105 protein-coding genes and 3 pseudogenes (1 of these 108 running past the window's edge) are annotated in these 112,304 nt (G+C 61.4%); 58 read left to right on the top strand and 50 right to left on the bottom strand.

What is annotated here, in order from left to right:
* The 5 genes and pseudogenes from LCU97_RS23875 to LCU97_RS23855 form a co-directional block, all read left to right on the top strand.
* Positions 1-417, top strand: partial view of an aldehyde dehydrogenase family protein gene (locus tag LCU97_RS23875; RefSeq protein ID WP_232777947.1) — the 3' portion only. Its footprint begins 996 nt before the window's first position; 417 of the gene's 1,413 nt are visible here — the last part of the coding sequence; its start codon lies off the left edge, out of view; it ends in the stop codon at positions 415-417.
* Positions 418-650: 233 nt separating this feature from the next.
* The gene (locus tag LCU97_RS23870; protein ID WP_232777946.1) at positions 651-1,655 is read left to right on the top strand and encodes a hypothetical protein; all 1,005 of its coding nucleotides are present in this window, start codon (positions 651-653) and stop codon (positions 1,653-1,655) included.
* Between the two features lie 501 nt (positions 1,656-2,156).
* Positions 2,157-2,517, top strand: a pseudogene (locus LCU97_RS23865) (DUF6124 family protein).
* Between the two features lie 89 nt (positions 2,518-2,606).
* Positions 2,607-3,065, top strand: coding sequence for a GNAT family N-acetyltransferase (locus LCU97_RS23860; protein WP_232777944.1), 459 nt, complete (start codon positions 2,607-2,609; stop codon positions 3,063-3,065).
* A gap of 544 nt (positions 3,066-3,609) precedes the next feature.
* Positions 3,610-4,884 (top strand): glycoside hydrolase family 68 protein, encoded by a 1,275-nt coding sequence (locus tag LCU97_RS23855; protein ID WP_232777943.1) that lies wholly within the window; start codon positions 3,610-3,612, stop codon positions 4,882-4,884.
* Between the two features lie 1,262 nt (positions 4,885-6,146).
* Here LCU97_RS23855 and LCU97_RS23850 read toward each other — a convergent pair.
* From LCU97_RS23850 to exaC, 9 genes are all read right to left on the bottom strand, one after another.
* A complete protein-coding gene (locus LCU97_RS23850; RefSeq protein WP_232777942.1) occupies positions 6,147-6,878 on the bottom strand; it encodes a LexA family transcriptional regulator in 732 nt (243 codons plus the stop codon).
* A gap of 206 nt (positions 6,879-7,084) precedes the next feature.
* Positions 7,085-7,612, bottom strand: coding sequence for an inorganic diphosphatase (gene ppa / locus LCU97_RS23845; RefSeq protein WP_072395734.1), 528 nt, complete (start codon positions 7,610-7,612; stop codon positions 7,085-7,087).
* Between the two features lie 111 nt (positions 7,613-7,723).
* Positions 7,724-8,536 (bottom strand): M90 family metallopeptidase, encoded by an 813-nt coding sequence (locus LCU97_RS23840; protein WP_232777941.1) that lies wholly within the window; start codon positions 8,534-8,536, stop codon positions 7,724-7,726.
* 6 nt (positions 8,537-8,542) lie between these two features.
* On the bottom strand, positions 8,543-9,190 hold the full coding sequence (locus LCU97_RS23835) for a DedA family protein (RefSeq protein ID WP_232777940.1): 648 nt from the start codon (positions 9,188-9,190) through the stop codon (positions 8,543-8,545).
* Positions 9,191-9,513: 323 nt separating this feature from the next.
* Positions 9,514-9,975, bottom strand: a complete 462-nt coding sequence (locus LCU97_RS23830) for a GNAT family N-acetyltransferase (protein WP_232777939.1) — start codon at positions 9,973-9,975, stop codon at positions 9,514-9,516.
* Between the two features lie 107 nt (positions 9,976-10,082).
* Positions 10,083-10,907, bottom strand: coding sequence for an ethanolamine ammonia-lyase subunit EutC (gene eutC / locus LCU97_RS23825; RefSeq protein WP_232777938.1), 825 nt, complete (start codon positions 10,905-10,907; stop codon positions 10,083-10,085).
* Between the two features lie 22 nt (positions 10,908-10,929).
* Positions 10,930-12,324, bottom strand: coding sequence for an ethanolamine ammonia-lyase subunit EutB (locus LCU97_RS23820; RefSeq protein ID WP_232777937.1), 1,395 nt, complete (start codon positions 12,322-12,324; stop codon positions 10,930-10,932).
* A gap of 205 nt (positions 12,325-12,529) precedes the next feature.
* Positions 12,530-13,900: an ethanolamine permease gene (gene eat / locus LCU97_RS23815; protein WP_232777936.1), complete on the bottom strand. Its 1,371-nt coding sequence runs from the start codon at positions 13,898-13,900 to the stop codon at positions 12,530-12,532.
* 245 nt (positions 13,901-14,145) lie between these two features.
* On the bottom strand, positions 14,146-15,666 hold the full coding sequence (gene exaC, locus LCU97_RS23810) for an acetaldehyde dehydrogenase ExaC (RefSeq protein ID WP_232777935.1): 1,521 nt from the start codon (positions 15,664-15,666) through the stop codon (positions 14,146-14,148).
* A gap of 418 nt (positions 15,667-16,084) precedes the next feature.
* Here exaC and LCU97_RS23805 point away from each other — a divergent pair, with 418 nt between their 5' ends.
* The 4 genes from LCU97_RS23805 to LCU97_RS23790 all read left to right on the top strand — a co-directional run bounded on the left by LCU97_RS23805 (position 16,085) and on the right by LCU97_RS23790 (position 20,473).
* Positions 16,085-17,992 carry a sigma-54-dependent Fis family transcriptional regulator gene (locus LCU97_RS23805; protein ID WP_232777934.1) on the top strand — a complete coding sequence of 636 codons (1,908 nt, stop codon included), beginning with the start codon at positions 16,085-16,087 and terminating at the stop codon, positions 17,990-17,992.
* 225 nt (positions 17,993-18,217) lie between these two features.
* On the top strand, positions 18,218-19,567 hold the full coding sequence (gene mpl, locus LCU97_RS23800; RefSeq protein WP_053151811.1) for a UDP-N-acetylmuramate:L-alanyl-gamma-D-glutamyl-meso-diaminopimelate ligase: 1,350 nt from the start codon (positions 18,218-18,220) through the stop codon (positions 19,565-19,567).
* On the top strand, positions 19,564-20,196 hold the full coding sequence (ubiX, locus tag LCU97_RS23795; protein ID WP_053151809.1) for a flavin prenyltransferase UbiX: 633 nt from the start codon (positions 19,564-19,566) through the stop codon (positions 20,194-20,196). The genes mpl and ubiX overlap by 4 nt, the downstream gene beginning before the upstream one ends.
* Positions 20,189-20,473: a YceK/YidQ family lipoprotein gene (locus LCU97_RS23790; RefSeq protein ID WP_232777933.1), complete on the top strand. Its 285-nt coding sequence runs from the start codon at positions 20,189-20,191 to the stop codon at positions 20,471-20,473. Before ubiX ends, LCU97_RS23790 begins: the two co-directional genes overlap by 8 nt.
* Positions 20,474-20,637: 164 nt before the next feature.
* On the opposite strand, the gene LCU97_RS23785 is transcribed toward LCU97_RS23790, so the two are convergent.
* The 3 genes from LCU97_RS23785 to LCU97_RS23775 all read right to left on the bottom strand — a co-directional run bounded on the left by LCU97_RS23785 (position 20,638) and on the right by LCU97_RS23775 (position 23,583).
* Positions 20,638-21,279: an oxidoreductase gene (locus LCU97_RS23785; RefSeq protein ID WP_053151806.1), complete on the bottom strand. Its 642-nt coding sequence runs from the start codon at positions 21,277-21,279 to the stop codon at positions 20,638-20,640.
* A gap of 27 nt (positions 21,280-21,306) precedes the next feature.
* Positions 21,307-23,025 (bottom strand): C13 family peptidase, encoded by a 1,719-nt coding sequence (locus tag LCU97_RS23780; RefSeq protein WP_232777932.1) that lies wholly within the window; start codon positions 23,023-23,025, stop codon positions 21,307-21,309.
* A gap of 102 nt (positions 23,026-23,127) precedes the next feature.
* Positions 23,128-23,583 carry a MaoC family dehydratase gene (locus LCU97_RS23775; RefSeq protein WP_053125683.1) on the bottom strand — a complete coding sequence of 152 codons (456 nt, stop codon included), beginning with the start codon at positions 23,581-23,583 and terminating at the stop codon, positions 23,128-23,130.
* 189 nt (positions 23,584-23,772) lie between these two features.
* On the opposite strand from LCU97_RS23775, the gene LCU97_RS23770 reads away from it, so the two are divergent.
* The 3 genes from LCU97_RS23770 to LCU97_RS23760 are packed head-to-tail and all read left to right on the top strand — an operon-like array spanning position 23,773 to position 25,453.
* The gene (locus LCU97_RS23770) at positions 23,773-24,138 is read left to right on the top strand and encodes a CidA/LrgA family protein (protein WP_053151801.1); all 366 of its coding nucleotides are present in this window, start codon (positions 23,773-23,775) and stop codon (positions 24,136-24,138) included.
* On the top strand, positions 24,135-24,851 hold the full coding sequence (locus tag LCU97_RS23765; protein WP_232777931.1) for an LrgB family protein: 717 nt from the start codon (positions 24,135-24,137) through the stop codon (positions 24,849-24,851). Before LCU97_RS23770 ends, LCU97_RS23765 begins: the two co-directional genes overlap by 4 nt.
* Before the next feature lie 11 nt (positions 24,852-24,862).
* Positions 24,863-25,453, top strand: coding sequence for an LON peptidase substrate-binding domain-containing protein (locus tag LCU97_RS23760; protein WP_053151797.1), 591 nt, complete (start codon positions 24,863-24,865; stop codon positions 25,451-25,453).
* Positions 25,454-25,485: 32 nt separating this feature from the next.
* On the opposite strand, the gene LCU97_RS23755 is transcribed toward LCU97_RS23760, so the two are convergent.
* Positions 25,486-26,802 (bottom strand): bifunctional DedA family/phosphatase PAP2 family protein, encoded by a 1,317-nt coding sequence (locus tag LCU97_RS23755; RefSeq protein ID WP_232777930.1) that lies wholly within the window; start codon positions 26,800-26,802, stop codon positions 25,486-25,488.
* 165 nt (positions 26,803-26,967) lie between these two features.
* Positions 26,968-27,648, bottom strand: a complete 681-nt coding sequence (locus LCU97_RS23750; protein ID WP_232777929.1) for a DNA-3-methyladenine glycosylase — start codon at positions 27,646-27,648, stop codon at positions 26,968-26,970.
* 186 nt (positions 27,649-27,834) lie between these two features.
* Between LCU97_RS23750 and LCU97_RS23745 the strand changes: the two genes are divergently transcribed.
* From LCU97_RS23745 to LCU97_RS23685, 13 genes and pseudogenes are all read left to right on the top strand, one after another.
* A complete protein-coding gene (locus LCU97_RS23745) occupies positions 27,835-29,106 on the top strand; it encodes a glutamate-5-semialdehyde dehydrogenase (RefSeq protein ID WP_232777928.1) in 1,272 nt (423 codons plus the stop codon).
* A gap of 28 nt (positions 29,107-29,134) precedes the next feature.
* Positions 29,135-29,809 carry a nicotinate-nucleotide adenylyltransferase gene (gene nadD, locus LCU97_RS23740; protein WP_053151969.1) on the top strand — a complete coding sequence of 225 codons (675 nt, stop codon included), beginning with the start codon at positions 29,135-29,137 and terminating at the stop codon, positions 29,807-29,809.
* 105 nt (positions 29,810-29,914) lie between these two features.
* Positions 29,915-30,307: pseudogene (gene rsfS, locus LCU97_RS23735) on the top strand (ribosome silencing factor); the annotation flags it as partial.
* Positions 30,308-30,316: 9 nt separating this feature from the next.
* Positions 30,317-30,784, top strand: coding sequence for a 23S rRNA (pseudouridine(1915)-N(3))-methyltransferase RlmH (gene rlmH / locus LCU97_RS23730; protein ID WP_003185785.1), 468 nt, complete (start codon positions 30,317-30,319; stop codon positions 30,782-30,784).
* A 9-nt stretch (positions 30,785-30,793) separates the two neighbouring features.
* A complete protein-coding gene (gene mrdA / locus LCU97_RS23725) occupies positions 30,794-32,689 on the top strand; it encodes a penicillin-binding protein 2 (RefSeq protein WP_053151787.1) in 1,896 nt (631 codons plus the stop codon).
* A gap of 31 nt (positions 32,690-32,720) precedes the next feature.
* Entirely contained in the window at positions 32,721-33,824 is a 1,104-nt protein-coding gene (gene rodA / locus LCU97_RS23720) for a rod shape-determining protein RodA (RefSeq protein ID WP_053151966.1), read from the top strand.
* Between the two features lie 17 nt (positions 33,825-33,841).
* Positions 33,842-34,852: a lytic murein transglycosylase B gene (gene mltB, locus LCU97_RS23715; RefSeq protein ID WP_053151785.1), complete on the top strand. Its 1,011-nt coding sequence runs from the start codon at positions 33,842-33,844 to the stop codon at positions 34,850-34,852.
* A complete protein-coding gene (locus LCU97_RS23710; protein ID WP_232777927.1) occupies positions 34,852-35,862 on the top strand; it encodes a septal ring lytic transglycosylase RlpA family protein in 1,011 nt (336 codons plus the stop codon). The genes mltB and LCU97_RS23710 overlap by 1 nt, the downstream gene beginning before the upstream one ends.
* A 166-nt stretch (positions 35,863-36,028) precedes the next feature.
* On the top strand, positions 36,029-37,186 hold the full coding sequence (locus LCU97_RS23705) for a D-alanyl-D-alanine carboxypeptidase family protein (RefSeq protein ID WP_053151781.1): 1,158 nt from the start codon (positions 36,029-36,031) through the stop codon (positions 37,184-37,186).
* Between the two features lie 81 nt (positions 37,187-37,267).
* The gene (locus tag LCU97_RS23700) at positions 37,268-37,543 is read left to right on the top strand and encodes a DUF493 domain-containing protein (protein ID WP_030140373.1); all 276 of its coding nucleotides are present in this window, start codon (positions 37,268-37,270) and stop codon (positions 37,541-37,543) included.
* Positions 37,543-38,190: a lipoyl(octanoyl) transferase LipB gene (gene lipB / locus LCU97_RS23695; RefSeq protein ID WP_232777926.1), complete on the top strand. Its 648-nt coding sequence runs from the start codon at positions 37,543-37,545 to the stop codon at positions 38,188-38,190. The genes LCU97_RS23700 and lipB overlap by 1 nt, the downstream gene beginning before the upstream one ends.
* Before the next feature lies 1 nt (position 38,191).
* Positions 38,192-39,214 carry a lipoyl synthase gene (lipA, locus tag LCU97_RS23690; protein ID WP_053151778.1) on the top strand — a complete coding sequence of 341 codons (1,023 nt, stop codon included), beginning with the start codon at positions 38,192-38,194 and terminating at the stop codon, positions 39,212-39,214.
* 495 nt (positions 39,215-39,709) lie between these two features.
* Positions 39,710-40,660 carry a S66 peptidase family protein gene (locus LCU97_RS23685; protein WP_232777925.1) on the top strand — a complete coding sequence of 317 codons (951 nt, stop codon included), beginning with the start codon at positions 39,710-39,712 and terminating at the stop codon, positions 40,658-40,660.
* Between the two features lie 124 nt (positions 40,661-40,784).
* On the opposite strand, the gene LCU97_RS23680 is transcribed toward LCU97_RS23685, so the two are convergent.
* The 5 genes from LCU97_RS23680 to leuS form a co-directional block, all read right to left on the bottom strand.
* On the bottom strand, positions 40,785-42,107 hold the full coding sequence (locus tag LCU97_RS23680) for a lytic murein transglycosylase (RefSeq protein ID WP_053151771.1): 1,323 nt from the start codon (positions 42,105-42,107) through the stop codon (positions 40,785-40,787).
* Positions 42,108-42,180: 73 nt separating this feature from the next.
* On the bottom strand, positions 42,181-42,345 hold the full coding sequence (gene arfA / locus LCU97_RS23675) for an alternative ribosome rescue factor ArfA (protein WP_053151769.1): 165 nt from the start codon (positions 42,343-42,345) through the stop codon (positions 42,181-42,183).
* A gap of 128 nt (positions 42,346-42,473) precedes the next feature.
* Positions 42,474-43,511: a DNA polymerase III subunit delta gene (holA, locus tag LCU97_RS23670; protein WP_053151767.1), complete on the bottom strand. Its 1,038-nt coding sequence runs from the start codon at positions 43,509-43,511 to the stop codon at positions 42,474-42,476.
* Between the two features lie 53 nt (positions 43,512-43,564).
* Positions 43,565-44,170 carry an LPS-assembly lipoprotein LptE gene (locus LCU97_RS23665; RefSeq protein ID WP_053151764.1) on the bottom strand — a complete coding sequence of 202 codons (606 nt, stop codon included), beginning with the start codon at positions 44,168-44,170 and terminating at the stop codon, positions 43,565-43,567.
* An 89-nt stretch (positions 44,171-44,259) separates the two neighbouring features.
* Positions 44,260-46,866: a leucine--tRNA ligase gene (leuS, locus tag LCU97_RS23660; protein ID WP_232777924.1), complete on the bottom strand. Its 2,607-nt coding sequence runs from the start codon at positions 46,864-46,866 to the stop codon at positions 44,260-44,262.
* A gap of 292 nt (positions 46,867-47,158) precedes the next feature.
* On the opposite strand from leuS, the gene LCU97_RS23655 reads away from it, so the two are divergent.
* Positions 47,159-47,479, top strand: coding sequence for a hypothetical protein (locus tag LCU97_RS23655; protein WP_053151760.1), 321 nt, complete (start codon positions 47,159-47,161; stop codon positions 47,477-47,479).
* A 102-nt stretch (positions 47,480-47,581) separates the two neighbouring features.
* Positions 47,582-48,343 (top strand): YdcF family protein, encoded by a 762-nt coding sequence (locus LCU97_RS23650; RefSeq protein WP_232777923.1) that lies wholly within the window; start codon positions 47,582-47,584, stop codon positions 48,341-48,343.
* 68 nt (positions 48,344-48,411) lie between these two features.
* On the opposite strand, the gene lnt is transcribed toward LCU97_RS23650, so the two are convergent.
* The 5 genes from lnt to miaB form a co-directional block, all read right to left on the bottom strand.
* The gene (lnt, locus tag LCU97_RS23645; protein WP_232777922.1) at positions 48,412-49,935 is read right to left on the bottom strand and encodes an apolipoprotein N-acyltransferase; all 1,524 of its coding nucleotides are present in this window, start codon (positions 49,933-49,935) and stop codon (positions 48,412-48,414) included.
* 27 nt (positions 49,936-49,962) lie between these two features.
* Positions 49,963-50,802: an HlyC/CorC family transporter gene (locus LCU97_RS23640; RefSeq protein WP_053151754.1), complete on the bottom strand. Its 840-nt coding sequence runs from the start codon at positions 50,800-50,802 to the stop codon at positions 49,963-49,965.
* Between the two features lie 40 nt (positions 50,803-50,842).
* The gene (gene ybeY, locus LCU97_RS23635; protein ID WP_232777953.1) at positions 50,843-51,301 is read right to left on the bottom strand and encodes an rRNA maturation RNase YbeY; all 459 of its coding nucleotides are present in this window, start codon (positions 51,299-51,301) and stop codon (positions 50,843-50,845) included.
* Positions 51,294-52,301, bottom strand: coding sequence for a PhoH family protein (locus LCU97_RS23630; RefSeq protein WP_053151750.1), 1,008 nt, complete (start codon positions 52,299-52,301; stop codon positions 51,294-51,296). The genes ybeY and LCU97_RS23630 overlap by 8 nt, the downstream gene beginning before the upstream one ends.
* Positions 52,302-52,506: 205 nt before the next feature.
* A complete protein-coding gene (miaB, locus tag LCU97_RS23625) occupies positions 52,507-53,835 on the bottom strand; it encodes a tRNA (N6-isopentenyl adenosine(37)-C2)-methylthiotransferase MiaB (protein ID WP_232777921.1) in 1,329 nt (442 codons plus the stop codon).
* 132 nt (positions 53,836-53,967) lie between these two features.
* Here miaB and LCU97_RS23620 point away from each other — a divergent pair, with 132 nt between their 5' ends.
* Positions 53,968-54,297, top strand: coding sequence for a DUF1820 family protein (locus tag LCU97_RS23620; protein WP_027617776.1), 330 nt, complete (start codon positions 53,968-53,970; stop codon positions 54,295-54,297).
* Positions 54,298-54,418: 121 nt separating this feature from the next.
* On the opposite strand, the gene LCU97_RS23615 is transcribed toward LCU97_RS23620, so the two are convergent.
* The 4 genes from LCU97_RS23615 to LCU97_RS23600 form a co-directional block, all read right to left on the bottom strand.
* Positions 54,419-54,973, bottom strand: a complete 555-nt coding sequence (locus LCU97_RS23615) for a tetratricopeptide repeat protein (RefSeq protein ID WP_053151746.1) — start codon at positions 54,971-54,973, stop codon at positions 54,419-54,421.
* A 219-nt stretch (positions 54,974-55,192) separates the two neighbouring features.
* Complete coding sequence (gene hemL / locus LCU97_RS23610) at positions 55,193-56,476, bottom strand: glutamate-1-semialdehyde 2,1-aminomutase (protein WP_053151744.1); 1,284 nt, start codon at positions 56,474-56,476, stop codon at positions 55,193-55,195.
* 23 nt (positions 56,477-56,499) lie between these two features.
* Positions 56,500-57,126, bottom strand: a complete 627-nt coding sequence (gene thiE / locus LCU97_RS23605; protein ID WP_053151742.1) for a thiamine phosphate synthase — start codon at positions 57,124-57,126, stop codon at positions 56,500-56,502.
* Between the two features lie 17 nt (positions 57,127-57,143).
* Complete coding sequence (locus tag LCU97_RS23600) at positions 57,144-57,941, bottom strand: hydroxymethylpyrimidine/phosphomethylpyrimidine kinase (RefSeq protein ID WP_232777920.1); 798 nt, start codon at positions 57,939-57,941, stop codon at positions 57,144-57,146.
* Positions 57,942-58,255: 314 nt separating this feature from the next.
* On the opposite strand from LCU97_RS23600, the gene LCU97_RS23595 reads away from it, so the two are divergent.
* From LCU97_RS23595 to LCU97_RS23580, 4 genes are all read left to right on the top strand, one after another.
* A complete protein-coding gene (locus LCU97_RS23595; protein ID WP_232777919.1) occupies positions 58,256-60,634 on the top strand; it encodes a hybrid sensor histidine kinase/response regulator in 2,379 nt (792 codons plus the stop codon).
* Between the two features lie 74 nt (positions 60,635-60,708).
* The gene (locus tag LCU97_RS23590) at positions 60,709-62,358 is read left to right on the top strand and encodes an acyl-CoA dehydrogenase family protein (protein WP_232777918.1); all 1,650 of its coding nucleotides are present in this window, start codon (positions 60,709-60,711) and stop codon (positions 62,356-62,358) included.
* 190 nt (positions 62,359-62,548) lie between these two features.
* Positions 62,549-64,048 carry an AMP nucleosidase gene (gene amn / locus LCU97_RS23585; RefSeq protein WP_172679621.1) on the top strand — a complete coding sequence of 500 codons (1,500 nt, stop codon included), beginning with the start codon at positions 62,549-62,551 and terminating at the stop codon, positions 64,046-64,048.
* 145 nt (positions 64,049-64,193) lie between these two features.
* Complete coding sequence (locus tag LCU97_RS23580) at positions 64,194-64,760, top strand: pseudouridine synthase (protein ID WP_172679623.1); 567 nt, start codon at positions 64,194-64,196, stop codon at positions 64,758-64,760.
* On the opposite strand, the gene LCU97_RS23575 is transcribed toward LCU97_RS23580, so the two are convergent.
* Both LCU97_RS23575 and LCU97_RS23570 read right to left on the bottom strand, forming a co-directional pair.
* Complete coding sequence (locus LCU97_RS23575; RefSeq protein WP_039594082.1) at positions 64,755-64,964, bottom strand: DUF2788 domain-containing protein; 210 nt, start codon at positions 64,962-64,964, stop codon at positions 64,755-64,757. The genes LCU97_RS23580 and LCU97_RS23575 overlap by 6 nt on opposite strands.
* 216 nt (positions 64,965-65,180) lie before the next feature.
* Positions 65,181-65,660: an Lrp/AsnC family transcriptional regulator gene (locus LCU97_RS23570; protein ID WP_053151732.1), complete on the bottom strand. Its 480-nt coding sequence runs from the start codon at positions 65,658-65,660 to the stop codon at positions 65,181-65,183.
* A 408-nt stretch (positions 65,661-66,068) separates the two neighbouring features.
* Here LCU97_RS23570 and LCU97_RS23565 point away from each other — a divergent pair, with 408 nt between their 5' ends.
* Positions 66,069-67,109, top strand: coding sequence for a DUF6515 family protein (locus LCU97_RS23565; RefSeq protein ID WP_232777917.1), 1,041 nt, complete (start codon positions 66,069-66,071; stop codon positions 67,107-67,109).
* Between the two features lie 25 nt (positions 67,110-67,134).
* On the opposite strand, the gene LCU97_RS23560 is transcribed toward LCU97_RS23565, so the two are convergent.
* Positions 67,135-68,031, bottom strand: coding sequence for a cation diffusion facilitator family transporter (locus LCU97_RS23560; RefSeq protein ID WP_053151728.1), 897 nt, complete (start codon positions 68,029-68,031; stop codon positions 67,135-67,137).
* 28 nt (positions 68,032-68,059) lie between these two features.
* Positions 68,060-68,479, bottom strand: coding sequence for a polyribonucleotide nucleotidyltransferase (locus LCU97_RS23555; RefSeq protein WP_232777916.1), 420 nt, complete (start codon positions 68,477-68,479; stop codon positions 68,060-68,062).
* 258 nt (positions 68,480-68,737) lie between these two features.
* On the opposite strand from LCU97_RS23555, the gene hrpB reads away from it, so the two are divergent.
* Positions 68,738-71,254, top strand: a complete 2,517-nt coding sequence (gene hrpB, locus LCU97_RS23550; protein WP_053151724.1) for an ATP-dependent helicase HrpB — start codon at positions 68,738-68,740, stop codon at positions 71,252-71,254.
* Positions 71,255-71,376: 122 nt separating this feature from the next.
* Here the strand turns inward: hrpB and LCU97_RS23545 are convergent, their stop codons facing one another.
* On the bottom strand, positions 71,377-72,456 hold the full coding sequence (locus LCU97_RS23545) for an endonuclease/exonuclease/phosphatase family protein (protein WP_053151722.1): 1,080 nt from the start codon (positions 72,454-72,456) through the stop codon (positions 71,377-71,379).
* Positions 72,453-73,112 carry a hypothetical protein gene (locus tag LCU97_RS23540; RefSeq protein ID WP_232777915.1) on the bottom strand — a complete coding sequence of 220 codons (660 nt, stop codon included), beginning with the start codon at positions 73,110-73,112 and terminating at the stop codon, positions 72,453-72,455. The genes LCU97_RS23545 and LCU97_RS23540 overlap by 4 nt, the downstream gene beginning before the upstream one ends.
* 178 nt (positions 73,113-73,290) lie before the next feature.
* Here LCU97_RS23540 and LCU97_RS23535 point away from each other — a divergent pair, with 178 nt between their 5' ends.
* From LCU97_RS23535 to LCU97_RS23515, 5 genes are all read left to right on the top strand, one after another.
* Positions 73,291-74,052: a DUF2076 domain-containing protein gene (locus LCU97_RS23535; protein WP_232777914.1), complete on the top strand. Its 762-nt coding sequence runs from the start codon at positions 73,291-73,293 to the stop codon at positions 74,050-74,052.
* 140 nt (positions 74,053-74,192) lie between these two features.
* On the top strand, positions 74,193-74,672 hold the full coding sequence (locus tag LCU97_RS23530) for a LabA-like NYN domain-containing protein (RefSeq protein WP_053151716.1): 480 nt from the start codon (positions 74,193-74,195) through the stop codon (positions 74,670-74,672).
* 23 nt (positions 74,673-74,695) lie between these two features.
* Positions 74,696-75,307, top strand: a complete 612-nt coding sequence (locus LCU97_RS23525; protein WP_232777913.1) for a 3'-5' exonuclease — start codon at positions 74,696-74,698, stop codon at positions 75,305-75,307.
* A gap of 220 nt (positions 75,308-75,527) precedes the next feature.
* Entirely contained in the window at positions 75,528-76,421 is an 894-nt protein-coding gene (yedA, locus tag LCU97_RS23520; RefSeq protein WP_053151711.1) for a drug/metabolite exporter YedA, read from the top strand.
* A gap of 57 nt (positions 76,422-76,478) precedes the next feature.
* Positions 76,479-77,816, top strand: a complete 1,338-nt coding sequence (locus LCU97_RS23515; protein ID WP_053151709.1) for a DEAD/DEAH box helicase — start codon at positions 76,479-76,481, stop codon at positions 77,814-77,816.
* Between the two features lie 40 nt (positions 77,817-77,856).
* Here LCU97_RS23515 and LCU97_RS23510 read toward each other — a convergent pair whose 3' ends face one another.
* Positions 77,857-79,098, bottom strand: coding sequence for a TIGR03862 family flavoprotein (locus LCU97_RS23510; RefSeq protein WP_232777912.1), 1,242 nt, complete (start codon positions 79,096-79,098; stop codon positions 77,857-77,859).
* Between the two features lie 278 nt (positions 79,099-79,376).
* Entirely contained in the window at positions 79,377-80,297 is a 921-nt protein-coding gene (locus LCU97_RS23505) for a histone deacetylase family protein (protein WP_232777911.1), read from the bottom strand.
* 72 nt (positions 80,298-80,369) lie between these two features.
* Between LCU97_RS23505 and LCU97_RS23500 the strand changes: the two genes are divergently transcribed.
* From LCU97_RS23500 to LCU97_RS23490, 3 genes are all read left to right on the top strand, one after another.
* Positions 80,370-80,939: a GNAT family N-acetyltransferase gene (locus LCU97_RS23500; RefSeq protein ID WP_053151703.1), complete on the top strand. Its 570-nt coding sequence runs from the start codon at positions 80,370-80,372 to the stop codon at positions 80,937-80,939.
* A gap of 104 nt (positions 80,940-81,043) precedes the next feature.
* Positions 81,044-81,913 (top strand): acyl-CoA thioesterase II, encoded by an 870-nt coding sequence (gene tesB, locus LCU97_RS23495; protein WP_232777910.1) that lies wholly within the window; start codon positions 81,044-81,046, stop codon positions 81,911-81,913.
* Positions 81,910-82,503: an HAD family hydrolase gene (locus LCU97_RS23490; protein ID WP_053151699.1), complete on the top strand. Its 594-nt coding sequence runs from the start codon at positions 81,910-81,912 to the stop codon at positions 82,501-82,503. Before tesB ends, LCU97_RS23490 begins: the two co-directional genes overlap by 4 nt.
* A 57-nt stretch (positions 82,504-82,560) precedes the next feature.
* Here the strand turns inward: LCU97_RS23490 and LCU97_RS23485 are convergent, their stop codons facing one another.
* Complete coding sequence (locus LCU97_RS23485; protein ID WP_053151696.1) at positions 82,561-83,508, bottom strand: alpha/beta fold hydrolase; 948 nt, start codon at positions 83,506-83,508, stop codon at positions 82,561-82,563.
* On the bottom strand, positions 83,509-84,393 hold the full coding sequence (gene ypfJ / locus LCU97_RS23480; protein WP_232777909.1) for a KPN_02809 family neutral zinc metallopeptidase: 885 nt from the start codon (positions 84,391-84,393) through the stop codon (positions 83,509-83,511). It abuts the gene before it with no gap.
* 197 nt (positions 84,394-84,590) lie between these two features.
* Here ypfJ and LCU97_RS23475 point away from each other — a divergent pair, with 197 nt between their 5' ends.
* A complete protein-coding gene (locus tag LCU97_RS23475; RefSeq protein WP_053151692.1) occupies positions 84,591-85,469 on the top strand; it encodes a DMT family transporter in 879 nt (292 codons plus the stop codon).
* Positions 85,470-85,553: 84 nt separating this feature from the next.
* Here LCU97_RS23475 and LCU97_RS23470 read toward each other — a convergent pair whose 3' ends face one another.
* A complete protein-coding gene (locus LCU97_RS23470) occupies positions 85,554-86,891 on the bottom strand; it encodes an MFS transporter (protein WP_053151690.1) in 1,338 nt (445 codons plus the stop codon).
* Positions 86,892-87,162: 271 nt separating this feature from the next.
* Between LCU97_RS23470 and quiC the strand changes: the two genes are divergently transcribed.
* Positions 87,163-89,064: a 3-dehydroshikimate dehydratase QuiC gene (gene quiC, locus LCU97_RS23465; RefSeq protein ID WP_232777908.1), complete on the top strand. Its 1,902-nt coding sequence runs from the start codon at positions 87,163-87,165 to the stop codon at positions 89,062-89,064.
* Between the two features lie 102 nt (positions 89,065-89,166).
* Positions 89,167-89,844: a TetR/AcrR family transcriptional regulator gene (locus LCU97_RS23460; protein ID WP_053151686.1), complete on the top strand. Its 678-nt coding sequence runs from the start codon at positions 89,167-89,169 to the stop codon at positions 89,842-89,844.
* A 116-nt stretch (positions 89,845-89,960) separates the two neighbouring features.
* Here the strand turns inward: LCU97_RS23460 and LCU97_RS23455 are convergent, their stop codons facing one another.
* The 4 genes from LCU97_RS23455 to LCU97_RS23440 form a co-directional block, all read right to left on the bottom strand.
* The gene (locus LCU97_RS23455; RefSeq protein ID WP_408636436.1) at positions 89,961-90,812 is read right to left on the bottom strand and encodes a shikimate dehydrogenase; all 852 of its coding nucleotides are present in this window, start codon (positions 90,810-90,812) and stop codon (positions 89,961-89,963) included.
* 5 nt (positions 90,813-90,817) lie between these two features.
* Entirely contained in the window at positions 90,818-91,258 is a 441-nt protein-coding gene (aroQ, locus tag LCU97_RS23450; protein WP_053151684.1) for a type II 3-dehydroquinate dehydratase, read from the bottom strand.
* A gap of 191 nt (positions 91,259-91,449) precedes the next feature.
* The gene (trmA, locus tag LCU97_RS23445; RefSeq protein ID WP_232777906.1) at positions 91,450-92,529 is read right to left on the bottom strand and encodes a tRNA (uridine(54)-C5)-methyltransferase TrmA; all 1,080 of its coding nucleotides are present in this window, start codon (positions 92,527-92,529) and stop codon (positions 91,450-91,452) included.
* A complete protein-coding gene (locus tag LCU97_RS23440; RefSeq protein ID WP_053151680.1) occupies positions 92,526-93,821 on the bottom strand; it encodes an NCS2 family permease in 1,296 nt (431 codons plus the stop codon). Before LCU97_RS23440 ends, trmA begins: the two co-directional genes overlap by 4 nt.
* Positions 93,822-94,024: 203 nt before the next feature.
* Between LCU97_RS23440 and LCU97_RS23435 the strand changes: the two genes are divergently transcribed.
* Positions 94,025-94,480, top strand: a complete 456-nt coding sequence (locus tag LCU97_RS23435) for a DUF4879 domain-containing protein (RefSeq protein ID WP_053151677.1) — start codon at positions 94,025-94,027, stop codon at positions 94,478-94,480.
* A 72-nt stretch (positions 94,481-94,552) separates the two neighbouring features.
* A complete protein-coding gene (locus LCU97_RS23430) occupies positions 94,553-95,119 on the top strand; it encodes a DJ-1 family glyoxalase III (protein ID WP_053151675.1) in 567 nt (188 codons plus the stop codon).
* 6 nt (positions 95,120-95,125) lie between these two features.
* On the opposite strand, the gene LCU97_RS23425 is transcribed toward LCU97_RS23430, so the two are convergent.
* Positions 95,126-95,413 carry a HigA family addiction module antitoxin gene (locus LCU97_RS23425; RefSeq protein WP_053151673.1) on the bottom strand — a complete coding sequence of 96 codons (288 nt, stop codon included), beginning with the start codon at positions 95,411-95,413 and terminating at the stop codon, positions 95,126-95,128.
* A 15-nt stretch (positions 95,414-95,428) separates the two neighbouring features.
* Positions 95,429-95,707, bottom strand: coding sequence for a type II toxin-antitoxin system RelE/ParE family toxin (locus tag LCU97_RS23420; protein ID WP_053151961.1), 279 nt, complete (start codon positions 95,705-95,707; stop codon positions 95,429-95,431).
* A gap of 204 nt (positions 95,708-95,911) precedes the next feature.
* Between LCU97_RS23420 and LCU97_RS23415 the strand changes: the two genes are divergently transcribed.
* The 3 genes from LCU97_RS23415 to LCU97_RS23405 are packed head-to-tail and all read left to right on the top strand — an operon-like array spanning position 95,912 to position 99,626.
* The gene (locus tag LCU97_RS23415; RefSeq protein WP_053151671.1) at positions 95,912-96,442 is read left to right on the top strand and encodes a (2Fe-2S)-binding protein; all 531 of its coding nucleotides are present in this window, start codon (positions 95,912-95,914) and stop codon (positions 96,440-96,442) included.
* Complete coding sequence (locus tag LCU97_RS23410; RefSeq protein ID WP_053151669.1) at positions 96,439-97,428, top strand: FAD binding domain-containing protein; 990 nt, start codon at positions 96,439-96,441, stop codon at positions 97,426-97,428. Before LCU97_RS23415 ends, LCU97_RS23410 begins: the two co-directional genes overlap by 4 nt.
* A complete protein-coding gene (locus tag LCU97_RS23405; RefSeq protein ID WP_232777905.1) occupies positions 97,428-99,626 on the top strand; it encodes a xanthine dehydrogenase family protein molybdopterin-binding subunit in 2,199 nt (732 codons plus the stop codon). Before LCU97_RS23410 ends, LCU97_RS23405 begins: the two co-directional genes overlap by 1 nt.
* Here LCU97_RS23405 and LCU97_RS23400 read toward each other — a convergent pair.
* Entirely contained in the window at positions 99,623-100,858 is a 1,236-nt protein-coding gene (locus LCU97_RS23400) for an MFS transporter (RefSeq protein ID WP_053151665.1), read from the bottom strand. The genes LCU97_RS23405 and LCU97_RS23400 overlap by 4 nt on opposite strands.
* Positions 100,859-101,335: 477 nt before the next feature.
* On the opposite strand from LCU97_RS23400, the gene LCU97_RS23395 reads away from it, so the two are divergent.
* Genes LCU97_RS23395 through LCU97_RS23385 form a run of 3 tightly spaced genes read left to right on the top strand, consistent with a single transcriptional unit; the run spans position 101,336 to position 103,972 of the window.
* Positions 101,336-102,775 carry a cytochrome ubiquinol oxidase subunit I gene (locus tag LCU97_RS23395; protein WP_232777904.1) on the top strand — a complete coding sequence of 480 codons (1,440 nt, stop codon included), beginning with the start codon at positions 101,336-101,338 and terminating at the stop codon, positions 102,773-102,775.
* Positions 102,776-102,778: 3 nt separating this feature from the next.
* A complete protein-coding gene (gene cydB, locus LCU97_RS23390) occupies positions 102,779-103,786 on the top strand; it encodes a cytochrome d ubiquinol oxidase subunit II (RefSeq protein WP_053151661.1) in 1,008 nt (335 codons plus the stop codon).
* 21 nt (positions 103,787-103,807) lie between these two features.
* Positions 103,808-103,972 (top strand): DUF2474 domain-containing protein, encoded by a 165-nt coding sequence (locus LCU97_RS23385; RefSeq protein ID WP_082339747.1) that lies wholly within the window; start codon positions 103,808-103,810, stop codon positions 103,970-103,972.
* A gap of 149 nt (positions 103,973-104,121) precedes the next feature.
* On the opposite strand, the gene LCU97_RS23380 is transcribed toward LCU97_RS23385, so the two are convergent.
* Both LCU97_RS23380 and LCU97_RS23375 read right to left on the bottom strand, forming a co-directional pair.
* On the bottom strand, positions 104,122-105,246 hold the full coding sequence (locus LCU97_RS23380; RefSeq protein ID WP_232777903.1) for a methyltransferase: 1,125 nt from the start codon (positions 105,244-105,246) through the stop codon (positions 104,122-104,124).
* A gap of 181 nt (positions 105,247-105,427) precedes the next feature.
* On the bottom strand, positions 105,428-106,141 hold the full coding sequence (locus tag LCU97_RS23375) for an autoinducer binding domain-containing protein (RefSeq protein ID WP_053151657.1): 714 nt from the start codon (positions 106,139-106,141) through the stop codon (positions 105,428-105,430).
* A gap of 292 nt (positions 106,142-106,433) precedes the next feature.
* Here LCU97_RS23375 and LCU97_RS23370 point away from each other — a divergent pair, with 292 nt between their 5' ends.
* Complete coding sequence (locus tag LCU97_RS23370; RefSeq protein WP_232777902.1) at positions 106,434-107,210, top strand: ferredoxin--NADP reductase; 777 nt, start codon at positions 106,434-106,436, stop codon at positions 107,208-107,210.
* Between the two features lie 40 nt (positions 107,211-107,250).
* Here LCU97_RS23370 and mscL read toward each other — a convergent pair whose 3' ends face one another.
* Positions 107,251-107,664, bottom strand: a complete 414-nt coding sequence (gene mscL / locus LCU97_RS23365; RefSeq protein ID WP_232777901.1) for a large-conductance mechanosensitive channel protein MscL — start codon at positions 107,662-107,664, stop codon at positions 107,251-107,253.
* A 283-nt stretch (positions 107,665-107,947) separates the two neighbouring features.
* Between mscL and LCU97_RS23360 the strand changes: the two genes are divergently transcribed.
* The 3 genes from LCU97_RS23360 to radA all read left to right on the top strand — a co-directional run bounded on the left by LCU97_RS23360 (position 107,948) and on the right by radA (position 111,633).
* Positions 107,948-109,489 carry a catalase gene (locus LCU97_RS23360; RefSeq protein ID WP_053151651.1) on the top strand — a complete coding sequence of 514 codons (1,542 nt, stop codon included), beginning with the start codon at positions 107,948-107,950 and terminating at the stop codon, positions 109,487-109,489.
* A gap of 182 nt (positions 109,490-109,671) precedes the next feature.
* Positions 109,672-110,223 carry an ankyrin repeat domain-containing protein gene (locus LCU97_RS23355; protein ID WP_053151649.1) on the top strand — a complete coding sequence of 184 codons (552 nt, stop codon included), beginning with the start codon at positions 109,672-109,674 and terminating at the stop codon, positions 110,221-110,223.
* Between the two features lie 42 nt (positions 110,224-110,265).
* A complete protein-coding gene (gene radA / locus LCU97_RS23350; RefSeq protein ID WP_232777900.1) occupies positions 110,266-111,633 on the top strand; it encodes a DNA repair protein RadA in 1,368 nt (455 codons plus the stop codon).
* Between the two features lie 55 nt (positions 111,634-111,688).
* On the opposite strand, the gene LCU97_RS23345 is transcribed toward radA, so the two are convergent.
* Positions 111,689-112,045, bottom strand: a complete 357-nt coding sequence (locus LCU97_RS23345) for a PilZ domain-containing protein (RefSeq protein WP_053151646.1) — start codon at positions 112,043-112,045, stop codon at positions 111,689-111,691.
* A 159-nt stretch (positions 112,046-112,204) separates the two neighbouring features.
* Between LCU97_RS23345 and LCU97_RS26940 the strand changes: the two are divergent.
* Positions 112,205-112,304: pseudogene (locus tag LCU97_RS26940) on the top strand (carbon starvation CstA family protein); the annotation flags it as partial.

Genomic DNA, 112,304 nt, shown 5'->3' with positions numbered 1-112,304 from the left:
AACGAAGCCCTACAAGAAGGCGCCACCTTACTCTGCGGCCACCACCGCCAAGGCGCCTGCTACGCCGCCACCGTCCTGGAAAACGTCAACCACACCAGCCGCCTGTGGCGCAACGAAGTCTTCGCCCCGGTGGTGGTGTTGCAACCGTTCGAGACGTTTGATGAGGCGGTGGAGTTGGCCAACGAGCCTGAATACAGCTTGCATGCCGGGATCTTCACCAATGATCTGACCACCGCCATGAGCGCCGCCCGACGCATCGAAGCCGGCGGGGTGATGATCAACGACTCGTCTGATTTTCGTTTCGATGCCATGCCGTTTGGTGGCGCCAAATACGGCAGTCTCGGGCGGGAAGGGGTGCGGTTTGCGTATGAGGAAATGACCCAGCCGAAGGTGGTTTGTTTGAATACGCTGGGGTGATGGGTTCAGGTCGTTGGCATCGGGCAGGTTTGGTCACCTGTCCGATGTTTCTTTTTCTGAAAGCATCCGAAAGGGCCTCGAATCCGGCGTGCCACAAGATTTTTCAGGGGCTGTCAGCCAAATCGCCCTGACTCATCTAAGCTGAGTTTTCCTGGAAAATGAGCCAGTGCCTCCCCACCCAATGCGGCCAACCCGGCCTGCGGCACCGATCAGCAGCCAGGGCGGGAGGAAGGATGCCGAACGTACTGGTGGTGATATGGGACTTCGATACACGCAAATTACGAGTCCCTACTGATAACAGCCTTGTCGCCATCCACCAAAGAATTGGGGCTTTGGAAGACATGGCGAAAACGGCCTTCGCCAAAAATGCCGATCAACATCGACTGGATTATTGTCTGGTCGTCGCGCCCGAGTATTTTTTCTCCAAGGACATGCCTGACACGCTTCTTTCAGAGGAGGAAAAAGAAACCATCCGGGCAACGTTGGTGGACGTTTCAAAGAGAAACCCAAGGTCGATACTGGTTCCAGGCACGACGCTGTGGTTCAAGTCAATGATGCGCCCGGATTCCAGGATGCTGAAAAGGGAGACCGGGAAGTTAAAATCGTGGGGACAAACCAGAAATATTAATAAGCCAAAATACAGTCAGGAAATGGATGCGGTCGTGGGCGAAATTCCACAACGTGATCGCCTGAGTAAAGGCATTTATGGCCACTATGCAAAGACTACGAAGGCGGAGATTGCGACAATCGAAACAAGAGGGCCGGAAGCCAGGGACGGAATCGTCAGAAATACCGGCTTCATTATTTGGGATGGAAACGTCTTTTATCAGCATAAACGCTACCCCAACATCGGAAATGATGGGCTGGAAGAACTGGCTGGGGCGCAGTTCTGGGCCGATAAAATATTCATGCCGGGCAGCTATCGAGAAACCCCTGCTGTCCGTGACCTGCAAATCGCTCTGGAAATATGCGCAGAGCATTTTATTGGCGCGACGGTTTTGCATAAGAACAATGTGCTGGACTTTCATATTCTGGTCTCGGCCAGCATTGCCCTCGCTAAGGCTCGCGTGGGCGTAAAGCACGGAGGATATGTGGTTCACGCTGATTCAGGCGGCAGCTCGGTTTACCGACGAGAAGGCATGAGCCTGGTTCGACTCGACCCCATCGATGAACCAGCCATAACCTTAATGGGGGCGGAAGCCGGTCACGCCAGGAGTTTCGTTTGCGCAATTGCATAAGCGTGAGCCTGAACCGCTCCCCCTTGTGGGAGCGAGCCTGCTCGCGATAGCAATACATCTATCCCCACCGCTCTCAGGTCTCATGTCGCCACCAACGACATACCCCAATAACGTGTCGTCAAAATCGACTTTTGACGACATGACATCCACACCCCGGCCCGGTGTTTATTGTGACGCCCTAGGATCAGCCCCGACCCACACCGCCTTGCGCCATTACCTACAACTACGCCAGAATCCGCCGGCTTGTGCGTCCTTGGCCGCGTCGGTAACTTGAATCCCGTCACTGCCCATCAGTGATCGGGTTTAACAGCCCGTCGAGTTGAGTCGTATCAAGCTTCATCAGTCAGGGATCCCCATCCCTGCACTTGATGGTGGCTGTGCGTGGGGCGCCCTCGGGCGCGCCGATTCCTTAGCTCATCGGTCTGCTAACCCGCGTACAGCTGCCTTCCACTCGTTTAGCAGCGAGCGGGGCGTGGCCTCAACCAAGAGTGAGCTAAGGCTATGGTTAAAATTACACCGACCCCCCCCAGCAACAGACGAAACCGTTTCCCGCGTCCAATCGGCCCGCAACAAAAAGTTTGATGATGCCGCGACTCGGACCTTGGATTACTACCTGAATCCCAAGCCGAAGAAAGAAACGTCCGACAACCCCAACACCATCTACCGCATCGCTTCTGATGTGGATTCCGAATGCTTACTTGCCACCCTCAGTGAAAACCTCGTTTCGGCGAACGCAATGATCGGAGACCTGGCATCCGACCTTGAAGGCTCGCGACGGCATGTGGCGTTGGGGATTCAGCAGGTGGTTGAGTTGAATGAGCTGTTGGCGAATCGGGCTTTGGATATTGTTGAGGTAAGGTAGGGAAGCGTCGTTACCCCAGGCATGAAGAAAGCCTTGCACAAGCAGGGCTTTCTTCATGCCACAGGAAAAAAGCACAAGGAGCGTTTCAAATGCCGCAGATGGATTGGCTCGAAAACCAAATGGATCAGTGCAACCTGATGGCCGAATGGCTTTATCGGGAATTCAGCCACGAATATGCACAACAATCCCTCGATAGCTGGCAGCAGGAATTCGCCGAAGGACAGCGCGACGGCCGCTGGAAATGCCTGATCGCTACAGAAAACGGCCAACTATTGGGCGGCGCCTCACTTGCCAGCGACGACCTGCCTGAGCGGCCGGAACTGGGACCGTGGCTGGCGTGCGTACTCGTCGCCCCTAATGCACGGCGCAGAGGGATCGCTGCGCAGTTGATCGAAGGTGTTTGTCGTCATGCGAGGGCGGCTGGGGTCACTACCTTGTACTTGCATACCCATAACCAGAGTCATTACTACGCCAAGTTTGGCTGGGAAATGTTGGAGCGGTTTGAGGCTTGGGGGAGGGAGCAATGCCTGATGGCTCGGCGTTTATAGCAGCAGCCCAAAGACAGGACCGAACGAACTATGACATGCATTCGCTGGCTGCTTCCCCGTCTTCTGGCCACCTCCAATCCCCTGTGGGAGCGAGCCATCAGCCAACACCAATCCAACTGACCCACCACCGTAGCAGGCATTTCACCCCCCCCCCCACTGTGGGAGCGAGCCTGCTCGCGAAAACGATACGACATCAACCGTGCTGATCCCCCGCTTCATGCTGGGCTTCAAACAGGACAGGCCGGCTCAGCTCACTGATCCTCCATGCACTACTTCCGCCCAAATCCCAGTCAACCCGCTTCCACCGATTAGTGGTCTGGCGCATTGAGTGTGCTGCCAACATCGTCGATCTTTCCACGATAAAACTTCTTTGAACGCTCATGGCTGAAACGTATCAGCTCCAAGAAAAAACTAAAATATGCACAAATGCATTTTTTTCTTGACCCGCACGGGTGCGCCTCTATAAGGTGGTTTCACTGTATGCGCATCCAGTATTTCTCAAGCGTCATTTATTTGAATCCATTCATGGACGAGGTATTACCTTATGAAAACCAACACTGAAAAATTCGGTGCAACCCCCCATCAACCCAGCCTGTGGACCCGCGCTGATGCGTTGAAAGTCCGGGCGGACGATCCCACCACCACTCAGCCGCTGGTCAGCGCGGATTTCCCGGTATTGAGCGACGACGTGTTCATCTGGGACACCATGCCCCTACGCGACCTGGACGGTAACGTGACCTCCGTCGATGGCTGGTCGGTGATCTTCACGCTGACAGCCGATCGTCATCCAAACGACCCGGCGTACCTCGACGAGGACGGTAACTACGACATCCTCCGCGATTGGAACGATCGTCACGGTCGGGCAAAGATGTACTACTGGTTTTCTCGTACCGGCAAGAACTGGGAGCTCGGCGGCCGCGTGATGGCCGAAGGGGTTTCGCCGACCGCTCGCGAATGGGCCGGCACGCCGATCCTGTTGAACGACCGAGGTGAAGTGGATCTGTATTACACCGCCGTCACCCCAGGCGCGACCATCGTCAAGGTGCGTGGTCGGGTAGTGACCACTGAGCACGGTGTCAGCATGGTCGGCTTCGAGAAGGTCAAGCCGCTGTTCGAGGCCGACGGCAAGATGTATCAGACCGAAGCCCAAAACGCCTTCTGGGGTTTTCGCGACCCATGGCCATTCCGCGACCCGAACGATGGCAAGCTGTACATGCTGTTCGAGGGTAACGTGGCCGGTGAGCGCGGTTCGCACAAGGTGGGCGAGGCCGAAATCGGCGATGTGCCGCCGGGTTATGAAGATGTCGGCAACTCGCGCTTCCAGACCGCCTGTGTCGGCATCGCCGTAGCCCGCGACGCGGACGGTGACGACTGGGAAATGTTGCCGCCACTGCTGACGGCCGTGGGCGTCAACGACCAGACCGAACGCCCGCACTTCGTGTTCCAGGACGGCAAGTACTACCTGTTCACGATCAGCCACACCTTCACCTATGCCGACGGTGTGACCGGCCCGGACGGCGTGTACGGTTTCGTCGCGGACTCGCTGTTCGGCCCCTACGTGCCGCTGAACGGTTCCGGCCTGGTGCTGGGCAACCCGTCCTCCCAGCCATTCCAGACCTACTCGCACTACGTGATGCCAAACGGCCTGGTGACCTCCTTTATCGACAGCGTACCGACCGACGAAACCGGCACGCAGGTTCGTGTGGGTGGCACTGAAGCACCCACGGTGGGCATGAAAATAAAAGGGCAGCAGACGTTCGTGGTGGCCGAGTACGACTACGGTTACATCCCGCCGATGCTCGACGTCACACTCAAGTAATAGCAACACAGGGGTTTCAGGCAGCGGGTTTGAGGTCGATGACAAAACCGTTGTGGATATGATCGAGATGTCCCGCCTGATTTATTGCGATGTTGGTCGCAAGCCCCGCTGAGCAACGAGAAGTAACACTGCTTCGCGACTGGCTGCATGGATGCAGTCAGTCGCGCTTCCGCCAGTCCTAACTTTCAAATGGCTTCGTTGATACCTGGTGCATTCGTGTACGACCTGAGCTTTGAGGGACTGGAGTAAGAGGAACCTTGTGGCTTTGTGTTTAGCACTTGAAAAGTACTTTGCACCGTGTACACCACCCTTCAACTGCGCTCCGGTTCATTGGGAAGCGGAGGAGCGGATGACTTGTATCGGCAACCGTCAAAACCAGTGAGAATCCTATGAATCTGCGCCGAATCTCGTCGGCTGGAACGCTCATGCCTGCCTCATCGACTACTCGAAGAACCCCGCCCGATACCCTGCGGTCAATCCGTCGCCACTCGAAATGCCAGCCTGTGATCCACGTGAAGTCGCGAATGTGATAATCGCCGGTGGCGCTTTGGCATTGAGCGAGTTTCTTGCTGGAGGGGTCAAAGACAAAAAAGATGGGGCTTGGATAGCCGAGCAGATGAGTATCGTCAAGGCTCAAGCCTTCTTTTAGGTTGATGGACGCTACAAGTGCTTTTGCTCGTCTCTTGCGCCGTATCAAGTGCCATATGGAGAGGCAAAAAATAGAAACAGAAGCCAGGAAGAGCTGACGTCCTTCGGTTGTAAGCTTATCGGGCCAATACACTATCATGCCCCACAAGAGTCCTATCGTCGCAAGCCCCGATAACCAAGCGGCGGAGATCACTATACTGTTAGGGAGGCTAGCTCCGAGCGTCCTCACACAGCTTTTCATAACTGATCCAATGGTCATTTATAGAAGAACTTGCAGGTTATCACTGGAAGCGTCTAGACATTAAAAAGCCGGCTTATGGCCGGCTTCTCGTTGACTGACTCAGTTCGTTTTTGACAAACCTCACCAGCCTTCAAAACGTACATCCGGCTCTTGCGGCCGGCTGTGGGACTTGGTCAGAAAGTGATCTGCCTTGTCGGTGCGAGGCGTGGTCTCGCAAATGTGGGGCGGAGGATACGTGGGTTTTTGGCAAAATCCCAGTGGAAGTTGTGTTGAATCATTGGGTTATGGGGTGGTGGGAAAGGGCGGGGGCTGCTTTGCAGCCCAGCGGGGATGAATCCCCTCGCCACAAAAGCTTTCCCGCCACATTTGGGGGTTAGTCGAACACCGGTGGGCGTTGTTTGGTCAGGGTGGACCACCAGAAGACCCAGCCGATGACGCGCAGATTCTGCGCTTCGATCTGCTCGACGCTGAAGACTTCATCCGGATAAGCGGTGTTGTTGTGGCTGCGCAGTCGCAGTCGGTTGCCGGGGATGCGGTGCAGGTATTTGATACGGAGCATGCCGTCGTGTTCGAGGGCGTAGATCTGGCCGTCGATGATTTGGGTCAGGCCGCGGTCGATGGCGAGGGTGGAGCCGTCTTCGATGCGGTCGGCCATGCTGTCGCCGACCATGGTGGTGCAGATGGCATCGCCAGGGTTTATTTCCAGGGAGTCGAGGTGGCTGCGGGGCAGGCGGATGGATTGGTCGGGGATTTCGATGACGTGTGTCCTGGTTTCGCCGGGGGCGATGGGGGCTTCCTTGTAGTAGGGCAGTTCGATGTCCGTGGTTTCCGGCACGCTGTAGACGCCCTGGACTTCGGCGGCGTCGTAGGTGGTGCCGGGGCCGAGGCCCAGCGGGGTTTGCGGGCCTTCGCCGTGGGCCAGCCACTGGGGGCTGACGGTCAGCAGGCCGGCAATGCCGTGGATGCGGCCGGGCGGGATGCCACGGTTGAACCAGTTGTTCACGTGCTGCGACTTCACGCCGTATAACTTCGCGAAGTCGGCGGAGCGGATGTTGGCTTCTTTAAGAAGGGCTCTGAAGCGGTCGCCACTGGAGATCTTTTTCATAAACGGAAAGTTTAGAGGCGAGTTTGTTTTCGGCAATAAACATGTCGTTCAAATTTATAAGATGATCTTTCCGTTTGCGGGAATGGAATTAAGCGAGCTAAACGCAGATAAACGCTGGCTTGCACTATTAATACATCAACGTATTAATTAAGTTTCCAGGCATAAAAAACCCCGGTGAAAACCGGGGTTCTTCTGCAAGTTCAGGTTCAGCCTTTGTAGGCGGCAACCGACTTGGTGATCGCTTCGCGGGCGGCGTCAGCACCGGCCCAGCCTTCGATCTTGACCCACTTGCCTTTTTCGAGATCCTTGTAGTTCTCGAAGAAATGTTCGATCTGCTGGATGAGCAGTTTTGGCAGGTCGGTGTATTCCTTCACATCCACATACAGTTGCGACAGTTTGTCGTGTGGCACTGCGATGACTTTGGCATCGCCGCCGCCGTCGTCGGTCATGTTCAGGATGCCGACCGGACGGGCGCGGATGACCGAGCCTGGGGCAACCGGGTAAGGGGTTACGACCAGCACGTCGAGGGGGTCACCGTCGTCGGCCAGGGTGTTGGGGATGTAACCGTAGTTGGCCGGGTAGAACATGGGGGTGGCCATGAAACGGTCAACGAACAGGCAATCGCTGTCCTTGTCGATTTCGTATTTGATCGGGGCGTGGTTGGCCGGGATTTCGATCGCAACGTAGATGTCGTTCGGCAGGTCTTTGCCAGCCGGAATCTTGCTGTAGCTCATTGGGCGGTGCCCCCGTTAGTTGACCAAAAGGCTGGTCGGATTGACCAAAAAGTGGCGGCGATTATAGGCATATTCGGCCGCTGATGCCACGTTACCAGGGTCGTAGAGACCTTAGTATGACGCCTGATAGACCGGATCTTCGGCTTGAAGTTGCCGCAGCCGGGCCAACGGATCCTGACGATAGAACGCCTGAAGCTGCGAGTAGACCTGCGGATAGGCCTGGTGCAGCAGGTCCGGGGCGCTGAAGAAGTATTCGCTGGTGACGGCGAAGAATTCGGCAGGGTTTTCCGCGGCGTAGGGGTCAATGAGGGTTTCGGCGTCCGGGTCGTGGTCCAGTTGGCGGTTAAGGTCGTCGTAGGCCTGTTGCATGGCGTCGGCCCAGTCTTTGATACGCATGTCGGCGTGCAGTGGCGGCAGGCCGTTGGCGTCGCCGTTGAGCATGTCGAGTTTGTGCGCCAGTTCGTGGATCACCAGGTTGTAGCCGTCCCAGCCGCCGCTGGCCATCACGCCGTCCCAGGCCAGGATGATCGGGCCCTGGGGCCAGGCTTCGCCGCTGTGTTCGCCGTCCCATTCGTGTTCGATGCCGCTGGCGTCGCGGTAGCGTTGGGGGCTGAGGAAGTCGTCGGGGTAGAGGACGATTTCGTGGAAGCCCTGGTACCAGTTCAGTTCGCCCAGGTGCATCAGTGGCAATTGGGCCTGGGCGGCGAGCAGCAGGCGTTGTTCCTGGTGCAGTTCGACGCCGGGCAGGGCGGTAAGGTGCTTATCGTGGAGGAACAGCACACAGGCTTCGCGCAGCCACTGGTCCTCGGCGGCGCTGATGCCGTCGAGGAAGCTCAGTTGCTGACGCACCCGTTGCCAGGTGTCTTCGGCAACAGGGTGTTTGGCGAGGGTGCGTTGGCGGCGCCAGTTGCTCAGGGACCACATGGGCGATCAGGCCTTCGAGGCGCGCTGGCTCATTTTGCTGCGCACCAGGCTGATGATCATCGGTAGCAGCGACACCAGGATGATGCCCACCACCAGCAGCGACAGGTTCTGCTTGATAAAGGGCACATTGCCGAAGAAATAGCCGAGGGTGACCAGGCCGCCGACCCAAAGGACGGTGCCGAGGACGCTGAAGCCGAAGAAACGCAGGTAATTCATTTTGCCGACGCCGGCGACGAAGGGGGCGAAGGTGCGGATGATTGGCAGGAAGCGCGCCAGGGTCACCGTTTTGCCACCGTGTTTGTCATAGAAGTCGTGGGTTTGTTGCAGGTAGTCGCGGCGGAAGATTTTCGAGTTCGGGTTGCTGAACAGTCTTTCGCCGGCGGTGCGGCCGATCAGGTAGTTGGTGCTGTCGCCGAGGATGGCCGCGAGCATCAGCAGGCCGGCCAGCAGCACGGGGTCCATGGCACCACCGGCGGCGACGGCGCCGGCGATGAACAGCAGCGAGTCGCCGGGCAGGAAGGGCGTTACCACCAGGCCGGTTTCACAGAAGATCACCAGGAACAGGATGGCGTAGACCCATGTTCCGTAATTGGTCACCAGCATGTCGAGGTACACGTCGAGATGCAGGATAAGGTCGAGGGGGTTGAAATCCATGTAATGCACCTTGGTGGTGGCCCGACTCGGCAGGCGGGTGGGTCGAGCTCTGGAGTTGGGCTACGGGGTTTGTAGCTTTTTCTTACAGGCCGGGAAGAGGGGGGATTATACGGGGTGGATTGTGATGGGCGTGTTGAGTTTGTAGCGGGGGATTTCGATGGATGGCGGTGGGCATGGATTTTCGTGAATGTCTCGAACCGGTGTGGGAGCGGGCTTGCTCGCGAAGACGGCAGCACATCCAACGTTGATGCAAGCTGACCCGGCGCTTTCGCGAGCAAGCCCGCTCCCACAGATGATCTGGGGCTGGCTTGCTTTCCGGGGTGTCAGAGCTCTTCGCTGATCGGCATCGTGTAGTTCTTGAACTCGGTGTCTTCCCTGAAGCCGATCGACTCGTAGGTTTTCTGCGCCACTTCGTTGTCGCTGCTGGTGGAGACGCGCATACGGACGGCGTTGGTTTCCTTGGCCATTTTCTTTGCGGTGCGTATTAGGTGGTCGGCCACCAATTGGCGGCGGGCGTCTTCGGCGACGTAGATGTCGTTGAGGATCCACACGCGCTTGAGCGACAGCGACGAAAAGCTCGGGTAGAGCTGGCAGAAGCCCAGCAGCTTGCTGTCGTCGTCATCGGGTAGGGCGAGGTAGATCACCGATTCTTTGCGGCGCAGGCGCTTTTCCAAAAAGGCCCGGGACGAATCCGGGTAGGGCAGGGAGCCATAGAATTCCCGGTATTTGACGAACAATGGGGTCAGCAGGTCCAGGTGTTCCAGGGTCGCTTGAATAATCCGCATGGCAGGTCTCGTTTACAAAGTTCGACACAGAGTCTGACAACAACGGCGCTCTGCCGTGCTTTTGATGCTGCCTGAAAGCGGATCAAAAACGCAATCGGACATACGGATCAGCCTTGGGGCGGCATCAGTAGGAAATTACCTTTCATATCGGCTCCATTTTCCGACTCTAGAGTATGAACCTGGGCTTCGTCTTTCAGATTGACCCCCGAAAGCTGCCGGCGACAGGCCTCGCGCATCAGGTAGACCAGGCGATGGGCCGCCATGCCGTAGCTCAGGCCTTCGAGCCGGACGTTGGAGATACAGTTGCGGTAGGCGTCGGTCAGGCCGACCTTGGGGTTGTAGGTGAAATACAGGCCCAGGCTGTCGGGCGAGCTGAGGCCGGGGCGTTCGCCGATCAGGATCACCGACATTTTTGCGCCGAGCCGCTGCGCCACTTCATCAGCCACCGCGACCCGGCCCTGTTCCACCAGGACCACCGGGGAAACCGACCAGCCGTCAGCGGCGATCTGTTCTTCCAGGCGCGCCAGAAACGGCAGGGTGTGACGGTGCACCGCCAGTGCCGACAGGCCGTCGGCTACCACGATAGCCAGGTCGACACCGCCGGGATGGGCCATTGCGTAATCGTCCAGCACCTTCACCGACGCCTCATCCAGTCGCCGGCCCAGGTCCGGGCGTTGCAGGTAGCTGTGGCGGTCGCTGGCGGCACTGTGGAGCAGCAGGCTCTCGCGGCCACGTTCGCTCAGTTGCGCACGAATACCCTGGTGATCGAACGCCAGGTGCACGGCATCGCGGGCCTGGGCATGGGCGTACTGAAAGTCCAGTTGCGCCTGGGTCGGCAGGCTGGTGCCGGAGCGGCCCAGGGCGATGCGCGCAGGGGTGAGGCGGCGCAGTTCCAGCCAGGGGGTTTGCGAGTCGACGGGTTGTTTATCCATTAATCACTCATCCAAATACGGCTTATCCCAAATGAGCCAAGGCATGACGAAACGCCGGCGGCAGGTTGTCGCCGAACCGCACCCGGCCATCGGCCTGGGTGAAGATGCCCATGTTCGCCAGCCACTGCTCGAACTCGGGTGCCGGTTTCAGGCCCAGGGTCTGGCGCGCGTAGAGCGCGTCGTGGAACGAAGTGGTCTGGTAGTTGAGCATGATGTCGTCGGAGCCGGGGATGCCCATGATGAAGTTGATCCCGGCCACGCCCAGCAGGGTCAGCAGGGTGTCCATGTCGTCCTGGTCGGCTTCGGCGTGGTTGGTGTAGCAGATGTCACAGCCCATCGGCACGCCCAGCAGCTTGCCGCAGAAGTGGTCTTCGAGGCCGGCGCGGATGATCTGTTTGCCGTTGTACAGGTATTCCGGGCCGATGAATCCTACAACGGTGTTGACCAGGAATGGGTTGAAATGTCGCGCCACGGCGTAGGCCCGGGTTTCGCAGGTCTGTTGATCGACGCCGTGGTGGGCGTTGGCCGATAGCGCACTGCCCTGGCCAGTCTCGAAATACATCAGGTTGTTGCCGAGGGTGCCGCGATTCAGGCTCAGCCCGGCGTCGTAGCCTTCTTTCAGAATGTTCAGGTTGATGCCGAAGCTGGCGTTGGCCGCTTCGGTGCCGGCGATGGACTGGAACACCAAGTCCAGCGGCACGCCACGGTTGGCCGCTTCGATGGAGGTAGTGACGTGGGTCAGCACGCAGCCTTGGGTCGGGATGTCGTAGCGCTGAATGATGGCGTCTAGCATTTCCAGCATGGCGCAGATCGAGGCCGTGCTGTCGGTGGCCGGGTTGATGCCGATCATGGCGTCGCCGTTGCCGTAGAGCAGGCCGTCGAGGATGCTCGCGGCGATCCCGGCCGGTTCGTCGGTGGGGTGGTTGGGCTGCAGGCGGGTGGACAGCCGTCCGCGCAGGCCAAGAGTGCCGCGGAATTTGGTGACCACGCGTATTTTCTGCGCCACCAGCACCAAGTCCTGTACGCGCATGATTTTGGAAACCGCCGCGACCATTTCCGGCGTCAGGCCCGGCGCGAGGGTGCGCAGGCTCTGTTCGTCGGCAGCGTCGCTGAGCAGCCAGTCGCGAAAACCGCCGACCGTGAGGTGACTGACGGCGGCGAAGGCCTGTTTATCGTGAGTGTCGACGATCAACCGGGTGACTTCGTCGGCCTCGTAAGGGATCAGCATTTCTTGCAAGAAATGGCTGAGAGGCAGGTCGGCCAGCGCCATTTGCGCGGCCACGCGTTCGCCGTCGTTGAGGGCGGCGACACCGGCGAGGAAATCCCCGGAGCGGGCCGGGCTGGCCTTGGCCATCAGGTCTTTGAGGCAGTCGAAGCGATAGGTCTGGGCGCCGACGGAATGGACGAATGCGACCATGTGGCGATGTCCTCCTGGTTCTTATAATGAATTCAAATACAACACTGAACCCTGCACTGAACCCTGTGGGAGCGGGCTTGCTCGCGAATGCGGTATGTCAGTCGATGCATCTGTTGAATGACACACCGCATTCGCGAGCAAGCCCGCTCCCACAAAGAGTCCGGCGTATGGCTGGCACCGGGTTTAGGCCCGGCGCCCTCGTACTTCAAACCCCAGTAAGCATAGCGTCCGTCGGGGCGCTGGAGCGTTGTTTGGCGGTCAGTTGGAAGTACAGGTAGCCAACGATCATGAACACCAGGAAGACCAGGCCGATCAACATGTTGAACCAAGCCATGGCGATCAGGCACACCACCGCCAGGAACAGGGCGATGCCCGGCACGATGGGGTAGCCCGGGGCGCGGAAGGTGCGTTCCAGGTTCGGTTCGACCTTACGCAGGCGGAACAGGCTGAGCATGCTGATGATGTACATCACGATGGCGCCGAACACCGACATGGTGATCATCGCCGCCGTCAGGCTCATGCCCTGCAGGTTGACCAGGCCGTCGCTGTAGATCGCCGCGATGCCGATCACGCCGCCGGCCAGGATCGCCCGGTGCGGGGTCTGGAAGCGCGACAGTTTCGCCAGGCCCCGTGGCAGGTAACCGGCCCGGGCCAGGGCGAAGAACTGCCGCGAGTAGCCGAGGATGATGCCGTGGAAACTTGCCACCAGGCCGAACAGGCCGATCCAGACCAGCATGTGCATCCAGGTCGAATCGTTGCCGACCACTGCTTTCATGGCCTGGGGCAGTGGGTCGTTGATGTTCGACAGTTGCCGCCAGTCGCCGACACCGCCGGCCATGATCATCACGCCGATGGCCAGGAACACCAGGGTCAGGATGCCGCTGACATAGGCGCGGGGGATGGTGCGTTTCGGGTCCTTGGCTTCTTCGGCGGCCATGGCTGCGCCTTCAATGGCGAGGAAGAACCAGATCGCGAAGGGAATCGCCGCGAAAATGCCCGGAATTGAGGCGAGGCTGAATTCATTTGCACCAGACCAGCCGTTCAACACGAAGTTGCTGAAGCTGAAGCCCGGCGCGACCACGCCCATGAACACCAGCAATTCGGCGACCGCCAGCACGGTGACCACCAGTTCGAACGCTGCGGCGATGCTGACACCCAGGATGTTCAAGGTCATGAACACGATGTAAGCGCCAACCGCCGCCACTTTCGGGTCCAGGTCCGGGAACTGCACGTTGAGGTAGGCGCCGATGGCCATGGCGATGGCCGGGGGCGCAAAGACGAACTCGATCAACGTGGCGATCCCGGCGATCAACCCGCCTTTCTCGCCAAAGGCCCGTCGGCTATAGGCGAACGGCCCGCCGGCGTGGGGAATCGCGGTGGTCAGCTCGGTGAAGCTGAAGATGAAACAGGTGTACATCAGCGCCACCATGAGCGCGGTGATGAGAAAGCCCAGCGTCCCTGCCGTGCCCCAGCCGTAACTCCAGCCGAAGTACTCGCCGGAAATCACCAGGCCGACGGCGATGCCCCATAAATGCAGGGTGCCGAGTGTAGGTTTGAGTTGGTTGGTAGTTGTCATAAGTCCTCTCTTGGTTTTTGATCTTTGGTGGACTTTCGGTGGTTGGGGTGTGGAGCGGGCACGCAAGGGTTATGCCAGGGCTGTGGGGCATTGGTTATGGGTGTGTTAGTGAGGAAGCCTTCGCGAGCAAGCCCGCTCCCACAGGGGACTGTGAGCCGACGCAAATCCCCTGTGGGAGCGGGCTCGCTCGCGAAAACTATCTAAAGAGCGACGCAGGACCTACCTGCATCGCTCCAGAGGGAGGTTTAGAAGAACCCCAATGGATTAATGTCGTAACTCACCAGCAAATTCTTGGTTTGCTGATAATGATCGAGCATCATCTTGTGGGTTTCGCGACCCACGCCGGACTTCTTGTAGCCACCGAACGCGGCGTGGGCCGGGTAGAGGTGGTAGCAGTTGGTCCACACACGACCGGCCTTGATCGCCCGGCCCATGCGGTAGGCACGGTTGATGTCGCGGGTCCAGAGGCCGGCGCCGAGGCCGAACTCGGTGTCGTTGGCGATCGCCAGGGCTTCGGCTTCGTCCTTGAAGGTGGTGATGCTCACCACCGGGCCGAAGATTTCTTCCTGGAACACGCGCATTTTGTTGGTGCCCTTGAGCAGGGTCGGCTGGATGTAATAACCGCTGGCCAGGTTGCCCTCGAGTTTTTCCACCGCACCGCCGGTCAGCAACTGCGCGCCCTCTCCCTTGGCGATTTCCAGGTACGAGAGGATCTTGTCGAACTGCTGCTCGGACGCCTGGGCGCCGACCATGGTGTCGGTGTCCAGCGGATCGCCGCGTTTGATCTGCTCGATTTTCTTCATCACCACTTGCATGAATTCGTCGTAGATCGACTCCTGCACCAGGGCGCGGGATGGGCAGGTGCAGACTTCGCCCTGGTTGAAGAATGCCAGCACCAGGCCTTCGGCGGCTTTTTCGATAAAGCTTGGCTCGGCCTGCATGATGTCTTCGAAGAAGATGTTCGGCGACTTGCCGCCCAGTTCCACCGTGGATGGAATGATGTTTTCCGCAGCGCATTTCATGATGTGCGAGCCCACCGGCGTCGAGCCGGTGAAGGCGATCTTGGCGATGCGTTTGCTGGTGGCAAGGGCTTCGCCGGCTTCTTTGCCGAAACCTTGCACCACGTTGAGCACGCCGGGTGGCAGCAGGTCGCCGATCAGTTCCATCAGCACGCTGATGCCCAGCGGGGTTTGCTCGGCAGGCTTGAGCACCACGCAGTTACCGGCGGCCAGGGCCGGGGCGAGTTTCCAGGCGGCCATCAGCAGCGGGAAGTTCCACGGGATGATCTGCCCGACCACGCCCAGCGGTTCATGGATGTGATAGGCCACGGTGTTGCCGTCGATCTCGGCCGCCGCGCCTTCCTGGGCCCGCAGGCAGCCGGCGAAGTAGCGGAAATGATCCGCCGCCAGAGGGATGTCGGCGTTGAGGGTTTCGCGCACGGCCTTGCCGTTGTCCCAGGACTCGGTGATCGCCAGTGTCTCCAGGTTTTGCTCGATGCGGTCGGCGATTTTCAACAGAATCAGCGAACGGGCCTGGGCCGAGGTGGCGCCCCAGGCATCAGCGGCGGCGTGGGCGGCGTCCAGGGCTTTTTCGATGTCTTCGGCTGTGGAGCGCGGGAATTCGGCAATGGGCTGGCCATTGACCGGGGAAGTGTTGGTGAAGTACTGACCTTTGACAGGCGCGACGAACTCGCCGCCGATGTAGTTACCGTATTTGCTCTTGAACGAAACGATAGCGCCTTCAATACCGGGGTGAGCGTAACGCATGGTGAGTTCTCCTTGGCTTTTGTGCTTATTAGGGAGCTGCGCAATCAAGCGCTGGTACAAGCCTAGAGCAAAGGTTGGGCCATTGCCTTGCAGGGCCCGGAAATCAAGGACTTGAAGGGAATTCATCGGACGGACGGGCGCCACCCCGTGACGATAGCGATACAGAGGGTGTGACACTTTGTGCCATTGCTGATACAGCGGGTGACTGGCGGGTCGCGCCAGCATTGCATTGCGGGTTGGGCTGGAGGATGCTGGGCATTCCACGGAGGATGCAGGACATCTTTGTGAAGGATGCCGGGCGCTTGTGGGAGCAAGGCTTGCCCGCGATGAACGATGACACGGATTTCCTTTTGGATCGTGTCGAGGCCATCGCGGGCAAGCCTTGCTCCCACAGATAACAGCGGGAGAATAATAAAAAATGCACAGCAACCATTTGAGCCGCCACGCCCAGCAAGTCCTGACGGTCACCCAGGGCAAGGCGCATCTGCAGGGCCCTGGCAGCGATCCATCGATAGCCCGTTCCTGGCTGCGTTGCCTGGAGGATTATCACCTCGATCCGGCGCAGAATCTGGCGCCGACGGTGTTGGAGCATGGTCGGGTGCTGGAAAGCCGCGAGCGCCTGCAGCAGGTGTTGCACATCGCCGGCACGGAAATGACCAGCCTGCATCAACAATTGTCCGGCGCCGGCCACGCGGTGTTGCTTACCGATGCCCGGGGCGTGATTCTTAACTGCGTCACCGCGCCCAGCGAACGCAAGATTTTCGAACGGGCCGGCCTTTGGCTCGGCGCCGACTGGAGCGAAGCCTGCGAAGGCACCAACGGTATCGGCACCTGCCTGGTGGAGCGCCAGGCCCTGACCATTCACCAGGAAGAACACTTTCGCGGTCGCCACACCGGCCTGACCTGTTCGGCAAGCCCGGTGTTCGATCCCCATGGCGAGCTGCTGGCAGTGCTCGACGTCTCCTCGGCCCGGCCCGAGGTGTCCCGCCAGAGCCAGTTCCATACCATGGCTTTGGTCAATCTCTCGGCAAAAATGATCGAGAGCTGCTATTTCCTGCGCTGCTTCGACAATCAATGGCTGTTGCGCTTTCACCTGCAAGCCGAATCCGTGGGGTTGTTTAGTGAGGGACTGCTGGCATTCGACGGCGAAGGACGGATCTGCGCGGTCAACCAAAGTGCCCTCAATCTGCTGGGACACCGGCGTGGTGGCTTGCTGGGCCAACCGGTGGAGGCGTTTTTTGACTGCTCCCTGGACGAGCTGCTGGGCCGCGCCAGTGCCCAGGCCAGCGCCAGTTGGCCATTGCACACTCGCGACGGGCGCCACTTGTTCGCGGTGCTCCGCGGCCAGCCACGCAGCATGCCGATGCCGGTCGTTCCCGCGATCAAAGTCATCGAACCACCCAAGTCGCCAGGTATCTGCCTGGCGGATGCGACGCTGCAGGCGCATTTTCGCAAGGCCCTCCGGGTGTTCGAGCGCGATGTTCCGTTGCTGATCCACGGTGAAACCGGCTCCGGCAAAGAAGCATTCGCCAAGGCTGTGCATCAGGCCAGCCAGCGCGCCGGCAAGCACTTTGTGGCCCTGAACTGTGCGGCCATCCCGGAAAGCCTGATCGAGAGCGAGTTGTTCGGCTATCGCGGCGGCAGTTTTACTGGCGCCCGCAAGGAAGGCATGCGCGGCAAGCTGCAACAGGCCGATGGTGGCACGCTGTTCCTTGATGAAATCGGCGACATGCCTCTGGCCTTGCAGACCCGTTTGCTGCGAGTGCTGGAGGACCGCCAGGTGGTGCCCATTGGCGGCGAACCCGAGGCGGTCGACGTGCGCATCATCAGCGCTACCCACCGGCAATTGCTTGAACGGGTGCAGGACGGCAGTTTCCGTGAGGACTTGTACTATCGGCTCAACGGCCTGGAAATCCCCTTGCCGGCGTTGCGCGAGCGCAGCGACAAGGCGCAGTTGCTGGACTTTTTGCTGGCCGAAGAAAGCGGCGACGAGACGGTGATCCTTGACGAACCGGCGCGTCAGGCCTTGCTGGCCTTCGACTGGCCGGGCAACGTACGGCAACTGCGCAGTGTGCTGCGTACCCTCGCCGCGTTGTGCGAGGGCGGGCGGATTGGGGTGGAGGATCTGCCGGCAATGATTCGCCAGGCACGGCCACCGGCGCAGGACACCGCGCCACCCGAGCATCCATTGGAAAGCGCCGAGCGGCTGGCATTGCTCAATGCGCTGGAGCAGACGCGCTGGCATATGACCAACACGGCACAGCAGTTGGGTATCAGCCGTAACACGCTGTACAGGAAGTTGCGCAAGCATGCGATTGCTCGCTGAGCACCGATTCCACAGCCACTGAAAATCCCCTGTGGGAGCGGGCTTGCCCGCGAAGGCGGTAGGCCAGCCGATGCATCTGTTGAATGACCACCGCATTCGCGAGCAAGCCCGCTCCCACAGTGATCGGCGGTGCTTTGCGGCCTGTGAGTATCAGTCGAGACCAAACACAAGGTGCGATTTCCCCCTCCCTACGCTAACCTGCGGCCATGTTTTACGAGGTCGACTATGCACATCCATATTCTCGGTATTTGCGGCACTTTCATGGGTTCGATGGCGGTCCTGGCCAAGGAGCTGGGCCATCATGTGACCGGTTCCGACGCCAACGTCTACCCACCGATGAGCACGCAGCTGGAAGCCCAGGGCATCGAGCTGACCCAGGGCTATGACCCGGCGCAGCTGGATCCGGCGCCGGACCTGGTGGTCATCGGCAATGCCATGTCTCGGGGCAACCCGGCGGTGGAGTATGTGCTGAACAAGGGCCTGCCGTATGTGTCCGGGCCGCAGTGGCTGGCCGATCACGTGTTGCAGGGCCGTTGGGTCCTGGCCGTGGCCGGTACGCACGGCAAGACCACCACCAGCAGTATGTTGGCCTGGGTCCTGGAGCACGCCGGCATGAGCCCGGGCTTCTTGATCGGCGGCGTGCCGCAGAATTTCTCGGTGTCGGCGCGTCTGGGGGGCACGCCGTTTTTTGTGATCGAGGCCGATGAGTACGACAGCGCGTTCTTCGACAAGCGCTCGAAATTCGTCCATTACCGCCCGCGCACCGCGATTTTGAATAATCTTGAATACGATCACGCCGACATCTTCCCCGATCTGCCGGCCATCGAACGGCAATTCCACCATCTCGTCCGTACGATCCCGAGCGAAGGCCTGGTGATTCATCCGACCACCGAGCCGGCTTTGCAGCGGGTGATCGAGATGGGCTGCTGGACTCCGGTGCAGACCACCGGCGCGGGCGGGCAGTGGCAGGTAAAATTGCTCAGCGACGACGGTTCGCAATTCGAAGTGATGCTCGAGGGCGTGTCCCAAGGCGTGGTCGAGTGGGAACTGACCGGCCAGCACAACGTCGCCAACGCCCTGGCCACATTGGCCGCGGCTCGTCATGTTGGCGTGGTGCCGTCCATGGGCATCGCGGCGTTGAGCGCGTTCAAGAGCGTCAAGCGCCGCATGGAGAAAGTCGCGGAAGTGCGCGGCATCACCATTTACGACGACTTCGCCCACCACCCGACCGCCATCGCCACCACCCTCGACGGCTTGCGCAAGCGCATCGGCGATGCGCCGCTGATCGCCATCATCGAGCCGCGCTCCAACTCCATGAAGCTCGGTGCTCACCGTGATGGCCTGCCGGAAAGCGTGGTGGATGCCGATCAGGTGATCTGGTATTCGCCGGCCAACCTGGGCTGGGACCTGGGCGCCACCGCCGCACTGTGCACGGTGCCGTCGATTGTCAGCGATTCGCTGGAAGGCATCATCGAGCGGGTGAAGAGCCAGGCCCAACCCGGCACCCACGTGGTGATCATGAGCAACGGCGGCTTCGGCGGCCTGCACGGCAAACTGGCCGAGGCGCTGCGATGAGCAACGGTCCGGAACGCATCACCCTGGCGATGACCGGTGCATCCGGCGCCCAATACGGTCTGCGGCTGCTTGATTGCCTGGTGCGGGAAGATCGCGAGGTGCACTTTTTGATCTCCAAGGCGGCGCAATTGGTGATGGCGACGGAAACCGACGTCACCCTGCCTCCCAAGCCCCAGATGATGCAGGCGTTCCTCACCGAGTACACGGGGGCGGCGGCGGGGCAGATCCGGGTGTATGGCAAGGAGGACTGGATGTCGCCGGTGGCTTCAGGCTCCGGTGCTCCGGCGGCGATGGTGGTGGTGCCGTGTTCCACCGGCACGTTGTCGGCGATTGCCACCGGCGCCTGCAACAACCTGATCGAACGGGCGGCGGACGTGACACTCAAGGAGCGCCGGCAGTTGATCCTGGTGCCTCGGGAGGCGCCGTATTCGAGCATTCATCTGGAGCACATGCTCAAGTTGTCGAACATGGGCGTGACCATTTTGCCGGCTTCGCCGGGTTTCTATCACCAGCCACAGACCATCGATGACCTGATCGATTTCGTGGTGGCGCGGATTCTCAACCTGCTGAATATTCCTCAGGACATGCTGCCGCGCTGGGGTGAACATCATTTGAGCAGCGATGAATAAACTGATGGTGGTGCTGCTGGCGCTGCAATTGACCGGCTGCGCCACCGCCCGGACCCTCGACGCCGCCAAGCCCGGCGCGCCCGTGGTGTATGCCGGGACGCGCTTGGATCTCTATGCCCTCAACGGCGGCTGCTGCGCCAAGGACCGTTTTGGCGCCGAGGCACCGAGCTACCCTGGTGTCGATCTGCCGGGCAGTGCGTTGCTCGATACGTTGTTATTGCCGTTGTCGTTGTTTACGGCGATGGGGGTGGAGTTTCAGGCGACTGGCGGTATGTGACGCCGCTGAACTTGGCGATGGGATTTTCCTCGTGGGAGCAAAGCTTGCTCGCGATACAGCCGCCTCGATTCCAAGGCAGAACCGCGTAAATTTCATCGCGGGCAAGCCTTGCTCCCACAGCTTGCCCCACGGATAAATCCAAAACTGTTCCGGCAGCGACTGAATTATTTACCCAACTTACGCAACTCATCCGATTCGACCACCCGTACCCCGTCCTGCTCTTCCAGCGCCAGGCGCCACATGGCGCGGGCCAGTTGGCAGGCTTCGATGCCGTGGTATTTGCCCGGAATCAGCTTCGACAAGGGGCCGGCCAGTTGCTCGGCCAGACGCGGTTCGACCCGTTCGCCCAGCAGCAGGGATGGGCGGCAGATGGTCAGTTGCGGCCAGCCTTGGGCCTTGAGTGCCGCTTCCATCTCACCTTTGACCCGGTTGTAGAAGATCGATGATTTCGCATCCGCCCCGAGGGCGCTGATGACGATCAGGTGTCGCGCCCCCAGTTCCCGGGCGCGCTTGGCAAACGCCACCACCAGATCCAGATCTACCGCGCGAAAGGCCTGCTCTGAACCGGCTTTCTTGATGGTCGTACCCAGGCAGCAAAAGGCGATGTCGACCTGGCCGCTGAGTTGCGGCAGGACCTGGGCCGGCTCCCCAACCGGATTTTCCAGGTGTGGATGCTCGGCCAATGGCCGACGCGAAGGTGCCAGCACGCGCGTGATAGTCGGTTCGTTGAGCAGCCGGTCCAACAGGTGTTCCCCGGTCAACCCGGTCGCTCCGGCGAGCAAAACATGCTGAGGCGTCAAGTACATAGTGTTTCCCCCTTGATACGATTCAGCTTAGTTGCTCTTTTTGCCCTCGTCGTTCAGTCCGGCACTTTGCAATGCTTTTCGTGCCTGCTGTTTGCGCAACAGTTGCCAGTGGGAAAGAACCGTCCGTGGCGCCCAGATCTGCGGTTCGGAGGCTTCGAAGTTGTCCGCCTGCTCCCGTTCGGCGACGGTGGCCTTGGCCAGCTTGAAGGCTTGTTCCAAGTCGTCGGTCTGGTTCAGGGCCTGGGCGAACAGGGCATCACCGAAATAGGTGAAGTTGGCTTCTTCGGAGCAACCGAAGGACACCCGGTCCGCCCGCGAAGCGGTCATGACCAATGTGCGGTCATCCTTGAGTGCCGGGATGAAGCCGCCGGAATAGCAGGCCGAGATCACCACGATCTTGTCGCGGTTCTTCAGCGGCGCCAGGGCTGTAGCCAACTCATCGGCGGGCAGGTCGGCCAGTTCCATGCGCGGCTGGTCGAGGACCAGTTCGTGTTCACTGGTGCCGTGGCTGGTCAGGTAGATGAAGACCAGGTCTTCGGGGCCACTGCGCTCGGCCAGGGCGTTGACGGCACGGCGCAGGCTTTCGCGCGTGGCCATGGGGCGGTCGCCCAAGTGATCGCGGTGGTTGACCAGGCGAATCTGGCCGAATGCGCCAAAACGGCTGGCGAGCATGTTGGAGACATAGTCCGATTCGCGCAGGAACACGCTCTGCTTGCCATCGCCGCCCAAGGTCAGGCTGTACAGCTCGACCGCGGGTGTCGAGGCCGGGATCTCGGCCAGCGCGTCGTCCAGCAGACGGCCTTGGGCCAGCAGGCCGAGTTCAAGCACATCCGGTAGCAACCGGCCGTTTGCGTCGCGTACCCGCTGGCCGTTGGCCCAAGTGCCGTCCTGCACAGTGCCGTCGGTCAGCACCAGGGTGCCGCGTCCGTGATAAGCGTCGTTGTCGAACTGGCCGATATAAAAACTGCCGTCAGGCAGGTTCAGGCGGCCTTGGCCGGTAAAGCGCCACTCTTTGAATTGGCCGAGGTAATGGCTGCCATCGGCACCGATCAACTCGCCTTTGCCTGTGAGCGCGCCTTCCTTGAACAGGCCGATCCAGACATCGCCATCGGCATTTTCGTAGCGCCCGCGCCCGTCGAGCTGGTTGTTCTTGAAGCCGCCGACATAGACATCGCCATCGGCGCTGTTGAAGGTGCCTTTACCCTGGAGCTGACCGTCGACGAAATGCCCGGTGAACTGGTTACCGGCGGCGTCGAAGCGCTGGCCCTCGCCGTTGGGCTTGCCGTTGACGAATGGGCCCTGGTACTGGCTGCCGTCGGCAAGTTCCAGGCGTCCAAGGCCCGCATAGCGGTCGGCCTTGAACTCGCCGCGGTAGGTCACGCCGTTTTCCTTGAGGGTGCCTTCGCCGTCGCGCCGGCCCTGCTTGAAACCGCCGGTGTAGCTGCTGCTTGGCGTGGTCAGGCTGCCCTGGCCATGGAACAGGCCCTGCTGGAACTGGCCGCGATAAACCTCGCCATTGCTGCCATGCCATTCCCCGGTGCCATGCCACTGGCCTTTGTCGAACTGCCCTGCGTACCAACTGCCGTTGGGGTAGTCGACGCGCCCCTGGCCTTGCAACAAGCCGTTCACCAGGTCGCCGCGATAGCGTCCGCCGTCAGGCAGGCGCGCATCGGCTGGCAGCAACGATTCGCTGTCGCCACAGGCGGTCAGCAACAGAGTCAGGGTCAGAGGAACGAGTAAGCGCATAACGGGATCCAGGTAATCAGGCCACGAGTATGCCGCAGCCGAGCCTTCTGGATATAGAGAAGCGGTGCGAAACTGCCTGGGCGGTTTCGCTTCCGCCCGGGTTTACACGAAGCAGAGCGACAGGGGTTCGGCGATGTAGGCAGGTTTTTCCGAGCCTTCGATTTCCAGCGTGGCGGTGGCCTTGAGCAGCCATTGGCCGGGTTTTTTCTCGGTGGCGTCCACCAGGTCGACCTTGAGGCGGACCTTGGAATCGACTTTCACCGGTTGGATGAAACGCACGCTGTCCAGCCCATAGTTGACCACCATCTTCACGCCCTCGGGCAGGATCAGGATGTCTTCCATCAGCTTTGGCATCAGCGACAACGACAGGAACCCGTGGGCGATGGTGCTGCCGAATGGAGTCTGCGCGGCCTTGACCGGATCGACGTGGATGAACTGAAAGTCGCCAGTGGCTTCCGCGAACAGGTTGATGCGGTCCTGGTCGATGGTGAGCCATTCGGAACGTCCAAGTTCCTTGCCGACATAATCTTTGAGCGCTGCAACAGGCACATAGGGCATTGAGACTCTCCTTGGTTCATCGGTTTATCTTTTTTTGAAACGGCGGCTTCGGCCCCCGGAGAACCACTGTAGATCAACATGACGGACCGGGCAGGTCATCGACCATGCTTTTTACGAATGCCGGGTCATAGCGCGGGCATGCTTATAATGCGGGCGCTTTCATTTGAGTAAGTGTTGGGGAGAGAGCGGATGTTGCTACGGGGCCTGACCTGGCTGGTGCTGTTCCAATTGCTGGGCACCGCCATCAATCATTTGTTCTTGCCGATACTGCCGGGGCCGATCATTGGTCTGTTGCTGTTGCTGGTTTATCTGGTCATGCGTGGCGAAGTCAGCGAGCCGTTGAGCCTGGCCGCCAGCAGCCTGTTGCGTTACCTGCCCTTGCTGCTGGTGCCGCCAGCGGTGGGGGTGATGGTCTATGCCCGGGCCATAGCCGCCGACTTCTGGGCCATCGTCGGTGCACTGACGCTGTCACTGATTCTGTCCGTGGCCCTGACGGGGATATTGATGCAGCGCCTGGCCAGACGCCACGCTCCTGCGCCGGAGGAAACGCAATGATGCTCGACTGGCAGGGCGCCTGGGCCTCGGTGATCCACCATCCGCTGTTCGGCATCGGCATTACCCTGGGTGCCTATCAATTGGTGCTGGCGGCTTTTGAAAGAACCCGCTGGATATTCCTGCAACCGGTGCTGATGTCCATGCTGTTGTTGATCGGCGTGCTGGTCGGTTGTGGCATCACCTATGCCGAATACCGCAAGAGCACCGAGATCCTCAGCATTTTGCTGGGTCCGGCCACGGTCGCCCTGGCGGTGCCGTTGTATTTGAACCTGCGACGCATCCGACAATTGTTCTGGCCGATTTTTACTACGCTGGTGATAGGCGGGGTGTTCGCCACCGGCTCCGCGGTACTGCTGGGGTGGGCGTTTGGCGCCGACCACATGATCCTGATGACCATGGCGCCCAAGTCGGTGACGTCACCGATTGCCATGCTGGTGGCCGAGCAGATCGGCGGGGTGGCGGCCATGGCGGCGGTGTTTGTGCTGATCACCGGGGTGCTTGGGGCCATCCTGGGGCCAGGCATCTTGAATCGACTGGGGGTGCGCAGCCCCGAAGCTCGCGGTATGGCATTGGGCCTGACGGCCCATGCGGTGGGCACTTCGGTGGCGTTGCAGGAAAGCGAGGAGTCCGGCGCCTTTGCGGCGCTGGCGATGAGCCTGATGGGCGTGGCCACGGCGGTGTTGCTGCCGCTGGTCGTATCGATGACCGTCTAAGGAATTGGGTTATGACGTTGCCGCTGTTTCCGTTGAACACCGTACTGTTCCCCGGTTGCATCCTCGATCTGCAGATTTTCGAGGCGCGCTACCTCGATATGATCGGGCGTTGCATGAAGCAAGGTGAGGGCTTTGGCGTGGTGTGCATCCTCAATGGCGAGGAAGTCGGCATCGCGCCCGAGGGTTATGCGCGGGTTGGCTGCGAGGCACTGATTACCGATTTCTCTCAGCAGGACAACGGCCTGCTGGGCATTCGCGTGCAGGGTGGACGGCGTTTTATCGTGCACAGCAGCCATGTACAGCCGGACCAATTGACGGTCGCTGAGGTGGAGTGGCTGGAAGATGAACCGGAACAACCGCTGCAGGACGAAGACGCCGACCTGGTCGCACTGCTCAAGGCCCTGGCCGAGCATCCGATGGTCGAGGCCCTGAACATGGGCACCGAAGCGACCGGTCAGCAATCGCTGGCCAATCAACTGGCGTATCTGTTGCCGTTCAATGAACTGGACAAGATCGACCTGCTGCAACTGGATGACCCGCAGCAGCGGTTGGATGCGATCCAGGCGCTGCTCGATGAGTTGCAGGGCGAGCTGTTCGCCTGAAACCACTGAACTCTGTGTTTATGGGACTGTGCTCAATAGGCATACCTCAACATCCCATGAGGCAAATGCCGCAACGCAAAGAAACTGAACGCCGCCACCAGCGCCGGCAGGATCAGCCACCAGATCTTCGGTGACATCGCCGGCAGCGGCGCCTGACGCTGGCTCAGCCACAGCATGGCAGCGCAGACGCAGGCAGCGAGCATGGCGCCGGCCAGCACGTCGCTCGGCCAGTGGACGCCCAGGTAAACCCGCGACAGGGCAATCGCCAGTGCCGGCAAGCAGCCCAGCAGCAGCCAGGTCAGCCGCAGGCGGGGCGGCTGTCCGCGGCCGGCCAGCACGGCGAGCGCCAGGAACATCGCGAACGAACCGGAGGCATGGCCGCTGGGCATGCTATAGCTGGTCAGCGGCTCGGTGAGGATTTCCGGGCGCACCCGGGCGAAGAACTGCTTGAAACCGGTGTTCGCCAGGGCGGTGATCAACATCGTGGCGCCCGCAAAGATTGCCTGGCGCCATTGGCGCGCCAGCAACAGCAAAGCCGTCAGCAGGGCGCTGAAAATCAACATGTAGTGGAATTCGCCGATCAGCGTGAAGGTCACGGCGATTTCGTCCAGGGTCGGGCTGCGGTGCTCTTGGACCAGGGCCATCAGCCCCTGATCGAAGGCGGCCAGGTAGCGGAAACCGATGAACAGCCCGATCAGGATCACCAGGCCGAGGCCGGCGATCAGCGCCGCGGCGTGCCGATGACGGCGCAGGCTGCTATTGACGCTCAGCCCGATCATCACGGCGATGCTGCCGATGACGATGCCGGCCTGGGGCCAGAATCCTTCGGGCAATGGCAGGCGAAACGCCGCGCCAGTGGCCCAGCCCGGTAGCAGGTATGCCACACTCCAGCCGGATGCGGCCAGAAGGCTGACGGCGGCAAAGCGTGGGAACGGCATGTCGCACATCCCGGCCACCATCGGCAGCATCGGCCTGAGCGGGCCGATGAAGCGTCCCACCAACAGGCTGGCGATGCCGTAGCGCTGGAAATAGGTTTCCGCCGCGCCCATCCATTCCGGATGATGCCGCAGCCCCGGCAGCCGCCGGATGTTCTGGTGAAAATGCCGCCCGAGGTAGTAAGACACCAGATCCCCGAGCAACCCCCCCAGCAAGCCGAGCAACAGCGTCTCGCCCAGCGACAGAGCGCCGCTGCCAGCCAGGACCGCCACCGCAAACAGCAACACGGTTCCCGGCACGATCAACCCGGCGATGGCCAGGCACTCCACGCACGCAACGATGAATAGCGCCACCGCCAGCCATTGTGGATTGGCACCCAGCCAGCCAGTGACGCTATCGAGCCATGGGCCCATAAGAACAACTCCATTGAATAGTGAACGGCGTATGGACTTTCTGCACTACATCACCCTGTGGGAGCGGGCTTGCTCGCGAAGGCGGTGTATCAACCACCATCAATTCTGCTGACCCGGCGCTTTCGCGAGCAAGCCCGCTCCCACAACGGATTTGTGTGGTCTCATTCAGGACAGCAAAAAATAATCACGCCCCTCGACCTGCCCCCGTCGCAGCGGGTTGCGGGTGCACCATGGCGCGTACGCAGCGTCGACGAAGCGGTAGGGCAGATGCTCATCGCGTCCCAATGGGATGCCCAGGCGGGTGGTCTGGATCACATTGACGGTCGGCACGCCGACGTCTTCCACCAGCAGGCGTTCCGGGTCGAAACGCTTGGCGTCCCACTCCGGTACTTTGAGGCCCAGGGCCTTGCACAGCAGGGTCTGGCCGGCGCAGAGCTTCTGTGGCGTACGCGGGCGGCCCTGAGCGTCGGGGTTGTTCAACAGCATCTGCGCCAGGCTTTCCGGGCCGGAAACTCCGTCGACCCACGGGTACGCCGATTTGATCAACACGGCGTTGCCCGGGCCCTGGGCGCTGAAATTCAACGAGTCGCCGCCCCGGGCGTAGTACATGTAGATATGCCCGCCATCCAGAAACAAAGCCTTACGTTTTTCCGTGTAGCCCAGGGAGGCGTGGCTGCCTTTTTCGGCGAAGTAATAGGCTTCGGTTTCGATGATCCGTGCGCTGAGCCAAAGGCCTCCGACCTTGTGACGAATCACTTTGCCCAGAAGCTCCTGGGCCAGCACCTGGGCGTCGCGGTCAAAAAAGGCGTGGGGCAGGGCGTTTGGCGAAGGTGGCGAGTCGGTCATGGCGATGGACGAAGTGAGGCCAAAGGAAGCGCGATCATAGCAACGCAAATCTTAATCACCGCTGAATGGGTGAAATTTGTGCCGGTTTTGCTCTTCCGCCGGTCACCGCTGCGAGTCCACGCTGTTAGTCGAGGGTTACGACAGTTATAATCTGCCGCTTTCTCCCTCGCCAAGACCACACAGACCATGACTGAGTCCGTTCTTGACTACATGACCCGCCTGGGTCGCGCCGCCCGCGAAGCGTCGCGCATCATCGGCCGTGCCAGCACCGCGCAGAAAAACCGCGCCCTGCAAGCCGCCGCCAATGCGCTGGACGCCGCTCGCGTCGAGTTGTCCGCCGCCAACGAACTGGACCTGGCCGCCGGTCGGGCCAATGGCCTCGAGCCGGCCATGCTCGAACGCCTGGCGCTGACTCCGGCCCGCATCGACGGCATGATCGTCGGCCTGCGGCAGGTCGCGGCGTTGCCGGACCCGGTCGGGGCGATCCGCGACATGAACTATCGTCCGTCGGGTATCCAGGTCGGCAAGATGCGCGTGCCCCTGGGCGTGGTCGGGATCATCTATGAGTCGCGGCCGAACGTGACCATCGATGCGGCGAGCCTGTGCCTGAAGTCCGGTAACGCGACCATCCTGCGGGGCGGTTCCGAGGCGATTCATTCCAACCGTGCCATTGCCACCTGCATTCAGCAGGGCCTGGCCAAGGCCGGTCTGCCGGCCGCCGTGGTGCAAGTGGTGGAAACCACCGACCGCGCTGCCGTTGGCGCGTTGATCAGCATGCCCGAGTTCGTCGATGTCATCGTGCCTCGCGGTGGCAAGGGCCTGATCGAGCGGATCAGCCGTGACGCCCGCGTGCCGGTGATCAAGCATCTGGACGGCATCTGCCACGTCTACGTCAGCGCGCACGCCGACCTGCCGAAAGCCCAGCGCATCGCCTTCAACGCCAAGACCTACCGCTATGGCATCTGCGGCGCGATGGAAACCCTGCTCGTAGACCAGGCCGTGGCCGAGCAATTCCTGCCGTCGATGGCCGCCCAGTTCCGCGAAAAAGGCGTCGAACTGCGCGGTTGCGAGCGCACCCGGGCGATCATCGAGGCGCAAGTGGCCACGGGCGAAGACTGGGACACCGAATACCTGGCGCCGATCCTGTCGATCCGCGTGGTGGACGGGTTGGATGAAGCCATCGAGCACATCAATCGTCATGGTTCGCACCACACCGACTCGATTGTCAGCGAGCACCAGGGCGAAACCCGGCGCTTCGTGGCGGAAGTGGATTCGGCGTCGGTGATGATCAATACCCCGACCTGCTTCGCCGACGGTTTCGAATACGGATTGGGCGCCGAGATCGGCATTTCTACTGATAAGCTGCATGCCCGCGGCCCGGTGGGCCTCGAAGGGCTGACCTGCGAGAAGTACATCGTAGTCGGCGACGGCCAGTTGCGCGGACAGGAGCCAGCCTGACTTGGGCGACCTCGACCCACTGGCCTCTATGATGACGCCCGCTGTGACGGTGACCACCGCGTCAAAGCGCATCGGCATCCTGGGCGGCACGTTCGACCCGGTGCACATTGGCCATTTGCGCGGTGCACTGGAAGTGGCCGACGCCCTGGGGCTCGATGAGCTGCGTCTGGTGCCCAGCGCCAGACCGCCTCATCGGGATGTGCCGCAGGTGTCGGCCCAGGACCGCCTGGCGATGGTCGAGCGAGCGGTGGACGGCGTAACGCCGCTGGTGGTGGACGCCCGCGAATTGCAGCGGGACAAACCGTCCTATTCCATCGACACCCTGGAGCTGATGCGCGCCGAACTGGCCGCGCAAGACCAGGTTTTTCTGCTTCTGGGCTGGGACGCATTTTGCGGCCTGCCCACTTGGCATCGCTGGGAAGAGTTGCTCCAGCACTGCCACATCCTGGTGTTGCAACGCCCGGATGCCGACAGCGAGCCGCCGGATGCCTTGCGCAACCTGCTGGCGGCGCGCTCGGTGAGCGACCCGCTGGCCCTGAAGGGGCCGAGCGGACAGATTGCATTCGTCTGGCAGACGCCGCTCGCGGTATCCGCCACCCAGATCCGTCAACTGCTGGCCAGCGGTAAGTCGGTACGTTTCCTGGTGCCCGACGCGGTCCTGGCCTACATCGATGCGCACGGGCTGTACCGTGCGTCGAACTGAACAAGGCGTGCTTCACTGACACGAACCACCGTGCACGAAGTGCCCCGAACACATGAGCAAAACGAGTTTTATATGACGAACAAAGACGCAGTAATCGAGAACCCGATGGTCAAAGTGATCGTCGATGCTCTGGAAGACGTGAAGGCCCAGGACATCCAGGTTCTGGATGTTCGCGAAAAGCAAAGCATCACCGACTACATGATCATCGCCACCGGTACGTCCAATCGCCAGATCAACGCGATGCTGGAAAAGGTCCGTGAAGAGGTGAAGAAAAAAGGCCTCAAGCCCCTGGGTGAAGAAGGCAAGGGCGACAGCGACTGGGTGCTGCTGGACCTGGACATCGCCATCGTGCACATGATGACCGCCTCGGCACGCCAGTTCTACGACCTGGAGCGCCTGTGGGCCGGTGCCGAGCAGAGCCGTGCGGCCGATGCCCGTCACCACAGCCCGGAAAACACCCATGAGCACTTCACCAAGCTCAACAAAGACCAGCAATAAGGGATCGCTGTGCGACTGCGCCTGATCGCCGTCGGTTCCCGCATGCCCAAGTGGGTGGAAGAAGGCTGGCACGAGTATGCCAAGCGTCTTCCGTCCGAGCTGGCCCTGGAACTGGTGGAAATTCCGCTCAATACACGTGGCAAGAATGCCGACGTGGCGCGCTTCATCCGCCAGGAAGGCGAAGCCATGCTGGCCAAGGTCGGGCCGAACGAGCGCATCGTCACCCTGGAAGTCCACGGCAAGCCCTGGAGCACCGAGCAACTGGCGGTGGAACTGGACCGTTGGCGGCTGGATTCGCGCACGGTGAATTTCATGGTCGGCGGCCCGGAAGGGCTGGCGCCGGAAGTCTGTGCCCGGGCCGACCAGCGCTGGTCGTTGTCGCCGCTGACGTTGCCGCACCCGCTGGTGCGGATCCTGATCGGTGAACAGTTGTACCGTGCCTGGACAGTCCTGTCCGGGCACCCTTACCACAAGTAATCCTGCCTCATGCCCCAGCCGATCCGCATCAAGGACCACGAAAAAGACGCCCGCCTGGTGCGCAGTCGCGTCGTGTTCGGTGCTATCACTGTGGTGGCGCTGATTGGCGTGCTGATCGCACGGCTCTATTTCCTGCAGGTCATCCAGTACGACTATCACTCCACACTGTCGGAAAACAACCGGGTGCATGTCCAGCCGATTCCGCCGACTCGCGGGTTGATCTTCGACCGCAATGGCGTGGTGGTGGCCGATAACCGGCCCAGCTTCAGCCTGAGCATGACCCGCGAGCGTTCCGGCGACTGGCAGAAGGTGCTCGACGTGATCGTCGAAGTGCTGCAGCTCACGCCCGAGGACCGGGCCATCTTCGAGAAGCGCATGCGCCAGGGACGGCGACCGTTCGAGCCGGTGCCGATCCTGTTCGAGCTGACCGAAGAACAGATCGCTCTGATCGCGGTGAACCAGTTCCGCCTGCCCGGCGTCGAGGTGGTGGCGCAGTTGGTCCGGCATTATCCCCAGGGGCCGCACTTTGCCCACTCGGTCGGCTACATGGGGCGGATCAACGAGAAAGAGCTCAAGACCCTCGATCCGGTCAACTACAGCGGTACGCACCATATCGGCAAGACCGGTATCGAGCGCTTCTACGAGGCCGAGCTGCACGGCCAGGTGGGCTACGAAGAGGTTGAAACCAACGCCCGTGGCCGCGTGCTGCGGGTGCTCAAACGCACCGACCCGATTCCCGGCAAGGACATCGTGCTGAGCCTGGACATCAAGTTGCAGGAAGCCGCCGAAGCGGCGCTGGGCGGGCGCCGGGGCGCCGTGGTGGCGCTGGACCCGAACACCGGCGAGGTGCTGGCGATGGTCAGCCAGCCGAGTTTCGACCCGAACCTGTTCGTCACCGGTATCAGCTTCAAGGCTTACGCCGAACTGCGCGACTCCATCGACCGGCCGCTGTTCAACCGCGTGCTGCGCGGCCTGTACCCGCCGGGCTCGACCATCAAACCGGCCGTGGCGATCGCCGGGCTGGATGCCGGCGTGGTGACCGCGTCGAGCCGGGTCTACGACCCCGGCTACTACATGCTGCCCAACTACGACCACAAGTACCGCAACTGGAACCGCACCGGCGACGGTTATGTGGATCTGGAAACGGCGATCATGCGTTCCAACGACACCTATTTCTATGACCTGGCCCACAAGCTGGGGATCGATCGACTGTCGTCCTACATGAATAAGTTCGGTATCGGTCAGAAGGTGTCCCTGGACATGTTCGAAGAATCCCCCGGCCTGATGCCATCGCGGGAATGGAAGCGGGCGACCCGTCGCCAGGCGTGGTTCCCCGGCGAGACCCTGATCCTTGGTATCGGCCAGGGTTATATGCAGGCCACGCCATTGCAACTGGCCCAGGCCACCGCGCTGGTGGCAAGCAAGGGCAAGTGGCACCGGCCGCACCTGGCCAAGACCATCGAGGGCCAGCCCCCCGTCGACCCGGATCCGATGCCGGACATCGTGCTGCGTAATGCTTCGGACTGGCAGAAGGTCAACAACGGCATGCAACAGGTCATGCACGGCGCCCGGGGTACGGCCCGCAAGGCCGCAATCGGCTCGCCCTACCGGATTGCCGGCAAGAGCGGTACGGCCCAGGTGGTCGCCATCAAGCAGGGCGAGAAGTACGACCGGTCCAAAGTCCAGGAGCGCCATCGCGACCACGCCCTGTTCGTCGGTTTTGCCCCGGCCGAGAACCCCAAGATCGTCGTGTCGGTGATGGTGGAGAACGGTGAGTCCGGTTCCGGCGTCGCCGCGCCGGTGGTGCGTCAGGTCATGGACGCCTGGCTGCTGGATGAGCACGGTCAGCTCAAGCCTGAATTCGCAAGCCCTATCAGCGCGGAGGCTACGGCCCGTGAAGAGTAATTTCGACCGGATCCTCTCCAGCGAAGACGTGATGCGCCGTCGCGCCACCCTGCTGCAACGCATGCACATCGACGGACCATTGCTGATCCTGCTGTTGATCCTGGCCGCCGGCAGCCTGTTCGTCCTGTATTCGGCCAGCGGCAAGAGCTGGGACCTGCTGGCCAAGCAGGCCACTTCGTTCGGTATCGGCCTGGTGTCGATGATCGTCATTGCGCAGTTGGAGCCACGCTTCATGGCGCGCTGGGTGCCCCTGGCCTATGTCATCGGCGTGAGCCTGCTGGTGGTCGTGGATGTGATGGGCCACAACGCCATGGGCGCCACACGCTGGATCAACATTCCCGGGGTGATTCGCTTCCAGCCTTCGGAGTTCCTCAAGATCATCATGCCGGCGACCATTGCCTGGTACCTGTCCAAGCGCTCCCTGCCGCCGCAGCTCAAACATGTGTGCATCAGTCTGTTGCTGATCGGCATCCCGTTCATTCTGATCGTGCGCCAGCCGGACCTGGGCACCTCGCTGCTGATCCTGGCCGGTGGCGCCTTCGTGCTGTTCATGGGCGGACTGCGCTGGCGCTGGATCCTGAGCGTGATCGCGGCCGCCGTGCCGGTGTCGGTGGCCATGTGGTACTTCGTGATGCACGACTATCAGAAACAACGGGTCCTGACGTTCCTCGACCCGGAAAGCGATCCGCTGGGCACCGGCTGGAACATCATCCAGTCGAAGGCGGCCATCGGCTCGGGCGGTGTGTTCGGCAAGGGCTGGTTGATGGGCACCCAGTCGCACCTGGACTTCCTGCCGGAAAGCCATACCGACTTCATCATCGCGGTGATGGGCGAGGAGTTCGGCCTGGTGGGCATCTGCCTGCTGCTGCTGATCTACCTGTTGTTGATCGGCCGCGGCCTGGTCATCACTGCACAGGCCCAGACCCTGTTCGGCAAATTGCTGGCGGGCAGCCTGACCATGACGTTTTTCGTTTATGTTTTCGTCAACATCGGTATGGTCAGTGGCTTGTTGCCCGTGGTGGGGGTGCCGTTGCCCTTCATTAGCTACGGAGGAACTTCGCTGGTGACGCTACTGTCAGCGTTTGGGGTTTTGATGTCGATTCATACCCACCGCAAGTGGATCGCGCAGGTTTGAATAAGGTGAAGAGTTCAATGCAAGCAATGCGTGGCTGGTCGACGCGACATGTTCCGTGGATCGGCCTGGTCTGCTTCCTGGGCGGTGCGCCGCACGCCTTGGCCGGCGAATACGAAGGCTCGCCGCAGGTGGCCGAATTCGTCGGTGAAATGACCCGTGACTATGGCTTTGCCGGCGAGCAGCTGATGGGGGTGTTCCGCGAGGCCGAGCGCAAGCAGTCGATCCTCGATGCGATATCCCGGCCCGCCGAGCGGGTCAAGCAATGGAGCGAATACCGGCCGATGTTCATCACCGAGGCGCGTGTCGCCCGTGGCGTGGACTTCTGGCGTCAGCATGAGGCCGCCCTGGCCCGTGCCGAGCAGGAATACGGTGTGCCCGCCCAGGTCATCGTGTCCATTATTGGTGTCGAGACCTTCTTTGGCCGCAACACCGGCAATTTCCGGGTGATCGATGCGCTGTCGACCCTGGGCTTCGATTATCCGCCCCGTGCCGAGTTCTTCCGCAAAGAGCTGCGTGAGTTCCTGCTGCTGGCCCGCGAAGAACAGGTCGACCCGCTGACCCTCAAGGGCTCGTATGCCGGGGCGATGGGCCTGCCGCAATTCATGCCCAGCAGTTTCCGCGCCTATGCGGTGGACTTCGACGGTGACGGCCACATTAATATATGGACCAACCCGACCGATGCCATCGGCAGCGTTGCCAGCTATTTCAAGCGCCATGGCTGGGAAGCCGGCCAGCCGGTGGTCAGCCGCGCCGATGTGCGTGGCGATCAGGTGGACCAGGGGTTGAGCGAGGGCATCGAGCCAACGAAAACCGTCGGGGAGTTGCGAGCGTTGGGCTGGTCGAGTCATGATGCGCTGCGTGATGACATGCCGGTCACCGCCATGCGCCTGGAAGGCGAACAAGGCCCCGAGTACTGGATGGGTCTGAAGAATTTCTACGCGATTACGCGTTATAACCGCAGTGTGATGTACGCCATGGCTGTGCATCAACTGTCTGAAGAGCTGGTAAAAGCACGGGGCGTCAAATAATGCGGGCATTGCCTACCTATCAACCCCTGAAGCTCGTGGCATTGGCCGCTTTGTCGTTGCTGGTCGTCAGTTGCTCGACCAGCCGTGCGCCGGCCCAGAAAAACAGCACGGCTGTGCGGGCCACGCCGGGCCTGGACATCAACCGTGCCCACAAGGACGGTGCGCCGTGGTGGGACGTGGATGTATCACGCATTCCCGACGCCACGCCGACCCTGCACACCGGGCCCTACAAGGCCAACCCCTATACGGTGCTGGGCAAGACCTATTTTCCGATGGCCGACTCCAAGCGCTATGTCGCCTCAGGCACGGCTTCCTGGTACGGCACCAAGTTCCATGGCCAGAACACCGCCAACGGCGAGGTGTATGACCTGTATGGCATGAGCGCGGCACACAAGACCCTGCCGCTGCCCAGTTACGTGCGGGTGACCAACCTGGACAACAACAAGAGCGTGATCCTGCGAGTCAACGACCGTGGACCGTTCTACTCCGACCGCATCATCGACTTGTCGTATGCGGCAGCCAAAAAACTCGGTTACGCTGAAATCGGTACCGCCCGGGTCAAGGTCGAGGGCATCGACCCGCAGGAATGGTGGGCCCAACGTGGCCGTCCGGCGCCTTTGATGCTCAACGAGCCGAAAGTGGCGCAAAATGCCGCGCCGGTCGTCACGGCGTCCACCGGGACGGTCGAGCAATGGACCCCGCCGCCGCAGCAGCACGCCGCGGCCGTGCTGCCGGTACAGATCGATACAAAAAAAAACGCTTCTGCACCAGCGTCTGGCCAGTATCTGCAAGTGGGCGCGTTCGCCAACCCGGACGCTGCAGAGCTGCTCCGGTCGAAGCTGAGCTCGATGGTGAGCGCTCCGGTGTTCATCAGCTCGATCGTGCGCAACCAGCAGACACTGCATCGGGTGCGCCTGGGGCCGATCGGTTCTCCGGGTGAAGTCCAGCAGGTGCAGAACAGTGTGCGCCTGGCCAATCTCGGCTCGCCGAGCCTGGTCACCGCCGAATGAATTGATTCAAGGCCCGCTTGCGGTTCGAGCGGGTCTGGTTGTTGGCTCCATGAATAACAAAAGCCCGGCAAGGGATGTGAGTGAGCAACTAAAATAACGCGGCAGCTCGACAGCTGCCTGTTTAGCTTTGCCCTTGGGCAGTCCCATTAGCGATTTCGAGAGACGGATGAACATCACCACCTTTGCCAAGCGCCTTTGCCTGCTAGTCCCGCTGCTTCTTTCTCCCGCCGCGTTCGCGGTCGAGATGATGCCGTCGCCTCCACAACTGGCGGCCAAATCCTTTGTGCTCATGGATGCCAGCAGCGGCAACGTGCTGGTCGAGAGCAACGGTGACCAGCGCCTGCCTCCCGCCAGCCTGACCAAGCTGATGACCGCGTACATCGCAACCCTTGAGATCCGTCGCGGCCAGATCGGTGAAAACGATCCGGTCACCGTCAGCGAAAACGCCTGGCGCACCGGCGGTTCGCGGATGTTCATCAAGGTCGGTTCGCAAGTGACCGTCAGCGACCTGTTGCACGGCATCATCATCCAGTCCGGCAACGATGCCAGCGTCGCCCTGGCCGAGCACATCGCCGGCAGCGAAGATGCGTTCGCCGACATGATGAACAAGACGGTCGCCGACCTGGGCATGACCAACAGCCACTTCATGAACCCCACCGGCCTGCCGAACCCCGAGCATTACTCCTCGGCTCACGACATGGCGATCCTGGCGCGGGCGATCATCCACGAAGACCCGGCGCACTACGCCATCTACTCCCAGAAGGAGTTCTTCTGGAATGGCATCAAGCAGCCCAACCGCAACCTGCTGCTGTGGCGCGACAAGACCGTCGATGGCCTGAAGACCGGCCACACCGAAGAAGCCGGTTACTGCATGGTTTCGTCGGCGGTTCGTGACGGCATGCGCTTGATCGCCGTGGTCTTCGGCACCAATAGTGAAGTGGCCCGCGCCGCCGAGACCCAGAAGCTGTTGACCTACGGTTTCCGCTTCTTCGAAACCCAGACCTTCTACCAGAAGGGCACCGAACTGGCCCAGGCTCAGGTCTGGAAAGGTACCAGCAGCCAGGTCAAGGCCGGACTGGCCCAGGACCTGACCATGACCCTGCCTAAAGGCCAGCTCAAGAAGCTTGCCGCCAGCATGACCATGAACCCGCAACTGACCGCGCCCATCGCCAAGGGTGACGTGATCGGTAAAGTCGAAGTCAAACTGGACGACAAAGTGGTGCACAGCGCCGACCTGATCGCGCTGGACGCGGTCGAGGAAGGTGGTATCTTCCGCCGCATGTGGGATAGCATCCGTCTATTCTTCTACGGCTTGTTCAACTGATTTCAATGTTGACCTCCATGGCCCCGTTCCTGTCCGGTACGGGGCCATGTTCGTTACCACGGCTTGCGAGGCCGTTACGCCATGACAGACTCTGAAGTAAAGGCGCCAAAAATCGAATTTCCGTGCGCGGATTACCCGATCAAGGTAATTGGCGACACCGGCGTAGGTTTCAAGGACAAGATCGTCGCCATCCTTGAAAAACATGCCACCGTTGACCTCAAGACCCTGGCCGAGCGCCAGAGCACCAACGGCAAGTACACCACCATCCAGTTGCACATCATCGCCACCGGCCAGGAACAGCTGTACGACATCAACAGCGAACTGCGGGCGACCGGCTTCGTGCACATGGTGTTGTGATGCCGGGCACGCTGGGCTTTCGCGAGCTGGGCCGGATGGCTTACGAGCCGGTCTGGCATGCCATGCAGCGCTTTACCAACGAACGTGGCGACACCGCCGCGGACGAGGTCTGGCTGGTGCAGCACCCACCCGTGTTTACCCAGGGCCAGGCCGGTAAGGCCGAGCACCTGTTGCTGCCGGGGGATATTCCGGTGGTGAAGGTCGACCGGGGCGGGCAGGTGACTTACCATGGCCCCGGGCAGCTGGTTGCCTATCTGTTGCTGGACGTGCGCAAGCTAGGTTTCGGTGTGCGTGAGCTGGTGACGCGCATGGAAACCTGCCTGATCGAGTTGCTGGCCAGCTATGGCGTAAGCGCCGCAGCCAAGCCGGATGCACCGGGCGTCTATGTCGATGGGGCGAAAATCGCTTCCCTGGGGCTGCGGATCCGCCACGGCTGTTCGTTTCACGGCCTGGCGTTGAACGTGGACATGGACCTGGAACCGTTTCGACGGATTAATCCCTGTGGTTACGCGGGGCTGGCGATGACCCAGCTGCGCGATCACACAGGATCGATTGAATTTGCCGAGGTAAGTGCCCGGCTGCGTGCGCAGCTCGTCAAACACCTCGACTACGCTGAGCAGACGACCCTTACGGGCGGAATCGACTGATATGACTACCGATGCAGTGCAAACCATCATCCCGACGCAGGACGTTACCGAACGTCCGGCCCCGCGTGCCAAGGTCGAGGCCGGCGTAAAGCTGCGCGGCGCCGAAAAGGTTGCACGCATCCCGGTCAAGATCATCCCGACCACCGAGTTGCCAAAGAAACCGGACTGGATCCGCGTGCGCATTCCGGTTTCGCCGGAAGTCGACCGGATCAAGGCGCTGCTGCGCAAACACAAGCTGCACAGCGTCTGCGAAGAAGCGTCCTGCCCGAACCTGGGCGAGTGCTTCTCCGGCGGCACCGCGACGTTCATGATCATGGGCGATATCTGCACCCGGCGTTGCCCGTTCTGTGACGTTGGCCACGGCCGGCCGAAACCACTGGACACCAGCGAGCCGGAAAACTTGGCCGTCGCCATCGCCGACCTGAAACTGCGCTACGTGGTCATCACCTCGGTAGACCGCGACGACCTGCGCGACGGTGGTGCCCAGCACTTTGCCGATTGCATCCGCGAAATCCGCAAGCTGTCGCCGAATGTGCAGCTCGAGACCCTGGTGCCGGACTACCGTGGCCGCATGGACATCGCCCTGGAAATCACCGCGGCCGAGCCGCCTGATGTGTTCAACCACAACCTGGAAACCGTGCCGCGCCTGTACAAGGCTGCGCGTCCCGGTTCGGATTACCAGTGGTCGCTGACCCTGCTGCAGCGCTTCAAGCAGATGATGCCGCACATTCCGACCAAGTCCGGCTTGATGCTGGGCCTGGGAGAGACTGACGATGAAGTTATCGAGGTCATGAAGCGCATGCGCGAGCATGACATCGATATGCTGACGCTGGGGCAGTACTTGCAGCCGTCGCGCAATCACCTGCCGGTGCAGCGTTTTGTGCATCCGGATACCTTTGCGTGGTTTGCGGAGGAGGGGTACAGGATGGGCTTCAAGAATGTGGCTTCGGGACCGTTGGTGCGGTCTTCGTATCATGCGGATGAGCAGGCTAAGTTGGTCAAGGCTGAGTTGTTGGGAAGCTGATTTATTGGCTTTTAGGGGCAGATCCGTTGCTGCGGTAACGGCGGCTGACGGTTTCGCCCTTACGGCGACTTACTTTTTTTCAAACGCCAAAAAAGTAAGCAAAAAAGGCTCGCCCCACCACCAGGCACCTCGCCAAGGCTCGGCGTTCCCTCACTCCGGCATTGCTCCGTGGGCCCGCCGCGAAGGGCCATCCATGGCCCAGCGCGGCTATCCCGGCATCCATGCCGGGATGCCCACTACACAATGCCTGCGTTCGGCCTTCGTGGTTAACGGGGCGTCTAAGATCAAAAGCAAAGCAAAGCAAAGCAAAAGCGAGGCGGCTTTGAAGCTGATCTGTTTCTTGCAGTTGTACCTGATCCATTGTGGGAGCGGGCTTGCTCGCGAAGAGGCCGGCTCAGTCGATATTGATGCAAGCCTATCCATCGCTGTTGCGAGCAGGCTCGCTCCCACACGTCAGTCGACACCCCCAAGCAATTCCAAACCGGGAGCCCATGGATGACCGTTCAACCCACCCACACCCTGAGTCCGCATCACCCCGTCCCGGCCCTGCCGCAGGAAGGGCTGATCGGTCTGATCGCTCCAGCCGGTCCCGCCCCACTGGACGCGGAAAAGGCCACGCAGTGGATGCGCGCCCGCGGGCATGGGTTGAAGATCTTCCCCGGTGTTTATGAGAAGGACGGTTATCTGGCCGGCAGCGACGAGACTCGCCTCAACGACTTGCACAGCGCCTTCGCTGATCCTCAGATCACTGCAATCATCTGCCTGCGAGGCGGCTATGGCACGCCGCGCCTGCTGGATCGTCTCGATTTCGATCTACTGCGGCGCAATCCCAAGCCGTTCGTCGGGTACAGCGACATCACCGCCTTGCACTTGGCTATCAGCCGTTATGCAGGGTTCGTCACGTTTCATGGGCCGCTGCTCAATGCCGATCTGCTGGGCGACAAGGAACCACCCACCGTCACATCTTTTTTCGGCCTGTTGCGGGGGCAATTGAAGGCGGGCGACGAGCTCAGTCATCCCGCCGCCTACCCCTTGACCACCGTCGAGCCCGGCATCGCCCATGGGCGCTTGCTGGGGGGCAACCTGTCGATTATCGCAGCGACCATGGGCACGCCGTATCAGATCGATGCCGAGGGCGTGGTTCTGTTCATCGAGGACGTCAACGAGCCGTTGTATCGTATCGACCGCTTGCTGACACAGTTGCGGTTGGCGGGGACCTTATCCCGGTTGCGAGGCGTGTTGGTAGGGGATGTGGCCGGGGTGGACGTCGAGGCACTGAACCGGTTGCTCAAGCAGACTTTCGAACCATTGCGGATCCCGGTGCTGTCCGGTTGGCGCAGCGGGCACTGCGACCCGAACCTGACGTTGCCCATGGGGGCGTTGGTGAGGCTGGATGCGGGGGAGAAGAAGTTGGTGTTGGGGCAGGATGTGGTGATTACGCGCTAAATAGTCTGCGACTCAGTCATCGCGAGCAAGCTCGCTCCCACAGGGATCGCACTCCGTCATGGGAACACGATCATCTGTGGGAGCGGGCTTGCTCGCGAAAGCGGCAATTGCCATTAAGACAATCTCAGCGACTACGCAACGCTTCCAGCAACTTACGCGTCGGATACCCATCCGCCGGCCAGCCGAAGGATTGCTGGGCGCTGCGGATGGCTTTGCGGGTGTTGGCACCGATGATGCCATCGGGGTTGCCCGCATCGTAGTTGTGCTGGCTCAGCAGGGTCTGCAATTCAATGCGTTCGGTGCGGCTCAGGGGCAGGTCATCCCGCGGCCATTGACCATAGACCAGGCCTTCGCCCGTGAAACGCGCTGACAACAGTCCCACTGCCAAAGCGTAGGACGATGAATTGTTGTACTTGAGGATGGCGCGGAAGTTGTCGAACACCAGGAACGCCGGACCGCGGTGGCCGGCCGGCAGCAGCACGGACGCGGACAGCTGCCGGTTTCCGGGAGGAATCGGCATGCCGGCATAGGCGGACACGCCCAACCCTATCCATTCGGAGACGGGCTTGCGGATCGTGCCGTCGGCCAGGGAATAGTCGAACCCTTCGTCAAGTTCTACCTCGAACCCCCACGGCTGGCCGCGTTGCCAGCCGGAGCTTTGCAGGTAGTGGGCGGTGGAGGCCAGGGCGTCGGTGGCGCTGCCCCAGATGTCGCGGCGGCCGTCACCGTCGAAATCCACGGCGTGGGTATTGTACGTCGTAGGGATGAACTGGGTCTGACCCATGGCACCAGCCCACGAGCCGAGCATTTTTTCCGGTGCGATGTCGCCCTGCTGCAGGATCTGTAGTGCTGCGATCAGTTGCGCGTGGGCGAAGCCCGGACGCCGCCCTTCATAGGCCAACGTCGCCAGGGAGTTGATCACCGACTTGTTGCCCTGGAACTGGCCAAAGTTGCTTTCCATGCCCCACACCGCAACCAATGCGGCGCGATCCACGCCATAGCGCTGTTCAATGCTCTGCAGGACCTGGGCATTCTGCTGCATAAGGCTCTTGCCTTTACTGACCCGCAGGGGCGACAGGGCGCCATCGAGGTATTCCCACACGGGGCGGGTGAATTCCGGCTGGCTGCGATCGGCCTTGATCACGCTCATGTCCGGGCTGACACCGATAAAGGCACGGTCGAACAGGTCGGCACGGATGCCGGCGGCCAGTGCTTCCTTGCGAAAGCCCGCCTGCCATTGCGCGAAGGTCTGTGTGGGAACGATATCCAGGCTCTCACCGTTGGGTACCACGGGCGGTACGATGGCCGGAGCGGTGACGGCCGGGACGGTCTGGAGCGGTTGGGCGTCGGCGGCGGTGGGTTTTTCTGCGCAGGCGACGAGCAGCGCGAAGCTTGTGATGGCTGCCAGTTGGCGCACGGGCCAACGGCGGGAAGGGCAAAAGGGCATGCAGGGGTCCAGAAATACAGATCAGGTGCTGACCTTATCATGGGCGGGGAAGAATTGGGCTGGTCCCGATGTTTCAAGCCGCCATAAAGCAAGAAGCCTCCCAGTTGTCAGACTGGAAGGCTTCGCGGCGGTAGCTGCCCTTGCCCTTTGCGGGGCGTTCCTGGCGGCTTCGGAACAGGGGTTGGGCAATGATGGATTTGGCCTTGTTGGGGCCGTGCCTGGATGGCTTTTTGCTCATGGTTGGAACTCTCGCAGATGGGTTTGCGGGGCGCAATCATGGGCCAGAGTCGGGGAGCTGTCCAGCCCGACAGTGTGCTTCAAATGTGAGCAAATCGGACAAAGTTGTGGCGGGCTTTCGATAGGGAGTTAGTCAGCCGGCAACGTCAGTCGCTGACCGGCCATCAACAGCGACAGGCGACTGAGACTCATCCATGGCGACCCGGCGGCCTGGCCCTTGATCTGTGCATCGATGCGCTGGGCTTCGAGCAGCAGTTGTGCCCAGCGCTGCGCCGAGTAGCGTTGCAGGGCCTTGCTCATCAGTGGTTTGCGTTTGTCCCACACCGGCGGACGGGCCTGGCTGAAGGCTTTGTCCAGCGGTACGCCCTGGCTGTATTGCAGAGACAGGTTGGCCAGTAGCCGCAGCTCCCGAGCCAGGGCCCAGAGGATCACCGGTGGCTCGACGCCTTCGCCCCGCAGGCCTTCAAGCATGCGCAGGGCGTGGGCGGCTTCGCCGTTGAGGATCGCATCGGTCAGGCCGAAGACGTCGAAGCGTGCGCTGTCGGCCACCGCGGCCTGTACCGTATCCACGGTGATCTGCCCGTCTTCGGCCATCAGCTTGAGTTTTTCGATTTCCTGGGCGGCAGCCAACAGGTTGCCTTCGACCCGGGCGGCGATCAGCTCCACCGCATCCTGGCTCGCTGACAGGCCAGCCTGTGACAGGCGTTGGCGGATCCAGCTCGGCAGTTGGCTGATGTCCACCGGCCAGATTTGCACGAACTGGGTCTGTGGGCCTTCGACCAGGGCCTTGCCCCATTTGGTCTTTTGGGCACTGCCGTCGAGTTTCGGCAGACTGATGAGCAGCACCGTGTCTTCGGCGGGACGTGAGCAGTATTCGATCAGCGCGGCAGCGCCCTTGTCACCGGGTTTGCCGGAAGGCAGGCGCAATTCCAGCAGGCGTTTTTCGGCGAACAGCGACATGCTCGCCCCGGCCTGCAGTAACGTACCCCAATCGAAATTGGCGTCGGCGGCGAACACCTGGCGTTCGTCAAAGCCTTGCTGGCGTGCGGCAGAGCGGATGGCGTCGGCGGCTTCCTGGCACAGCAACGGATCATCGCCGCTGATGATATAGACCGGCGCGAGGGCGCCTTGCAGGTGCTTACCGAGTTGGGCGGGGGCCAGCTTCATAGAACAGGGTTCACAAGAGAAAGCGAGCGGGGCGCCGGAGCGCCCCGCATGGCTTATTCGGCCGGGATTTGCATCGGTGACTGTTGCGGTGTTTCCGCCTCCGCCTTGCGTGCCGCTTCCAGTGCCTCGGCCTCTGCCTTGGCCTGGGCATCAGCGGTCTGTTGCAACTGCTCCAATTGCGTCGGGGTCAGTTGTTGCAGGCGCAGCATCATGCGTTGCACCAGGTCACGACGCATTTCGTCACGTACTTCACTCGACTCCTGGACGGAACCGGTGATGTTGTTACCGTCGTGCAGGTAGACCTTCTGGACCTGGAGCTTGTCATTCAGCAGCAACAGGTTGTTCTGGCCGCGAATCTCATAGCTCAGGACATTGGTCAGCTCATACTCGGCCGAACGGCCGGCGCCGGAATAACTCAGGCTGCGCTGGTTTTCCTGTTCCCGCGCCAACACCAACTTGTACGGCGCCCCGCTGTAGATTTTCACCCCGCTGTTTTCCAGGGTCTGACGCAGCAGCTTCACGGTATCGCCATAAGCGTCCCGTGCACTGAGATCCAGCTCGGTAATGGCCAGTTCGGTAGTGCCGGTGCCCCGCAGCTGGAAGCCGCAGGCGCTCAGCAGGACCGTCAGGCCGATGACCAGCAGATTACGTTTCATCATCTTGTTGCTCCCCTTGAAGCCCTAGGGGCCGGCGATGCGGCCCTGCAGGTCATATTCGGCGCCTGGCCCTGGCCCGGCGCCCGATCCAATTAGCTTGCGACGATGTTGACCAGTTTGCCGGGCACGACGATCACCTTGCGGATCGTCAGCCCGTCGACGAAGCGCAACACGTTTTCATTGACCCGTGCGGCGGCTTCGATTTCTTCGCGAGTGGCGGTGGCCGGCATTTCGATCTGTCCGCGCAGCTTACCGTTGACCTGGATGACCAGGGTCAGGCTGTCCTGCACCAGTGCGCTCTCGTCCACCACTGGCCAGCCGGCATCGATCACGGGGGCGGTGTGGCCCAGGTGACGCCACAGTTCGTGGCTGATGTGCGGCGTGATCGGTGCCAGCAGCAGCGTCACAGCTTCGAGGCCTTCATGGACCAGTGCACGATCCTGTTCGGTGTCCTGGGCGGCTTTTTCCAGGACGTTCATCAGGGTCATCACCTGGGCGATGGCGGTGTTGAACTTGTGGTTCTGGCCGACGTCATGGCTGGCCTGCTTGATGGCCAGGTGAATCGAGCGGCGGATGGCCTTCTGTTCGTCATTCAGGCTGGCGATGTCCAGCTTGCCCGGCAGGCCCTGGCTGACGTGAGCCTGAGCCAGGCGCCAGACGCGCTTGAGGAAGCGGTGCGAGCCTTCGACGCCCGAGTCGGACCATTCGGCGCTCATGTCCGGTGGCGAAGCGAACATCATGAACAGGCGGCAGGTGTCGGCGCCGAACTGATCGATCATCGACTGGGGGTCGACGCCGTTGTTCTTCGACTTGGCCATCTTCTCGGTGCCGCCGATTTCCACCGGCAGGCCGTCGGCGATGAGCTTGGCGCTGATGACCTTGGCCTTGCTGTCGCGTTCCAGTACCACGTCCGCCGGGTTGTACCAGGTGTAGGCGCCGTTGGCCTCGCGGCGATAGTAGGTCTCGGCAACCACCATGCCCTGGGTCAGCAGGTTCTTGAACGGCTCGTTGGAGGTGACCAGGCCTTCGTCGCGCATCAGCTTGTGAAAGAAGCGTGCGTAGAGCAGGTGCAGGATCGCGTGTTCGATGCCGCCGATGTACTGGTCCACCGGCAACCAGTGGTTGGCGGCGACCGGGTCCACCAGGCCACCTTCGTAGCGCGGCGAGGCGTAGCGGGCGTAGTACCAGGAGGACTCGACGAACGTGTCCATGGTGTCGGTTTCACGCTTGGCCGGTGCGCCGCATTTCGGGCAGTTGCATTCATAGAATTCAGGCATGCGCGCCAGGGGCGAGCCGGCACCGTCGGGTACGACGTCTTCCGGCAGGACCACGGGCAGCTGGTCTTCCGGCACCGGTACGTCGCCGCAGGTGTCGCAGTGTACGATCGGAATCGGGCAGCCCCAGTAACGCTGGCGGCTGATGCCCCAGTCGCGCAGGCGGAACTGGGTGCGGGAGGCGCCCAGGTTCTTCTTGATCAGCGCCACTTCGATGGCGTCGAACGCACCGGCGAAGTCCAGGCCGTCGAACTCGCCGGAGTTGATCAACTCGCCGTGTTCGCCATAGGCGTCCTGCCAGGGTGCCGGGGTCTGGTCACCGGCGCTGGTGCGGACCACAGGCTTGACCGGCAGGTTGTACTTGTGGGCGAATTCGAAGTCGCGCTCGTCGTGGGCCGGGACGGCCATCACAGCGCCGTCGCCATAGTGCATCAGCACATAGTTGGCCACCCATACCGGGAGTTTTTCACCGGTCAGCGGGTGCTCAACGAACAGTGAGGTCGGTACGCCTTTCTTTTCCTGGGTGGCGACGTCGGCTTCGGCGACGCTGCCGCCCTTGCATTCGGCGATGAACGCCTGCAACGCGGGGTCGTTCTGTGCCGCCAGGGTCGCCAGCGGGTGCTCGGCGGCGACGGCGACGTAGGTGGCGCCCATCAGCGTATCCGGGCGGGTGGTGAAAACTTTCAGGGTACCGGCTTCGCCAATGGAGGCGATATCATACGGGAACTGCACTTCCATGCCCCGGGATTTGCCGATCCAGTTGCGTTGCATGGTCTTGACCTGCTCGGGCCAGCCGGTCAGCTCGTCGAGGCTCTCCAGGAGTTCGTCCGCGTAGGCGGTGATCTTGAAGTAGTACATCGGGATTTCGCGTTTTTCGATCAGCGCGCCGGAACGCCAGCCGCGTCCGTCGATCACCTGCTCGTTGGCCAGTACGGTCTGGTCCACCGGGTCCCAGTTCACGGTGCCGTTCTTGCGGTAGATCACGCCTTTTTCGAACAGACGGGTGAACAGCCATTGTTCCCAGCGGTAGTAGTCGGGCTTGCAGGTGGTCACTTCGCGGGACCAGTCCACCGCCAGGCCCAGGCTGCGCAGCTGGGACTTCATGTAGGCGATGTTCTCGTAGGTCCACTTGGCGGGCGCCACGTTGTTCTTCATCGCGGCGTTTTCCGCCGGCATGCCGAAGGCGTCCCAGCCCATGGGTTGCAGGACGTTCTTGCCCTGCATCCGCTGGTAACGGGAAATCACGTCGCCGATGGTGTAGTTGCGCACGTGCCCCATGTGCAGCTTGCCGCTGGGGTAAGGGAACATCGACAGGCAGTAGTAGGTTTCCTTGCCTGGCTGTTCACTGACTTCAAAGGACTTTTGCTCGTCCCAGAAAGACTGGGCGGCGGCTTCGATTTCACGGGGCTGGTAGTGTTCGTGCATGGCTACTTTTGTACTGAATGGGGTGGCCCAATCCTCTTCATTGCCATGCTGGACGCGAACGACGCCGGATGCGGCGCTTTCTATGCCCAGCCAAGCTGGAAGTGGAGTTACAGGAAGCGCCGTAGCATACATGAGCGCACTCCGCGGAGGGAAACCCTGATTGCGTGTCGGACCGTGCCGACAGCCGGCGCCTGCGAGTGTTCAGGGCCGTTGGTCGCGGCGTCCTGCCGGTTTGCACAGCGAAGCTAAGCTTCTCAATGGGGAGTGAGTCTTATCTTCAATGAGGTGAGGGATGGTTGAATCACAACGAGAAGTCGCTACACCGGAGTTGTATGAAAAACTGATCGATCGTCTCGGGGTGGCCCTGGACGCCGCAAGAACTGCCGGTCGCTTGCGCAATGAGCGTCCGGTAGAGCTGGAACTGCGGGGCTTGAGCCCTGCGGAGTTCGAACTGGTCAAGGCTTACCTTGAGCAGGTCGGGCATCAGGCCCGCACAAGCGGGGCCCAGGTCATCCAGCGTCTCGATGCGCCCCGTTCGGCCAAGGTTGTCTGGCTCAAGGATCGTACGCCTGACAAGGATGCTGTAAAAGTCCGGTCGTTGCAGTTCAAGTAAGGCCGGGTTCACGCGTTTTGCTTTTTTTGATTCAAGGTCCTTCGAATCTGTTGTCGCTCTGCGTCAACCCACCTAGGCTTCGGGCATCTATGGAGATGCCCGATGCCGTTTCGCTATTTCATCAAACAACTTTTATTACCTCCCGGCCTTCTTTTACTACTGCTGGTGCTTGCCTGGTGGTGGCGAAACACTCGGCCGCGCCTGGCTCGCCTGTGTTTTTTCGTCGGCCTGGGCGGTTTCTGGCTGATGAGCCTGCCCGTGGTCGTACAGTGGAGCGCCAAGGCGCTGGAGCGCGAGCCACCGTTGCCTCGCAGCGACTGGGCAACCCTGGCCCAGCGCGCCGATGCCATCGTGATATTGGGTGCTGGCCGCGAACGTGGTGACCTGGCCTGGGGAGCCGACCAACCCACCGGTGTCGGCCTGGAGCGCCAGCGTTATGCCGCGCGGCTGGCCAAGGCGTCGGGGTTGCCGGTGCTGGTGACGGGCGGCTTGCACTATGGCAGCCCGCCCAGTGAAGCCGAATTGATGGCCGATTCGATGCAGGGAGATTTCGGCGTCACGGTGCGCTGGCAGGAAAAACGCAGCCGCACGACTTGGGAAAATGCCCGGATGAGCGCAGAGGTCCTGTTACCGGAGGGCATCCAGCGTGTCGTGGTGGTGACCCAGGCATGGCATATGCCACGGGCGGTCTGGAGTTTCGAGCGGGCCGGGTTTGACGTACTGCCGGCGCCGGTTGGCTTTCTGGGGCAGGAAAATGCCCGGCCGCTGGGCGGCTGGATGCCGGAGTTCAAGGCGATCTGGCAGTCCGGGCAGTTGATGAACGAGGCGGCGGGGCTGGTGGGGTATTGGTTGTTCTATCGCTGAACGGCTTCGTGATGAGTTGTTTATCTGTGGCGAGGGGATTTATCCCCTCACCACAGGGGGGAAAGGCCTTAGACCGTCTTGGCCATCCGGCCCGCCATCAGCGCCCAGCCCACCAGCAACACGCACAGGATGATCAATGGCCACGAGCGCCATTGCAGGTACGGTGTCAATCCATGCATCGGCACCACGTCGCCATAGAGGATGCCTCGCTCGAATTGAGGGATCTTTGCGGTGATTTGCCCAAAGGGGTCGATCAGGCCGGTCACGCCATTGTTGGTGGCGCGAATCATCCAGCGGCCAGCTTCCAGGGCCCGCATCTGCGCCATTTGCAGGTGTTGCAACGGGCCGATCGAGGTGCCGAACCAGGTGTCGTTGCTGATGGTCAGTAGCAGGTCGCTGCGTGCCGAGAGGTTGGCGGCAAATTCCGGATAGACCACTTCGTAGCAGATGAACGGCGCGATCTGGTAACCCTTGGCCTGTAATAGCGGCTGGTCGGCAGGGCCTCGAGCGAAGTCCGACATCGGCAGATCGAAGAACGCGATCAGGCCACGCAGGATGTCTTGCAAGGGCACGTATTCGCCGAAGGGCACCAACTTTTGCTTCAAGTAGGTGCCATCGCCTTCGCCGGTCACAGTGATGCCATTGAAGTAACGCTTCTCATGGCGCACCAGTTGGCGAATCGGCACGCCGGTAATCAACGCCGACTGCCGCTCGGCGGCGAAGCTGCCCATCATGTCCAGGTAGCCCTGGGCGGACTCCTTGAGCACCGGGACTGCCGTTTCCGGCCAGATCAACAGGTCGGCGCGCTTGGAGGTAAAACTCATGTCCCGGTATAGGGCCAACTGCGCGTTGAGTTGTTCCGGATCCCATTTCATGTTTTGTTCGATGTTGCCCTGGATCGCCGCGACGCTCAGCGGTGCGCCCGAAGGGCTGGTCCAGGCATGCCCTTTAAGCGCCATGCCGACAATCCAGGGGCCGACCAGCAGCATCAGGCCGGCGGCGATGAAGCCTTTGCGCCTGGCGCGGATCAGCCGGGGTGCGTTGTACAGCAGTGCAGCGGTCAGGGCCAGGGTGAAGGAAATCAGCCACATCCCGCCCAGCGGCGCGAGACCGGCCAAAGGGCCGTCGAGTTGGCTGTAGCCGGAGTAGAGCCATGGGAAGCCGGTGAGGAACCAGCCGCGGAAGGCTTCCTGGCCCAACCACAGCGCAGCGAACGCCAGGGCGTCGGCTAACGGCGCTTCGTTGCGTCGCAACCAGCGCGCCCACAGCCAGGCGGGCAGGGCAAAGAACCAGGCGATGGCGGCAATGAACAGCAGCATCAGCAACCCGGCCAGCAGCACCGAGGCGCCGCCGAAGTTATGGATGCTGACGTAGATCCAACTGGTGCCGGCGCCAAACAGGCCAAAGCCGAAGTACCAGCCACGGCCGAGGGCCTGGCGCGGCGAAAGCTCGCGCAACCCCGCGTAGAACAACCCTACCGCCAGCAACGCCAGCGGCCAGATGTCGAAGGGGGCCAGGGCCAGGGTGGTGATGGCGCCGGCCGCCACGGCCAGCAGGTTACCGGGCCAGCCGGGGCGGGTTATCCAGCGCATTTTCGTCCTTAGCGGGTCTCGCAGGGTTTATCGGGCAATGGGGGACAGGCGCAGCAGATGAATCCGACGACTGTCGGCGTTCAGGATGCGGAAACGCCAGGAACCGATTTCCGTGGTTTCGTTGCGCTTGGGCAGGTGTCCGAATGCGCTCATCACCAGGCCGCCGACAGTATCGAATTCGTCGTCGGAAAACTCGCTGTCGAAGAACTCGTTGAAATTCTCGATAGGCGTCAGCGCCTTGATCAGGAAGTCGCCACTGGGCAGAGGTTTGATGTAACTGTCCTCCTCGACGTCATGCTCATCCTCGATGTCGCCGACGATCTGTTCGAGCACGTCCTCGATGGTGACCAGTCCTGCCACGCCGCCATACTCGTCGATGACGATGGCCATGTGGTTGTGATTGGCGCGGAATTCGCGCAGCAGCACATTGAGGCGCTTGGATTCGGGCACGAACGTGGCCGGACGCAACAGATCCTTGATATTGAAGCTGTCGCCATTTTCCTGAAGGATCAACGGCAGCAGATCCTTGGCCAACAAAACGCCCATGACGTCGTCATGGCTCTCGCCGACCACCGGGTAACGGGAGTGGGCGGAATCAACCACGGCTGGCAGGAATTCGCGGGGCGTCTGGGTCGCCTTGATGCTGATCATCTGCGAGCGTGGGACCATGATGTCCCGGACCTGCAGGTCAGCGACCTGGATGGCGCCTTCGACGATGGCCAGCGCTTCGCTGTCCAACAATTTGTTCTGGTGTGCGTCGCGCAGCAGCTCCAGCAGCTCCTGGCGATTCTTCGGCTCATGGGCAAAAGCCTGGGTGAGCTTGCCCAGCCATGACTTCTGCCCGTTGCTCGATCGATCTTCGCTCATAGCGATTACTCTGAATCCTTTATCGTTACAGGTTGATGTATCAGTGTTCGTCGCCGGCGTAAGGGTCGGGATGCCCCAACTCTGCAAGCAACGTCCGTTCCAGTGCTTCCATTTCTTCGGCTTCGTCATCTTCGATATGGTCGTAGCCCAGAAGATGCAAGCAGCCGTGAATCACCAGATGGGCCCAGTGGGCCTCGAGTGCCTTGCCCTGTTCGGCAGCTTCACGCTCCACTACCGGGACGCAGATCACCAGGTCCCCCAGCAGCGGGATGTCGAGCAGTCCATCGGGGACGTCGGCGGGGAACGACAACACGTTGGTGGCGTAGTCCTTCTGTCGCCAGGTGTGGTTCAGCTCACGCCCCTCGGGCTCGTCCACCAGGCGGATCGTCAGCTCCGAGTCGGCGCTGCGCTGGCGCAGGGCCAGCTCGCACCATTGTCGGAAACGTGTTTCGCTGGGAGCTTCATGTTCGCTGGCCAGTTGCAGGTCGAGTTCAAGCATCGTGGCGGCTGCCTTTGCTTTCATGCGAGTCCTCGGCGCGTTGCTCGAAGCGCTCGTAGGCCTCGACGATGCGTTGCACCAGCGGATGCCGCACGACGTCCTTGGGCAGGAAATGCGTGAAGCTGATGCCCGGGACCTCCTTGAGCACCTGGATCACATGGTTCAGCCCGGATTTGGTGCCGCGGGGCAAGTCGACCTGGGTGATATCCCCGGTGATGACCGCAGTGGAGCCGAAGCCGATCCGGGTCAGGAACATTTTCATCTGTTCGACGGTGGTGTTCTGGCTTTCGTCGAGGATGATGAAGCTGTTGTTCAGCGTACGACCACGCATGTAGGCCAGCGGCGCGACTTCGATGACCTGGCGTTCGATCAGCTTGGCGACATGTTCGAAGCCGAGCATTTCATACAGGGCGTCATAGAGCGGGCGCAGATACGGGTCGATCTTCTGGGTCAGGTCTCCGGGTAGGAAACCGAGCTTTTCCCCGGCTTCGACCGCCGGACGCACCAGCAGGATGCGCCGCACCTGTTCACGCTCCAGGGCGTCCACGGCGCAAGCCACGGCCAGGTAGGTCTTGCCGGTGCCGGCCGGGCCGATGCCGAAGTTGATGTCGTTGCCCAGGATTTCCTTCACGTAGCGCTGCTGATTCAAGCCGCGAGGGCGAATCATGCCTTTTTTCGTGCGCAGGGCCACGGCGGGTTCCGACGGGGCGTGATTGTCGAGTTCCTCGACCGCCGACTCCTGCAGGAACAGGTGGACGGTGTCCGGCGACAATTCGCTCCCCTTGGTTTCCCGGTAGAGGCGGCGCAGCAGGTTTTCCGCGGAGGTGGTGTGCTTGGGTTCGCCGATCAGCTCGAACTGGTTTCCGCGATTGCGGATTTCGATGGCCAGGCGCTGTTCGATCAAGCGCAGATGCTCGTCGAACTGCCCGCACAGATTGGCGAAGCGGCGAGCCTCAAAGGGCTCGAGAATGAAACGATGAGGTTCGATGGGTGCGTTCAAGGTCGTTTTTAGCCGCCCGGGGCAATTGAGATGAAATCAAGGATAACGCCAGTAGGCTGGGTGCGAAAGGTCTTAAACGATCACAGGGCCCGACACGATCCCTGTGGGAGCGAGCCTGCTCGCGATGGCTGAGTGTCAGTCGACATTTGCATCAACTGATCCACCGCTATCGCGAGCAAGCCCGCTCGCACAGGGAATGGTGTGGCTACTGGACCAGGGAACCCCGCAGGGAGTGCGGTTGCGCGGAATCGATGTGCACATCGGCGAACTGGCCGATCAGGGCCGGGGTGTCGCAGCGGAAGTTGACGATGCGGTTATTTTCAGTCCTTCCCTGCAATTCGCCCGGGTCTTTCTTGGAGTAATCGGTTACCAGGATCCGCTGGATGGTACCGACCATTTGTCGGCTGATTTCGAAACCCTGCTGGTTCAAGCGGTGCTGCAGAGCGTTAAGCCGTTCCTTTTTCAGTTCTTCGGGGGTGTCATCCGCCAGGTCCGCCGCCGGAGTGCCCGGTCGTTGGCTGTAGACAAAGGAATAGGAAAAGTCGAAGCCCACGTCTTCGATCAGCTTCATGGTCTGCTGGAAGTCTTTCTCTGTTTCACCCGGGAAGCCGACGATGAAATCCGAGCTGATGCAGATGCCTGGCACCGCCGCCCGCAGTTTGCGCAGCTTGGATTTGTACTCCAGCGCCGTGTGGTTGCGCTTCATGGCTGCGAGGATCCGGTCCGAGCCCGATTGCACCGGCAAGTGCAGGTGTTTGACCAGTTCCGGCACCTCAGCATGGGCACGGATCAGGCTGTCGGAGAATTCCAGAGGATGGGAGGTGGTGTAGCGGATGCGGTCGATGCCATCTACCGCAGCCACCACGCGGATCAGCTCGGCGAGGTCCGCCAGGCGTCCATCATGGGTCAGGCCGCGATAGCCATTGACGTTCTGCCCCAGCAGCGTCACTTCGCGCACGCCGTTTTCCGCCAGGTGAATGATTTCGGCGATCACGTCGTCGAACGGCCGGCTGACTTCCTCGCCCCGGGTATAGGGCACCACGCAGAACGTGCAGTACTTGCTGCAACCTTCCATCACCGACACGTAGGCACTCGGGCCGTCGATACGGGGTTCGGGCAGGTGGTCGAATTTCTCGATTTCCGGGAACGTAACGTCCACTTGCGGCAATTTGGTGACGCGTGCCGCGTCGATCATCTCCGGCAGGCGATGCAGGGTCTGCGGGCCGAAAACCACGTCCACATAGGGCGCACGGTCACGAATGGCTGCACCTTCCTGGCTGGCGACGCAGCCACCCACGGCGATGACCATTTCCGGGTTGGCCTGCTTCAGTTCGCGCCAGCGGCCGAGCTGGGAATAAACCCGGTCCTGGGCACGTTCGCGGATCGAGCAGGTGTTGAGCAGGATCACGTCCGCATCTTCGGCGCGGGCGGTGACTTCCAGGGCCTGGTGTTCACCCAGCAGATCGACCATGCGCGAGCTGTCGTACTCGTTCATCTGGCAACCGTGGGTTTCGATGTAAAGCTTCTTGGCCATGGACCTGAGTCTCACGTGATTCAAAGAACCGCGCATTATAGGGAACAAGTCCCCAGGTTCCTACCGCAGCGCGAGCAGTGGCATGCTATAGTTTGCGCCCTCATTTTTACCCGCCGATGTGTTTCGCCCGCCATGACCAAACGTGAAGCTCCAATCTACAAGGTGATTTTCCTCAACCAGGGCCAGGTGTTCGAGATGTACGCCAAGCAGATCTACCAGAGCGATCTGTGGGGCTTCCTGGAAGTCGAGGAGTTCGTCTTTGGTGAGCGCACGCAGGTTGTGGTCGACCCGAGCGAAGAAAAGCTCAAGGCGCAATTCGAAGGCGTGGTGCGCAGTTTCGTGCCGATGCATTCGATCGTGCGTATCGACGAGGTCGAGCGCCTGGGCACGCCGAAAATCAGCGAGGCCCGTGGCGGGGTCGGCAATGTCATGCCGTTTCCGATGCCGATGCCTGAGAAGTAAGACTTAAAACCGAGTTGCCTTCATTCGCGCGCAAGCCCGCTCCCACATTAATTGTGAGCACCCGAGATCCTGTGTGGGAGCGGGTTTGCTCGCGAAAGGGCCTGTAGAGCCAGAGCAATGATCAAGGCAATGGCGAGAACGGTGTACGCCCATCGGCGTTCTGCAGTTCCATCAGGTATTTGCGGAAGATCTGCCCCAGCACCTGGGTCGCCACTTCCAGCTCGTCCCGGGGCATCTGCTCGGCGACTTCGTCGGCGGTGTCCAGGGCTTCTTCAGCGCCGTTGACGGCTGCCATCTTCAGTACGATGTAGGCCTGGACATTATTGGCGGGTACGCCTTCACCATGGAAGAACATGCCGCCCAACTTGAACTGTGCCTGGGCATGGCCTTGCAGCGAGGCTTTTTCGAAATAGTCGAGGGCTTGTTTGAGGTCGCGGGGCGCCGCCTTGCCTTCGTAGTAGAACTCGCCCAACTCGTATTGCGCTTGCGCATCGCCTGCGTCCGCGGCTTTTCGACAGGCGTCGAGCGCCGGTGCGAGATCTTGTGGCTGGGTGTTGAGCGTGCAACGGCCCATTGCCGGGATCAACAACGAGTTGCCGCCTGCCTGTGCGTTCGCGAGCAGGGGCTGAAGGAGCAACAGGCAGCCCAGGGCAAGGGTGCGGCCGGTGCGGTTCATGGGAATCGACTTACCTCTGAGGGGCGCGCGGACCCTCCGGGGGGATCCAATAAGCGCGCATTATGAAATAAGCAGGGCCATCCTTACAAAGTCTTTACTCGTTTTTCTGCTGCCGAGGCATGCCAATGGCTGCTACAGGGGTAAAGACGTAGGAAAAAGGGCTGGGGGGTGTCGTCAATAGCTGACGCTGGTGTAAGCCAGCGTCAGTTATCCACAGGCTTACTTCAGTGCGGCAAAGGCGCGTTCGGCGGCATCAAGGGTGATTTTCAGCTCGGCCTCGCCATGGGCGATGGAGGTGAAGCCGGCCTCGAATGCGCTCGGCGCCAGGTAGACGCCACCCTCCAGCATCAGATGGAAGAAGCGCTTGAAGCGGTCTGCATCGCTGGCCATTACGTCTTCGAACGTCACGATGTCGTCGGCACCACTGAAATACAGCCCGAACATACCGCCGGCCTGGGTGGTCACGAACGGAATACCGGCCGCGTCGGCACGGATCTGCAAACCGTCGAGCAGGCGGGTGGTGTAGTCGGTCAGTTCGGCGTGGAAGCCGGGGCGACTGATCAGGCGCAAGGTGGTCAGGCCGGCGGCCATGGCCAGTGGGTTGCCCGACAAAGTGCCGGCCTGGTAGACCGGACCCAGCGGCGCGATGCATTCCATGATGGCACGCTTGCCTCCGAAGCAGCCCACCGGCATGCCGCCACCGATGATTTTGCCGAAGGTGCTCAGGTCCGGTGTCACGCCGTAGTGCGCCTGGGCGCCGCCGAGGGCTACGCGGAAACCGGTCATCACTTCGTCGAAGATCAGCACTACGCCATGCTGGTCGCACAGGCTGCGCAGGCCTTCCAGAAAGCCCGGTGCCGGTGGCACGCAGTTCATGTTGCCTGCCACTGGCTCAACGATGATGCAGGCCACTTCCTGGCCGACTTCGCCGAGCATCTTCTCGACTTCTTCCAGGTCGTTGAAGGGCAGGGTCAGGGTGTGCCTGGCAAACGCCGCTGGCACACCGGCGGAACTGGGCACGCCTTGGGTCAGCGCGCCGGAGCCGGCCTTGACCAGCAGGCTGTCGGAGTGGCCGTGGTAGCAACCTTCGAACTTGATGATGCTGTCGCGACCGGTGTAGCCGCGCGCCAGACGGATGGCGCTCATGGTGGCTTCAGTGCCGGAGCTGACCATGCGCACCATTTCCATCGACGGCACGATGGAGCAGACCAGGTCGGCCATCTCCGTTTCCATGGCGGTCGGGGCGCCGTAGGACAGGCCGTGTTCCAGCTGCCGGCGTACGGCGTCCAGCACGTCCGGATGGCTGTGGCCCAGGATCATCGGCCCCCAGGAACCGACGTAGTCCACGTAGCGCTTGTCGTCTTCGTCCGTTACGTACGCACCTTCGGCGTGTTTGAAGAACAGCGGGGTGCCGCCGACGCTCTTGAACGCACGGACGGGGGAGTTCACGCCGCCGGGGATGTGTTTCTGGGCGTTGGCAAACAGAGTTTCGGAACGGGACATGGTCGGTCTCTCGAAAGCGGAAATTAGTGGATCTGCAACAGATCGTTGAATGCGCGGGCGCGGCGCGTCACCTCGGTGGTGCTGTCGGCGCCGAACAAGCCATGGACCACTGCCAGCAGGTCGACACCATGGGCCACCAGCGGGGCGGCGTTATCCAGTGTGATACCGCCAATGGCGCAGACGGGTATATGCAATTTGATACGGGCCTGCTCCAGCAGTTCAAGGTTTGCGCTGGGGGCGCCGGGCTTGGTGTTGGAGTTGAAGAATCGCCCGAAGGCGACATAGCTGGCGCCTTCGCTCGCGGCCTGTTCGGCCAGCTCCAGGCTGGAATGACAGGTGGAACCGATGATTGCCTTGTGCCCGAGCAGTGCCCGCACCGGTGCCAGCGGACCATCGGTCTGTCCCAAATGCACGCCGACGCCCAGGCGCGCAGCCAACTCGGCGTCGTCGTTGATGATCAGTTGGGTCTTGTAGCGTTCGCACAGATTGCGCAGCGCTTCGGCTTCACGCAGGCGCCGGGCGTCATCGCTGCTCTTGTCACGGTATTGCAGCAGGGTGACACCACCTTCCAGCGCCGCTTCGACATAGGCCAGGAATTTGCCGGCCAGCAGTTGGCTATCCGTGATGGCGTAAAGGCCACGTAGTTTCATGCAGCAGCCCTCCGATATTAAGAGCAGAAATCCAGCGGCAGGCGGCGCGGCACGAACTGGCCTTTGCCCAGTTGTTCGGCGTCGCGCAGGGTGCGCCAGGTGTAATCCAGGGCTGTCCGCACGGCGCTGGCGAGCTGTTCGCCCTGTGCCAGCCGACCGGCCAGGGCACTGGCCAGGGTACAGCCGGAACCGTGGTAACTGCCGGGTAGACGCTGGCAGGTAAACGTTTCGCGATGACCGTCACGGCTGTACAGGCGGTTGTGGACTTCATGTTCGTCGCCATGGCCACCGGTGATCAACAGGTGCTTGACGAAGGGCAACAGTTTTTCGGCGCATTCATCGGCGCTGCCTTCGGGCAGTTCAGCGAGGATGCGGGCTTCGGGCAGGTTGGGGGTCGCAATGATCGAAAGGGGCAGCAAACGTTCGCGCATGGCGTAGCCGACTTCATCCTTGCCCAGCCGTCCGCCACCGCCAGCGCGCAGTACCGGATCGCAGACCATGGGCAGGTGCGGGTGGGCCTGGAGCAGTTCGACCACCGTGTCGACCATTTCCAGTGAACCGAGCATGCCCAGCTTGACCGCCGCCACCGGCGAATCGTTGAGCACGGCATTGGCTTGCGCCAGGACCCACTCCCGATCGAGGACGCGGAAATCGCTCACGTTCACTGTGTCTTGCACGGTCAACGCGGTAACGGCCGGGGCGGCATGGCAACCCTGGGCGAGCAGGGCTTCGATATCTGCCTGCAAGCCGGCGCCACCACTGGGATCGTGGCCGGAGAGACAGAGGACAACGGGGCGAGAGCTGTAGGTATTCATGGTGCGCGAGCTTACCACCAAACCTGCCGCTGGAGCGTAAGCGAAGTCAATTGTGGAGTGAGCTTCGCTCCCACAGAAAGATCGCTTGGTGCAGCCAGTTTTTTATCTGACCAAGGCAACAGCTCTATCTCAATGCTTGGCGCTGAAACGCCCGTTCTAGAGCGCTCCGCAAGAAAAAATTTCCGTGGTGCAAGTTGGCCATCAACGGCTATGCTAAATATGGATCCAACTCATAACAGGTAATGCCGGTTTTACGTCTACTCAGGGAATGGGGGGCTTCCTGACTCAACCGGACAGGCCACGCTGGGGCTTAAATGCGCTATTTGCTGATGTTTCTATTGTGCTTGTCCCCTTTGGCAAGCGCCCTCGAATTCGATGAATTCACCCAAAGCCTGCCCCTGGGCCAAGCCTTGCAAGTGTTCGAAGATGTGGACGGCACGGCCACCATTGACGATGTCGTGACCCAGGCCGTCGCCCGCCAATTCAAGCCCCATGGCAAGGACACGCTGAACGCCGGTTATTCACGTTCGGCGTTCTGGCTAAAAATCGACTTGCACTACCGCCCCGGCAATCCGGATGCCCAGCGTACCTGGCTGCTGGAACTGGCGTATCCGCCGCTGGACCACCTCGACCTGTATCTGCCGGACGCCACGGGCGCGTATCGTCTGGCTCGCCGGACGGGCGATGCGTTGCCGTTCGCCGCCCGTGAAATTCGCCAGAACAATTACCTGTTCAGCCTGGACTTCAAGCCCGATCAACGCCAGACCGTCTATTTGCGCTTGCAAAGCCAGGGCTCGATCCAGGCACCGCTGACGCTGTGGTCCAGCACCGCCTATCTCGAACAGCAGCCGTTGCGTTTGTACGTGCTGGGAATCATTTATGGCGTGCTGCTGGGCATGCTGGTTTACAACCTGTTCATCTATCTAAGCGTGCGCGATACCAGTTATCTCTATTACATCGTTTATATCGCCTCGTTCGGCTTGTATCAGCTGTCGGTCAACGGGGCCGCGGTGGAATATTTCTGGCCGGACAGCCCATGGTGGGCCAATGCCGCGACGCCGTTTTTCATCGGTTGCGCGGGCCTGTTCGGCAGCCAGTTTGCCCGCAGCTTCCTGCAAACCGCACAACACAGTCGCTGGCTGGACCGATTACTCCTGGTATTGATTGCCTACAGTGCAGTGGTGGTGGGCCTGTCGTTGATGACCAGCTACGCCCTGGCGCTGCGCCTGGCGACGGCGCTGGCGCTGATGTTTACCGTGGTGGTTTTCGCTGCCGGGTTGTTTGCCTGGTGGCGAGGGTTGCGGGTCGCGCGTTATTTCATCATTGCCTGGTCGGCGTTTTTGCTGGGAGGCGCGGTCAACACGCTGATGGTGCTTGGTTATCTGCCGAACGTCTTCCTGACCATGTACGCCAGCCAGATTGGCTCGGCCATCGAGGTGGCCCTGCTGTCCCTGGCTCTGGCGGACCGCATCAATGCCATGCGTGAACAACAGGCCCAGACCCTTTTCGACGCCGGGCAGAAGCTGGAGGTGCTCAACCAGCAACTGGCCCAGGGCAACAAACTCAAGGACGAATTCCTTGCCACCCTGACCCATGAACTGCGCACGCCCATGAACGGTGTGATCGGCTCTCTGGAGCTGATGGAAACCGTCGAAATGAATGCAGAACTGATCCAGTATCAACAGACCGCCGCCGGTTCGGCGCGGGACATGATGCGCATGGTCAACGGCATGCTCACGCTCACCGAGCTGCAGGCAGGCAAGCTCAAGGTGGCTGCGGCGCCGTTTAGCCTGCGAGGGATGATCGATGCCTTGCAGATGCAGTTCGGCGGTAACGCGGCGGTCAAGGGGCTGGATTTCAGGGTGGATGTGGCATCCGACCTGGCGGATCGCCTGTTGGGCGACAGCGGCAAGCTGGCGCAATGCCTGGAATGCCTGTTGGACAATGCCATCAAGTTCACGCGGGTGGGCGGCCTTGCGCTGCGGGTCAGCGGCAGGCCGATGGGGCTTGATCGGTGGGGGCTGTCCTTCGCGGTGATCGATACCGGCATTGGCTTCACCGATCTGGGAGAGGCGACCTTGTACCAGCGGTTTTTCCAGCTCGACGGATCGATGACCCGCGAGTTCGGTGGCCTCGGTGTGGGCCTGGCGATTTGTCGGCAATTGGTGGAGTTGCTCGGTGGCCGCTTGACCCATACCTCTGAGCCCGGCCGCGGCAGCCGTTTCCAGCTGGACGTCGAGTTCGAGACGGCATCGCCCGTGCCCGCGCCGTTTTCGTTCGACACGCGGGAAGAGACGCGTCGACCCCAGGACTGTACGGTGCTGCTGGCCGATGACAACAGCGTCGATCAGTTGGTCATGCGCGGCATGTTGCTCAAGCTTGGCTATCGAGTGCGTACGGCTGACAACGGTCACGCGGCGCTGGAACTGTTGCAGCAGGACAGCTTTGACGCGGTGCTGCTCGACTGTCAGTCGCCTCCGTTGGACGGCGTGGCGATCTGTTGCCGGATTCGCACCCTGGCCGGATGTGAAGATGTGCCGGTGTTGGTGGTCAGTTCGAACCTTGAACCGACTTACTGTCCCTCCGGCGCCTTGATCGATTACCTGAGCAAACCCGTGAAATTCGAAGTGTTGCAGACGATTCTGCAGCGGCGGGTACTGTGTCCGAAACAGGGTGAAAGCGCCGATATTTAGGCGCATATGACACTTTGTTCGGCCTGGAGGCGGTGCTTAACTGAATCCCTGCTGGCCGACCGAGGAGCCCCGTCATGAATCTGCACCAGTTTGCCGAAACCCACGACGTCACCAATCAGCCACCGTCCCTGGATGGCGCCAACCTGTACCGCATCGACCTGCCACTGCAGCAATGGTCGCAACGCTTTGGCGCGGGCTGGGCACAGGAGCGGATCGATGCATATGGTGCATTGGCCGGTGGGCCACTGATGGAGGCGGGGTTCCTGGCCAACCAGAACAAGCCGGTGTTTTCCAGTCATGACCGCTATGGGCATCGGATCGACCTGGTGGAATTTCATCCGGCCTACCACCAACTGATGCGCACCGCCGTCGAGCATGGCCTGCCGAGCCTGCCATGGGCCCATCCGCAACCCGGCGCTCATGTCGCCCGGGCCTCGATGACTTATCTGCACAGCCAGGCCGAAGCCGGCACCGGCTGCCCTCTGACCATGACCTTCGCCAGCGTGCCGGCGCTGCGCCTGCAACCGGACCTGGCCGAGCGCTGGCTGCCCAAGGTGCTCGCCACTGAGTATGACCCACGCAACGTCGGCGTGGCTCATAAGGCTGGGGTCACCCTTGGCATGGCGATGACCGAGAAGCAGGGTGGCACCGATGTGCGCGCCAATACCACCAAGGCCTATCCGGTGGGCGCCCGTGGTCCGGGTCAGGCTTATGAATTGGTGGGCCATAAGTGGTTCTGTTCGGCGCCGATGTGCGATGCCTTCCTGACCCTGGCGCAGACCGACAAGGGCCTGACCTGTTTCCTGCTGCCGCGCCATCGCCCGGATGACACCCGCAACCAGTTCTACATTCAACGGCTCAAGAACAAGCTGGGCAACTGTTCCAATGCGTCGAGCGAAGTCGAGTTCCGCGGCGCGCTGGCCTGGATGGTCGGTGAAGAAGGGCGGGGCGTGCCGACCATCATCGAGATGGTCGCCATGACCCGTTTTGATTGCATGGTGGGTTCCAGCGCCCTGATGCGTCAGGCCCTGACCCAGGCCAGCCACCACTGCGCGCATCGCAAGGTCGGTGGCAAGGTGTTGAGCGAACAGCCGCTGATGCAAAACGTACTGGCGGACCTTGCTCTGGAAAGCGAAGCCGCCCTGGCACTGAGCCTGCGCATGGGCCGGGCGCTGGATCACTTGAGTGACGAACACGAGGCCAGGTTCGCCCGGCTGGTGACGGCGGTGGGCAAATACTGGATCTGCAAGCGCGCCCCCGCCATGATCAACGAAGCCGCCGAGTGCATGGGCGGTGCCGGTTACGTCGAAGACAGCATCCTGCCGCGCCTGTACCGGGAAGCACCGGTCAATTCGACGTGGGAAGGCTCCGGCAACGTGCAATGCCTGGATGTATTGCGGGCCCTGTCCAAGGAGCCCGGCGTGCTTGAAGTGCTGTTCAGCGAACTGGGCGACGGCCACGGCGACAAGCGCCTGGCTGCCCATATCGAGGGACTGCGCACGGCATTCAAAGACACCGACGACATCCAGTACCGTGCCCGGCAATTGACTGAGGACATTGCCGTCGGCCTGCAAGCCAAGTTGTTGCTGGAAGCGGGGAACAGCGAGGTCAGCGACGCTTTTATTGCCAGCCGTCTCGGCTCGACCGGACGGGTCTATGGAGCCCTGCCTCGGGGGTTGAATGTCGAGACGATCGTGGCGCGCTCTACGCCGCAGGATTTCTGAATAGCCTGCAACTTGCACTGAACCTCCTGTGGGAGCGGGCTTGCCCGCGAAAGCGTCGGCACATCCTGCCCCTTCATAAGCTGACACACCGCCTTCGCGAGCAAGCCCGCTCCCACAGGGGATCCCCTGGGGCTTGGGATTAATAACAGCCATTACGCCACTGTTCCCGTAAGACGACGATGCAGGCAAGATGAAGGCCTGCAAGTCAGAACACAGGAAGCTGATCGTGACCGAAGCGTTTATTGTCGTTCAAACCGCCGAGCAAGCCGTAGATCGGCTCGCGGCCCTGCACGAGCGTGCGACCACCGCGCTGAACCAGGCGCTGATGCGTTATCTCAAGGACCGTATCGAACCGAGTGCCGAGCAACGGGCGTTGTTTCGTTACCCGGCCCTGCGCCTGACCTATCACTGCCATGGCGAAGTCCCGCAGACCACCCGCGCCTATGCCAAGGTCCAATTGCCGGGCACTTACTGCGTCACCGTCACCCATCCTGCCGCGTTCCGTAAATACCTGCTGGAACAACTGGTTCCGCTGATGCACGACTTCACGGTTACCGTGGAAGTCGGCGTCAGCGAGCAAAATATTCCGTATCCGTACGTAGTCGAGCAGGGTGACGAGCTGGCCGGCTCCGGCGTGACGGCGGCGGTGCTGGCGCGGGTTTTCCCCAGCACCGACCTGTCGGCCGCCACCGATGGCATCGCCGACGGCCTGTACGATTGGGAAAACACCGACCCACTGCCCCTGGCGCTGTTCGATGCCGCCCGCGTGGACTTTTCCCTGCGCCGGCTGGTGCATTACACCGGCAGCGACTGGCGTCATGTGCAGCCGTGGATCCTGCTGACCAACTATCACCGTTATGTCGACCAGTTCATCGTCCATGGCCTGGAGCAGTTGCGCAGCGATCCGCGTTTTGTGCGCATGGTCCTGCCGGGCAACGTCATCATCGACAAGCATATGGATCACAGCGAAGCCTCGGCCATCGCCGCCGGCGTGGTCTGGCACCGCTACCAGATGCCGGCCTATCACCTGCAGGCCAGCGACGGCCACGGCGTGACCCTGGTGAACATCGGCGTCGGTCCTTCCAACGCCAAGAACATCACCGACCACCTGGCGGTGCTGCGTCCTCATTGCTGGCTGATGATCGGCCACTGCGGCGGGTTGCGGCAGTCCCAGACCATCGGCGACTACGTGCTCGCCCACGCCTACATGCGCCGCGATGGCATTCTCGACCGCGTGGTGCCGCCGAACATTCCGATCCCTGCCCTGGCGGAGGTGCAGCTGGCGTTGCAGCAGGCGGCGGCGAACATCACTGGCGAAAAGGGCGACGAGCTGAAGAAGCGTCTGCGCACCGGCACCGTGCTGACCTACGATGATCGCAACTGGGAGCTGCGCTGGGCCCAGGAGCGGCCGTTGATCAACCTGTCCCGCGCCGTAGCGGTGGACATGGAAAGCGGCACCATCGCCGCCCAGGGTTATCGCCTGCGGGTGCCTTATGGCACGCTGCTGTGCGTGTCGGACAAACCGCTGCACAGCGAGATCAAGCTGCCGGGCTCGGCCAACGCCTTTTATGAGCGTGCGGTCAACCAGCACTTGAAGATCGGCATCGAGGCGCTGGACCTGTTGCGTACCGAACTCACCTCGCTGCACTCGCGCAAACTGCGCAGTTTCGACGAGCCGCCGTTCCGCTGACATCGTTCGGGCGGTGGTTATTTAACGGTCGGGCCACTAGCATGGTCGGCCCTGACCGTTAGATGTTGTGTTTGCCATGGCCCGTCCTCCACGTCCCGCTTCCCGCCGCCCTGGTGTGAAGTCTCCTGCATTCGCTCCGCGCCGGGTGGCCAAGGCCCCGCCGGCCGAGCCGCGGCTGATTCTGTTCAACAAACCCTTCGATGTACTGACGCAGTTCAGCGACGGTGAGGGGCGGGCAACGCTCAAGGACTTCATCGATGTGCCAGGCATCTACCCGGCCGGGCGGCTGGATCGCGACAGTGAAGGACTGCTGTTGCTGACCAACGACGGGCAATTGCAGGCCCGCATCGCCGACCCCAAGCACAAACTGGCCAAGACCTATTGGGTGCAGGTGGAAGGCGAGCCGAGTGCCGAACAGTTGCAGCGGCTGCGCGATGGCGTGGAACTGAATGACGGCATGACGTTGCCGGCCGAGGCTCGCCAGTTGGACGAACCGCAACTCTGGCCGCGTAATCCGCCGGTGCGCTTTCGCAAGAGCGTGCCCACGAGCTGGCTGGAACTGGTCATCCGTGAAGGGCGCAACCGTCAGGTGCGGCGCATGACCGCCGCGGTGGGCTTGCCGACGCTGCGGCTGGTGCGGGTCAGGATTGGCGACTGGACGATCGAAGGGCTCGATCAGGGCCAGTGGAAGGAAGTGCCGGCGCGCTTATAGCGTTCCGGACTCGATCAGGCCGATCACCACGCTCTTGATGATGAACGCCGCCACGCCAAGGCCTAGCACAAAAAACAGGATGAACGAGCCGAAACGCCCGGCCTTGGATTTCTTCGCCAGGTCCCAGACGATGAAGCCCATGAAAATGATCAGGATGCTGACCAGGCCGGTCATCATCCACTCTTCGAAAACAGCAGGATCCATCGAAACACTCCGGCGCAGACGGGTTGAAAAGGCCGGGCGAGTATACGGCATGGGGGAAGGCCGAGGGGCTGGCCTGCGGCGGTGTGTCGCAGCTGTTCATCGCGGACTCTGTGGGAGCCGAGCTTGCTCGCGATGGCGGCCTTACTGTCGACTATGATTTGGCTGATCCACCGCCATCGCGAGCAAGCTCGGCTCCCACAAGGTTGCTGGGGGCTTTCAGCCGCGCAGATGAGTCAATGGCAACTCGGTGCTGTTGAGCACTTGGTTAAGCACGAAGCTGGAGCGTACGCTGGTGACGCCGTCGATCCGGGTCAGGTGTCCCAGCAGCAGTTTCTGGTAATGGTCCATGTCGGGCACCACGACCTTGAGCTGGTAGTCCGCGTCCATCCCCGTCACCAGGCTGCACTCCAGCACTTGCGGCAGGTTGCGGATGGCTGCCTCGAAATTCTCGAAGCGCTCGGGCGTGTGACGGTCCATGCCGATGAGTACGTAGGCCGTCAGGCTCAGGCCAAGCATCTTGCGATCGAGCAGAGCGACCTGCCGGGAAATGTACCCGTCGTCCTCCAGTTGCTTGACCCGGCGCGAGCAGGGGGAAGGGGACAGGCCGATGCGTTCGGCCAGTTCCTGGTTGGAGATCCGCGCGTCGCGCTGCAATTCCGCCAAAATACTCAGGTCGTAACGGTCGAGTTTGCTCATCGGTCGGGCCTTTATTCTGTTAATTGCGGTGGATTATCCATCCTGAGTTAAAAATTGCGCAAGTGGTGTTTATTCGAGCAATCTTCGCAATCATCTGTCGGCTCTGCAGCCTTATGCTTACCACCAAGATCACTGCTCGGACAAACAGTCCAATGCAGCCCGCCCGATCAGGCCGGCTGCGGTCGCGGCACCCACAGGTGTCTGGCAGGCCCCCGAGCTGCACGTTGTCCAGAAGACGGCGTGAGGTGAGCCGACGTCAAAAGCGTCGCGCACGGACGAAATTCTCGAGGGGAGGCCGACGGGCCTCCCTTTTTTAATGCCTGCAAAAAAACCGAGTAATCTGTAGCAGAACCGGCCTGGGCTTTTCTCAGTCTTATCGTCAGGCCTTGAACCGTCGTGAGGAATAACATGAAGTCGCGCATCTGGCGTTTGGCAGGTGTTGGTTTGTTGTGGGCAAGTGTCAGTGCGCAAGGGATGGCCGATGATCAACAGAATCGTGGCGGCCCGGAAGGTGGGCGTGGCTATGATCAGCGAGGCGGGGATCAGCGAGGCGGCAATGGTCAGGGGCACGCCGATCAACCCCGGCCGCAGCATAACGAACGAAACAACGAAATTATCCGCGGTGACAACAGCCGCCAGTTCGAGCCTGGCGCCCAGCGCCAGGGCGGACAGCCTTACTACAGTCCGCCCAAGGACCCCAACGGCGCAGGTCGACCTCCTCACCAACCGGGCAATAACCTGCCGATCCAGGGGCGGCCCGACAGCGTGACCCAGACGCAGGAACCCCAACCGGGTTACTACCGCGATATCCCGCGTCGCAGCGAAGGCTACCCGAGCAGGCCACGGCCCGACTATAACAACCGCCCCGACAACCGCCCCGACCAGTACTGGCCCGGTCGGCCGGACGGTCACGGCAATGGTTGGGGGCCGGGGCCGCAATATCGTCCGGGGTATGTGATCGACCGTTTTCCGGAGCGCCATTATCGAGTGCCCTATCGTGGCGAGGATTATTTCTACTCGGGCGGCTACTGGTATCGTCCGCAGGGGCCGCGCTACATCGTGGTGCAGCCGCCACGGGGGATTCGTACCCGTTACTTGCCCGATTACGCACGGGAAGTGTGGATTGGCAGCTCGCTGTTTTTCCTCGCCGCCGGGGCCTATTACATTTACGAGGCCAGCACCCGGGATTACGTCGTGGTCGATGCGCCAATCGCCAACCCGCAGCCTCAACCCCAGGGTAACGGTTTCGATGTGGTGGCCTATCCGGCCAATGGCCAGTCTCCCGAGCAGGTCAACCAGGATGGCTACGATTGCTATCGTTGGGCGGTGCAGCAGAGCGGTTTCGACCCGCGCAACTACACCTATCCGCCGGCGCCGGAAGTGGTGCAGACCTACCGCCAGGCTCAGGGGAGTTGCCTGAGTAGCCGAGGGTATCAGGTGAATTACTGAGGTCTGTTTGTTCAGTCGATGAGGCTCATCCGCCCCTGGCGCCCTTGACCACCTCCGATGGATCGGCATGGACCAGTACTTCGGCTTTTGGATAGGCCTGGTGGATGGCGTCGGCGGCCTGGTCGCTGATGCCATGGGCCACCGACAGGCTCAGCTCGCCAGGCAATTCCAAGTGCAATTGCACGAACCAATGGTTGCCGGAGATCCGCGTGCGCAGGTCATGGGCACCGAGCACACCAGGTACCGCGCAAGCCAGTGCCAGCATGTGCTGGCTGACGTCGGGCGGTAATTCCTCGTCCATCAGCACGGCGAAGCTTTCCCGGGCGATCTGAATGGCGCTCCACAAAATGTACGCGGCGATACCCAGGCCGAACCAGGCATCGACCTGGAACCAGCCGAACCCGGCCAGAACCAGGGCTACCAGGATGCTGCCGTTGAGCAGCAGGTCGGAGCGGTAATGCAGCGAGTCGGCGCGTACGGCATTGGAGCCGGTGGCGCGGATAACCCGGTGCTGCAATGCCAGCAGCGCCAGCGTCAACACCAGGGAAAATACGATCACACCGACACTCAGCCAAGGCGCCTGCACCGCAACCGGTTCTTTCAAGCGTTCAAACGCCTGCAACGCGATCAATATCGCACTGCCAGCGATGAACAACGCCTGGGCCATGCCGGCCAGGGACTCGGCCTTGCCGTGCCCGTAGCGGTGGTCGTCGTCGGCGGGGCGCAGAGCGTAATGCACCGCCAGCAGATTGAGCAGCGAGGTGACGCCGTCCAATGCCGAGTCGGTCAGGCCGGCGAGCATGCTCACCGAACCGCTCAACCACCAGGCCAGAGCCTTGGCGACGATGAGGATCAGCGCCACGGCCACCGAGGCACGGGTGGCCAGGCGCAGCAGACGAGCATGTTCGGCGCTGGTGGTCATGGCGCGGTCGTTCCTTCGGCGGCGCCCTTCATGCGGCAGGTTTGAGACCGAAGGCGGCCAGTTGCTGGGCGCTGCCCTTGTGCTGGATCAGCCGTGGATCGTCCAGCGGGAAGCTGCGGCCCAGTTCGCTTTCCAGGATCGCTTGCAGCTTATGGTTGTCGACACTGCCGTCGGCGTTGATGGCCGGCTTGAGTTTCTCCGGGGCGATCTGGGCGCTCTTGCCCGGTTCGAAGTAGATGGCGCCGGTGGCGAAGTCCACGGCGAACGCGATCAGGCCGGGAATGATGTAGAACAGCAGGCCGACGGCATCGAGGGCGGCGATGGCCGGGTCGATCTTGCCATCGATCTGGCCGCGACGGTCCGGATAGAAGATCGAGCCGCAGGCGCTGAGCTGGGTCAGCAAGGCGGCGACCAGGACGCCGCCGATCACGCGAGAGGGCATACGCATAACAATCTCCTGAACAGGTAAGGGGGGCGTTGCTGGTTGGAGTCCAGACCACGCGAAACAGTTCGCCGTTATACTCGGCCCTCTGTTCTGGAGCTAGTGGCCTGTGTGGCTAATTCGTGCACTCAACTTCGGCGCCAGAACTTGCCAGACTGCGTTGCCAATCCTCGCCGTAGCGGGCTACGACTCGTCATGGCGCCTTGCCTGACAAGCCCTGGCACTCGAAGTTGAGTACTCGAATTAACCGTACAGGCCACCCGCATGATTTCTTTACCGATCGATGAAATTTTACCTGCCTTGCGTCAAGCCTTGGTCTCACGCCACGAAGCCGTGCTCGAAGCACCTCCCGGCGCCGGTAAAACCACCCGGGTCCCCTTGGCCCTGCTGAACGAAGCCTGGTTGGCCGGGCAGACCATCCTGATGCTTGAGCCCCGGCGCCTGGCGGCCCGGGCGGCGGCCGAGCGGCTGGCCAGTGAGCTGGGAGAAAAAGTCGGACAAACCGTGGGCTATCGGATTCGCCTCGACAGCAAGGTCGGCCCGGATACCCGTATCGAAGTGGTCACCGAAGGCATCCTCACCCGCCGCCTGCAGGACGATCCGGCGCTGGAAGGCGTGGGGTTGGTGATTTTCGATGAGTTCCACGAGCGAAGTCTCGACGCCGATCTGGCCTTGGCCTTGAGCCTCAACGGTCGGGAGCTGTTTCGCGAAGATCAGCCGCTGAAGATCCTGCTGATGTCCGCCACCCTCGAAGGCGAGCGCCTGGCCGGTCTGCTGGGCGATGCGCCGATCCTGCGCAGCCAGGGGCGGATGTTTCCCGTGACGGTGCGTTGGGGGCGTCCGTTTCAGCCCGGCGAGTTCATCGAGCCGCGACTGGTGCAGACGGTACTGGAAGCGTTGCACGATGAAACCGGCAGCGTGCTGGTGTTCCTGCCGGGCCAGGCGGAGATCCGCCGTGTCCATCAACAACTGGCCGATGCCTTGGGCGAAAACAGCGATGTGTTGCTCTGCCCGCTGCACGGCGAACTGGACCTCGCGGCCCAGCGCGCCGCCATCGACCCGGCGCCCCCTGGTCGGCGCAAAGTGGTGCTGGCGACCAACATCGCCGAAACCAGCCTGACCATCGACGGCGTCCGGGTGGTGGTGGATGCCGGCCTGGCCCGCGTGCCGCGTTTCGATCCGGGCAGCGGCATGACCCGTCTCGATACCCAGCGTATCTCTCGGGCCAGCGCCACGCAGAGGGCCGGTCGGGCCGGGCGGCTGGAGCCGGGGGTGTGTTATCGATTGTGGTCCGAGGACCAGCATGAGCAACTGGCCGCTTACGGCAGCGCGGAAATGCTCTCGGCGGATCTGGCCGGGTTGGCCTTGCAGCTGGGACGTTGGGGCGTGACGCCGCAGCAACTGGTCTGGCTCGACGTGCCGCCGCCCGCCGCTTATGCCCAGGCCCAGGATTTGTTGCAACGTCTGGGCGCCCTGGATGGCGAGCAACTGACGCGTCACGGCCAGGCCATGGCCGAGTTGCCAGCGCACCCGCGAATCGCTCATCTGCTTCTGCGTGGCCAGGCATTGGGGCTGGCGGAGATGGCGTGCAACGTCGCGGCATTATTGGGCGAGCGGGATATTCTCCGGGGCGCGGGAGCGGACCTGCACAGCCGCCTGGCCTTGCTGTCCGGCGAGGAGCGGGCGGCACGCGGTGCTCAGGGCGGCGTGCAGCGGGCTCGGCAACTGGCCCGGCAGTATCGGGGCTACTTGCGAGGCAAGGCCGAAGCTGCGGTGAACGATCCCGATCATCCGCGCTGGCTCGGTGCATTGCTGGCCCTGGCCTATCCGGATCGCGTAGCCCAGCAGCGTCGGCCTGGTGGCGCGGAATATCGTCTGGCCAATGGTCGTGCGGCGTTGTTCGCCGAGGCCGACAGCCTGATGAAACAAGCGTGGCTGGTGATCGCAGATCTTGGCAGCCGCCAGGGGCAGCGAGAAGAGCGGATCTACCTGGCGACGGATTTCGACCCGGCGCTGTTCGATTCGGTGCTGGCCGAGCAAGTGCATACGGTGGATCAGCTGGACTGGGACGAGCGCGAAGGCGTGCTTCGGGCCGAGCGCCAGCGCAAGGTCGGCGAACTGGTGCTCAGCCGTGAGCCGTTGACCGGCCTGGACGAATCGGCCCGCAGTCAGGCGCTGGTAAACCTGGTGCGACGCAAGGGACTGGAGCTGTTGCCCTGGACCCCGGAACTGCGCCAATGGCAAGCGCGAGTGGCGCTGCTGCGCGCACTGGACCTGGAGGCCAAGGGCGAGAGCGAATGGCCCGACGTCAGCGACGCGACGCTGCTCGATCGCCTGGAGCACTGGTTGATGCCCTACCTGGGACGGGTGTCGCGGCTCAGTCATTTTGCCAGCCTGGACTTGTCGAGCATCGTTCGCAATCTGCTGCCCTGGCCCTTGCCGCAACGGCTGGATGAGCTGGCGCCGCAGCACGTGAGCGTACCCTCGGGCTCGTCGATTCGCCTGGACTACAGCGAGCATCCGCCGGTTCTTGCAGTGCGCTTGCAAGAGCTGTTCGGCCTGGCCGACACCCCGCGCATCGCCGGCGGGCGCCAGGTGGTCAAGCTGCACCTGTTGTCTCCGGCCCGCCGCCCGGTGCAGGTGACCCAGGACCTGGCGAACTTCTGGCGCAGCACCTATGCCGAGGTGAAGAAGGATTTGAAAGGGCGATATCCCAAGCATTACTGGCCGGACGATCCGCTGGTGGCGGAGGCGACGGCGCGGGTGAAGCCGCGTAAGTGAAGTCCTGATCTTAAATGTAAACCCTGTGGGAGCGAGCCTGCTCGCGATAGCGGTGTGTCAGTCGACATCAATGTTGCTGGTCTACCGCAATCGCGAGCAGGCTCGCTCCCACAGGTGTCCGGCTATGGCGTAACGGGCAGCAGGAACCGCGCAATCACCGGCAAATGATCGGAGATCCGCAACGTGTCGTCTTGCCGCACCTGAGCCTCGACCCGTTTGATTCGGGGGCTGTAGAACAGGTAGTCGACGGTGCGGTCGGGGCCGTTGAGGCCGGGGTCGTTCGGGTAGTGGGTCAGCCAGTGCTTGCGGTCGATGCCGCTGGCCTCGTTGTTAGTGGGGATCATCGGGTACTTGTCCCACAGCAGATGCAACGGGCTGTCGGCGGAGTAGGGCGTGCGCTGCTCGGCGGGCAGGCGCAGGTACTGGCCCAGGGGCAGGAGGTTGAAGTCGCCGCCGATCAGCCAGGGCGTGCCGGCGGATTCGAGTTTGTCCAGGGCCTTGGCGACGGCGGTGACTTGCCGGGGCAGGGTTTCATCCGGCTCGGCAGCCCGCTCCAGATGGGTATTGAGGATCGCCAGCCGGCCGCCATCGCTCAGGGGCAGGTAGCTCACCAGCAAAGCGTTTCTCGGCTGGAACTGGCGACTGATGAAATTGGCCTTGGCCACCGGCAGTTGCACCCGTTCGGCCTGGTCGATGCGGTAGCGGCTCAGCGTTGCCAGTTGTCTACCGACACTGCCGAAAATGTGCGGGTCGGGGATGAAGTCGGCTTTCCAATCGAAGGCGCTGGTGCTGCATGGATAGAGGTCGGCGAGCCGTTCCTGCAACAGCTTGAGCTGGTTCTGGTAGTCGCTGGCCTTGGCGCCGTTGTCCAGCTCCTGGAGCAGGACAATGTCCGGTTGCTCGTCGCGAATGACCCGTGCCACTTCGTCGAGGCTGAAGGCCATGTCTTCCAGGGTCGGGCTTTCATCGTCGCCCTGGGCCAGGTCGTGCCAGAACACGTAGCGCTTGCCGGCCAGGAACTGCACGTTCCAGGTCATCACTTTCAAGGCCTGGCCGGGCATCAGCGGTGCGGCGTTGGCAGCGCAACTGACCGGCGCTGCTTCCCGGGCCTGTGGACGCCAGGTCAGGCCATAGATCGCCAGGGCGGCCAGGCAGAGGATCGCCAACAGGCCCAGCAAGGTGTTGCGCAGAAAACCGGTCATGGCTCGGGCTTTTCCGTGATCAACATGAAGATCCGGTACAGCACCACGCTGGTGAACAGTTGCAGGAAGCTGTGGACGCTGTCGATCAACAAGCCGATCGCCGGATTCTGAGGGGCCGGATACAACGAGACGCTGGCGCCCTTGAGCAGCCATAGCGGGCCCATCACGCCGAGGATGCATAACAGGATCCGCCAGAAACGACCGCGACTCATGCGCAGGCTTTCCTTCATCGCCGCCAGTGGCGCCAGGCCCCTGAGCACCAGCAGGTATTCACTGAACGCCAGGGTCACCATCAACCAAAGGCCAGGCAGCAGGTATAACGAGATACCCAGCAGGATCAACAGTGTGTTGAGGGCCGTCAGCACGGCGAAGCGTGGCCACAGGGTCAGGGCGGCGGCCAGCAGGTCGCGGGTGCGCGGCGATTCGCCGCGACTGCGGGCATCGAGAAACAGGATCAGCGCAGCGGTGTACAGCGGGTACACCAGCAGGCCGACGACCAAGCTGTAGCCAGGAAAACCGTCGGGGCCGACGGCACTGTCCACGCCTTGCTGCAACAGCGCCTCGAGTATCACCAGGGGCAGGCACAACTGGGCGATCCGGCCCAGATGGCGCTTGAAGAAATACAAAGAGTCGCGCAGCACGTCGAACGGATTCATGAGTCGGTATCGCAGTTCCAGAAGCGGTCCGACACTTTAACCGATCAGGCGCCCGCACGAGCAAACGTAAACATCAGGTAAAGAACATTGAAACCTTCCCGGCGAGCCCCATTACTGTCAGGCGCCGGTGCTTCGGGACCGGCATGGTTTTTCTACCCGGCAATCTGATGAGGTCGCCATGAACAGCGAAGAACAAACCCTGATCGATGGACTGTTTTCACGGCTGCAACAGGCCGAAAAGGACTCAGCCCCGCGCGATGCCCAGGCCGAGGCGCGGATCAAGGAACACTTGGCCAACCAGCCTGCGGCGGGCTATTTCATGGCCCAGGCGATCCTGGTACAGGAGGCGGCGATCAAGCGCCTCGACGAGCAGAACAGGCAACTGACCCAGCAAATCGAGCAGTTGCAGGCTGACCTGCAAAGCGCTCGCAATCAGGCTCCGGCCGCGAGCGGTGGTGGTTTTCTCTCAAGTATCTTCGGCGGCAGCAACCGGGATACGCGGCCGACAGCAGCTCCGAGCGCTCCGGCCTCCAGCGGCGGCTGGCGGGAATCGGTGCGGCCTTCTTCTTTCGGCGCTGCGCCGGCCCAGCAAGGTTCTGGCGCGCCCCCCGCGGGTTACGGCGCACCGCTACAGCAGGCCCCGGCGGCCAGCAGTTTTCTGGGCGGCGCCTTGAAAACCGCAGCCGGTGTAGCCGGTGGCGTGATGCTGGCGCAGGGCATCAGCAGCCTGTTCCACAGCAGCCAACAGCCCCAGGAAATCGTCGAGATCCTCCGAGAAGAGCCGGCGCAGCCGGTCAATGATGCCGCTGACAACGGCGGCTGGGGCGATCACCAGCAAGTGGCCGACAACAATGCCTTCGGCAGCGACCAGGGCGGCTTCGACGACGCCGACTACAGCGACGATTCTTCCTTCTTTGGCGACGACGATTCCTACGTCTGAGCCTGCCATTCGTCCGGGGCGCGAGGCGCCTCGGACCGATTATTCGCGGAACGATCCACTGGGCTGGCATACTGGGCGCCTTTTCGGGGCCGGTGGCCTGACCCAGAGCCTGCGCGCTTGTGCATTCAAGAGGAACCGCGGTGAAGAAAATCGCAGTGTTCGCCGATGTCCAGAACCTCTATTACACCGTGCGCCAGGCTTATGGTTGTCACTTCAACTACGCGGCGCTGTGGGCCGATGTCAGCAAGCAGGGGCAGATCGTCGAGGCTTATGCCTATGCCATCGACCGCGGCGACAGCAAGCAGCAGCAATTCCAGCAGATCCTGCGCAACCTGGGATTCACTGTGAAGCTCAAGCCCTACATTCAGCGCAGCGATGGCTCGGCCAAAGGTGATTGGGACGTGGGTATCACGCTCGACATCATGGACGCCGCCGATCATGTCGACGAAGTGGTATTGGCTTCCGGTGATGGCGATTTCGACATGTTGCTCGAGCGCATCATCGCCAAGCACGGTGTACAGGCGGTGGCTTACGGCGTGCCGGGGCTGACCGCCAACTCGCTGATCCGCGCCGCCAGTCGCTACGTGCCCATCGAAGGCGCGCTGCTGCTCAAGAATTGATCGTTTACGGAGTTCAGACAAGTTTGGAACGCATCGCAGTCATCGACTTTGAAACCACCGGCATCACCCCCAGCAGCAGTTGTCGGGCCACGGAAATCGCCGTGGTGATCCTTGAGCGTGGGCAGATTGTCGACCGTTACCAGAGCCTGATGAATGCCGGCGTGCGCGTGCCTGCCTTCATCGAGCAACTGACCGGCATCAGCAACGCCATGCTGCGCAGCGCTCCCCCGGCCGAGCGGGTGATGAACGAGGTCAATGAATTCGTCGGCATCACGCCGCTGCTGGCCCATAACGCCGCGTTCGACCAGAAGTTCTGGGATTTCGAACTGGGTCGCATCAAGCGTACCCGGCTGCAGAATTTTGCCTGTTCGCTGCTGCTGGCGCGGCGCCTGATGCCGGCCGCACCCAACCACGAGCTCGGCACCCTCAACACCTACGCCGGTCTGCCCCATACCGGCCAGGCCCACCGGGCCATGGCCGACGCCGAAATGGCCGCCAACCTAACGGCGCACCTGGCATCCGAACTGCGGCAAACGCATGGGGTGCAGGCGTTGTCCCATGATTTGCTGTGCAGTTTGCAGAAAGTGCCGGCGGCAAAGATCGGCGAGCACCTCAAGCGGTATCGCGAAGGCTGAATACCATCGCGAACTCCCACAGTTTTGGTTTGCAGTGAGTCTGCTATTTGTCATTGCCCTCCAATTGCCCCAGCGGCACCCGCCTTTCAATGGTGGTGGACAGGCCCATCGAAGGCTTGCTGAAAAGTGTATGGGCCGGATAAACAGGTTTTGTAGCTTATTTTCCGTTCGTCGCTTTTTTAGAATAGCGTCTCTCCATTGTCCTGATTTCGAGCTGACCATGTCTGGCCCACGCCGTTTTCCTTTGCCGTTGATCGCTGCTTTTTTCGCCTTGTATGTCATCTGGGGGTCCACCTACCTGGTGATTCGCATCGGTGTCGAGCATTGGCCGCCGTTGTTGCTGGCGGGCATTCGTTTCGTGATGGCCGGCTCGCTGATGTATGGCTTTTTGCGCTGGCGTGGCGCGCCGGCACCGACCTGGGCGCAATGGAAGGCCGCTGGGCTCATCGGTGTGTTGTTGCTCAGTTTTGGTAACGGCGCGGTGAGCGTCGCGGAACACACTGGCGTGGCATCCGGCGTGGCGGCGCTGGCGGTGGCGACGGTGCCTTTGTTTACCTTGCTCTGTGGTTACTTCTGGGGCGCGCGCAATACGCGTCTGGAATGGGCGGGGATTGTGTTGGGGCTGATCGGCATCGCCATGCTCAACCTGGGCTCCAACCTGCAATCCAGCCCCTTGGGTGCGACCTTGCTGATATTCGCGGCGGCCTCCTGGGCCTTCGGCTCCGTGCTGAGCAAGCACCTGCCGCTGCCGGCGGGCGCCATGGCCAGTGCCGTAGAGATGCTGGTGGGCGGTGTGGTGTTATTGATCGGCAGCTTCGCCAGTGGCGAGCACCTGGAACGCATGCCTGCGTTCGAAGGCTGGTTCGCCCTGGCTTATCTGACCTTCTTCGGTTCGATCATTGCCTTCAATGCCTACATGTACCTGCTCAAGCATGTGCGTCCGGCGGCGGCCACCAGTTATGCCTACGTCAACCCGGCGGTAGCGGTGTTGCTGGGGATCGTGTTCGCCGGTGAAACCATCGGTGTCGAAGAGGCCCTGGCGATGCTGGTCATCATCAGTGCCGTGGTGTTGATCGGGCTGCCCCAGTGGCGCAAGCCCAAGCCCGTGGCCTGATTTGAGGTAAACTGCCGCGCATTGCACACCTTGCGCTGATTTTCCTACGGTATTCCCATGACTTTCGCCACCCTTGGCCTGATCGAACCTTTGCTGCGCGCCCTCGAGACGCTCGGCTACCAGACCCCGACCCCGGTGCAGGCCCAGGCCATGCCTGCGGTGCTGGCCGGTCGCGACCTGATGGCCGCGGCCCAGACCGGCACCGGCAAGACCGCCGGGTTCGCGGTGCCGTTGTTGCAGTTGCTGACCACCGAAGGGCCGAAGGTCGCTTCCAATTCCGTACGGGCGCTGATCCTGGTACCGACCCGTGAACTGGCCGAGCAGGTTCATGAAAGCGTACGCCAATACGCACAGCACCTGCCGTTGAGTACTTACGCGGTGTACGGCGGCGTCAGCATCAATCCGCAGATGATGAAGCTGCGCAAGGGCGTCGACCTGCTGGTCGCCACGCCGGGCCGCCTGCTCGACCTGTTTCGGCAGAACGCCCTGAAGTTCAACCAGTTGCAGACCCTGGTGCTGGACGAAGCCGACCGCATGCTCGATCTGGGCTTCTCCGAGGAACTGGCGAATATCTACAAGGCGCTGCCGAAAAAGCGCCAGACGCTGCTGTTCTCTGCCACCTTCTCCGACGCGATCCGCTTGCTGGCCGGACAGATGCTCAACGATCCGCTGAGCATCGAAGTCAGTCCGCGCAACGTGGCCGCCAACACCGTCAAGCAATGGGTGGTGACGGTGGACAAGAAGCGCAAGCCGGAATTGTTCGTGCATTTGATGCGCAAGAACAAATGGAAACAGGTGCTGGTTTTCGCCAAGACCCGCAACGGCGTCGATGCGCTGGTGGAAAAACTCCAGGGCCTGGGCGTCAACGCCGACGGCATCCACGGCGACAAGCCCCAGGCCACCCGGCAACGCGCACTGGACCGTTTCAAGGTTGGTGAAATCCAGATCCTGGTGGCCACTGACGTCGCCGCCCGTGGGCTGGACATCGAAGACTTGCCGCTGGTGGTGAACTTCGATCTGCCCATCGTTGCCGAGGATTACATCCACCGTATCGGCCGTACCGGCCGGGCGGGTTCCACCGGCGAAGCCATTTCCCTGGTCTGCGCCGATGAAGTGAACCTGCTGTCCGCCATCGAAATGCTGACCCGCAAGACCTTGCCGCGGCAGATGGAACAGGATTTCGAGCCTGAGCACCGCGTGCCCGATACCGATGCCAGCGGTCAGGTCATCAAAAAACCGAAAAAGCCGAAGAAACCCAAGGCGTCGGGCGGTGGCGGCAAGCGCAACCTGGGCAAATGGGTGGACAGCGGGGACTCGGCGCCGGTTGAACCTTCGATCAAGCCTGTGCGAAAAGTGCCGGTGTTCAATACCGGGCCGCGTAAGCGTAAGCCTTGATGTGCTTCGTCTGGTAGATCGCGATAGGTGCGCCGCGGTTTCAATCCTTGCGCTGTAGCCACTCCAACATCCCCAACCCCGCCGCCCGCCCGCTGGCAAAACACGCGGTCAGCAGATAACCACCGGTCGGCGCTTCCCAGTCCAGCATTTCCCCGGCGCAGAACACGCCGGGTATTTGCTTGAGCATCAGGCGTGTGTCCAAGGCTTCGAAAACCACGCCGCCGGCGCTGCTGATGGCTTCGTCCAATGGGCGGGTTTTCACCAGAGTGATCGGCAATGCCTTGATCGCCCGGGCCAGCTGCGTCGGGTCCGTGAAACAGTTGGCGGATGTCTGCTCTCGTAACAACGCAGCCTTGACCCCATCGATCCCCAATTGGCTGTGCAGGTGCTTGGCCATCGAGCGTGAGCCGCGAGGCTTGTTCAAGGCCTGGAGAACTTTATCCACAGGCCGGCCCGGCAACAGATCCAGGTGAACCGTCGCACGGCCATCTCGGTTGATGGCCTCGCGAATCGGTGCCGACAGGGCATAGATCAGGCTGCCCTCCAGGCCGGTAGCGGTCAGCACGCATTCGCCGAGGCGTGGCACGTCATCGTTGAGGCCGATGGCAATGTTTTTCAATGGGGCGCCAGCAAATTTGCTGATCATCAGATCGCTCCAGCCCGGCACGTCGAACCCGCAGTTGCTGGGTTGCAACGGCGCCAGGGCGACGCCGCGTTGTTCCAGGGGCAGCATCCAGGCGCCGTCGGAGCCCAGGCGCGACCAACTGCCACCGCCCAATGCCAGCAACGTCGCGTCGGGCCGCCGCGTGATTTCGCCGTCCGGGCTGGCGATTCGCAGGCTACCGTCGGGGTTCCAGCCCTGCCAGCGATGGCGTGTATGAATTGCCACACTCGCATCCCGCAGCCGTTTGAGCCAGGCGCGTAGCAATGGGGCGGCTTTCATGTCGGTAGGGAATACTCTCCCCGAGCTGCCGACAAACGTATCGATGCCCAGGTCGTGGATCCATGTGCATAACTCATCGGCGCCGAAGGCTCGCAGCAGTGGAGCGAGGTTCGGTGCGCGTTCGGCGTAGCGGGACAGGAACGCCGGGAAGGGTTCCGAATGGGTGATGTTCATGCCGCCGACACCGGCCAACAGAAATTTCCTGCCCACTGACGGCATGCCGTCGTACAAATCGACCCGGACCCCGGCCTGGCTCAAGACTTCCGCTGCCATGAGGCCGGCAGGGCCGCCGCCGATGATGGCGATGGTTGGAGTGGCGGGTGGGACGGTCGAGGTCATGGCGTGGACTGCTGGGACGAGGATAAGCGCGGCATTCTATCAGCACAGATATTGTGGGAGCGGGCTTGCTCGCGAAAGCGGTGCCTCAGTCTACATCTTCGTTAACGGACACACCGCTTTCGCGAGCAAGCCCGTTCCCACACGGATGGAGGTGTTCTAGAGCTGTGATTAAAAAACAACCAAGGCCCTGCAAGCTATGGCCGGCCTGGGCTCCAGACCGTTTCGCTCAGGTTATCCACAGCCCGCTCCACAGTCATTGTGGGTAACGCACCCAGGTTTCAATGACAACCTGATGACACCCAGACCCTTTGTGCGCTGTGGTGCAGGATCCCGTGACGTCGGGCGAGGGCCTTGCGGTCCTTGCTGTAGCCGCCGCCGATCACCCCGACTACAGGAATGTCGCGGCTCAGGCAGTGGCGCATGACGCTTTCATCCCGGGCAGCGAGGCCTTCATCGGTGAGCTTCAGGTAGCCGAGGGCGTCGTCCTTGTGCACATCGACCCCCGCGTCGTAGAGCACCAGGTCCGGTTGATAGAGCGGCAGCAGGTAGTTGAGGGCATCGTCCGCCACCTTCAGGTAAGCGGCATCCGTCATGCCCATCGGCAGTGGGATGTCCCAGTCGCTTTGGGCCTTGCGTGCAGGAAAATTCTTTTCGCAATGCAGGGAAACTGTCACTGCATCCGGAGTGTCATGGAGTATTCGGGCCGTTCCGTCACCCTGGTGCACGTCGCAATCAAAAATCAGCACCCGGGAAACGCGGCCGCAGGCCAGGAAATACCGGCTGATGACCGCCAGATCGTTGAAGATGCAGAACCCGGCAGGATGGTCGAAATGGGCGTGATGGGTGCCGCCGGCCAGATGGCAGGCCAGCCCGTGTTGCAGCGCCTGCTCGGCTGCCAGCAGCGAACCGCCCACTGCACGTACCGTTCGGCGGGCCAGGGCTTCGCTCCAGGGCAGGCCGAGCCGCCGTTGGTCTTCCCGAGACAACTCGCCCCCCATGTAGCGTTCGATATAGGCGCGGTCATGGGCCAGGGCCAGGATCTCGGGCGAGCACAGAGAAGGGCGCAACAGGTCCGCGTCACGGGTCAGCCCGCTGTCCACCAAGTGATCGCGCAGCAGACGGAATTTGTCCATGGGGAAACGGTGGTCCGCCGGGAATTCGGGGCTGTAGTCTTCGTGGTAGATAAGCGGTAGCGGCATGGTGATTTCAGCGGCAATTGAGCAGTGAATCCTACCAGCGATGTAGACTTTGGGGATGGAAAGGGAGTGAAGATGGAGCTGATACTTGAACTGGAAAGCCCGCGCCTATTGTTGCGGCAATGGCGCGACGAGGATCTGCCGGAGTTCGCGGCCATGTCGGCCGATCCGCAGGTAATGCGTTATTTCCCCGCGCCCCTGAGTCGACTGGAAAGCGCCGCGCTGATCGGGCGTGTGCGAGGTCATTTCGCCGAGCACGGCTTTGGGTTGTGGGCGCTGGAGCGCAAGGATACCGGTGCCTTTATCGGGTTCACCGGCCTGGGCGTGGTCGGGTTCGACGCCCATTTCACGCCTGCCATCGAGATTGGCTGGCGTCTGGCCCGGGAGCATTGGGGCCTGGGCTATGCCAGTGAGGCGGCGTGGACGGCGCTGCGGTGCGGGTTCGACCGCCTGGGGCTGGAGGAAGTGGTGGCGTTTACCGCCGTCGATAACCAGCCATCGCAAAAAGTCATGCAGGCCATCGGTATGCACCATGACCCGGCCGACGATTTCGAGCATCCAAAACTCGCGGTCGATCATCCATTGCGTCACCATGTGCTCTACCGCATCAATCGTGAGCAGTGGCTGGAAACCCTGCACGGTTAGCCGACACGGACGTTTACAATGCCCGCCAGAGTGGCCCGGGCCAACAATCGATCCGCCGCCGCAGCACCGACTGCGCGGTATGTGCTGTGTGAGGAAAGTCTTAAATGAGCCACGTGTTGGAAGATCTGGTCGACCTGCTGACCCTGGAACCGATAGAAGAGAACCTGTTCCGTGGTCGTAGCCAGGACCTGGGGTTCCGCCAGTTGTTCGGCGGCCAAGTGTTGGGCCAATCGCTGTCGGCGGCCAGCCAGACCGTGGAAGAGGCGCGTCATGTACATTCGTTGCATGGGTACTTCCTGCGCCCGGGTGATGCCGCGCTGCCGGTGGTCTACCAGGTGGATCGGGTGCGTGATGGCGGCAGCTTCAGTACTCGGCGGGTCACCGCGATCCAGAAAGGCCATCCGATCTTTACGTGCAGCGCGTCGTTCCAGTACGACGAGCAGGGTTTCGAGCACCAAAGCGCCATGCCCCAGGTTGTCGGGCCGGAGAACCTGCCGTCCGAGCTGGAGCTGACCCAGCAGCGGGCGCACCTGTTGCCCGAGCACATGCGCGAAAAACTGCTGTGCCCCAAGCCGATCGAGGTGCGCCCGGTCACGGAAAAGGACCCCTACAACCCGCAGCCGGCCGATCCGATCAAATACGTGTGGTTCCGCGCCGATGGCGCCCTGGCGGATTCGCCGGCCCTGCATAAGTACCTGTTGGCCTATGCGTCGGACTTCGGTCTGCTGACCACCTCGATGCTGCCTCACGGCAAATCGGTGTGGCACAAGGACATGCAAGTTGCCAGCCTTGATCACGCCTTGTGGTTCCACGCCGACCTGCGCGCCGATGACTGGCTGCTTTACGCCATGGACAGCCCTTGGGCCGGTAATTCCCGCGGGTTTTCCCGTGGCAGTGTGTTCAACCGCGCCGGGCAACTGGTGGCGTCGGTGACTCAGGAAGGGCTGATCCGCCATCGCAAGGATTGGGCATGAGCCTGACGGATGTACGGCATTGGGTATTCGACATGGATGGCACGCTGACCATCGCCGTGCATGATTTCGCGGCGATCCGCGTGGCCCTGGCGATCCCGCCCGAAGACGACATCCTGACTCACCTGGCAGCGTTGCCGGCAGACGAAGCGGCGGCCAAGCATGCCTGGCTGCTGGAGCACGAGCGCGACCTGGCCCTCGGTTCCCGGCCCGCACCCGGTGCCGTCGAGTTGGTGCGCGAACTGGCCGGGCGTGGTGACCGTCTGGGGATCCTGACCCGCAATGCACGGGAGCTGGCCCATGTGACCCTCGAAGCCATCGGCCTGGCGGATTGTTTCGCCGTGGAGGACGTGCTCGGCCGTGACGAAGCGCCGCCCAAACCGCATCCCGGTGGCCTGCTGAAACTGGCCGAAGCCTGGAATGTGGCGCCCGAGTCGATGGTGATGGTGGGCGACTACCGCTTCGACCTGGACTGTGGTCGTGCGGCCGGCGCACGGACGGTGCTGGTCAACCTGCCGGACAATCCATGGCCGGAGCTGACGGACTGGCATGCGCGCGATTGTGTTGAGTTGCGGCGGATGCTTTTGGCTTGAAGTGGTATTTGGCGGGATGGTTCCATCGCGAGCAGGCCTGCCCAGTCGACACAAGGTTCATTGACCAAACAAAACCTTCAATCCCTCGGCCGAGTTGAACATCCCATCCCCATCATGCCCCACCCCGGGCACTTCGATCAGCCGCTGGTTCAGGCCAACGGGATGACGTCGGGTCAGATAGTCGAAGAAGAAGTGCCCGCGCAGCAGGCGATACGGGCCCTGGGTCTGGGCCTCGCAGCCTTTGTCCAGCGCCGGATGCTCCGGGTCGGTGTCCTGCTGTCCCAGCAGATAGACAATGTCGCGCTTGATGTAGTGCTCTTCCAGCTGGGCGGGCGTTTGCCCGGCGGCATAGGCGGGCAGGTTCTGGAGGCCATATTTCCACTGGTCGAAACTGGGGCAACTGGCGGGGGCGAAGGCCATGGGCCGTTGCGCATCGAAATAGGCATAGGAAGACGGGTTGGCGACGACGAAGCGCGGAGGAATCCGGAACGGCCCCCGGGCGAGCAGGGCGTAGCGCTGGACCACCTGGGCCCCGCCGGAATGACCTGCGATGACGATCTCCTTCACGTCGGGAAACTGCTGCCGGTCACTGACCCGGGCCATGATCTCGTCGAGTACCTGGAAGGAACTCAGCGGATGCGGTCCTGTGGACAAGCCGCCGGCCATCCATTCATTGCCTTGCCAGCGCAGGAGTTCGGCGGGCAGTTGGTGGCGCAGCACATCCTGTTCGTTGAGAAACTGCGGGGCGATGATCAAGGTCGTGGCCAGTTGCCCGGCCTGCCCGGCGGCTTTTTCGGCGCTGTGCAGATAGGTCTCGGCATTGCGCAGCCGACCGTGGAGGATGATCAGCACCCGTTGGATAGAGGCAGGAGGCGGTCCCACGGCCACGGCCATGGCGCCGCCCTTGAGTTGCAGTCGTCCTTGGGCGACGACGGCCACACCCTGTTCGCTTGCCTGAGCGAAGGTGCCGCACAGCACCAGCGCGATCACCGCTGCCCACTTCATCTACAGGTTTTTCGCCGCGAAGGTGTCGCACTGGCTGACCTGGCCCTGGGCGAACCCGGCCTTGAACCAGCGCACCCGCTGCGCCGATGAACCATGGGTGAAGGAGTCCGGTACCACGCGGCCCTGGCCCTGTTGCTGCAAGCGGTCGTCGCCGATGGCATTGGCGGCGTTCAAGGCTTCTTCCACGTCACCCGGCTCCAGCCAGTTCAAGCGTTTCTGCGCATGGTTGGCCCAGACACCCGCCAGGCAATCGGCCTGCAATTCCTGGCGCACCAGCAGACCGCCGTCGCCTTCCATCTGTCGACCTTGCTGGCGAGCCTCCTGGATTTTTGCTGAGACGCCAAGCAGCGTCTGCACGTGGTGTCCGACTTCATGGGCGATGACGTAGGCCTGGGCGAAGTCGCCGGCGGCGGCGAAGCGTTGGGACATTTCCTGGAAGAAACTCATGTCCAGGTAAACCTGCCGGTCCGCGGGGCAATAGAACGGGCCGGTTGCCGAGGACGCCAGGCCGCACGCGGAGTTGACCCGACCGCTGAACAGCACCAGTTTGGGTTGCTGATACTGCCGTCCGGCTTGCTGGAATACCTGGCCCCAGGTGTCTTCGGTGTCGCCAAGGATCGAGCGCACGAATTCGGCCTGTTCATCGTTCGAGGGCGGGGCCTGGCGGGTCTGGGAGGAAGGGGGAGCGCTCTGGTCCATCTGTCCGGCGAGTTGTCCGAGAATCTGCATGGGGTCCTGGCCGGTGATCCAGCCGATGCCGACGATCAGCAGGACGGCCGTCAGGCTCAGTCCCTTGCCACCGCCGAAACGCATTCCGCCTGAGCTGCCCCCATCACCACGGGCGTCCACCACGTTGTCACTGCGGCGACCTTTTTTCCATAGCATGTGGGAATCCTCTGAATTGACCGTGTGAAGAGTGTTGTCCCTTGGCAAGATTGCCGCCAGTTCTCCTCTGAGCTTTCAGGCAATCGTTACCGATTTTGGTTCATCGACCACGAATCCGTCAGCGCGTCCGGATTTTGCATTAGACTTCGTTCGATCACTTGGCGACCTGTCAGGTGGGCAGGTTTCGGGATTTTTACATGACTGTCAGCACCCCGCTTTCCGGCGTCAACCAAGCCTTCAAGGGCATCCTGCTGATTGTCTTCGCGACGTTCCTCTTTTCCAGTCACGACGCTTTGTCGAAATACCTCTCGGGTTTCTATCCGATCATCATGGTGGTGTGGGCCCGTTATGTGGTGCATACGCTACTGATGGCGGGCATTTTCCTGCCCCGTTCCGGGTTGCGGGTGCTGCGTACCAAGCGCCCGCTGTGGCAACTGGCGCGGGCGTTGTGCCTGTTGGGCACCAGCCTGTTCTTCACCACGGCGCTGATGTATATCCCGTTGGCCGAGGCCACGGCGGTCAATTTCCTGGCTCCCGTGCTGGTCACCGCGCTGTCCGTGCCACTGCTTGGTGAGCAGGTGACACGGGGGCAATGGGTGGCGGTGATCTTCGGCTTCATCGGGGTGTTGATCATTGTCCATCCCGGCGGAGACCTGTTCACGCCTGCAGTGTTGCTGCCGTTCTGTTCGGCGCTGTTTTTCTGTTTCTATCAGTTGCTCACGCGCAAGCTCAGTGAGATCGACAGCCCGACCACCAGCAATTTTTTCGCTGGCCTGTGCAATACCTTGGTGATGAGCGCGCTGGTGCCGTTCTTCTGGCAAGTGCCCAGCCTGGTCCATGGCGCGATGATGCTGGCGTTGGGAGCCTGCGGGATGACGGCGCACTTGATGCTGACCCAGGCGTTCCGCTTTGCCGCCCCGGCGCTGCTGGCACCGTTCGGCTATTGTCAGATCGTGTTTGCCGGATTGCTGGGGTGGTTGCTGTTCAGCCACACGCCGACAGTGACCACGGTGCTGGGTATCGTGCTGATTTGCTTGAGCGGATTGGCCGCCGCGTGGCAGCAGCGGCGGGCCTGATGGCTGGCAATACACGCCCCTGTGGCGAGGGATAAATCCCCCGCCATAAAAAAGTGCCAGCCTTGATCGTTCGGATGTAGGGAATCAGTTTTCCAGTGTCGGAACCTTGCGCGGCGCCATGAAGTACATCCAGGTCAGGGCGATGAAGTACATGGCCGGGATCAGGGTGAACAGCACGGTGTAGTTATTGTTGGTCACGGTCAGGATGTGGCCCACCAGCTGGGTCATGAACATCCCGCCGATGGCGGCGCACATGCCGCCGAAGCCAAACACCGTGCTCATCATGTGTTTGGGCGTGTAGTCCATCACCAGGCTCCAGATATTCGCAGTCCAGGCCTGATGTGCGCCGATGGCCAGGGAGATCGCGAACACCGCCATCCACAGGTTGCTGGCACCGGCGGCCAGGATGACGCCGATGATGCAGCAGGCGAACAGCAGCATCGAGACCAGCCGCGCCTTGATCGGGTTGAGACCGCGACCGATCAGGAACGAAGAGAGGATGCCGCCGCCCACGCTGCCGACGTCGGCGGTGAGGTAGATGATGATCAGCGGGATGCCCATCTGGGTCACGTTGATGCCCAAGTTGTATTGCTGGTTCAGGAACGGGGGCAGCCAGTAGAGGTAGAACCAGAACACCGGTGCTGTGATCGAATAGGCCAGGGCGAAGGCCCAGGTGCCGCGCATACGCAGGATCCGGGAGAAGGGCACGCGGGTCTGGTCCGGTTCGCTTTCACGTTGTATGTAGTCCAGTTCCGATTGTTTGACGGTGGGATGGTCTTCCGGGTTGAAGTATTTCAGGCCCCAGAACAGCAACCAGATCCCGCCCAGCGCGGCCATGCACAGGAACGCAGCCTGCCAGCCCCACACCTGAAGAACCAGAGGCAGCAGCATCGGCGTGAACATCGCGCCGACGTTGGTCCCGGCGTTGAAAATGCCCGTGGCCACGGCCCGTTCGCCCGCCGGGAACCACAGCCGCGTGGTCTTCACACAGGCGGGGTAATTGGCGGCTTCGGTCAGGCCCAGGATGAAGCGGCAGACCATGAAGCCCACTGCCGACGTGGCCAGGCCATGGGCACCGGTCGCCAGGCTCCAGAGCAGCACGGCACAGAAGAAGACGCGTTTGACGCCGATCCGGTCGATCAGCCGTCCTTGCAGCACGAAGCCAACCGCATAGCCGACCTGGAACCAGAAGTTGATGTTGGCGTAGTCCATCGCCGTCCAGCTCATTTCCTTGGCGAGGATGGGCTGCATGACACCCAGGGCGGCACGGTCGATGTAGTTCAGGGTGGTGGCGAAGAACACCAGTGCGAGCATGCCCCAACGGGTCTTGCCCACGGCCATGGCGCCGCGGATTTTGTCGCCGATGCCGCCAGTGGTGGCACCCATGCCGGGCGTCAGGGGAGAGCTTTGGGAAAGATTCATAACGTGTACCCGTTTTTGAAATTCTTATGGGTGATCGGGGGGGCATCCATTGGTGTCGGTGGTTTGGCCTGCATCAATGTGGGGCCGATGGTGCGCAGTGGACAAAAAATCGTCAATTCGGCATTCGGCCTTTATGTTCGATAATCGCCCAAAAAACTAACTGGGTGGTACATATTAAATTGCCCAAAGAAACCGGCAACCCAATAATCGGCTCAATCTTTCAAAAGCGGCGCACCTTCTGTAGCCGATGCCTGTCCCGGGAGCCGAAGTCATGCAGCGTTCCATTGCCACCGTATCCTTGAGCGGTACCCTGCCGGAAAAACTCGAAGCCATTGCCGCCGCCGGTTTCGACGGCGTGGAAATCTTCGAGAACGATCTTCTCTATTACGACGGCAGCCCTCGGGAAATCCGGCAGATGTGCGCCGATCTGGGCATCGCCATTACGTTGTTTCAGCCGTTCCGTGATTTCGAAGGCTGCCGTCGCGATCGCCTGGCGCGCAACCTGGAGCGGGCCGAACGCAAGTTCGATCTGATGCAGGAGCTGGGCACCGACCTGGTGCTGGTGTGCAGCAACGCCTCAGCCGACAGCATGGGCGACGAGCGGATTCTGGTGGATGATCTGCGGTTGCTGGCCGAACGGGCCGGTGCTCGTGGCTTGCGCATTGGCTACGAGGCCCTGGCCTGGGGGCGGCACGTCAATACGTATCAGCAGGTCTGGAATATCGTGCGCCAGGCCGATCATCCCAGCCTCGGCGTGTTGCTCGACAGTTTCCACACCTTATCGCTCAAGGGCGATCCGAGCGCCATCGCTGACATTCCGGGCGAGAAAATCTTCTTCGTGCAGATGGCCGACGCGCCGATCCTGGCCATGGATGTGCTGGAATGGAGCCGGCATTTCCGCTGTTTCCCGGGGCAGGGCGAGTTCGACTTGCCGGGCTTTCTGGCGCCGATCATCAAGAGCGGTTATACCGGGCCGCTGTCGCTGGAGATCTTCAACGACGGTTTTCGCGCCGCCCCTCCACGGGCCAATGCCGCCGACGGGCTGCGCTCGTTGTTGTATCTGGAAGAAAAGACCCGCCAGCGCCTGGCCGAAGAAGCCGCGCCTGCGGCCAACACCGATATCCTGTTTGCCACGTCGCCGGCCAGTGAATACCACGGCATCGAGTTTCTCGAGTTCGCCGTGGACGACAGCCTGGGCGCCAAGCTCTCCCACTGGCTGGAGCGACTGGGGTTCGTCAAGGCCGGCGAGCATCGCTCCAAGAACGTGAGCCTGCTGCGCCAGGGCGATATCAATCTGATCCTCAACTGCGAACCCTATTCCTTTGCCCACAGCTTCTTCGAAGCCCACGGACCGTCGCTGTGCGCCACCGCCGTGCGGGTCAAGAGCAGCGCCAGCGCCCTGGAACGGGCCGTGGCCTACAAGGGCCAGCCCTACCGCGGGTTGGTGGGGCCCAACGAACTGGAGCTGGCGGCGGTGCGCGCCCCGGACGGCAGCCTGATCTACCTGGTGGACCAGGAGGCCGACGTTTATGGCACCGATTTCAACTTGCAGCCCGGCGCGGTCATCGGGGCCGGCCTCAAGCGCATCGACCACATGGCCATGGCGCTACCGGCCGACAGCCTGGACAGTTGGGTGCTGTTCTACAAGAGCTTGCTGGATTTCGAGGCCGACGACGAAGTGGTGCTGCCTGATCCGTATGGCTTGGTTAAGAGCCGGGCCCTGCGCAGCCGTTGCAGTTCGATCCGCTTGCCCCTGAATATTTCCGAGAACCGCAACACCGCAATCTCACACGCACTGTCGAGTTATCGCGGTTCCGGCGTGCATCACATCGCTTTCGATTGTGATGACATCTTTGCCCAGGTCAGCCGCGCCAAGGAGGCCGGCGTGCCGTTGCTGGATATTCCGCTCAACTACTACGACGATCTGGCCGCGCGTTTCGACTTCGATGACGAGTTCCTCAGCGAGCTGGCCTACTTCAACGTGCTGTACGACCGTGACGCTCAGGGCGGTGAATTGTTTCACGTCTACACCGAGCCATTCGAAGGGCGGTTTTTCTTCGAGATCATTCAACGCAAAAACGGCTATGCCGGGTACGGCGCGGCCAACGTCGCGGTGCGGCTGGCAGCCATGGCGAAGTCTCGCAGCGGCGGTTTGCGGCACGCCAAGTTGTAGATAAATCGTAAACGCGGCGGTAAACGGCGACCCCGTGGCTTCCTTCACTGCACGGCGCGGCCCATAATCGCCAGCCTGTGCAGTGATGGCCGTGAGCCCGCAATGACTATGAATCCAGAACTGTCCGCCGCCGTCGACGAACCTGTCGCCGCGCCGCGCAAGAGTCGCAAGAACAACCCGGAGAAAACCCGGGAGAACATTCTTCAGGAAGCCATCGTCGAGTTCGTCCAGCAAGGCCTGGCCGGTGCCCGGGTCGACGCCATCGCCGAGCGCATCCACACTTCAAAGCGTATGATCTACTACTACTTCGGCAGCAAGGAGCAGTTGTACATCGAGGTACTGGAAAAACTCTACGGCGATATCCGTAACACCGAGAGCCGCCTGCACCTGGCGGAACTGGCACCGGTCGACGCGATCCGGCGCCTGGTGGAGTTCACCTTCGACCACCATGACCGAAACGTGGATTTCGTGCGCATCGTCTGCATCGAGAACATCCACAACGCCGAGTACGTGAAGCAGTCAGGTGCGATCAAGGCGATGACCAGCACCATCCTCGATTCGTTGGGTGTGATTTTGCGTCGGGGCGCCGAAGAGGGCGTGTTCCGCGCCGGCCTCGAGCCCTTGGATGTGCATTTGCTGATCAGTTCGTTCTGCTTCTATCGGGTTTCCAACCGCCAGACGTTCGGTGAAATTTTCCAGATCGACTTCTCGGATGAAGCGGTCAAGCGGCGGCATCGCGAGATGGTCTGCGAGTCGGTGTTGCGTTACCTGCAAGCCTGAACGCAGCCCCTGTGGGAGCGGGCTTGTTCGCGAATGCGATCTGACAGTCAACCTCTATGGCAACTGTGCGGGCCCCTTCGCGAGCAAGCCCGCTCCCACAGGGAAGCATTTTCAATTCAGTGGTTCATGCTCTGAAAATGCGTCAGCATCCGCTGCACATCCGGTGCTACGCCGCTGAACAGTTCAAATGCCTTCACCGCCTGGAACACCGCCATGTGGCCGCCGTCCAGGGTGCGACAACCCAGGGTCCGGGCGTTACGCAGCAGTTCGGTTTCCAGCGGGAAGTAGACGATTTCGGCCACCCACAACTCGCCCCGCAACAACTCGACCGGCACCGGCATGCCGGGCAGCTTGGCCATGCCCATGGGGGTGGTGTTCACCAGCCCGTCCGCCTCGGCCATGGCGCTGGCAAGATCACGCCCGGCCCTGGCGCGGCCCGCTCCGAAATGCTGGTTCAGATTGTTCGCCAGCGTCTCGGCACGGCTGACCTCGACATCAAAGATGCTCAGTGTCTGTATGTTTTCTGCCAACAATGCGTGGGCAACGGCTGCGCCAGCGCCACCGGCGCCCATCTGGACCACATGCCTGCGCGAAACATCGCTCAGCCCACGACGAAAGCCCTCGGCGAACCCCAGGCAGTCGGTGTTATGACCGACGCGTTTGCCATCCTTGAGCACGACGGTATTCACCGCACCGATACCGCGGGCCTCGGGGGACAGCTCATCCAACAACGGAATAATCGCCTGCTTGCAGGGGAAGGTGATGTTCAGGCCGGTGAAGCTCATGTGCTCGGCGGCTTTCAGTAAGTCGGGCAGGGCGCTGCTGTCGAGTTTCAACATATCGAGATCGATCAGACGATAGAGGTAGCGCATGCCTTGGGCATCTCCCTCGTGTTCATGAAGGGCGGGCGTTCGCGATGCCTGGATGCCCGCACCGATCAGGCCGGCAAGCACAGTGGTTTTCGACATGCTCATCAACCCTTCAACCGCTGACTGAAATGTTCGAGGGCCAGGCGATAGCCATGGCTGCCAAAGCCGCACATCACGCCGACGGCGACGGATGAAACGAAGGAGTGATGACGAAACGTTTCGCGCGCGTGGACGTTCGACAGATGAACCTCGATCACCGGCACTTCGCTTGCCACCAGTGCATCGCGGATCGCCACCGATGTGTGGGTCCAGGCTGCCGGGTTGATGACGATACCGGCGCAGCGGCCGCGGGCGCCGTGAATCCAGTCGATCAGTTCGCTTTCCTGGTTGGTCTGGCGAAATTCTACCGTGAGGCCGAGTTCTTCGGCCGTTCGACCGCACAGCGCCGAGATGTCCGCCAGGGTTTCATGGCCATAAGTCGCCGGCTCGCGGCTGCCGAGCAGGTTGAGGTTCGGGCCGTTGAGCACCAGAACGATTGGAGGCATTGCCGTTTCTCCACAATTTTATTATTGGCGTCGGCTGGTTCCAGCCGGTGGAGATAAATTGTACTAGATGGTTAATTTGGTCAAACGAAGCCGACGCCGTCGGCCATTAAGTGTTCGATGATCGAACGACGGCTCGCACTGGAGCATAGGAATGGAGCGCAGTGGCCAGGGATGGCCCTGGCCACAAAGGACTAACGCCGGGTCAACAACACCCCGGATTCCATATGATGGGTCCAAGGAAATTGATCAAACAACGCACAACGCACGATGCGATGGGTGTCGTGCAGTTGCGCGATATTGGCGGCGAGGGTTTCCGGATTGCAGGAAATGTACAGGATGTTGTCGAAACGCCGGGTCAGCTCGCAGGTGTCCGGATCCATGCCAGCGCGGGGCGGGTCGACGAAGACGCTGCCGAACTCGTAGCTTTTCAGGTCGATGCCTTGCAAGCGGCGGAACGGACGGACTTCGTTCAGGGCCTCGGTCAGTTCTTCGGCCGACAGGCGCACCAGCGTGACGTTATCCACCGCGTTTTCGCTGAGGTTGCTCAGCGCCGCGTTCACCGAGGTCTTGCTGATTTCGGTCGCCAGGACTTTACGTACCCGGGTCGCCAGGGGCAGGGTGAAGTTGCCGTTGCCGCAATACAGCTCCAGCAGGTCATCGCTACGATCACCCAGCGCTTCGTAAGCCCAGTTGAGCATTTTCTGGTTCACCGTGCCGTTGGGCTGGGTGAAGGCGCCTTCCGGCTGGCGGTAGCTGAAGGTGCGGCCGCCGACTTCGAGTTTTTCCACCACATAATCGTGGCCGAGCACTTCACGCTTGCCCTTGGAGCGGCCGATGATGTGCACGCCCAGGTCACTCGCCAGCTTCGAGGCGGCAGCGTGCCAGTGCTCATCCAGCGGGCGGTGATAACACAGGGTGATCATCGCGTCGCCGGCCAGGGTGGTCAGGAATTCCACCTGGAACAGCTTGTGACTCAGCGGCGCGCTGGCCTGCCAGGCTGCCTTGAGCTGCGGCATCAACTGGTTGATGCGCAGGCTGGCGATGGGGAATTGCTCGATGAGAATCGGCGTGCGCTTGTCGTCCTGGGAAAACATCGCGTAATGCCGCTCGCCGGCCTCGCGCCACAGGCGGAATTCGGCCCGCAGGCGAAAGTGCTCCAGTGGCGAGTCGAAGACGTCAGGCTGTGGTGCATCGAACGGAGCCAAGAGGTCGCGCAAGCGTGCGACCTTGTCCTGGAGCTGGGCGGCGTAGGCCTGGGAATCGAAAGTCATGCGTTGAACCAACCCAACTTGATCACGAACAGAATCGACAGGATGACCAGCGCCGGGTTCAGCTCACGGCCACGGCCGGACACCAGTTTGATGGCGGTCCAGGCGATGAAGCCGAAGGCGATACCATTGGCGATGGAATAAGTGAATGGCATCGCCAGGGCGGTGATCACGACCGGGGCGGCGACGGTGATGTCGTCCCAGTCGATTTCCGCCAGGCCCGAGGTCATCAGCACGGCGACGAACAGCAGGGCCGGCGCGGTGGCGAAGGCCGGGACGCTGGCGGCCAGTGGCGAGAAGAACAACGCCAGCAGGAACAGGAACGCCACGACGATGGCCGTCAGGCCGGTACGGCCGCCGGCGCTGACGCCCGCCGCCGATTCGATGTAGCTGGTGGTGGTGGACGTGCCCAGCAGCGAGCCGGCCATGGCGGCGGTGCTGTCGGCGATCAGCGCACGGCCCATCTTCGGCATGTGTCCGTCCTTGCCCATCAGCCCGGCGCGCTTGGCAACGCCGATCAGTGTGCCGGAGTTGTCGAACAGGTCGACGAAAAGGAAGGCGAAGATCACGCTCACCAGGCCGATGTCCAGGGCGCCCTTGATGTCCAACTGCAGGAAGGTCGGGGCCAGGGACGGTGGCGTCGAAAGAATGCCGCCGAACGGGGTGAAGCCCATCAGGATAGAGACGACCGTGACCGCCAGGATGCCGATCAGCACCGCGCCGCGCACTTTTAGTGCTTCCAGGGCAACGATCAGGACGAAACCGAGGGTCGCGAGGATCGGCGCCGGTTGTTTCAAGTCGCCGAGGCCGACCATGGTCGCCGGGTTCTTCACCACGATGCCGGCGTTATTCAGGGCGATCAGCGCCAGGAACAGGCCGATACCGGCGGCAATGGCCGAGCGCAGGGGCAGCGGGATGCTGTTGATGATCCACTCGCGGATACGAAAGATCGACAACAGGAAGAACAGCACGGCGGACACGAACACCGCCCCCAGCGCCACTTGCCAGGTATGGCCCATGTGCAGGACCACGGTGTAGGTGAAGAAGGCGTTCAGGCCCATGCCCGGTGCGAGTGCGATCGGGTAGTTGGCGATCAGGCCCATCACCGTGGAGCCGATGGCCGCCGCCAGGCAGGTGGCGACGAACACCGCGCCCTTGTCCATGCCGGTTTCGCCGAGAATGCTCGGGTTGACGAACAAAATGTAGGCCATGGCCAGGAACGTCGTGACGCCCGCCAGGATCTCGGTCCGCACGTTGGTGTTGTGTGCCTTGAGTTGAAACAGCCTTTCCAGCATGTCTGCTCCCCGTGGCGCGCCGGGCGCCGTGAATGTATCGACTCAAACAGCAAAGCACAGTGCGCCAGCGGCGCCCGGAATTTACTGTGAGTCGGAAAAAGCCGCGCATCATACCAGTAGCATGGCGTTGTGGCTGCGATCGTCGCCGATGTTTTGCCCAGGCAACAACTGGGCCATACTGCGTGCGGTCTTGGGAGGTTTCTATGTATTGCAGGAAAAAAACGCTGGCGGTTGTCGTGGGCTGGATGTTGGGCCTTTGTTTGCCCTGGCAGGCTGCCAATGCCGCGTCAGCCGCGCCCTTGAGCGAGGTCAAGGTGCTCAAGGTCGAATCGCCGGCCTGCGGCTTCGAAGACATTGCCCAAGGGCAGGCCCAGACCCGTTGCGACCACAGTGGTCCGAATATCAAGGTCTACGTACTGGAAGTCGGCTACGGCCGCGAGCCCCACGTCACGCTGGACGGTTTCGAGGTCGATGGCACCCGCTCGCCGGTCTGTGCGTACAGCAACGGCAATCTCAACGACTGCTCCACCCAGACCCGGGTGGTCGGCTATCTGTACATCTTCGACCTGAAGGGCAAGCAGGAGGGCACCTTCAGCTTCAGCAACGTCTCGATCAATGCCCCGGGCAATCGCATGTCGACCCAGTTGTACATCAAATAAGCCGCGCAACCGGCAGGACGCGATCCGGCAAACCTGTCTAGGCTTTCAGAAGTCATGCAGCGGAGAGTCACCATGATTCCTGGAACCAAGATTGCCCGAGCCCTGATTGCCGTCGCCGAAGGGGTCGACGACCTGCAAGCCGTCACCCTGATCGATGTGCTGCGTCGGGCTCAGGTCGAAGTGGTTGTGGCGAGCATCGAAGGACGTCGCATGCTTACCTGCGCCCGCGGCACCCGGTTGACCGCCGATGGCATGCTGGTGGATGTGCTGGCGCAGGATTTCGACCTCATCGTCCTGCCCGGCGGCATCATCGGCGCCCAGCACCTGGCGGCTCATCAACCGTTGCAGCAATTGATCAAGGATCAGGCCGCCGCTGGTCGCTACTTCGCTGCCATCTCCGAAGCCCCAGCGCTGGCGTTGCAAGCATTCGGCGTACTGCGCCAGCGACGCATGACCTGCCTGCCCGCGGTGAGTCAGCAACTTTCCGGCTGCACCTTCGTCGACCAACCGGTGGTGGTGGATGGCAACTGCATTACCGCCCAAGGCTCGGCCGCCGCCCTGGCATTCGCCCTGACGCTGGTGGAACAACTCAGCGGCAAGGGTGTGAGGGCTGTGGTGGCGGCGGAGTTGCTGGCCTGACAGCGATCAGGCGTGCTGGAGGAACGGTTCGATATAGGGTTGTTCGCGCTGTTCGGCTTGCCACAAGTCATAGTCGGTCTGGACGCCCAGCCAAACCCTGGCCTTGCCAATCCCGGCACGCTCAAGGCGCACCGCCAGATCAGGGCTGATTGGCGCATGGCCGTGCAGTACCCGCGAAAGGTGAGGCCGGGCGAAGCCGAGGTGTCGTGCCAGCTCCGTGACTGTGATGCCTAATTCAGGCAACACGTCCACCAGCAGCGTTTCGCCAGGGTGTGGCGGATTGTGCATGGGCATGTTCCAGCCTCCTGATCAGTGGTAATCCAGATAATCGACCAGTTCGATATCGGATCCGATGAAGCGAAAAATAATTCGCCAGTTGCCCGACACGCTCAGTGACCAGTATTCGGTGAGTTCCCCTCTGAGTGGATGCAGTCGCCACCCAGGGATATCCAAGTCGTTCGGGACCTGTGCCCTGTCCATGAACTGGAGTATGCGAGCCAGGCGTTTTCCATGGTCAGCCCGGATGCCACGGGTCGAACCCGTTTCATAAAAGATCCTGAGGCCTTTGTGCTGGAAGGATTTAATCATGGAATTGAGTGTAAGGCGATACATTACACATGGTGCGGTATCTATATACCGCTCGCGCCCGACAGATTTGTGCGTTCTGCGCTTGGTAGGGCTTTTTCACATGCGCCGCATTTACCTTGAACGCTCTCCCTCACCCTGAAGTCGTACCCCTTATGACGGCGGTTTCCGAAAACGCCGCGTGTACGACCAACCGTGAGGTGTTCCATGAGCGCGACCCTGTCCGAAGCGACGCCGGTGTCCTTCGTCCACCATCCGATTCGCCTGACGCTCAACGGTCAGTTGCGTGAGTTGCAGGTGTTGCCCTGGACCACGCTGCTGGACTTGTTGCGCGAGCAGTTGGATCTGGTGGGCAGTAAGAAAGGCTGTGACCACGGTCAGTGCGGGGCCTGCACGGTGCTGCGCGACGGCAAGCGGATCAACGCCTGCCTGACCCTGGCGGTGATGTGCGATGGTGCTGTATTGACCACTGTTGAAGGCCTGGCCGACGGCGACCGACTGCATCCCATGCAGCAGGCGTTCATCAAGCATGACGCTTTCCAATGCGGCTATTGCACGCCGGGGCAGATCTGTTCAGCGGTAGCGCTGGCCCATGAGGGCAGGGCGCAGACCCGTGAGCAAATCAGCGAACTGATGAGCGGCAACCTGTGCCGGTGTGGCGCCTATAACAACATCCGTGACGCCATCGAAGAAGCCTTGCCGCTCTGCCGACAGCCAGAGCAGGGAGGTGACCAGTGAATCCCTTTCAATACAGTAAGCCCGACACCGTGCAGGCGGCCATCGACCTGTCCAGTCCGACGTCACGCTTCATTGCCGGTGGCACGAACCTGCTGGACTTGATGAAAGAAAACCTCACCCGCCCCGAACACCTGATCGACATCACCGGACTGCCCCTGGCGGATCTCAGCGAAACCCCGTCCGGCGGGGTGATGATCGGTGCCCTTGTGAGCAATGCCGACCTGGCCTGGCACCCCTGGATCGAACGTCGCTATCCGCTGTTGTCCCAAGCCATCCTGGCGGGCGCTTCGCCGCAGTTGCGCAACATGGCCAGCACCGGCGGCAACCTGCTGCAACGTACGCGTTGTTACTACTTCTACGATGCCAACGTGCCGTGTAACAAGCGTCGGCCCGGCAGCGGCTGCCCGGCCCGGGACGGATTGAACCGGATCCACGCGATTTTCGGTGCCAGCGAGTACTGTGTCGCGACCCATCCCTCGGACATGTGCGTCGCCCTCGCGGCCCTTGAGGCCGTGGTCCATGTTCTGGGCCGGGGCGGGGCGCGGACCATCGAATTTGCGGACTTTCATCGTCTGCCTGGCGACGCGCCGGAGCGGGACAATCAACTGGCCGATGACGAACTGGTGACGGCCATCGAGTTGCCCGCTCCCGGTTTTGCCGACCACAGCCATTACTTGAAGATCCGGGATCGGGCGTCGTACGCCTTTGCACTGGTTTCGGTGGCGGTGGCGCTGGAACTGGACGGACCGACGATCCGTGAGGCGCGCCTGGTCCTGGGGGGCGTGGCCCACAAGCCCTGGCGCGACCGGGCGGTGGAAAGTTGGTTGAGCGGCCGGACCGTCAGCCGCGAGACGTTCACGGCCGCCGCCGATGCGCTGTTGCAGAACGCCGAGCCGTTGGCACACAACGGTTTCAAGGTTCGTCTGGCGCGCCGGGCGATCGTCCGGGCCTTGAGCGATGCCGCACTGGCGGGAGGGAATGCCTGATGAACATTGCAAAATCCATAGGACAACCGCTGGATCGGGTCGATGGTCTGCTCAAGGTGACAGGCCAGGCCCGTTATGCCGCTGAATATCCCGCAGACGGCTTGTTGCATGGCAGCGTCGTGTCGGCGCCTATCGCCTGTGGCCGTGTGTTGCGCATCGATGCGACCAAGGCATTGGCGTTGCCGGGTGTGATCGCGGTGATCGATCACACCAACCGTCCCAGGATCGCCAGCTACGACGAACCCTACCAGGACGCCGATGCGGCGGAAGGTTCGCCGTTCCGGCCGCTGTACAACGACCAGATTCTCTACAGCGGGCAGCCGCTGGCCCTGGTGGTTGCGCAAAACCTTGAGCTTGCCCGCTATGCCGGTTCGCTCATTGAAATCGAATACGAAGCTCAGGACCATCAGACGGATCTGGCAATCCTGCAAAACGAAGCCCATCCGGCACCGGCCGAATTGCCTAAGCCTCGTGGGAATTTTCAGGGTGAGTACGCCAGTTCAGCGATCAGCGTGGATGTGTCCTACAGCACGCCGGTGGAACATCACAACCCGATGGAACCCCATGCGTCCACGGTGTTGTATCAAGCGGACGGCGGCCTGCACATCCACGACAAGACCCAGGGCGCGCAGAACTGCCAGGCTTACATTCAGAAAGTCTTTGGCCTTGAGAAAGAACAAGTGCGGGTGTTCGCCGCCTTCGTCGGCGGCGCCTTCGGTTCCGGCCTGCGGCCTCAATATCAGTTGCCCCTGGCAGTGATGGCCGCGCTGGCTCTCAAACGGTCCGTGCGGGTCAGCCTGACGCGTCAACAGATGTTCACCTTTGGCTATCGGCCTCGGACGTTCCAGCGCGTGCAATTAGGCGCGGCGGCCAATGGACGCTTGCTGGCGGTGGCGCACTCCGCCACTGGCCAGACGTCGCGCTTCGAAGATTTCACCGAGCACGTGGTGGAGTGGAGCGGCATGCTTTATCACTGCGACAACGTGCAACTGACTTACAAACTGGTGCCGCTGGATGTCTACACGCCCCTGGACATGCGGGCTCCCGGCGCCGCTCTGGGCTTGATCGGCCTGGAGTGCGCCATGGATGAACTGGCCTGTGCGCTGGCGATCGATCCGATCCAATTGCGCTTGATCAACTACGCCGAGCGCAACGAGAACGAAGGCAAGCCGTATTCCAGCAAGGCGCTGCGAGAGTGTTATGCCGAAGGCGCCCAGCGCTTCGGCTGGGACAAGCGCAACCCCGAACCGCGCAGCATGCGCTCCGGTCGGCAGTTGGTCGGTTGGGGGATGGCGGGAGGCGTGTGGGAAGCCATGCAACAGAAGGCCAGCGCCCGTGCATCGCTGGATGCTAACGGCAAGCTGACGGTCAGCAGCGCCACCACGGACATCGGCACCGGCACCTATACGGTCATGACTCAGATCGCCGCCGGGACGTGTGGGGTTTCCCTGGACGACGTCACGTTTGTCCTGGGCGACTCTTCACTGCCGACTGCCCCATTGCAGGGTGGTTCATTCACCGTCTCCTCAGTGGGTACTGCCGTGCAGCAAGCCTGTGAGGCGCTGAACGAGAAGCTGCTGGACGTGGCCCGGCAGACCTGCCCGGCCTTCGCGGGTGCGACCCTGGAGCAAGTGACCTTCGCAGACGGCCAACTGTGGTCAGGCGATGAAAGCGTACCGCTGGCGCACTTGGCGCAAAGCAGTGGCGAGACACCGTTGCAGGCTGAAGTGAGTGCCGGGCCTGACAAAAAACGCGAGGCCTATGCCACGGCCACGCATTCAGCGGTATTCGTCGAGGTGCTGGTGGACGAAGACCTGGGCACCGTGAAGGTCAATCGAGTGGTCAGCGCGATTGCCGCTGGAAGGGTGATCAACCCGAAAACCGCCCGCAGCCAGATCCTCGGTGGCGTGGTCTGGGGCATCGGCATGGCTCTGCACGAAGAGACTCTGACCGACCACGCCCTGGGTCGGCACATGAACCACAACCTGGCCGAATACCATGTGCCGGTCAACGCCGATATCGGCGACATTGAGGTGGTTTTCGTCGAGGAAGATGATGAGATCGTCAACGCCCTGGGCTCCAAGGGCGTTGGTGAGATCGGCATCGTGGGGGTGGCAGCAGCCGTGGCGAATGCGATCTATCACGCCACCGGCAAGCGGGTGCGGGAGTTCCCCATCACCCTCGACAAGTTGCTCTAGGCTTTCGCGGCGACCGGTTCGTGCATCCGGTCGCGGTTGGCCAGGGTCGGGAACAACTTGATCCAGGCCCCGGTCACCAGCAGCGTGCCCACACCGCCCATGACCACCGCCGGCACGGTGCCGAACCAATGGGCGGTCAGGCCCGATTCGAATTCGCCCAACTGGTTCGAGGCGCCGATGAACAGGCCGTTCACCGCGCTGACCCGGCCGCGCATTTCATCCGGGGTTTCCAATTGCACGAAAGAAGCGCGGATCACCATGCTGATCATGTCCGCCGCGCCTAGCACCACCAGCACCGCCAGGGAAAACCAGAAGGATGTGGAAAGACCGAACGCAATGGTGGCGACGCCGAACACCCCCACGGCAGTGAACATCACCCGGCCCACGTTGCGCTCCACGGCGAAACGCGCCAGCCACAACGACATCAGCAAGGCGCCCACCGCTGGGGCCGAACGCAACAGGCCCAGTCCCCAGGGGCCGGTGAGCAGGATGTCCTTGGCGAACACCGGCAACAGCGCCGTCGCCCCGCCCAGCAGCACCGCGAACAGGTCCAGGGAAATGGCCCCGAGGATGTCCGGGCGGCTGCGAATGAAGCGTATCCCGGCCAGCAGCGAATCGAGGGTGGCCTTGCCTTTGTTCAGCGGAGTTTGGCGAGCGGGCAGGTTGAGCATCAGGCAACAGGCGATGAGGTAGAGCGCCACGGTCGGTCCATAGACCCAGACACTGCCGAACGCATAGAGCAGCCCGCCGAGAGCAGGGGCGACGATGGTGGCCGATTGCTGGGCCGATTGCGCGGCGGCCACGGCACGGGGAAATAGTTCGGCGGGCACGATGCTGGGCAACAACGCCTGGGTGGTGGGCATTTCGAAAGAGCGGGCGGCACCCAGCAGGAACGCCAGAATGAAGATCATCTCGCGGGTGACCTGGTCGGTGGCGCTGCCGATGACCAGCGCCAGGGCGATCATCGCCTGCATCGACTGGCAGATTGCCGCGACCTTGCGCCGGTCATAGCGGTCGGCCACGTGGCCGGTGTGGAGCATGAACAACACCCGCGGTGCGAACTCCACCAAACCCACGAGCCCCAGGTCCAGGACATTGCCGGTCAACTGGTAGAGGTTCCAGCCGATGGCGACGGTGAGCATCTGGAAACCGCTGGCGGTAAAGATCCGGGCCAGCCAGAAGGCGATGAAAGGGCGGTGGTGACGGAGCAGCAACGGCGCTTGGCTGGGCATCTATGATGGGTCCGGTGGAGAGGGCATCGAGATTATCACCGAGCTGCGATGGGAGGTACGATCACTGGAAAAATAGTTAGCCAAACATCGATTTGGGCACCCGTGGAAGCAAAGCTTGCTCGCGATAGCGGTAGACCAGCCAACAGGGTTGTCGACTGAGCTGCCGTAATCGCGAGCAAGCTTTGCTCCCACAGTCATTACCCGCAACCTTATCTTCCATTGGGCTTTCCTATTGCTGAACCGACTGAGACAACCTGTCACGCGGCAAAAGACCACGCCGTTCATCGGCGGGAATGCGACTACTCTTTGATCGAAGCTTGATCCAGATCAACACCACGTCAAGGTGTTGGGCTGGGCAGACACCTGCGTTGTGAAGGTTATTAAAAAGAACGATTTGAAATGCATCGCACTCCATATCCGTGGGGGTCGTGATGCAGGCCCCGCCCGCAGCCGGTTTTACCTGACAGAGGAAGACTTATGTTCGGTTTGGAGGCGCTCGATCTCGCCCGGATCCAGTTCGCATTCACCATTTCGTTCCACATCCTGTTCCCGGCCATTACCATCGGCCTGGCGAGTTACCTGGCGGTGCTCGAAGGCCTGTGGCTCAAGACCCGCGATGACACCTACCGCGACCTGTACCACTTCTGGTCGAAGATCTTTGCCGTCAACTTCGGCATGGGCGTGGTATCCGGACTGGTCATGGCTTATCAATTCGGCACCAACTGGAGCCGGTTCTCGGACTTCGCCGGTGCGATCACCGGGCCGCTGCTGACCTACGAAGTGCTCACGGCATTCTTCCTCGAAGCGGGCTTCCTGGGCGTGATGCTGTTCGGCTGGAATCGCGTCGGCCGTGGCCTGCATTTCTTTTCCACGGTGATGGTGGCGATCGGCACGCTGATCTCCACCTTCTGGATCCTGTCCTCCAACAGTTGGATGCAGACGCCGCAGGGATACGAAATCGTCGATGGCCGGGTGATTCCGGTGGACTGGCTGGCGGTGGTGTTCAACCCGTCATTCCCTTACCGCCTGCTGCACATGTCCACGGCGGCGTTCGTTGCCACGGCATTTTTCGTCGGCTCCTCGGCGGCCTGGCATTTGCTGCGCGGCCGCGATAACCCGGCCATTCGCCGCATGCTGTCGATGGCGATGTGGATGGCTTTGCTGGTGGCGCCAATCCAGGCGGTCATCGGTGACTTCCACGGGCTCAACACCCTCAAGCATCAACCGGCGAAGATCGCGGCCATCGAAGGCCACTGGGAGAACGTCGGCAATGAGCCAACCCCGCTGATCCTGTTCGGCTGGCCGGACATGAAGGAGGAACGGACCAGGTTCGCGGTAGAGATTCCCTACCTGGGCAGCTTGATCCTGACCCACAGCCTGGACAAGCAGGTGCCGGCCCTCAAGGAGTTCCCCCCTGAGGATCGACCGAATTCAACCATCGTGTTCTGGTCGTTCCGGGTCATGGTGGGACTTGGGCTGCTGATGATCTTCACCGGTCTGTGCAGCTTGTGGCTGCGTCGCAACGACCGGATCTTCCAGTCGCGTCCGTTTCTGCATCTGGTGTTGTGGATGGGGCCATCCGGGTTGGTCGCGATCCTGGCCGGCTGGTTCACCACCGAAATCGGCCGCCAGCCATGGGTGGTCTATGGCTTGATGCGCACGGCCGATGCTTCGTCCGGTCACAGCTTCGCCCAGATGAGCATCACCCTGGTGCTGTTCGTGGTGGTGTACTTCGCGCTGTTCGGCGCGGGCCTGAGCTACATGATGCGCCTGGTGCGCAAGGGGCCTGTGGCTCACGAAGCCGAGCCGACCGATGGCGGCCCGGGCCAGAAACGCACCCCGGCCCGTCCGTTGTCGGCGGCCAACGAAGGCGCCGACGAAGCCGACCACAACGACCGCTCGAACAAGGGGAATTGAGTCATGGGTATTGATCTTCCGCTGATCTGGGCCGTGGTCATCATCTTCGGCATCATGATGTACGTGATCATGGACGGCTTCGACCTGGGAATCGGCATTCTTTTCCCTTTCATCAAGGGCGAGCGCGACCGTGACGTGATGATGAACACCGTGGCCCCGGTCTGGGACGGTAACGAAACCTGGCTGGTGCTGGGCGGCGCGGGTCTGTTCGGCGCGTTCCCGCTGGCTTATTCGGTGGTGCTCTCGGCGTTGTACCTGCCGTTGATCCTGATGCTCATCGGCCTGATCTTCCGGGGCGTTGCCTTCGAGTTCCGCTTCAAGGCCAAGGCCGACAAGCGACACCTCTGGGACAAGGCCTTCATCGGCGGCTCGCTGGCGGCCACCTTCTTCCAGGGGGTAGCGCTGGGCGCATTCATCGACGGCTTCGAGGTGGTCAATCGTCAGTATGCCGGGGGCTCCCTGGACTGGTTCACGCCGTTCACCGTGTTCTGCGGCCTGGCACTGATCGCTGCCTATGCCTTGCTCGGTTGCACCTGGCTGATCATGAAGACCGAAGGCAAGCTGCAAGAGCAGATGCACGACTTGGCGCGGCCGCTGGCGTTCGTGGTGCTGGCGGTGATCGGTATCGTCAGCATCTGGACGCCGCTGGCCCACGCCGACATCGCGGCCCGCTGGTTCACCCTGCCGAACCTGTTCTGGTTCCTGCCAGTGCCGATCCTGGTGCTGGTGACCATGTACGGGCTGTTCCGCGCCGTGGCCCGCAATGCGAACTACACGCCGTTCATCCTGACCCTCGTACTGATCTTCCTCGGCTACAGCGGCCTGGGCATCAGCCTGTGGCCGAACATTGTGCCGCCGTCCATCTCGATCTGGGACGCGTCGTCACCGCCCCAGAGCCAGGGCTTCATGCTGGTGGGCACGTTGTTCATCATTCCGTTGATCCTGGTGTACACCTTCTGGAGCTACTACGTGTTCCGGGGCAAGGTGACCCATGATGACGGTTACCATTGATTGACCTGCGAGGTGCCGAGAATGGCCAAGCCAGACTTGAAAGAAATCGAGGCCGCCGAAAAAAAGCCGCTCTGGCAACGGCTTGGCTGGCTCGCGGGTATCTGGGCGGGGAGTGTGCTGGCGCTGTTTATCGTCGCCAGCCTGATGCGCATGTTCATGAACGCCGCGGGCCTGACCACTCATTGATTTCTCTGTGGAAGCAAGACCTGTGGGGGCAAAGCCTGTGGGAGCAAGGCTTGCCCGCGATGAAGACAACGCGGTCTCTGAAGAATCAAGGTGCTTGCATCGCGAGCAAGCTTTGCTCCCACAGAGGACGATCTCCCACGGAGGACGATCTACTTACGGGCTTTGAGAATCACGAATTTCGGGGTCGCGGCCACTTGCTCGACACCCCGGAACAGCCGCGCCAGTTTGCTGTGATAGCCCAGGTGGCGGTTGCCGACGATGTACAGCGCGCCGCCGACCACTAACGCCTCGCGAGCCTGCTGGAACATCCGCCAGGCCAGGAAGTCGCCCACGACCTGTTGTTGATGGAAGGGGGGATTGCACAGCACCACGTCCAATGACTGCGCAGCTTGCCCGGCCAGGCCGTCACCGGCCCGCACGGTCACCTCGCGCTCGCCCAGGGCCGCCCGCCAGTTCTCTGCGGCCGATTGCACGGCCATGTAGGATTCATCCACCAGTGTGTAGTGGGCCTGTGGGTTCTGCAGGGCGCTGGCAATCGCCAGCACGCCGTTGCCGCAACCCAGGTCCGCGACTTGGGCTGCTCCCAGGTTCTTCGGCAGATGCGGCAGGAACGCCCGGGTGCCGATGTCCAATCCTTCCCGGCAGAACACGTTGGCATGATTGAGCAGTTCGATCTGCGGCTCGTCCAGTCGGTAGCGGGTAGGGTAGGGCGATACTGTCGGCGCCCTGTCGGCAGGCGTGGCGACCAGCAGGCGTGCTTTTTTCACTGCCAGGGAGGCCTGCACCGGGCCGATGTAGCGTTCCAACAGATCACCCGCCGCCCGAGGCAGGTGCTTGACCATGGCCCCTGCAATCACCTGAGCCCCTGGCGCCAACTGGCCTTGCAGGCGGATCAGTTGCTCTTCCAGCAGGGCGAGGGTTTTAGGCACCTTGATCAGGACCCTGTCGAAGGGGCCGGTCAGCGGCTCGCTGGCCGGCAAGGTCGGCACCGTATCGAAGGGGCGCCCGTTGCGCACCAGGTTCTTTTCCAGTGCCTGCAAGGCCAGGAACGAGTCGCTGCTGCTGATGACCTCAACGTGACCGGCCAGGCTGGCTGCCAGGGCGCCAAATCCATCATTAAGGATCAGGATCCGGGTATTCGTGGTCGGCTGTTGTTCGGCCAGGTAGGCGAGCAGGTATTCATCGGCCGCGTCGAAGGCTTGCAGGGGTTCGTTCTGCTGTTCGGGCTGGCGGATCAAGTCGAGCTGGGCGAAGGGGCTGTCAAGCAGGGGCATGGCTGGGGACTCTGGCAATCGACGGATGTCCCGCTGCCCTGGGGCAGGTGTTCGCAGCGGGACCGCCTGAATGAACAGCGTCGCGTGCTAAGCGCGTCATCATTCAAGTGGAACCGTGAATGTTACGTTTTTTCGCCGTGCAATACTCGTGGGTTTTCAAGGCCGATGGCGTAGGCCGCTATCAGATCACGTGAATGTGCGCCGCCTTGGCAACGGCTGAGATCTTATTGTTGACGTTCAGTTTTCGCATGCAACTGCACACATGGAAATTCACCGTGCGTTCGGAAAGACAAAGGATCCTGCCCACCTCCGACGCGGTCTTCCCTTCGGCGGACCATTTGAGCACTTCGATCTCTCTGGGGGATAAATGACATTTTTGTGTCATTTCGGTCGCGTCGAACATCTTCTTGCTCGCCAGTGCATGCAACCGCTGGCTGGCGAAAATGGCGTAGCCCAGATTCCCGTAATGCTCTTCTATATCGATGGGGCAGTCGGTCCGGGCGAGGCTGAACAGGCTGCAATAGATGCCTTGTTCGTCATGAATGGATTGGGTCCAGCCGTACCTGAGGCCTTGTCGGTTAAGTTCTTCCCATAACTTGGGCGTCTGGGCAAAGAGGGTTTCGTCCCAGAGAATGGGGAGTGGCGATTGATTGCAGTGTGCTACTACAGGGTCCTTCGAAGCATACCCGTTCTGTTCATATAATCTGTCCCATCCATAAGGGTAATTATTCAGGTTTACCTTGTTGGTATGGTTGTTGGGGCTGCCGAGATAAGCGGCAAATGCACAAAATTCAAATCCCTGATTATTAAAGAAATTCAAGACCAGGCGATAGGCTGTATGCAGGTCTTTTTCGCAGGATAACTTCCTCAACTGTAAGTCCTTCCACTTGTCCATCACAATCTCCTGAGTTGACATTCAGCTGCGTGGATCCAATTTGTGGTGCGAAGGAATAGTGTAGGACTTTTCCCGATTTGTAGTTAGATTTTTTGTTGTTGCTTGCGGCGAGCTACATTGGATAAAAAACTTTGAATCATTGTTACTGCTACAGCAGTCGTCTGTTTGTATAACTTTTGTATGAGTCATAGCATCGAATCACCATGCCATGACTCAATGCCACTACTCTCTGTCGGTGGTTAGCTCGCCCACTTTGCGGGACACTGTGGTTTCTTGTTCCCTGGAGTGGCTCATGACCGACAGCGCAGAGAAGTTCACCCGCCAGACCCTGCTGGAGGTGCGACCAGTAACGCCTCATCTGTTCACCTTGCGGACGTCTCGGGATCGCGGTTTCCGTTTCACGGCAGGTCAGTTCGCCCGGCTGGGGGTCGTCAAGGATGATGGAAGTACCGTCTGGCGCGCCTATTCCATGGTTTCTTCGCCATTCGATGACTATCTCGAATTTTTTTCCATCGTCGTTCCGGACGGGGAATTCACCAGCGAACTCAACCGCCTGCAACCGGGCGACAGCCTGTTGGTGGAGCGTCAGGCCTTTGGCTATCTGACATTGGACCGTTTTGCGGACGGCAGGGATCTGTGGCTATTGTCCACCGGGACGGGAGTGGCGCCGTTTCTTTCGATTCTCCAGGATTTCGAGGTATGGGAGAGGTTCGAACGGATTGTTCTGGTGTATAGCGTCCGCGAGGCACGGGAGCTGGCGTATCAGGACCTGATCGATGGTCTGGCCCGGCGTGATTACCTGGCCGAGCATGCGCACAAGTTTCGTTTCATCGCGACGGTGACCCGTGAGCAGCATCCTGGCGCGCTCAATGGGCGCATCACCACGCTGATTGAAAACGGCGAACTGGAGCGGGCGGCTGGCATCACGCTGGTGCCGGAGCATTCGCGGGTCATGCTGTGTGGCAACCCGCAGATGATCGATGACACGCGCAAGCTGCTCAAGGCCCGCGGACTGCAATTGAGCCTTACCCGGCGACCGGGCCAGGTGGCAGTGGAAAACTACTGGTAGGAAAAGGGCGTCGCAAGACGCCGTATTCGACGTGAATTGATCACTGCCTTTCGTTCTGCGCCTTGAGCAGGTCGCGGATTTCGGTCAGCAACTGCTCTTCTTTGGTCGGAACCGGCGGTGCGCTGGGCGCCACGGCCTCTTCGCGTTTGAGACGGTTGATGGCTTTGACGCCCAGGAAAATTGCGAAGGCCACAATCAGGAAGTCCACCGTGGTCTGGATGAACTTGCCGTAGGCCAGCACCACCGCCGGAGTATCGCCCTGGGCGGCCTTGAGTGTGATTGCCAGGTCGCTGAAATCCACTCCGCCGATCAGCAGGCCGATGGGCGGCATCACCACATCGCCGACAAATGAAGAGACAATTTTTCCGAACGCAGCCCCGATGATGATCCCGACGGCCATGTCGACGACATTGCCTTTGACCGCGAAGGCCTTGAATTCGCTTAGCACGCCCATGAGTAATTCCTTGTGACAGATGAGATTGAATGGCAGTGTAATTCAGCCAGGCGCGCCCCGCTCGACACGCCTGCTTACAAAACGCCTCCTTATCGACCCGGGGCCTGTCTAAAAGTTTACAAAGTGCCATCAATCGCGCGTGCTACACGCATTCCAGCCCACTCACCAATAACGTTTTTTCTATCACGGCGGTATGGCATTTCTATTTAGGTTTTGCTTTTTCGGGCACTAGCCTCTGAAAAGCGCACATGGATGCGCTCTATAACATCAGAGGAAAAATCCGATGAATACTTCCCTTGGCGGCGGAACGCTTTCGCCCCGTCGCGCCCTTTTCGCACTGACCGCTGGCCTGTTGTCCTTCTCTGTCAATGCTGCCACCCTGACCCGGGATAACGGGGCTGCGGTTGGCGATAACCAGAACTCGCAGACGGCAGGTCCCAACGGTCCGACCCTGCTGCAAGACGTGCAGTTGATCCAGAAACTCCAGCGCTTCGACCGTGAACGCATTCCCGAACGTGTGGTACATGCCCGTGGCACTGGCGCCCATGGTACTTTCACGGTGTCCAACGACCTCAGTGATCTGACCAAGGCGAAGGTCTTCGCGGCAGGCCAGACCACGCCGGTGTTCGTTCGCTTTTCGGCCGTGGTGCATGGCAATCATTCCCCGGAAACTCTGCGCGATCCTCGTGGCTTCGCTACCAAATTCTACACGGCGGACGGTAACTGGGACTTGGTTGGGAATAACTTCCCGACCTTTTTTATTCGCGATGCCATCAAGTTTCCCGATATGGTCCACGCGTTCAAACCCGACCCTCGGACCAACCTGGATGATGACGCTCGTCGATTCGACTTCTTCTCCCATGTGCCAGAGGCGACGCGAACCCTGACCGAGCTGTATTCAAACTCCGGCACTCCGGCCAGTTATCGCGAAATGGATGGCAATGGCGTACACGCTTACAAACTGGTGAATGCCAAGGGCGACGTTCATTACGTCAAGTTTCACTGGAAAAGTTTGCAGGGGTTGAAAAACCTCGATCCGAAAGAAGTGGTGAAAGTTCAGGGGCAAGATTACAGCCATATGACCAATGATTTGGTCAGTCATATCAATAAAGGGGACTTTCCGAAGTGGGACCTCTACGTTCAGGTTCTCAAGCCGGAGGAGTTGTCCCGTTTCGATTTCGACCCGCTGGACGCGACCAAGATTTGGCCGGGTGTGCCTGAGCGCAAAGTCGGACAAATGGTTTTGAACCGTAACCCGGCCAATGTCTTCCAGGAAACCGAACAAGTGGCAATGGCGCCGGCCAACCTGGTGCCTGGCATCGAGCCTTCCGAGGATCGTCTGTTGCAGGGGCGTGTGTTCTCCTATGCCGACACGCAGATGTACCGGGTAGGCGCCAATGCATTGCAGTTGCCGATCAACGCGCCCAAGGTCGCGGTGAACAACGGTAACCAGGACGGCGCGATGAACCTCGGCAGCACCAGCACCGGCGTCAACTATCAACCCAGCCGCCTGATGCCTCGTGACGAGCAGTCTTCGGCGCGCTACAGCCAGACCGCGCTGACCGGCAGCACCCAGCAGGCGAAGATCCAGCGTGAGCAGAACTTCAAGCAGGCCGGTGACCTCTATCGCTCGTTCAACCAGAAAGAGCGCAATGACCTGATCGAAAGCTTCGGTGGGTCGCTGGCGACTACCGATGATGAGAGCAAGCACATCATCCTGTCCTTCCTCTACAAGGCCGATCCTGAGTACGGCACTGGCGTGGCCCGTGTCGCCAAGGGCGATCTGGCGCGGGTCAAGGCGTTGGCGGAAAAGCTGACCGACTGATCCACCGGTAGCAGGGGTAGACCCAGTGGGAGCGAGCCTGTCCGCGATGCGGTGGATCAGTCAGTGACGATGTCGGCTGATAGCCCGCTATCGCGAGCAGGCTCGCTTCTACATGGGCTTTGGTGATCTTGGGGTTGGTGTACACCACCGACTTCCTGTGAGACTGCACCTAAGGAGATGTCATGAAGGGTAGATTTCTATTGCCGATAGTTGCGATCTGGTCGACGGTCGCGCTCGCCGACCAGCCAGTACCTGCCGACCCGGCTGCCGTACAGGAACAACTGCATAACTATTATTTCGACGCCGCCCGCCGGGGCGATATGGAGATGCTCGATACCTTCATCGAGGCGGGTTATTCGCTCGACACCCAGGATGAAAAAGGCTACACCGCACTGATTCTGGCGGCTTATCACGGCCAGGGGCCGGCGGTGGAACGGCTGCTGGCCGCCGGGGCAAATGCCTGTGCCCAGGACAAGCGCGGTAACACGGCGCTGATGGGGGCCATTTTCAAGGGCGAAGTGCAGATCGCCCGTCGTTTGATGTCAACCGATTGCAGTCCCGACCAGCGCAACGCTGCCGGGCAGACTGCGGCGATGTATGCCGGCCTGTTCAAGCGTGCCGAGCTGCTCGACGCCTTGAAGGCCAAGGGCGCCGACCTGCAAGCGACGGACCCGCTGGGCAATACCGCGGCGGATCTGGCCAAGGGTGAAATCAGAATGCCGGCCCCTCGTTGACCTCTGCCTGGGCTATCATCGCGGTTTTTCCCGGGGGTTCAGATGGCCAAGGCAAAGCGCATGTACGGCTGCACCGAGTGCGGCTCGACCTTTCCCAAATGGGCCGGCCAGTGCAGTGAATGCGGCGCCTGGAACACCCTGACCGAAACCATGGTGGAAAGCGGCGGGGCGGCGGCACCCACCGGTCGTACCGGGTGGGCCGGCCAGCAGGCGCAGATCAAGACCCTGGCCGAAGTCAGCGTCGAGGAAATCCCGCGTTTCTCCACCGCGTCCGGTGAGTTGGACCGCGTATTGGGTGGCGGCCTGGTGGACGGTTCGGTGGTGTTGATCGGCGGGGATCCGGGCATCGGCAAATCCACCATCCTGCTGCAAACCTTGTGCAACATCGCCACCCGGATGCCGGCGCTGTACGTCACGGGCGAGGAGTCGCAGCAACAGGTCGCCATGCGCGCCCGGCGCCTGGGATTGCCCCAGGATCAACTGCGGGTCATGACCGAAACCTGCATTGAAACCATCATCGCCACGGCCCGCCTGGAAAAGCCCAAAGTGATGGTGATCGACTCGATCCAGACGATTTTCACCGAGCAACTGCAATCGGCACCGGGCGGCGTCTCCCAGGTGCGTGAAAGCGCGGCGCTGCTGGTGCGTTATGCCAAGCAGAGTGGCACGGCGATTTTCCTGGTGGGCCACGTCACCAAGGAGGGCGCGTTGGCGGGCCCGCGAGTGCTGGAGCACATGGTAGACACCGTGTTGTATTTCGAGGGTGAGTCCGATGGTCGTCTGCGTTTATTGCGGGCGGTGAAAAACCGCTTCGGCGCGGTCAACGAACTGGGGGTGTTCGGCATGACCGACAGGGGGCTTAAAGAAGTCTCCAACCCTTCGGCGATTTTTCTGACTCGTGCCCAGGAAGAAGTGCCGGGCAGTGTAGTCATGGCCACTTGGGAAGGTACCCGTCCAATGCTGGTGGAGGTACAGGCACTGGTGGACGACAGTCACTTGGCGAACCCGCGCCGCGTCACCCTGGGGCTGGATCAGAACCGACTCGCCATGTTGCTGGCTGTCCTGCATCGACACGGGGGGATCCCGACCCACGACCAAGACGTTTTCCTCAACGTGGTGGGCGGTGTGAAAGTGCTGGAAACCGCCTCCGACCTGGCGCTGATGGCGGCGGTGATGTCCAGCTTGCGCAATCGACCGCTACCCCATGACCTGCTGGTGTTCGGTGAAGTGGGGCTGTCGGGCGAAGTGCGGCCGGTGCCCAGTGGTCAGGAGCGACTCAAGGAAGCGGCCAAGCATGGCTTCAAACGGGCGATCGTGCCCAAGGGCAACGCACCGAAGGAAACGCCACAGGGTTTGCAGATCATTGCCGTGACACGCCTGGAGCAGGCGCTGGATGCGCTGTTCGAATGATACCCGCGCTGTGGAAAGACCTGTGGGGGCAAGCCTGCTCCCACAAAGAGGCCGATCAAATCCGGATCAACGCCGCAAATTCCCGCTCCAGCTCCTCCTGATCGCCGAGGTTCAATTCCACGAACCGGCGCAGATAGGAAATGGAGTCCAGATCGATATGCTCACAGACGAAACCCAGGTGGCCATGGTCGTCGTGGGTGAGCCGGACTTCCATTTTTACCTCGACGTCCTTGCCCAGGTGGATATCGGCTTCGAAGGTTTTCTCGGGATCACCCAGCCAGGGTTCGGGTTTTTTGATCAGCAGACCTTTGAGAGACAGGTCCAGCAGCTCCACTGGCCATTTGTATGGCTTCTGGATCAGTTCGGTCCTGGCATGGAATTCGATTCGTACAAAGCGGCGGCGATCGCTCATTACGCTTTTCCCTCCGGAGATCCATTGACTATAGACCCCAACTGGCAGGGCATCGCCATCTTTCGCCCGCTGGCAGACGAATGTCGAGTATGGTCTTTGTCCGGGTTAGCGCTAAACTCCAGTGGCTTCTTTCTTGTCCACTCTGGCTGGAATATAAAAATGACAAACAATAATAGCCTGCTGCGCCATATTCCCTGGCTACTGCTGGCCGTCGTGGGAGCGTGTGCCCTGGGCGTCGTTGCATTACGCCGAGGCGAGG

The organism is Pseudomonas uvaldensis, from assembly GCF_021271205.1.
GTDB lineage: Bacteria > Pseudomonadota > Gammaproteobacteria > Pseudomonadales > Pseudomonadaceae > Aquipseudomonas > Aquipseudomonas uvaldensis.
This window is presented reverse-complemented; position numbering and strand designations above follow the sequence as displayed.

Bases quoted from the DNA above. Each gene is read 5' to 3' on its own strand.
- LCU97_RS23870 (WP_232777946.1), top strand. From the start codon at position 651: ATGCCGAACGTACTGGTGGTGATATGGGACTTCGATACACGCAAATTA.
- LCU97_RS23860 (WP_232777944.1), top strand. From the start codon at position 2,607: ATGCCGCAGATGGATTGGCTCGAAAACCAAATGGATCAGTGCAACCTG.
- LCU97_RS23855 (WP_232777943.1), top strand. From the start codon at position 3,610: ATGAAAACCAACACTGAAAAATTCGGTGCAACCCCCCATCAACCCAGC.
- LCU97_RS23850 (WP_232777942.1), bottom strand. From the start codon at position 6,878: ATGAAAAAGATCTCCAGTGGCGACCGCTTCAGAGCCCTTCTTAAAGAA.
- ppa (WP_072395734.1), bottom strand. From the start codon at position 7,612: ATGAGCTACAGCAAGATTCCGGCTGGCAAAGACCTGCCGAACGACATC.
- LCU97_RS23840 (WP_232777941.1), bottom strand. From the start codon at position 8,536: ATGTGGTCCCTGAGCAACTGGCGCCGCCAACGCACCCTCGCCAAACAC.
- LCU97_RS23835 (WP_232777940.1), bottom strand. From the start codon at position 9,190: ATGGATTTCAACCCCCTCGACCTTATCCTGCATCTCGACGTGTACCTC.
- LCU97_RS23830 (WP_232777939.1), bottom strand. From the start codon at position 9,975: ATGCGGATTATTCAAGCGACCCTGGAACACCTGGACCTGCTGACCCCA.
- eutC (WP_232777938.1), bottom strand. From the start codon at position 10,907: ATGGATAAACAACCCGTCGACTCGCAAACCCCCTGGCTGGAACTGCGC.
- LCU97_RS23820 (WP_232777937.1), bottom strand. From the start codon at position 12,324: ATGGTCGCATTCGTCCATTCCGTCGGCGCCCAGACCTATCGCTTCGAC.
- eat (WP_232777936.1), bottom strand. From the start codon at position 13,900: ATGACAACTACCAACCAACTCAAACCTACACTCGGCACCCTGCATTTA.
- exaC (WP_232777935.1), bottom strand. From the start codon at position 15,666: ATGCGTTACGCTCACCCCGGTATTGAAGGCGCTATCGTTTCGTTCAAG.
- LCU97_RS23805 (WP_232777934.1), top strand. From the start codon at position 16,085: ATGCACAGCAACCATTTGAGCCGCCACGCCCAGCAAGTCCTGACGGTC.
- mpl (WP_053151811.1), top strand. From the start codon at position 18,218: ATGCACATCCATATTCTCGGTATTTGCGGCACTTTCATGGGTTCGATG.
- ubiX (WP_053151809.1), top strand. From the start codon at position 19,564: ATGAGCAACGGTCCGGAACGCATCACCCTGGCGATGACCGGTGCATCC.
- LCU97_RS23790 (WP_232777933.1), top strand. From the start codon at position 20,189: ATGAATAAACTGATGGTGGTGCTGCTGGCGCTGCAATTGACCGGCTGC.
- LCU97_RS23785 (WP_053151806.1), bottom strand. From the start codon at position 21,279: ATGTACTTGACGCCTCAGCATGTTTTGCTCGCCGGAGCGACCGGGTTG.
- LCU97_RS23780 (WP_232777932.1), bottom strand. From the start codon at position 23,025: ATGCGCTTACTCGTTCCTCTGACCCTGACTCTGTTGCTGACCGCCTGT.
- LCU97_RS23775 (WP_053125683.1), bottom strand. From the start codon at position 23,583: ATGCCCTATGTGCCTGTTGCAGCGCTCAAAGATTATGTCGGCAAGGAA.
- LCU97_RS23770 (WP_053151801.1), top strand. From the start codon at position 23,773: ATGTTGCTACGGGGCCTGACCTGGCTGGTGCTGTTCCAATTGCTGGGC.
- LCU97_RS23765 (WP_232777931.1), top strand. From the start codon at position 24,135: ATGATGCTCGACTGGCAGGGCGCCTGGGCCTCGGTGATCCACCATCCG.
- LCU97_RS23760 (WP_053151797.1), top strand. From the start codon at position 24,863: ATGACGTTGCCGCTGTTTCCGTTGAACACCGTACTGTTCCCCGGTTGC.
- LCU97_RS23755 (WP_232777930.1), bottom strand. From the start codon at position 26,802: ATGGGCCCATGGCTCGATAGCGTCACTGGCTGGCTGGGTGCCAATCCA.
- LCU97_RS23750 (WP_232777929.1), bottom strand. From the start codon at position 27,648: ATGACCGACTCGCCACCTTCGCCAAACGCCCTGCCCCACGCCTTTTTT.
- LCU97_RS23745 (WP_232777928.1), top strand. From the start codon at position 27,835: ATGACTGAGTCCGTTCTTGACTACATGACCCGCCTGGGTCGCGCCGCC.
- nadD (WP_053151969.1), top strand. From the start codon at position 29,135: ATGATGACGCCCGCTGTGACGGTGACCACCGCGTCAAAGCGCATCGGC.
- mrdA (WP_053151787.1), top strand. From the start codon at position 30,794: ATGCCCCAGCCGATCCGCATCAAGGACCACGAAAAAGACGCCCGCCTG.
- rodA (WP_053151966.1), top strand. From the start codon at position 32,721: ATGCGCCGTCGCGCCACCCTGCTGCAACGCATGCACATCGACGGACCA.
- mltB (WP_053151785.1), top strand. From the start codon at position 33,842: ATGCAAGCAATGCGTGGCTGGTCGACGCGACATGTTCCGTGGATCGGC.
- LCU97_RS23710 (WP_232777927.1), top strand. From the start codon at position 34,852: ATGCGGGCATTGCCTACCTATCAACCCCTGAAGCTCGTGGCATTGGCC.
- LCU97_RS23705 (WP_053151781.1), top strand. From the start codon at position 36,029: ATGAACATCACCACCTTTGCCAAGCGCCTTTGCCTGCTAGTCCCGCTG.
- LCU97_RS23700 (WP_030140373.1), top strand. From the start codon at position 37,268: ATGACAGACTCTGAAGTAAAGGCGCCAAAAATCGAATTTCCGTGCGCG.
- lipB (WP_232777926.1), top strand. From the start codon at position 37,543: ATGCCGGGCACGCTGGGCTTTCGCGAGCTGGGCCGGATGGCTTACGAG.
- lipA (WP_053151778.1), top strand. From the start codon at position 38,192: ATGACTACCGATGCAGTGCAAACCATCATCCCGACGCAGGACGTTACC.
- LCU97_RS23685 (WP_232777925.1), top strand. From the start codon at position 39,710: ATGACCGTTCAACCCACCCACACCCTGAGTCCGCATCACCCCGTCCCG.
- LCU97_RS23680 (WP_053151771.1), bottom strand. From the start codon at position 42,107: ATGCCCTTTTGCCCTTCCCGCCGTTGGCCCGTGCGCCAACTGGCAGCC.
- arfA (WP_053151769.1), bottom strand. From the start codon at position 42,345: ATGAGCAAAAAGCCATCCAGGCACGGCCCCAACAAGGCCAAATCCATC.
- holA (WP_053151767.1), bottom strand. From the start codon at position 43,511: ATGAAGCTGGCCCCCGCCCAACTCGGTAAGCACCTGCAAGGCGCCCTC.
- LCU97_RS23665 (WP_053151764.1), bottom strand. From the start codon at position 44,170: ATGATGAAACGTAATCTGCTGGTCATCGGCCTGACGGTCCTGCTGAGC.
- leuS (WP_232777924.1), bottom strand. From the start codon at position 46,866: ATGCACGAACACTACCAGCCCCGTGAAATCGAAGCCGCCGCCCAGTCT.
- LCU97_RS23655 (WP_053151760.1), top strand. From the start codon at position 47,159: ATGGTTGAATCACAACGAGAAGTCGCTACACCGGAGTTGTATGAAAAA.
- LCU97_RS23650 (WP_232777923.1), top strand. From the start codon at position 47,582: ATGCCGTTTCGCTATTTCATCAAACAACTTTTATTACCTCCCGGCCTT.
- lnt (WP_232777922.1), bottom strand. From the start codon at position 49,935: ATGCGCTGGATAACCCGCCCCGGCTGGCCCGGTAACCTGCTGGCCGTG.
- LCU97_RS23640 (WP_053151754.1), bottom strand. From the start codon at position 50,802: ATGAGCGAAGATCGATCGAGCAACGGGCAGAAGTCATGGCTGGGCAAG.
- ybeY (WP_232777953.1), bottom strand. From the start codon at position 51,301: ATGCTTGAACTCGACCTGCAACTGGCCAGCGAACATGAAGCTCCCAGC.
- miaB (WP_232777921.1), bottom strand. From the start codon at position 53,835: ATGGCCAAGAAGCTTTACATCGAAACCCACGGTTGCCAGATGAACGAG.
- LCU97_RS23620 (WP_027617776.1), top strand. From the start codon at position 53,968: ATGACCAAACGTGAAGCTCCAATCTACAAGGTGATTTTCCTCAACCAG.
- LCU97_RS23615 (WP_053151746.1), bottom strand. From the start codon at position 54,973: ATGAACCGCACCGGCCGCACCCTTGCCCTGGGCTGCCTGTTGCTCCTT.
- hemL (WP_053151744.1), bottom strand. From the start codon at position 56,476: ATGTCCCGTTCCGAAACTCTGTTTGCCAACGCCCAGAAACACATCCCC.
- thiE (WP_053151742.1), bottom strand. From the start codon at position 57,126: ATGAAACTACGTGGCCTTTACGCCATCACGGATAGCCAACTGCTGGCC.
- LCU97_RS23600 (WP_232777920.1), bottom strand. From the start codon at position 57,941: ATGAATACCTACAGCTCTCGCCCCGTTGTCCTCTGTCTCTCCGGCCAC.
- LCU97_RS23595 (WP_232777919.1), top strand. From the start codon at position 58,256: ATGCGCTATTTGCTGATGTTTCTATTGTGCTTGTCCCCTTTGGCAAGC.
- LCU97_RS23590 (WP_232777918.1), top strand. From the start codon at position 60,709: ATGAATCTGCACCAGTTTGCCGAAACCCACGACGTCACCAATCAGCCA.
- amn (WP_172679621.1), top strand. From the start codon at position 62,549: ATGAAGGCCTGCAAGTCAGAACACAGGAAGCTGATCGTGACCGAAGCG.
- LCU97_RS23575 (WP_039594082.1), bottom strand. From the start codon at position 64,964: ATGGATCCTGCTGTTTTCGAAGAGTGGATGATGACCGGCCTGGTCAGC.
- LCU97_RS23570 (WP_053151732.1), bottom strand. From the start codon at position 65,660: ATGAGCAAACTCGACCGTTACGACCTGAGTATTTTGGCGGAATTGCAG.
- LCU97_RS23565 (WP_232777917.1), top strand. From the start codon at position 66,069: ATGAAGTCGCGCATCTGGCGTTTGGCAGGTGTTGGTTTGTTGTGGGCA.
- LCU97_RS23560 (WP_053151728.1), bottom strand. From the start codon at position 68,031: ATGACCACCAGCGCCGAACATGCTCGTCTGCTGCGCCTGGCCACCCGT.
- LCU97_RS23555 (WP_232777916.1), bottom strand. From the start codon at position 68,479: ATGCGTATGCCCTCTCGCGTGATCGGCGGCGTCCTGGTCGCCGCCTTG.
- hrpB (WP_053151724.1), top strand. From the start codon at position 68,738: ATGATTTCTTTACCGATCGATGAAATTTTACCTGCCTTGCGTCAAGCC.
- LCU97_RS23545 (WP_053151722.1), bottom strand. From the start codon at position 72,456: ATGACCGGTTTTCTGCGCAACACCTTGCTGGGCCTGTTGGCGATCCTC.
- LCU97_RS23540 (WP_232777915.1), bottom strand. From the start codon at position 73,112: ATGAATCCGTTCGACGTGCTGCGCGACTCTTTGTATTTCTTCAAGCGC.
- LCU97_RS23535 (WP_232777914.1), top strand. From the start codon at position 73,291: ATGAACAGCGAAGAACAAACCCTGATCGATGGACTGTTTTCACGGCTG.
- yedA (WP_053151711.1), top strand. From the start codon at position 75,528: ATGTCTGGCCCACGCCGTTTTCCTTTGCCGTTGATCGCTGCTTTTTTC.
- LCU97_RS23515 (WP_053151709.1), top strand. From the start codon at position 76,479: ATGACTTTCGCCACCCTTGGCCTGATCGAACCTTTGCTGCGCGCCCTC.
- LCU97_RS23510 (WP_232777912.1), bottom strand. From the start codon at position 79,098: ATGACCTCGACCGTCCCACCCGCCACTCCAACCATCGCCATCATCGGC.
- LCU97_RS23505 (WP_232777911.1), bottom strand. From the start codon at position 80,297: ATGCCGCTACCGCTTATCTACCACGAAGACTACAGCCCCGAATTCCCG.
- LCU97_RS23500 (WP_053151703.1), top strand. From the start codon at position 80,370: ATGGAGCTGATACTTGAACTGGAAAGCCCGCGCCTATTGTTGCGGCAA.
- tesB (WP_232777910.1), top strand. From the start codon at position 81,044: ATGAGCCACGTGTTGGAAGATCTGGTCGACCTGCTGACCCTGGAACCG.
- LCU97_RS23490 (WP_053151699.1), top strand. From the start codon at position 81,910: ATGAGCCTGACGGATGTACGGCATTGGGTATTCGACATGGATGGCACG.
- LCU97_RS23485 (WP_053151696.1), bottom strand. From the start codon at position 83,508: ATGAAGTGGGCAGCGGTGATCGCGCTGGTGCTGTGCGGCACCTTCGCT.
- ypfJ (WP_232777909.1), bottom strand. From the start codon at position 84,393: ATGCTATGGAAAAAAGGTCGCCGCAGTGACAACGTGGTGGACGCCCGT.
- LCU97_RS23475 (WP_053151692.1), top strand. From the start codon at position 84,591: ATGACTGTCAGCACCCCGCTTTCCGGCGTCAACCAAGCCTTCAAGGGC.
- LCU97_RS23470 (WP_053151690.1), bottom strand. From the start codon at position 86,891: ATGAATCTTTCCCAAAGCTCTCCCCTGACGCCCGGCATGGGTGCCACC.
- quiC (WP_232777908.1), top strand. From the start codon at position 87,163: ATGCAGCGTTCCATTGCCACCGTATCCTTGAGCGGTACCCTGCCGGAA.
- LCU97_RS23460 (WP_053151686.1), top strand. From the start codon at position 89,167: ATGACTATGAATCCAGAACTGTCCGCCGCCGTCGACGAACCTGTCGCC.
- LCU97_RS23455 (WP_408636436.1), bottom strand. From the start codon at position 90,812: ATGTCGAAAACCACTGTGCTTGCCGGCCTGATCGGTGCGGGCATCCAG.
- aroQ (WP_053151684.1), bottom strand. From the start codon at position 91,258: ATGCCTCCAATCGTTCTGGTGCTCAACGGCCCGAACCTCAACCTGCTC.
- trmA (WP_232777906.1), bottom strand. From the start codon at position 92,529: ATGACTTTCGATTCCCAGGCCTACGCCGCCCAGCTCCAGGACAAGGTC.
- LCU97_RS23440 (WP_053151680.1), bottom strand. From the start codon at position 93,821: ATGCTGGAAAGGCTGTTTCAACTCAAGGCACACAACACCAACGTGCGG.
- LCU97_RS23435 (WP_053151677.1), top strand. From the start codon at position 94,025: ATGTATTGCAGGAAAAAAACGCTGGCGGTTGTCGTGGGCTGGATGTTG.
- LCU97_RS23430 (WP_053151675.1), top strand. From the start codon at position 94,553: ATGATTCCTGGAACCAAGATTGCCCGAGCCCTGATTGCCGTCGCCGAA.
- LCU97_RS23425 (WP_053151673.1), bottom strand. From the start codon at position 95,413: ATGCCCATGCACAATCCGCCACACCCTGGCGAAACGCTGCTGGTGGAC.
- LCU97_RS23420 (WP_053151961.1), bottom strand. From the start codon at position 95,707: ATGATTAAATCCTTCCAGCACAAAGGCCTCAGGATCTTTTATGAAACG.
- LCU97_RS23415 (WP_053151671.1), top strand. From the start codon at position 95,912: ATGAGCGCGACCCTGTCCGAAGCGACGCCGGTGTCCTTCGTCCACCAT.
- LCU97_RS23405 (WP_232777905.1), top strand. From the start codon at position 97,428: ATGAACATTGCAAAATCCATAGGACAACCGCTGGATCGGGTCGATGGT.
- LCU97_RS23400 (WP_053151665.1), bottom strand. From the start codon at position 100,858: ATGCCCAGCCAAGCGCCGTTGCTGCTCCGTCACCACCGCCCTTTCATC.
- LCU97_RS23395 (WP_232777904.1), top strand. From the start codon at position 101,336: ATGTTCGGTTTGGAGGCGCTCGATCTCGCCCGGATCCAGTTCGCATTC.
- cydB (WP_053151661.1), top strand. From the start codon at position 102,779: ATGGGTATTGATCTTCCGCTGATCTGGGCCGTGGTCATCATCTTCGGC.
- LCU97_RS23385 (WP_082339747.1), top strand. From the start codon at position 103,808: ATGGCCAAGCCAGACTTGAAAGAAATCGAGGCCGCCGAAAAAAAGCCG.
- LCU97_RS23380 (WP_232777903.1), bottom strand. From the start codon at position 105,246: ATGCCCCTGCTTGACAGCCCCTTCGCCCAGCTCGACTTGATCCGCCAG.
- LCU97_RS23375 (WP_053151657.1), bottom strand. From the start codon at position 106,141: ATGGACAAGTGGAAGGACTTACAGTTGAGGAAGTTATCCTGCGAAAAA.
- LCU97_RS23370 (WP_232777902.1), top strand. From the start codon at position 106,434: ATGACCGACAGCGCAGAGAAGTTCACCCGCCAGACCCTGCTGGAGGTG.
- mscL (WP_232777901.1), bottom strand. From the start codon at position 107,664: ATGGGCGTGCTAAGCGAATTCAAGGCCTTCGCGGTCAAAGGCAATGTC.
- LCU97_RS23360 (WP_053151651.1), top strand. From the start codon at position 107,948: ATGAATACTTCCCTTGGCGGCGGAACGCTTTCGCCCCGTCGCGCCCTT.
- LCU97_RS23355 (WP_053151649.1), top strand. From the start codon at position 109,672: ATGAAGGGTAGATTTCTATTGCCGATAGTTGCGATCTGGTCGACGGTC.
- radA (WP_232777900.1), top strand. From the start codon at position 110,266: ATGGCCAAGGCAAAGCGCATGTACGGCTGCACCGAGTGCGGCTCGACC.
- LCU97_RS23345 (WP_053151646.1), bottom strand. From the start codon at position 112,045: ATGAGCGATCGCCGCCGCTTTGTACGAATCGAATTCCATGCCAGGACC.